Source organism: Streptomyces sp. NPDC001914, from assembly GCF_042891215.1.
In the GTDB taxonomy this organism is placed as follows: Bacteria; Actinomycetota; Actinomycetes; order Streptomycetales; family Streptomycetaceae; genus Streptomyces.
Genome location: NZ_JBIASW010000007.1, coordinates 1,385 through 115,795 on the forward strand (window position 1 = coordinate 1,385; position 114,411 = coordinate 115,795).

Below are 114,411 nucleotides of genomic sequence, written 5' to 3' on the forward strand. Positions count from 1 at the left end.
CGTGACGAGCGGCCCAGTGGCCCGCGCCGTGACGACGACCGCGGCGGCTTCCGCCGCGACGACAGCCGCGGTGGCGGCGACTTCCGCCGCGACGACAGCCGTGGTGGCGGCGACTTCCGCCGCGACGAGCGCAGGGACAGCGACCGTCCGCCGTTCCGCCGCGACGACCGTGGCGACTTCCGTCGTGACGAGCGTCCCGGCGGCCCGCGCCGTGACGACGACCGCGGCGGCTTCCGCCGCGACGACAGCCGGGGCGGCGGCGCCGGCGGCGGCTACCGTGGCCGTGACGACCGGGGACGCGACGACCGTCGAGGCGGACCGCGCCGCGACGACCGCGGCGGGCGCCCCGGTGGCTTCCGCGGCCGTGACGACCGCGGTGGCGACGACCGGCGCGGTGGCGGCCGTTTCCGCGACGAGCGGGACCGCGACCGCGAGCCGATCAAGCGTCTGCCCATCCCGGACGACGTCACGGGCGAGGAGATCGACCAGGACGTACGTCAGGAACTCCTCAGCCTGCCCAAGGGCCTGGCCGAGGACGTCTCCCGCAACCTGGTGATGGTCGCCCGGCTCATCGACGAGGACCCCGAGACCGCCTACGCGTACTCGCGGATCGCCCTGCGACTGGCCTCCCGTGTCGCCGCCGTGCGCGAGGCCGCCGGTTTCGCCGCGTACGCGAACCAGAAGTTCAGCGAGGCGCTCGCCGAGTTCCGTGCCGCGCGCCGGATGACCGGCAGCGTGGAGCTGTGGCCCGTGATGGCCGACTGCGAGCGCGGCCTCGGCCGGCCCGAGAAGGCGCTGGAGATGGCCGGGGCGCCCGAGGTGCAGAAGCTGGACAAGGCGAGCCAGGTCGAGATGCGGCTCGTGGCGGCCGGTGCCCGGCGTGACATGGACCAGCTCGACGCCGCCATCGTCACCCTGCAGAGCCCCGAGCTCGCCTCGAACTCCGTCCAGCCCTGGACCGCCCGGCTGCGGTACGCCTACGCCGACGCGCTCCTCGCCGCCGGCCGCGAGGGCGAGGCGCGCGAGTGGTTCGCCAAGACCGTCGAGTCCGACAAGGACGGCAGCACGGACGCCTCCGACCGGCTGGCCGAGATGGACGGCGTGGAGTTCGTCGACGCCCTCGTAGAGGACGACGAGGCCGGGAGCGCGGTCACGACCGAGGTCGTGACCGAGACCCGTGCCGCGGACGAGCACCAGGACGCGGACGAGGACGACGTCGACGACCTCGACGAGGACGACGAAGACGAAGACGACGAAGACGAAGACGAAGACGACGAGATCGAGTCCGTGACCAAGGACGTGACCGCCGCCGACGACGTCGACGACCTCGACGGTGAGGACGAGGACGACGACGCTCCTCGGCGTCCGCAGAGCTGACGCCGGACACCACGGCGCATACACGTGGGCGGCGGGACACCGGAAGGTGTCCCGCCGCCCACGTGGCGTTTCCGGGGTTGTTTCCCGGGCCGGCGGCTCCTCAGGGAGTGAGTGCCCGGAGGACCAGCCCGGACGCCGGCTTCGGCCCGAAGGAGGTCGACTTGCGCGGCATCGTGACCCCCTGGCGCGCGAGCTCGCGTACGACTTCCTCGTGGACCGGGTGCATCAGGACGGCCGTGCCCCCGTCGCGCTCCGCCTTCTCGACCGTGGCGGTCGTGTCGTGGATGTACGCGATGTGGGCGGGAGAGTCCTCCGGGATGCCCCACACATGGTCCAGGAGTGTGGCGTGCAGGACCGTGGCGTCCAGCGCACGCCAGGCCTCCGGGTGACCGGCCGGGATCGTACGGGCGAGGAGGTCCGGCGACGGGCGGTCGACGAGGTGGAAGGAGCCGTCGCCGGCGAGGACGAAGGCGTTCCCCTCGGCGGCCGCGGCGGCGAGGGCCTCCAGCGCCTCGGCGAGGGACACGTCGAGACGTCGTACGCGGAAGGAGTCCCCGAGGGCGGCCAGCGCGTCGGCGACGGGCAGGCGGTGCAGCAGGCGGTGAATGGCCCGGACGCGCAGCGGGTAGCGGGCGGTGTCCACCAGGAGGACCAGACCGTAGTCCCAGGGGCTCGGAGAGGGATGCTCCGCGCGTAGACGAAGGTATGTCGCCCAGCGGTGGTGTCCGTCGGCGATCAGGGCCTGGTGCCGGCCGAGGTCCGTGCGGATCTCCGTGACCTCCGCCGGGTCCGTGACCGCCCACAGACGATGGCTGATGCCGTCCTCCGTGGTGGTGGCCAGCAGCGGCGGCAGGGCGGCGGTGCGCTCGATGACGGCGGCGGCGCCGTACGCGGAACCGTTGCCGCGATAGGTCAGCAGCAGGGGTTCGAGGTTGGCGGAGGTGGCGCGCATCAGGGCCGCGCGGTCGGCGATCACGTGCGGCATCACGTCCTCGTGCGGGAGCACGACTCCGTCGGCCGGATCGGACAGCCGCAGGTTGCCGATCACGCCCCGTTGCAGCAGGTCGCCGTCGCGCTGCTCGTACACGTACAGGCCCGGCTCGGGATCGGCGGCCAGGACGCCCTCCGCCAGCCAGCGGTTCAGCGTGTCGGCCGCCTGGCGGTTGCGGGCGGCGGGGGTGCCGTCCTGCGGGAGGATGAGCCGGACGATGTTGTACGGGTCGGCCGACTCGAGTTCGAGCAGTCCGTCGGGCCGGACGATCACGTCGTACGGCGGGGACGTCACGGCGGCCAGGCTGCCGACCCGGTCGGGGTCGTAGCGCAGGCCTCGGAACGGGGTGAGTTCGAGGCCGCTCCCCGCCGGTGTTCCCTCCTCGGGACCTGCATAGTTCATTGGGGCATCGTAAGTGTGCCGGTGGCATGCGGGATGATCGGGGCAACGGGATCGAACGAGGAGCGATGCGCAATGAGCCAGACCGTCAGGACGCGGCCCGAGGGCAGTGGGCAGGCCCTGAGCGAGGCGTACGACACCGCGCTGCTGGACCTGGACGGCGTGGTGTACGCGGGCGGTGACGCCATCGCCCACGCGGTGGATTCGCTGGCGACGGCGCGCGCGGGCGGAATGCACCTCGCGTACGTCACCAACAACGCGCTGCGCCCCCCGGACGCGGTCGCCGGGCACCTCACGGAGCTGGGCATACCGACGGTGGCGTCGGACGTCATCACCTCGGCGCAGGCCGTGGCCCGGCTCATCAGCGAGCAGGTTCCGGCGGGGTCGCGTGTGCTGGTCATCGGCGGCGAGGGCCTGCGGGTCGCGCTCCGTGAGCGCGGTCTCGAGCCGGTGGACTCGGCGGAGGACGAGCCCGTCGCGGTCGTGCAGGGCTACGGCGGTCCCGATCTGACCTGGTCCCGCTTCGCGGAGGCGTGCTACGCCATCGCGCGCGGGGTTCCGTGGTTCGCCTCCAACACGGATCTGACGATCCCGGGCGCGCGCGGGATCGCGCCCGGGAACGGCGCGGCGGTGGAGGTCGTCCGCATCGCCACCGGCGCGGAGCCGCAGGTGGCGGGCAAGCCGTTGCCCCCGATGCACCGGGAGACGATTCTGCGGACCGGGGCCGAGCGGCCGCTGGTGGTCGGGGACCGGCTGGACACCGACATCGAGGGCGCGTTCAACGGCGAGGTCGACTCGCTGCTCGTCCTCACCGGCGTGACGGACGGGGCGCAGCTCCTCGCCGCGCCGCCCCGGCACCGGCCGACGTACGTCGACGCCGATCTGCGGGGCATGCTCACCGGGCAGCCCGAGGTCGGCGAGGCGGGCGACGGGTTCCGCTGCGGCGGCTGGACGGCGACGGCGGGCGCCGACGCACTGGAGCTGACGGGCGAGGGCGAGGCCCTGGACGGGCTGCGGGCCCTGTGCGCGGCGGCGTGGACGGCCGCGGGCGAGGGCGCGTGCGAACTGGACGGCGGGAAGGCTCTGGCCCGGCTGGGACTCTAGGACCCGGCTGGGCCTGTAGGACCCGGCTGGGCCTGTAGGACCCGCGTGACCGGGTGCTGTCCGAGCGGCCAGGATCTGTCCGACGCGGCAGATCCTGGCCGGTCCGGGGCCCGGGGATGGAGCGCGCCGGAGGAAGGCCCCTGGCCGGGAGCGGTGCTCGCTCGTGGCGTTCTGGGTCGCCGCGCGGGCCGGGAGTGCTTCTCGCGCGGGGCGCCTCGGGGTGTCACGTGTGCGGGGAGTGGTGCTCGCTCGCGGCGTCCTGGGTGTCGCCGCGCGGGCCGATCTGGGCTCCGCTCGGCGCTGACCTGGGCTCCGTCGCGGGACCAGGTGTGCGGGCGCATCCGAGCGTAACGCGAGGGTAGGCTAACCTAACCTCGTGTTGGTCGACAGTCCTCCTGAACAGCGCGCGGAAACCGCTCCCGCGCCCCCAAGCCGCCGGGTGATACGGACTCTTGGACTCCTCGTGTCCGTGGGCGTCCTGCTGACGGTCGCGCTGGCGAGCATCGCGATCGGCGCGAAGGCGCTCCCGCCGGACCAGGTGTGGCACGGCCTGTTCCACGACTCGGGGACGTACGCGGACGTCGTCGTCGGTGACCGGATCTCGCGCACCGTCCTCGGACTCATGGTCGGCGCCGCGCTCGGGCTGTCCGGTGCCGTCCTGCAGGCGCTGACCCGCAATCCGCTGGCCGACCCCGGTCTGCTCGGGATCAACGCGGGCGCGTCCGCCGCCGTGGTCACCGCGATCACCTACTTCGGCGTCACCTCGCTGAGCGGCTACGTCTGGTTCGCCTTCCTCGGCGCGGCGGCCGTCGGGGCGCTGGTCTGGTTCCTGGGCGGCAGCCGGGGCGCGACCCCGGTGCGGCTCGCGCTCGCCGGAACCGCGATCAGTGCCGCGCTGTACGGCTATCTGCAAGCCGTGATGATCATGGACGACGCCGCGCTCGGCAAGATGCGCTTCTGGACCGTCGGCTCGCTCGCCTCGGCGACGGACTCGACGATCGAGCAGGTGGCCCCCTTCCTCGCCGTCGGCGCGCTCGTCGCGCTGGCCCTCGCCCGGCCGCTGAACGCGATGGCCATGGGTGACGACACCGCCCGGGCGCTCGGCGCCAACCTGAACCGCACCCGCGCGCTGTCCATGGCCGCCGCGACCGTGCTCTGCGGCGCCGCGACCGCCGCCTGCGGACCGATCGTGTTCGTCGGGCTCATGGTCCCGCACGCCGTCCGCTCCTTCACCGGCCCCGACCTGCGCTGGATCCTGCCGTACGCGACGGTCCTGTCGCCGGTGCTGCTGCTCGGCGCCGATGTCATCGGGCGGATGGTCGCCCGGCCGGCGGAGCTCCAGGTCGGCATCGTCACCGCGGTGCTGGGCGGCCCGGTCTTCATCTTTCTCGTACGGCGACGGAGGACGGCGCAGCTGTGACGACCCCACCTGTCCGAAGCATCCCGACCGCCCGCGACCGGGGTGTCCCGGCACTCCCCGCGCGCCGCGTCCGGGCCGTCCGCACCGTCGGGGGGCTGTCCGTCCGCCTCGACGTCCGCATGGTCACCGTGGTCGTGCTGCTGCTGGTGGCCGCGGCAGCGGCGAGCGTGGTGCTCATCGGCACCGGCGACTTCCCGATCCCGGCCGGCGACGTGCTCAAGACCCTGGCCGGCGACGGCAGCCCCAGCCAGGAGTTCATCGTCAACGACCTGCGGCTGCCGCGCGTTCTCGTCGGGCTGCTGGTGGGGGCCTCGCTCGGGCTGGCCGGAGCGCTCTTCCAGTCGATCTCCCGCAACCCGCTGGGCAGCCCCGACGTGCTCGGGCTCGGACAGGGGGCCACGGCCGGCGCGCTCGTCATGATCGTGCTGTTCTCGGGCAGCGCGCAGGAGGTCGCCCTCGGAGCGCTCGTCGGGGGACTGCTGACCGGGCTCGCGATCTACCTGCTCGCGTGGAAGCGGGGCGTGCACGGCTACCGGCTCGTGCTGGTCGGCATCGGTGTCTCCGCGATCGTCACGGCGGTCAACGGCTATCTCCTCACCAAGGCCGACCTCGTCGACGCGGCCCGTGCCGTCGTCTGGATGACCGGCTCCCTCAACGGCCGCGACTGGGCCCAGGTCTGGCCGCTGCTCATCATGTGCGCCGTCCTCGTCCCCCTCGTCCTCGGCAACGCGCGCGGGCTGCGGATGATGGAGATGGGCGACGACGTGTCGTACGCCCTCGGAGTGAGCGTCGAGCGGACGCGGCTGCTGCTGATGGTGGCCGCCGTGCTGCTCACCGCGGGTGCCACCGCCGCCGCGGGCCCGGTCGGTTTCGTGGCGCTCACCGCGCCGCAGCTCGCCCGGCGGCTCACCCGGTCGCCCGGACCGAACCTGACGGCGTCGATGTGCATGGGCGCGACCCTGCTCATCGTCGCGGACCTGGCCTCGCAGCGTGCCTTCGGCGCCGACCAGCTGCCCGTCGGCGTCGTGACCGGCGTCCTCGGCGGCCTCTACCTGCTGTGGCTGCTGGTCACCGAACGCAAGGCGGGCCGGATATGAGCCGCCCGAAGAGCACGCCACGCGAGAACACCCCGAGGAGCACCGTGAACCGCCTGTCCGCCGCCGACGTCACCCTCGCCTACGACCAGCGCGTCATCGCGGAGAAGCTGTCGGTGGAGATACCCGACCGGTCCTTCACGGTGATCGTCGGCCCGAACGCCTGCGGCAAGTCCACCCTGCTGCGGGCCCTCTCGCGCATGCTGAAGCCCTCGGCCGGGCGGGTCCTGCTCGACGGACAGACGATCCATTCGATGCCCGCGAAGAAGGTGGCGCGCACCCTCGGGCTTCTGCCGCAGTCGTCGATCGCGCCGGACGGAATCACGGTCGGCGACCTCGTGGGACGGGGGCGCTACCCCCACCAGGGTCTGCTGCGCCAGTGGTCCGCGGAGGACGAGCGGGTGGTGCGGGAGTCGATGGCCTCGACCGGCGTCGCGGAGCTCGCCGATCGCTATGTCGACGAATTGTCCGGAGGCCAGCGGCAGCGCGTGTGGATCGCGATGGCGCTCGCCCAGCAGACCCCGCTGCTCCTGCTGGACGAGCCGACGACCTACCTGGACATCCAGCACCAGATCGACGTCCTCGACCTGTGCGCCGAGCTCCACGAGACGCAGGGCCGCACCCTGGTCGCCGTGCTGCACGACCTCAATCACGCGGCCCGCTACGCGACCCACCTGATCGCCCTGCGCGACGGCGAGGTCATCGCCGAGGGCGCCCCGAACGACATCGTCACGGCCGAGCTGGTCGAGGAGGTCTTCGGACTGCGCTGTCAGGTCATCGACGACCCGGAGACCGGGACACCGCTCGTGGTGCCCGCGGCCCGCAGGGCCAGGGTCCGGGCCGCCGCGGCCGCTACAGAAGCGTCCTGAGCCGGAGCAGGTCGCGCAGGCCCGCCTCCAGCTTCACCCGGCCCGAGCCCCAGGCCTTGGCGAAGTTCAGCTCGCCGTTCACCATCGACACCAGGTCGTCGCCCTTCATCGTCAGGCGGATCTGGGCCCGCTCGGGAGGCGGTCCCTGGAGTGTGTCCAGCACCTCGATCCGGCCACCTTCGAGGCGGCCGACGAAGGTGATGTCCAGGTCGGTGATACGGCAGCTCAGCGAGCGGTCCAGGGCCGCCGCGGCGCGTACGTCCCCGTCGGCGCCCGCCATGTTGTCCGAAAGCTTGTCGAGTGCGGCGCGGCACTCCTCAGTCGTCGCCATCGTGATCGACGGTACCCCAGCCCTTCGCGGTAGCGTCGGGGCATGAACGACTCAGTCCCCGAGGGCGAGCTCCCCGAGGCCGTGACCGTGCGGGAGCCCGGCCCGGCCGCGGAGGCCGAACCGGAACCCGCGTACGACCCCGCCGCGCCGGCCCCGCTGAACGTCCCGCGTGTCCCGACGGGCCACGCCGACGTCGACGCCCGGCTCGACCGGCTGGCCGACGCAGACCACCTCGCCACGGACGGACACCTCGAGGTGTACGAGGATGTGCACCGGGGGCTGCGCGACGAGCTCACCGCACTCGACGTCCGCCCGGGAGCCCCGGCCCCCGCCGGGCGCCCGGCCGCCGCCCCGCAATGAGATCCTTCGGGACACCGGAACCCGGAAGACCTCCCGGGCACCCGGAGAGGTTTCCCGGGAGCCCCTTTCCCTTTCCATCGCCGTACGACCGCAGGAGCTGAACCGAACGTGGCAGGAGTGGCACGCCGCCGCCTGGACGCCGAGCTGGTCCGCAGGAAGCTCGCCCGCTCGCGCGAGCACGCCGGACAGCTCATCGCCGCGGGCCGGGTCAGCGTGGGCAAGACCCTCGCGACCAAGCCCGCCACGCAGGTCGAGACCGCCGCGGCGATCGTGGTCACCAAGGACGACAGCGACCCCGACTACGTCTCGCGCGGCGGACACAAGCTCGCCGGCGCGCTCGCCGTCTTCGGGCCGCAGGGCCTGAAGGTCGAGGGCCGGCGGGCGCTGGACGCCGGCGCGTCCACCGGAGGCTTCACCGACGTACTGCTGCGCGCGGGCGCGGCCCATGTCGTCGCCGTGGACGTCGGTTACGGACAACTTGCGTGGTCTCTCCAGAGCGATGAACGCGTCACCGTCAAGGACCGTACGAACGTACGCGAGTTGACGTTGGAGGCGATCGATGGGGAGCCCGTGGACCTTGTTGTCGGGGATCTGTCCTTCATCCCGCTCGGACTGGTGCTGCCCGCCCTCGCGCGGTGCACGGCGCCGGATGCCGACCTGGTGATGATGGTCAAGCCGCAGTTCGAGGTGGGGAAGGACCGGCTGGGCAGCGGTGGTGTCGTGCGCAGTCCGGAGCTGCGTGCCGAGAGCGTGCGCGGCGTGGCGGGGCGGGCCCAGGAGCTGGGGCTCGGAGTGAAGGGCGTGACAGCGAGCCCGTTGCCCGGACCGTCGGGCAACGTCGAGTACTTTCTGTGGCTGCGTGCCGGGGCACCCGCACTCGACCCGGCCGACGTTGACCGTGCAGTGGCGGAGGGGCCGCGTTGACACAGACCCGAGCTCGTACTGTTTTCCTGCTGGCCCACACCGGGCGGCCGGCAGCCATCCGAAGCGCCGAGCTGGTCGTCCAGGGGCTGCTGCGGTCCGGGATCGGCGTACGGGTCCTCGCGGCCGAGGCGGCCGATCTGCCGCTGCCGCACGAGGTGGAACTGGTCCAGGAGGCGACACCGCAGTGCCTCGACGGCTGCGAGCTGCTCATCGTCCTCGGCGGTGACGGAACGCTGCTGCGCGGCGCCGAGTTCGCCCGCGCCTCCGGTGTGCCGATGCTCGGCGTCAACCTCGGGCGGGTCGGCTTCCTCGCCGAGGCCGAGCGCGACGACCTGGACAAGGTCGTCGACCGGGTCGTCACCAGGGCGTACGAGGTCGAGGAGCGCATGACCGTCGACGTGGTCGTGCACCGCAACGGCGACATCGTGCACACCGACTGGGCGCTGAACGAGGCCGCCGTGCAGAAGGTGTCCGCCGAGAAGCTTCTCGAAGTGGTGCTGGAGATCGACGGGCGGCCCGTCACCGGGTTCGGCTGCGACGGGATCGTCTGCGCGACCCCGACCGGGTCGACGGCGTACGCCTTCTCGGCGGGCGGACCCGTGGTCTGGCCCGAGGTCGAGGCGCTGCTGATGGTGCCGATCAGCGCCCACGCCCTGTTCGCCAAGCCGCTGGTGACCTCGCCGGACTCCGTGCTCGCCGTGGAGGTGCTGCCGCACGTCCCGCCGGGCGTCCTGTGGTGCGACGGCCGGCGGACCGTGGAGCTGCCGCCGGGCGCCCGGGTCGAGGTGCGCCGCGGGGCCGTGCCCGTGCGGCTCGCCCGGCTGCACCACGCCTCCTTCACCGACCGGCTCGTCGCCAAGTTCGCGCTGCCCGTCTCCGGGTGGCGCGGGGCACCGCACTAGAGGCACAGGGCACAGGGCACACGGCACCCGGGTTCCGCCCGGGTGCCGGCCGCCTCCGCACGGCCGTCGGCGAACGAGACCACCCCCGGAAAGTAACGCTCGGTTCTCTTTGCGGGGGGCGGCGTCGCACGGCGCCGGGAAAACCTCGTATGGTCGGGGGCGTGTTGGAGGAGATGCGGATACGGTCGCTCGGAGTCATCGACGACGCGGTCGTCGAACTGTCACCCGGCTTCACCGCCGTGACCGGTGAGACCGGCGCGGGCAAGACGATGGTGGTCACCAGCCTCGGGCTGTTGCTGGGCGGGCGGGCGGACCCGGCCCTCGTGCGGATCGGCGCCAAGAGCGCGGTCGTGGAGGGGCGGATCAGCGTGCCCGCGGGCGGGACGGCCGTCGTACGGGCCGAGGAGGCCGGTGCGGAGCTCGACGAGGGCGTGCTGCTGATCAGCCGTACCGTTTCGGCGGAGGGGCGTTCACGCGCGCATCTGGGCGGGCGCTCGGTGCCGGTGGGCGTGCTCGCCGAGCTCGCCGACGAACTCGTCGCGGTGCACGGCCAGACCGACCAGCAGGGGCTGCTCAAGCAGTCCCGGCAGCGGCAGGCCCTGGACCGGTACGCGGGTGACGCGGTCGCCGTACCGCTCGCCAAGTACGCGGGCGCCTACCGCCGGCTGCGGGCCGTCTCGGCCGAGCTGGACGAGATCACGACGCGCGCGCGGGAACGGGCCCAGGAAGCCGACATGCTGCGCTTCGGCCTCGACGAGATCGCGGCCGTCGAGCCGCGCGCGGGCGAGGACGCGGAGCTGGCGGCGGAGGCGGAACGGCTCGGTCACGCGGAGGCGCTGGCATCCGCCGCGACCGCCGCGCACGCCGCGCTGGCGGGCAACCCCGAGGACCCGGAGGGCATCGACGCGGCCACGCTCGTCGCGGGCGCCCACCGGGCTCTGGAGGCCGTACGGTCGCACGACTCGGCCCTCGCCACGCTGTCCGGGCGCATCGGGGAGATCGCCATCCTGCTCGGCGACGTCGCGGGAGAACTCGCGGGCTACGCCGACGACCTCGACGCCGACCCGCTGCGGCTGGCGGCCGTCGAGGAGCGCCGGGCCGCGCTCACCCAGCTCACCCGCAAGTACGGCGAGAACATCGACGCCGTGATCGCCTGGGCCGAGCGGAGCGCCGAACGGCTCACCGAACTCGACGGCGACGACGACCGGATCGGCGAGCTGACCGCCGAAAGGGATGCGCTGCGCGGCGAACTGGGCGGTCTCGCCCAGGCGCTGACGGATGCCCGCGTGGAGGCCGCCGAGCGGTTCGCCGCGGCCGTCACCGCCGAGCTGGCCTCGCTCGCGATGCCGCACGCGCGGGTGTCCTTCGAGATCCGGCAGACCGACGACCCGGAGGGGGTGGAGGTCGGCGGACGTCCGGTGGCCTACGGCCCGGCCGGTGCCGACGAGGTGGAGCTGCTGCTCGCCCCGCACCCCGGGGCGCCGCCGCGGCCCATCGCCAAGGGCGCGTCCGGCGGTGAGCTCTCGCGTGTGATGCTCGCGGTCGAGGTCGTGTTCGCGGGGACCGACCCCGTGCCGACGTACCTCTTCGACGAGGTCGACGCGGGTGTCGGCGGCAAGGCCGCGGTCGAGATCGGGCGCCGGCTGGCGAAGCTCGCCAAGAGCGCGCAGGTCGTCGTCGTGACGCACCTGCCGCAGGTGGCCGCCTTCGCCGACCGGCAGCTCCTGGTCGAGAAGACCAATGACGGGTCGGTGACCCGGTCCGGTGTGAAGGTGCTGGAGGGGGAGGAGCGCATTCGCGAGCTGTCCCGGATGCTTGCCGGGCAGGAGGACTCCGAGACGGCCCGGGCGCATGCGGAGGAGTTGCTGGCGGCGGCGCGGGCGGACGCCTAGCGGTTTTCCCTTCCCCGGCGGGGTGAGACTGTCTCCCTCGCCGGGTCTGGGCCGCCTCCTCCAGCTTTTTCTCGCCCCCTCCGCCCCTGCCCGTCCCGTACCCGGGGCTCCGCCCCGGACCCCGCTCCTCAAACGCCGGAGGGGCTGAATTTGCCCCTGTCCCGCGCGGAGGGGCGGGATCTGTCCCGCTCGGAAGGGCTGAATTTGCCCCTGGTGGAGGGGCTGAATCTGGAGGGGCTGACACTTTGGCGTGCCCGGGGAGTGCGGGATCTTTGGTGCGCCTCTCGGTACGTGGGTGCACCTGTGCTGCCCAGGTGGTGTGTGATGCGCGCGGCTCTTTCGGGGGCCGAGGTGAAGCGCGGGGCCAAGGGGGCCTATTCGCTCTTGTGGTTCGGTCCTCCCCGGAATGGACTATTCATCACTCGTGAGGGTGACCGTCGTCGCCGGGTTGCCTTGTCTGACGTGCCCTCGTCGTGATGGCGGTGCCGGAACGCCCGGGCGGCCTGGCATCCTTGGCGTAGTACGCGGTGCACGACGTGCGGTACCCCCTTCCTCCGCACGATCCTTCTGTACGTTTCCTCGTGACCGTCCGACGCCGAACCAGGAGCCCCGGCCACGTGAGCCACGTGAGCAGCCACTCAGCGCCCGGCCAGTCGCCGCTGCGCACCGTGCAGGTGCTCGGCGGCGGAAGCGCGGGCAGCAGCGCGCACGTACGGTCGCTGGCCGCGGGTCTGGTCGCCAGAGGGGTCCGGGTCACCGTCTGCGCCCCCGCCGAGGCGGACCGCGCGTACGGATTCAGCACGGTCGGCGCGCACCACGTCCCCGTGCCCCGCAGCAGCGACCCCGCCTCGGTGTCCGCGTTGCGGGCGGCCTGCGCGGACGCCGATCTCGTGCACGCGCACGGGATCCACGCGGCGCTGCGGGCGGTGCTGGCGCTCAGCGGGCGCCGCGTTCCCCTCGTCGTCACCTGGCACACCCGCTCGGAGGCGGACGGCGCCCGGGCCCATGTCCTGCGGCTCCTCGAACGCCGGGTCGCCAGGGCCGCGGCCGTGGTGCTCGGGACCTCGTCCGACCTGGTGGACCGGGCCCGCAGGAGAGGCGCGCGTGACGCGCGGCTCGCGGCCGTCGCGTTCCCGGCGCCGCGCCTGCCCGTCGAGCCGGTGGAACCCGACCGGTTCCGGCACAAGGCGCGGGCCGAACTCGGCGCGACGGACCGCCCGTTGCTCATCGCGGTCGGCTCGCTCGACCGGCACCGCGGCTATCACACCCTCCTGGACGCCTCGCGCGCCTGGTGCCGCCTCGACCCCATGCCGCTGCTGGTGATCGCGGGGGAGGGGCCGCTGCGCACGGTTCTCCAGCGCCGTATCGAGGACGAGGAGCTGCCGGTCCGGCTCGTCGGGCGGCGCGAGGACGTCGCGGAACTGCTGGCGGCCGCCGACGTCGTCCTGCTGCCCAGCAGATGGGAGTCGCGCTCGGTGCTGGCGCAGGAGGCCCTGCACGCGCGCGTCCCGCTCGTCGCCACGGCGGTCGGGGGCATCCCGGAGATGGTCGGCGACGCGGCCGAACTCGTCCCGTACGGCAACGCGAAGGCGCTCGCGGACGCCGTCGTGCGCGTGCTCGCCGATCCGGAGCGCCAGGAGGCGCTGCGGGACAAGGGCGCCCGGCAGGCCGCCACGTGGCCGACCGAGGACGAGACCGTCGCCCAAGTACTGAGCGTCTACGACGAGTTCACCCGGTTCCGGCCGCTCGCCTGACCGGCGCCGGGCGGCTCTGGGCGCGCGGCCCTCAGGGAACGTGTCTGCGGGCCCGCAGCGCCAGGCTCAACGCCAGTACGGTCTGCGGGTCGTCCAGGTCCATGCCCAGCAACTCGCCGATCCTGGCGAGGCGGTTGTACAGGGTCTGACGGTTGAGATGGAGTTCGCGTGCGGTCTCCGCCTTGCGCCCCGCGTGCGCCAAGTAGGTCTGCAGGGTGGGCAGAAGAGGCGGTTTCGAGCGGACGTCGTGGTCGCGGAGCGGGCCGATCGCGCGCTCCACGAAGGCGGCCAGGTCGGGGTGCTCGCGCAGGCGCCACAGCAGCAGGTCGATGTCCAGCCGGCGTGCGTCGTACCAGGGCCGGTCCGACAGGCCCTGCGCGGCCGTCGCCGTCTCCGCCGCGTGCCTGAGGCCCGCCGACGCGGCCGCCCAGCCCCCGGCGACCCCGACCACCACCACCGGCGGCTGGGCCCCGGGCCGCTGCATGCCCGCGCGTTCCACCCCGGCCCGCAGCGCGGCCGCGACACGGTCCGCGACGGCCGCCCGCTCCGACTCCGAACGCAGACCGAGCAGCAGCGGCACCCGGCCCTCGACGGGACGGACGCCCAGCAGGACGGGGACGCCCACCGAGGCCAGCTCCTCGGCGACGGCGCGGGCCAGGACCGCCCAGCCGCCGCCGGGCGCGAGGCCGTCGGCGAGCCGCATCACGACCGGCAGGAGCGGGCCGGAACCAGGCTTGAACCCGAGGACGCGGGCCTGCGCCGGGGCGTCCTCGGCCTCGATACGGCCCTCGGCGAGGTCGGTCAGGAAGTCCCCGCGTCCCCGCGCGGCCAGCTCCTCCTCCTGGCGGGCCTGCATCAGCACGACGGCGAGGATGCCGGCGGCCCGTTCGGCGGCGATCCGGTGCACCGGGGCGACCGGCGCGCCGACCGGCAGCAGCACCAGGCGGGCCCGCACGGAGCCGGTGCCGGGGCCGCCGCCGGGCACGTCCACCAGGGTGGTCCCGGCGGGAGGCTCCTCCTTGTGCTGGCCGCGCAGCCCTTCCCAGACCTGGAGCGGATCGGCGCCCGTGGAGCCGGCCCCGGCGGCGTACAGGAGCTGCCCGTCGGCCGTCTCCAGGAAGACCGGATTGCCGCTGAAGTCGGCCAGGATGCTCAGGACTTGAGGTACCCCGCCGCCGCCGAGCAGGGCCTCGGTGCAGCGCCGGTGCACTTCCTCGGCCTGCTGGAGCAGTGCGTAGTGGCCGTTGACGATCTCGGTGTGGATCTCCTCCGTGACCGTCACGAAGGGCACCTCGCGGTGCAGCTGGACCAGCGGCAGACCGGTGGAGCGCGCGGTCTCCACGAGCGCGGCGGGCAGCCGGGTGAAGCGCGGGCCGAGCTCCACGACGAGCGCCGCGATCCCGCGCTCGGCGAGCGTGCGGACGAACGCGCGCTGGTCGGCGGGGCGGGTGCCGAGACCGTACCCCGTGGTCAGGAGCAGTTCGCCGCCCTTGAGCAGGGAGGCGATGTTCGGCACCTCGCCCGCGTGCACCCAGCGCACGGTCCGGTGCAGCCGGTCGGCCCCCGCGATGATCTCCGGCAGGCCGCCGCGCAGTCCGGGCAGCTCGAGGGCCCGCTGCACGGTGATTCCGGCGCCCTGGGTGTCGTAACGGCTGTCCATGGAGCGGACGCTACCCGCGGACGGCTTCCGGAGGCATCTCCGGGCAGTGAGGGGAGCCGGCCGGAGCGGCCGCGGGCGGCGTCCGGGCGGGCACCGAGGTCAGACCGCGGCCGGTACCGGGGTGATGTTGTGGTTGAAGCGGAACACGTTGTCCGGGTCGTACTCGGCCTTCACCGCGGCCAGCCGCCTGAGGTTGTCCTCGCCGAGGCCGGCCGTGACACGGTCCGTGCCCTCGTCCCCGATGAAGTTCAGGTAGACCGCGCCGGTGCTCCACGGCCGGACGTCCTCGCGGACCTTCCTGACCCATGCGACGCAGCGCTCGTCGTCGGCCGGGTCCTCCCAGATCCCGAAGGGGTGCACGGCCCACGGCGCGTCGCGGTAGGGGACCGGGAACCGGGACGGTCCGGCGGCGATGGCGCCGCCCTGCGGGAACAGCACGTGCTGGGTGCCGGTGGGGACGGGCATGGCGTTGCCGAGGGCGCAGAAGACGTCCACGAAGTCGTCGGGCGCGCCGGTGAGGTATTCCGCCGACCAGTAGTTCCGCAGTCCGGGCGGATCGTCGAGCATGGAGTTGAAGTCGGGGTAGGGCAGCGCGGTGACGATCTCGACCTCGTGCGGCATGGCGAGCAGCGGCTGGGCGACCTTGCGCATGTCCTCCTCGCCGCCCGCGTACGCCACGAGGGCGCCGCACAGCAGGGTGCCGACCAGTTCCTCGGGCACGAACTCCTCGGGCGGGCCGGTCAGGTAGATGACGCCGCCGCTCGCCTCCGGCGGCCCGTTCGCGATGATCTCGCGGTAGACGCGGACCACGTCGGGGCCGTTCTCCGGCCGGTACATCAGCAGGGCGATCGAGAACTCGGGCAGCGGGTGCAGCTTGAGGGTCAGCGCGGTGGCGACGCCGAAGTTCCCGCCGCCGCCGTGCAGGGCCCAGAACAGCTCGGGGTTCTCCTGGTCGGTGGCGCGCACCGGCGAGCCGTCGGCGGTCACCAGCTCGACCCCGAGGAGGTTGTCGACGGCGAGGCCGAAGGAGCGGTCCAGCCAGCCGCTGCCGCCGCCGAGGACGAAGCCGCCGACGCCGGTCGTCGAGACACGGCCGCCGGTGGTGGCGAGGCCGTAGGGCTGGGTCGCCCGGTCGAGATGGCTCATCAGGGCTCCGCCCTCGACCCGGACCGTCTCGGATCCGGGGTGGACGGTGACCGCGTGCATACGGCTGAGATCGATGACGAGACCGCCGTCGTTGAGCGACATGCCGGAGACGCTGTGACCGCCTCCGCGTACGGCGATCGGCAGATCCAGCTCACGCGCGAAGCGCACGGCGCGCGTCACGTCGGCCTCGCCCTCGCAGCGCACGATCACGGCGGGCCGCCGGTCGATCATCGCGTTGAAGATCGTCCGGGCCTCGTCGTACCCGGGATCGTCGGGGGTGACCACATCGCCGGAGAGACCCGCGCGCAGTGCGGTCAGTGCCGCGCCGGCCTTCGAAAGGGGAGCCATGGAAGCCGCCCCCTTCCATGAGGGGACAGGACTCCTTCCAGGCTAGGCGGGCACGGCGCATCGGGCGCGTCGGGGAGGGACCCCCACGCGCCCGGCGCGGTGCGGTTCAGCCGCCGTACGCCCCGCTCGCCGTCAGGCGCAGGGCCGTGTCGATGAGGGGAACGTGGCTGAAGGCCTGCGGGAAGTTGCCGACCTGGCGCTGGAGACGCGGGTCCCACTCCTCGGCCAGCAGACCGAGGTCGTTGCGCAGGGCCAGCAGGCGCTCGAAGAGCTTGCGGGCCTCGTCGACCCGGCCGATCATCGCGAGGTCGTCGGCCATCCAGAACGAGCAGGCGAGGAAGGCGCCCTCGTCGCCCTCCAGGCCGTCCACGCCCGCGTGTTCGCCGGAGGTCGGGTAGCGCAGGATGAAGCCGTCGGAGGTGGACAGCTCGCGCTGGATCGCCTCGATGGTGCCGATCACCCGCTTGTCGTCCGGCGGCAGGAAGCCCATCTGCGGGATGAGCAGCAGCGAGGCGTCGAGCTCCTTGGAGCCGTAGGACTGCGTGAAGGTGTTCCGCTCCTGGTCGTAGCCCTTCTCGCACACGTCCCGGTGGATGTCGTCGCGCAGTTCGCGCCACCTCTCCAGCGGGCCGTGCGCGTCCCCGGACTCGATGAGCTTGATGGTGCGGTCGACGGCGACCCAGGCCATCACCTTGGAGTGCACGAAGTGCCGCCGCGGGCCCCGGACTTCCCAGATGCCCTCGTCCGGCTGGTCCCAGTGGGTCTCCAGGTAGCGGATCAGCTTCAACTGGAGGAGCGAGGCGTAGTCGTTGCGGGACAGGCCCGTCATGTGGGCCAGGTGCAGGGCCTCGGTGACCTCGCCGTAGACGTCGAGCTGGAGCTGATGCGCGGCGCCGTTGCCGACCCGGACCGGTGCCGAATTCTCGTACCCGGGAAGCCAGTCGAGCTCGGCCTCGCCCAACTCCCGTTCTCCCGCGATGCCGTACATGATCTGCAGGTTCTCCGGGTCGCCGGCGACCGCGCGCAGCAGCCACTCGCGCCAGGCGCGGGCCTCCTCGCGATAGCCGGTGCGCAGCAGCGAGGAGAGGGTGATGGCCGCGTCACGCAGCCAGGTGTAGCGGTAGTCCCAGTTGCGTACGCCGCCGATCTCCTCCGGGAGGGAGGTGGTGGGCGCGGCGACGATGCCGCCCGTGGGCGCGTACGTCAGGGCCTTCAGCGTGATCAGGGAGCGGACGACGGCCTCGCGGTAGGGGCCGTGGTACGTGCACTGGTCGACCCAGTCGCGCCAGAACTCCTCGGTCGCCTCCAGCGACTGCTCCGGCTCGGGCAGCGGCGGGGGCTGCTTGTGCGAGGGCTCCCACGACACGGTGAAGGCGATCCGCTCGCCCGGCGCCACGGTGAAGTCGGCGTAGGTGGTCAGGTCCTTGCCGTACGTCTGACAGTCCGTGTCGAACCAGACCGAGTCCGGTCCGGCGACGGCGACCGTGCGGCCCTCGTGCCGGCGCACCCAGGGCACGACGCGGCCGTAGGAGAAGCGCATGCGCAGCGTGGAGCGCATCGGAACCCGGCCGGAGACGCCCTCGACGATCCGGATGAGCTGGGGCGCGCCGTCACGCGGCGGCATGAAATCGGTCACCCGGACCGTGCCCCGCGGTGTGTCCCACTCGGACTCGAGGATCAGCGAGTCGCCGCGGTACCGGCGGCGCGAGGCCGCCGGCGGCTGCGCGTCGGCCGCGTGCGCGGGACCGAGCCGCCAGAAGCCGTGATCCTCCGTGCCCAGCAGCCCCGCGAAGATGGCATGGGAGTCGAAGCGGGGCAGGCACAGCCAGTCGACTGTGCCGTCCCGGCAGACCAGCGCGGCTGTCTGCATGTCTCCGATGAGTGCGTAGTCCTCGATGCGCCCGGCCACGTGCATCTCCAGTCGAACGGCCACGGCGCCCCTGCGCGGGGCGGTCGCTCTTGTCGGTCAAAGGGAACGTAGGTACTGCAAAACAGTAGGCAATGGAAGTAGGTAACTGCGAAACGTCGATGATGGGGGACGTCCGCCGTGCGTCGCTGCGAAACGCCGGTTGTCGGTGCGATGGGCGATGCGATTGTCGTTTCGAAACGAACTGACAGGCCCTCTTTGTTCCGGTTACGTGCGGGATGGTGCCGTGTGCCGGAGGGGCTCGGCAGCGAGTGTCCGAGCAGGATACGACGCACGTGGATGATCCGCGTGCCGCTCCGGACAACCCGGCTGCGCCGATCGAGTGAGCGGTGTGTGAGGTGTGTGGCCGGCAGGGTGTCCGGGTGTGCCGAGCGGGTGGCCGGGCGTGCGCGGAGCGTGGCCGGAAGCGGCCTCCTCCGGTCGCTGATACCCTGGTAGCCCGTGGACCGGTGGGCAAGAAACCCCCGAACCGCAGCGACGGCAACCCCCGGAAATCTCCGGGCCCCACGCCGGCACGCACCCCAGACCGACCACGGGAGCCCCCTCTTGGCCATGCCGCCCAGTGCTTTTCGAAACAGCACAGCCACGACGACCAAGCACATCTTCGTCACCGGGGGTGTCGCTTCGTCCCTCGGCAAGGGACTGACCGCCTCCAGCCTGGGCGCGCTGCTCAAGGCGCGGGGTCTGCGCGTCACCATGCAGAAGCTCGACCCGTACCTGAACGTCGACCCGGGCACCATGAACCCGTTCCAGCACGGCGAGGTGTTCGTCACCAACGACGGCGCCGAGACGGACCTGGACATCGGGCACTACGAGCGCTTCCTCGACGTGGACCTGGACGGCTCGGCCAACGTGACCACCGGTCAGGTGTACTCCACCGTCATCGCCAAGGAGCGGCGCGGCGAGTACCTGGGTGACACCGTGCAGGTCATCCCGCACATCACCAACGAGATCAAGCACCGCATCCGCCGCATGGCGACCGACGACGTCGACGTCGTCATCACCGAGGTCGGCGGCACGGTCGGCGACATCGAGTCGCTGCCCTTCCTGGAGACGGTCCGCCAGGTCCGTCACGAGGTCGGCCGCGACAACGTGTTCGTCGTGCACATCTCGCTGCTGCCCTACATCGGCCCGTCCGGCGAGCTGAAGACCAAGCCGACGCAGCACTCCGTCGCCGCGCTGCGCAACATCGGTATCCAGCCGGACGCGATCGTGCTGCGGGCCGACCGCGAGGTCCCCACCGCCATCAAGCGCAAGATCTCGCTGATGTGCGACGTCGACGAGGCCGCCGTGGTCGCCGCGATCGACGCCAAGTCGATCTACGACATCCCGAAGGTCCTGCACACCGAGGGCCTGGACGCCTACGTCGTCCGCAAGCTGGACCTGCCGTTCCGTGACGTGGACTGGGCGACCTGGGACGACCTGCTCGACCGTGTCCACAACCCGGTGCACGAGATCACCATGGCGCTCGTCGGCAAGTACATCGACCTGCCCGACGCCTACCTCTCGGTCACCGAGGCGCTGCGTGCCGGCGGCTTCGCCAACAAGGCCCGCGTCAAGATCAAGTGGGTCACGTCGGACGACTGCAAGACCCCGGCGGGCGCGGCCAAGCAGCTCGGCGACGTCGACGCGATCTGCATCCCCGGCGGCTTCGGCGACCGCGGTGTGTCCGGCAAGGTCGGCGCGATCCAGTACGCCCGTGAGAACCGCATCCCGCTGCTGGGCCTCTGCCTCGGCCTGCAGTGCATCGTGATCGAGGCCGCGCGCAACCTCGCCGACATCCCCGACGCCAACTCCACCGAGTTCGACTCGGGCACCGGTCACCCGGTCATCTCCACGATGGCCGAGCAGCTGGACATCGTGGCGGGCGAGGGCGACATGGGCGGCACCATGCGCCTGGGCATGTATCCGGCCAAGCTCGCCGAGGGCTCGATCGTGCGCGAGGTGTACGACGGCAAGGAGTACATCGAGGAGCGCCACCGTCACCGCTACGAGGTGAACAACGCCTACCGCGCCGAGCTGGAGAAGAAGGCCGGTCTGCAGTTCTCCGGCACCTCCCCGGACGGCAAGCTCGTCGAGTACGTCGAGTACCCGCGCGACGTCCACCCGTACCTGGTCGCGACCCAGGCGCACCCCGAGCTGCGCTCCCGCCCGACCCGGCCGCACCCGCTCTTCGCGGGCCTGGTCAAGGCCGCGGTGGAGCGCAAGACGGGCAAGTAGCAGCAGGGTTGTACGGTGGCCGGGGTGCGGGTCCGCGGGTGTTCCCGCCGGGCGCGCGCCCCGGTTCCGTCACCGGACCGGCTTCTGTTTGCGCGTGTGGGAGGACAGGCCATGACGATCAAGGACACCCCCGAGGAGTGGGAGGTCCGGGCGACCGAGACTCCCTTCAAGGGCAACAAGACCTCGGTGCGCACCGACGACGTGGTCATGCCCGACGGATCCGTCGTCCGCCGTGACTACCAGGTCCACCCGGGCTCCGTGGCCGTGCTCGCCCTGGACGAGCAGGACCGTGTCCTGGTCCTGCGCCAGTACCGCCACCCCGTGCGCCACAAGCTGTGGGAGATCCCGGCGGGCCTGCTCGACATCCCCGGCGAGAACCCGCTGCACGCCGCCCAGCGCGAGCTCTACGAGGAGGCGCACGTCAAGGCGGAGACCTGGCGGGTGCTGACCGACGTGTACACCACCCCCGGCGGCTGCGACGAGGCCATCCGCATCTTCCTGGCCCGCGACCTCTCCCAGGCGCAGGGCGAGCGGTTCGAGGTCGAGGACGAGGAGGCGGACATGGAACTGGCCCGCGTCCCCCTCGACGACCTCGTCGGCGGTGTGCTCGCCGGCGACCTGCACAACAACTGCCTGGTCGTGGGCGTCCTCTCGCTCCTGGCCGCCCGCCAGGGAGCCGGTCTCGACGCCCTGCGCCCGGCCGGGGCGCCCTGGCCCGCCCGCCCCTTCGAGGCCTGACGTCCCCCTTCCGGGGCGGCCGGGCCGCCCCGGACGCAGTCCTGGACGGGCCGGGTACGCCCGGCCGAGGACGGTGGCCACGCCCGACCGGGGAGCCGGGTACGCCCGTCCGGGGACGCCCGGTACGCCCGTCCGGGGATACCGGTCCTACGATCGCCTGATCCGATCGGGGGACGCCGCCGCCGCGCTCCGCACGGATCGTCGCAGAGCGTGAACTAGGCTCTGGAAAACGCCCGTACCGGAGTCCCGGCGGGCTTGCGCGTGCAGTGGAACGGGAGCGTGGCCCGTGGCGGATCAGGTGGTGGACGACGGCGGCACCGAAGTGTCGTCCCAGGGGCAGCCCCTGGCTGCCGGGTCCCCTCCTACGGAGAGTCAGTTCCTGGGCCGCACAAGAGAGTTGAAGGAACTCCGGGCGGACATCGAGCGCGCCGGCCTCGACACGATCGCCGGCCGCAAGGCCCCGCGGGCACGGGTGCTGCTCATCGCCGGAAGGCCCGGCTCCGGCCGTACCGCGCTCGCCGCCACTCTTGCCGCACAGGTCGCCGAGAGTTACCCCGACGGCATCCTGCGCGCCCGGCTCACCGAACCCGACGGCACACCCGTGCCCACCGAGGCCACCGCGCGGGAACTGCTCACCGCCCTCGGACTGACCGCACCCCCCGGAGCCGGCGCCGACGACCTCGGCGAGCGGCTGCGCGAGGCCCTCGCGGTCCGCCGGGCGGTGCTCCTGCTCGACGACGCGGCCGACGCCGAGCAGGTCGACGCGCTGCTGCCTGACTCCCCGGACTGCCTGGTCGTCGCCGTCTCCGACGGACCGCTGACCGGCATCGCGGACGTCCGTCCCTGCACGCTCGGCGGCCTCGACACCAAGTCCGCCCTCGAACTCCTCGGCCACTTCACCGGCTCGGTGCGCATCACCGTCGACCCGCTCGCCGCCGAGGGTCTGGTCGAACTGTGCGCGGGCCAGCCCACCGCCCTGGTCCTGGCCGGCGGCTGGCTGACCGCGCGTCCCGCCTCCGCCGTCGCCGACCTGGCCAAGCACCTGCGCACCGAGGGCGAGGACGGCACACCGCTGGAACGCGTCTTCCGGCTCGCGTACGCCTCCCTGCCGAGCGCCGCCGCCCGGACACTGCGCCTGCTCTCGCTGGCCCCCGCGGGACTCGTCGACCCGCACACCGCCTCCGCGCTGGCGGGCTGCTCGGTCCAGGCGGCGCACACCGCGCTGGAGGAGTTCACCGGACTCGGCCTGATGCGGGCGACCCCCTCGCCGCTGCCGCAGTACGAGGTCCCCGGCTGCCTCCACCCCCTGCTCCGCGCGCTGGTCGACACCCACGACCGGCCCGCCGAGGTGCAGCTGGCCCGCGCCCGGATGCTGGAGCGGACCGTACGGCTCCTGGTGTCCTGCCGCGCCATCACCGAGACCGACAGCTCGCCCGCCCGGGAGAAGCTGGCCGGGATGCCGCGCGCCCTGCGCTTCGCCGGCCCCAGGGCGGCCGAGGACTGGCTGCGCGTGCGCCGGCCCGCGCTGCTCGCCTCGGCCCGGCTCGCGGTCGCCGACGGAGAGCTGGACACCCTCGCCCGGCGGCTGATGGCCGCCCTGGTGCGGGCGATGGCGGCCCATTTCGGCACCCGGGCCGCGGCACCCGACCTGTACGTCATCCACCGGCTCGTCCTGGACGTCGCCGAACGCCGGAACCTGCCCCGCGAGAAGGCGGCGGCCCTGCTCAACCTCGCCGACCTGGACGCGCAGACCGGCCGCAGGACCGACGCCCTCGCCCGCTACCGGGCCGCGCTCGACGCCGGACGCGAGGCGAACGACCCGTACGCGACCGGCCGCGCGATGGAATCCGTAGGCGGCGCCCACCAGGAACTCGGGGACCACGACCGGGCCGCCGACTGGTACGGCAGGGCCCTCGCCCAGCGGCTCGCGCGCGACGAGCGCGCGGACGCCGCCCGGCTGTACGGGCGCATCGCCACCGTCCACACCTACGCGGGCCGGTACGGCGAGGCCCAGGTCAACTGGCGCGCCGCGGTCGCCTGGCACCGCAAGAACGGCGATGTCGCCTCCCAGGCAAGGGCGTTGAGCGAGATGGCCCGGGTCCAGGAGTACGCCGGACGGCCCGAGGAGTCGCTGCGCACGTGCCAGGAGGCCGTGGAGTGGGCGCGCCGCGCGGACGACGTGCGCCTGCAGGCCGCGCTCCAGGTCAGGCTGGCCGACACCCTGGACCGGCTCGGCGACCCGGCGGCCGCCCGGCTGCACCGGGCGGCCGCCGAGCGCATGCTGGGAGATGAGCTCCCGGAGAGCACATCCAGCCCGGAACGCGACGGTAACGCCTACGAAATCCGTAGTGCATCCGCAGAAGATTGATGCATTGAAAGGCTAGACAGAGAGAATCCCTTCATTAGACTGGCTCCGCCGCGTTCTTCCGTGGTGTCTCCCGGTGTGCTCCCGTACGTCGGGTATGACATGCATTGCCTGGCTCGCATCGCCTCGGCATGCATCCCCCAGAGCCCTCTGAGTCAAGGACCGTGATCGACGTGAAGGTCGGCATCCCCCGCGAGGTCAAGAACAACGAGTTCCGGGTGGCCATCACCCCCGCCGGTGTGCACGAGCTCGTGCGCCACGGCCACCAGGTCTTCGTCGAGCAGAACGCCGGCGTCGGCTCCTCGATCACGGACGAGGAGTACGTCTCCGCCGGTGCGCAGATCCTGCCCACCGCCGACGAGGTCTGGGCCACCGCCGACCTGCTGCTGAAGGTCAAGGAGCCCATCGCCGAGGAGTACCACCGCCTCCGCAAGGACCAGACGCTCTTCACCTACCTGCACCTGGCCGCTTCCAAGGAGTGCACGGACGCCCTCCTGGAGTCCGGCACCACGGCGATCGCCTACGAGACCGTCGAGCTGCCGAGCCGCGCCCTGCCGCTGCTCGCCCCGATGTCCGAGGTCGCGGGCCGCCTCGCCCCGCAGGTCGGCGCCTACCACCTGATGCGCGCCAACGGCGGCCGCGGTGTCCTGCCCGGCGGTGTCCCGGGCGTGCTGCCGGCCAAGGCCGTCGTCATCGGCGGCGGTGTCTCCGGCTGGAACGCCGCGCAGATCGCCATCGGCATGGGCTTCGAGGTGACGCTGCTCGACCGCGACATCAACAAGCTGCGCGAGGCCGACAAGATCTTCGGCACGAAGGTCAAGGCCGTCATGTCCAACTCCTTCGAGCTGGAGAAGGCCTGCCTCGAGGCCGACCTCGTGATCGGTGCCGTGCTGATCCCCGGCGCCAAGGCGCCGAAGCTGGTCACCAACGAGCTCGTCTCCCGGATGAAGCCGGGGAGTGTCCTTGTCGACATCGCGATCGACCAGGGCGGCTGCTTCGAGGACTCGCGTCCCACCACGCACGCCGAGCCGACCTTCCCGGTCCACAACTCGGTCTTCTACTGCGTCGCCAACATGCCCGGCGCGGTTCCCAACACCTCGACGTACGCGCTCACCAACGCCACGCTGCCGTACATCGTCGAGCTGGCCAACCGCGGCTGGACCGAGGCGCTGCGCCGTGACAACGCGCTGGCCAAGGGTCTCAACACCCATGACGGCAAGGTTGTTTACCGCGAGGTCGCCGAGGCCCACGGCCTGGAGCACGTCGCCCTGGAGAGCCTGCTCGGCTGAGTCTCCCGACAGCTCCGCAAGTCGACATTCTCGGCCGACTCGGCGCTGACAAAAGGCGATACGTCAACACGGTCGTCAACACCGCTCACCCGGCCGGACCTTGCCCGACAAGGTCCGGCCGCGTGTGTGTCGGCTCACTTTGCGACACTCGTTCAACTTGCCGCGAACATAACTCTTCAACCGATTCGCACACCGGTGAAACCTGCCGTGCGACGGCCTTACGCCCTTGACAGAGGGGTGTTCGGTTGCCGACACATCGGGTCGGGTCCGGCGGATTGTGTTGCTGCGGAGCGGTGACACGCCATAGAGTCGCCAACCGTCGGCATGGTGCCACGCTGACCTATCGAGAAGTTCCCTGGTCACCAAGGAGGTAAGACGACTTGTGAATGAGTCGACATTTACTCCCGGGGGTGGTCAACCAGGAATGCCGGCGCGGGGCCAGAGCCCCACGGGGCTCGAGGCTGTCGGCTCCGTCGCTGTCCGCACCTTCGCAGCCCACCAGAGTCCCCGGACGACTCAGACAGCACACCCGAGCATGGATGGCCATCACGTGAACGCCATGGCCGGCAACGGAAGTGGCGAGAACCACACCCACTTCGCCGACTACGACGAACTGCCCGAGGGGCACTTCTACGACCCCGACGCCGAGTACGAGCCCGATCCGGAGTACGCGGCCACGCTCGCGCCCGACGCGGCCCGTCAGCGCCGCGAGCGCATCGGCCCGACAGGGCGCCCGCTGCCCTACTTCCCGATCCCGGGTCCGCTGACCAGTCACGGCCCCGCGACGATCATCGCGATGTGCAACCAGAAGGGCGGCGTGGGCAAGACCACGTCGACCATCAACCTGGGTGCCGCCCTCGCGGAGTACGGACGCCGGGTGCTGCTCGTCGACTTCGACCCGCAGGGCGCGCTGTCCGTGGGACTCGGCGTCAACCCGATGGAGCTCGACCTCACCGTCTACAACCTGCTCATGGAGCGGGGCATGGCGGCCGACGAGGTGCTCCTGAAGACGGCGGTCCCGAACATGGACCTGCTGCCCAGCAACATCGACCTGTCCGCCGCCGAGGTGCAGCTCGTCAGCGAGGTCGCGCGCGAGTCCACGCTGCAGCGCGCCCTGAAGCCGCTGATGGCCGACTACGACTACATCGTGATCGACTGCCAGCCCTCGCTCGGCCTGCTCACCGTGAACGCCCTGACGGCGGCCCACAAGGTGATCGTGCCGCTGGAGTGCGAGTTCTTCGCGCTGCGCGGTGTCGCGCTGCTCACCGAGACGATCGAGAAGGTCCAGGAACGGCTCAACCCGGAGCTGGAGCTCGACGGCATCCTCGCCACGATGTACGACTCCCGCACGGTGCACAGCCGTGAGGTGCTCGCGCGCGTCGTCGAGGCCTTCGACGATCACGTCTACCACACCGTGATCGGCCGGACCGTCCGCTTCCCGGAGACCACGGTCGCCGGTGAGCCGATCACCACGTACGCCTCCAACTCCGTCGGTGCCGCCGCCTATCGCCAGCTCGCCAGGGAGGTGCTCGCCCGGTGTCACGCCGAGTGAGTCTGCCGGGGGCCGACGAACTGTTCCGTACCACCGGGGGCATGGCACTGCAGTCGTCCACCCCCAACCGCCGGACCAACGGCGAGGCCCGGGTGCCCGCTCCGGCCGGCGAGAGCGATGCGTCGGCCGGGGAGGACGCGCCCCAGTCGGTGCCCGTCCAGGGCGGTGACGGTGAGGGCGACGAACATGTCGCCGCCGACGCCGAGCCGTCCGACGCGGAGTCGCGCAGCCGGGGCGGCGCGCCGGACCGTTCGGGACGTGGCCGGCCGGCGCAGGAAGGTTCTGGCGCCTCCTCCACGTCCGTGCAGTCGTCCCGCAAGCGGGGGCGCGCCGCGAACCGCCGGCCCAGCGGGCGGGAACGGCACGACGAGAAGATCACCGTGTACGTGTCCGCGGAGGAGCTGATGGACCTCGAACACGCGCGTCTGGTGCTCCGCGGTGAACACGGTCTCGCCGTCGACCGCGGACGGATCGTCCGTGAGGCGGTCGCCGTGGTCCTGGCGGACCTGGAGTCCCGCGGGGACGCGAGCATTCTCGTACGGCGACTGCGCGGGCGGTAGAGGTAGCCTTCGACGGCTATGACCTCGAACGTCCCGCCTCCGTCAGCCGCCCCCGGCGGCCGTCGGCGTGCACTGGGACGCGGTCCCGGCACCGCGCCGGGACCGGTCGAGGCACCGCCCGAGCCGTCCGGCCCGTCCGAGGGACCCTCCGCCGCCCCGCCGGCCGAGCCCACGCCCGCCCCGCCGGCCGGGCCCACCGTCGCCCCGTCGGCCGAACCGCCGTCCGCCCCGGCCGCCGAACCCCCGAAGACCCCCCGTGAGCCCTCCCAGGCGCCCCGTGAGGGCGCCGGGGGGCCGGGCGGGCCAGGGGCACCGGCCGAGCCCTCCGCGCCGCCTGAAGGCCCCACCGAGCCCTCCGCGGCGCCCGCGGAGACGACCGGGGCGACGGCCTGGGCGACCGAGGCACCCCCGGCACCCCCCGAGCCGGGAGACGAGCCCTCCGGGCCGCCCGTGGCGCCCCCGGAGCCGGTCAAGCGGCCGGTGGCGACCACGGCGACGACCGAGGCGCCCCCGGCACCCGTGCGGCATCCCGAGCCACGAGACGAGCCGTTCGAGCCCTCCGAGCCGTCCGGCCCCTCCGAGCCGTCCGGCCCCTCCGCGACGCCTGAGCCGTCCGGGACGGCCGAGCCGTCCGGGACGGCCGATGAGGGATCCGGTGGCGCTTCCGGCGAATCCGGTGACTCCCGGGACGGGGTCTTCAAGGTGCGGCTCTCGAACTTCGAGGGGCCCTTCGACCTCCTGCTCCAGCTCATCTCCAAGCACAAGCTCGACGTCACCGAAGTGGCGCTGTCCAAGGTCACCGACGAGTTCATGGCGCACATCCGCGCGATGGGCCCGGACTGGGACCTCGACCAGACGACCGAGTTCCTGGTCGTCGCCGCGACCCTGCTCGACCTGAAGGCGGCCAGGCTGCTCCCGGCCGCCGAGGTCGAGGACGAGGCCGACCTGGCCCTGCTGGAGGCCCGCGACCTGCTGTTCGCGCGGCTGCTCCAGTACCGCGCCTACAAACGGATCGCGGACATCTTCAACACGCGCCTGGAGGAGGAGGCCCGCCGCTACCCCCGCACCGTCGGCCTGGAGGCGCAGTACGCCGAGCTGCTGCCCGAGGTCGTCATCAGCATCGGCCCCGAGGGCTTCGCGCGGCTCGCCGTGAAGGCGATGCAGCCCAAGCCCAAGCCGCAGGTCTACGTCGACCACATCCACGCGCCGCTCGTCAGCGTGCAGGAACAGGCCGGGATCGTGGTGGCGCGGCTCCGGGAACTCGGCGAGGCCAGCTTCCGCTCGCTCGTCGAGGACACCGACGACACCCTCACCGTGGTCGCCCGTTTCCTGGCCCTGCTGGAGCTGTACCGGGAGAAGGCCGTCGCCCTCGACCAGGAGGAGGCCCTCGGGGACCTCATGGTGCGCTGGACGGGCGGGGAGGGCGGAGAGGGCGACGAGGGGCCGCGGGTGACCGACGAGTTCGACCGGCCGGCGGAGACGGCGGACGACGCGGCAGGGCGCGGGACCAAGAAGGAGAAGGCGTGAGCGAGGAGACCACCGGCACCCCCGCGGTGCCGCCCACCGTCGCCGACCTCGATCTCGGGGCAGCCCTGGAGGCCGTCCTGATGGTCGTGGACGAGCCGGCCACCGAGGAACACCTCGCCAGGATCCTGGAGCGGCCCCGGCGGCAGGTCGCGGACGCGCTGCGCGCGCTGGCCGACGAGTACACCGTCCAGGGCCGCGGATTCGAGCTCAGGCTGATCGCGGGCGGCTGGCGCTTCTACTCGCGTCCCGCGTACGCGAGCGCCGTCGAACGCTTCGTCCTGGACGGCCAGCAGGCCCGGCTCACCCAGGCGGCCCTGGAGACGCTGGCCGTCGTCGCGTACCGCCAGCCGGTCAGCCGGTCCCGGGTCTCCGCGGTCCGCGGAGTCAACTGCGACGGCGTGATGCGGACCCTCCTCCAGCGCGGTCTGGTCGAGGAGGCGGGCACGGAACCCGAAACAGGTGCGATCCTGTACACGACGACGAACTACTTCCTGGAGCGAATGGGCCTGCGCGGTCTGGACGAGCTCCCGGAGCTCGCGCCCTTCCTCCCCGAGGCGGACGCGATCGAGGCAGAGACGCTGGAAGGGGTCCCGTCGTTCGATCCGGACGCACCGGACACAGACGCAGACGACACGACGACGACGGAACTTTGATGCGAAGCAGTGGCAGCGGCAGTGGCAGGAACAGCGGGCGCGGCAACCCGCGCGGAACCGGCGGAAGCGGCGGTTCGCGCGGCAGCGGCAGCGGCGGCGGCGCCCGCGGGACCGGCGGGGGCGGTGGCTCGCGCGGCGGAAGCGGGGGCGGCCCGCGCGGCGGAAGCGGCGGCTCGCGCGGTACGGGCGGCGGCGGCTTCCAGCCGAGGAGCTCGGCGGCGGGTTCCGGCGCGGGCCGTGACGACCGGCCGAAGCGTCCCAGCAAGCCCCGTCCCGAGGAGCGCCGCTACGACGTAGGCCCCGGCGCCTCGCCGGACGGCCCCAAGTCCGGGCGCGGAGCGTCGGCGCGCGGTGGCGCCAAGGGCGGCCCCCGGCAGAGCCAGCAGCGCGGCGGACGTACGGAGCCCTCGCGCTCCCGCGAGTACGAGACGCGGGCCGAGGAGCGCAACCGCGACCGGTACGCGGGCAAGCCCGACATCAAGCTGCCCAAGACCTTCCCGGGCGCCGAGGAGGAGGGCGAGCGCCTGCAGAAGGTGCTCGCGCGCGCGGGCTACGGCTCCCGGCGTGCCTGCGAGGAGCTGGTGGACCAGGCCAGGGTCGAGGTCAACGGCCAGATCGTCCTGGAGCAGGGGCTGCGCGTCGACCCGGAGAAGGACGAGATCAAGGTCGACGGCCTGACGGTCGCGACGCAGTCGTACCAGTTCTTCTCGCTGAACAAGCCCGCCGGTGTCGTCTCCACGATGGAGGACAACGAGGGCCGCCAGTGCCTCGGCGACTACGTGACGAACCGCGAGACGCGGCTCTTCCATGTGGGACGGCTCGACACCGAGACCGAAGGTGTCATCCTGCTCACCAACCACGGCGAGCTGGCGCACCGGCTGACCCACCCCAAGTACGGCGTGAAGAAGGTCTACCTCGCGCACATCGTGGGCCCGATCCCGCGCGACCTGGGCAAGCGGCTCAAGGACGGCATCCAGCTCGAGGACGGGTACGCGAAGGCGGACCACTTCCGTGTCGTCGAGCAGACCGGCAAGAACTACCTCGTCGAGGTGACCCTGCACGAGGGCCGCAAGCACATCGTGCGCCGCATGCTCGCCGAGGCCGGTTTCCCGGTCGACAAGCTGGTGCGCGTCGCCTTCGGTCCGATCACCCTGGGCGACCAGAAGTCGGGCTGGCTGCGCCGTCTGTCGAACACCGAGGTCGGCATGCTCATGGCCGAGGTCGGTCTCTGATCCCGCCGGCCCCCTGAGGCCGCGGAGCCCCGCGGCTCCGGCGGCCCGCGGACATCACCCGCGCCCGCGACGGCCGGTCCCGGAACTTCTCCGGGGCCGGCCGATTCGTTTTCGCCTCCCCGGCGGTCTGTACCGGTGAACGGACCACGGGTGCGCCCCGGCGCGCCCCGCGCGAAGGAAGGGAGCGGCGATGACCGCGACGACGGACCACGACGAGTTCGTCCGGCTGACCGGCCCCTACCGGCGGGAGCTGATCGCCCACTGCTACCGCATGCTCGGCTCGGCCGACGACGCCGAGGACCTCGTACAGGAGACGTATCTGCGGGCCTGGCGGTCCTACGAGGGGTACGAGGGCCGGGCCTCCCTGCGCACCTGGCTCTACCGGATCGCCACCAACACGTGTCTGACGGCCCTGGAGGGGCGCGGGCGCCGTCCCCTGCCCACCGGTCTCGGCGGGCCGGGGGACGCGCCCGAGGAGCCGCTGCGCGGGCCCGCGACGGACATCCCCTGGCTTCAGCCGCTGCCCGACAGGCTCGTCGACCCGGCGACGGTCGTGGCGGCGCGCGGCACCCTGCGGCTCGCCCTGGTGGCCGCGCTGCAGAACCTGCCTCCGCAGCAGCGGGCGGTGCTCATCCTGCGGGACGTGCTGGCCTGGCGGGCCGCCGAGGTGGCCGCCCTGCTCGACACGTCGACCGCGGCGGTCAAGAGCACCCTCCAGCGCGCGCGTGCCCGGCTCGACGAGGTCGCGCCGGAGGAGGACCTGGTGGTCGAGCCCGGCGGCGCCGACGACCGCGAACTCCTCGACCGGTACATGGCGGCCTTCGAGAACGCCGACATGGAGTCGCTGCTCGGCCTGCTGCGCGAGGGGGTCGAGCTGGAGATGCCGCCCCACCTGGAGTGGTTCAGCGGCGTGAAGGACGTCATGCGGTTCCTGCGGGTGCGGGTGCTCTCCGGGCGCGAGCCGGGATGGATCCGCATGCTGCCCGTCCGCGCCAACGGGCAGCCCGCCGTGGCGGCCTACGAGCGCGGCGCCGACGGGGCGCTGCGGGCGCACTCCGTGCAGGTGCTCACGGCCGAGGCCGGCGGTCTCGCGCGCCTCACCGTCTTCCTGGACCCGGGACTGTTCGACGCCTTCGGGCTGCCCGGGACACTCCCGTGAATCCCGGAGAGCTCCTGGAGCGCTCGCTCGCCTACGCGGCGGTCGGTGTCGCCGCCGTGCCGCGCGCGGACCTGCGGTGGCCGACCCCGTGCGCCGGCTGGGACCTGGGGGAGCTGCTCCACCACCTCGACGACTCGGTCGAAGCCCTCTACGAGGGCGTCGCGGACGGGCGGGTCGGGCTGTGTCCGGCCCGCCCCGCCGCCGATCCGGTGTGCGCCTTCCGTGAGCGGGCGGGCGCCCTCCTCGGCGTCTGCGCCGCGGTGTCCGCGCCGCCGCCGGACCCGGCCGTGGGGGACCGGTCGCTCGGCGCGGGGCTGCTGGTGGCCGTCGGCGCCCTGGAGATCGCGGTGCACGGCTGGGACGTGGCACGGGCCTGCGGACGCACCCGGCCGATCCCGTCCGCGCTGGCCGCGGAACTGCTGCCGCTGGCGCACCTCGTGGTCGCGGACGCCGACCGCGGAGTGCGCTTCGCCGCCCCGCTCGACGCCCCGCCGGGCACCCCGCCCGGCGGCCGGCTCCTCGCCTTCCTCGGCCGGTGCCCCGGCGGCGATTCCTTTTCGGTCCGGGGCGGGTCCGTCCTTCGTGAGTGATCCTCACGGAAGGAACCGTCATGACCGACACCACCGCGCGCGCCCCCGTCCAGCAGCCGTCGGCCCCGCCCGCACGCCGTGCGTGGACCGTCGTCCTGGCCGGACTCGGGGCGCTGCTCTGCTCCCTCGACGTGGTCGTCGTGGCCACCGCGCTGCCGGCCCTGCGGGCCGACTTCGGGGCGAGCCTGTCCGACCTGGAGTGGACGATCAACGCGTACAACCTCGTCTTCGCCTGCCTCACCCTGACCGGTGCCGCGCTCGGCGACCGGTTCGGACGGCGGCGCATGTACGTCGTCGGGCTCGCCGTCTTCACCCTGGCCTCGGCCCTCGCCGCGCTGGCCCCGGGGCCGGGTCAGCTCATCGCCGCGCGGGCGCTGCAGGGTGCCGGCGCCGCCGTCCTGCTGCCGCTCACCCTGACCCTGATCAGCGAGGCGTTCCCGGCCGAGAAGCGGGGCGTGGCCATCGGGGTCTGGGGCGGGGTGACCGGCCTCGGCGTCGCGGCCGGGCCCGTGCTGGGCGGTGCCGTCACCGAGGGCCTGTCCTGGCAGTGGATCTTCTGGCTGAACGTGCCGACCGGGCTCGCGATGCTGCCGCTCGCCTCTCTGAGACTGCGGGAGAGCCATGGTCCGCGTCCGCAACTCGACGTCGTGGGGCTGCTGTTGGCCGCCGTCGGGCTGACCGGCCTCGCCTGGGCGCCGGTACGGGCCCCGCAGGCGGGCTGGGGGAGTGCCGAGGTGCTGGGCGCGCTGGCCGTCGGCGTCGTCTTCGTGGCCGCCTTCCTCGGCTGGGAGCGGTCCGGGGCCCGTTATCCGATGCTGCCGCTCGGCTACTTCCGCAGGCGCGCCTTCTCGACCGCCAACGGAGCCGTCTTCCTGACGTTCATGTCGCTGCTCGGCTCCCTGTTCATGATCTCGCAGCTGTTCCAGCTCGGCCTCGGGAACTCGCCGCTCCAGGCCGGTGTCCGCATCCTGGTGTGGACCGGCATGCCGCTGCTCGTGGCGCCGCTCGCGGGCGCGCTCGCCGACCGGTTCGGGAACCGCCCCTTCATGTTCGGCGGGCTCGTCCTCCAGGCGGCCGGACTCGGGCTGCTGGCCTGGCAGGTGCAGCCCGGTGTCGCGTACGGACGGCTGGTGCTGCCCCTGGTCGTCGCGGGCGTCGGCATCTCCATGGTCTTCCCCACCGTCGCGAACGCCGTGACGTCCGCGGTGCCGCCCGCCGACGCGGGTGTCGCGGCCGGCGTCAACAACGCGCTGCGCGAGCTGGGCGGCGTCTTCGGGATCGCCGTCGCGGCGGCCGTGTTCACGCGGTTCGGGGGCTATGGCTCGGCACGTGACTTCGTCGACGGCTGCGGTCCGGCGCTGTGGGTCTCGGCGGGAGTGGCGGCCGCCGGAGCACTGGTGGCCGCGCTCGCACCGGCTCACGCTCCGGCGCGCGAACCGGACGCGCTCCGGGCCGGCGTCCGGCGGGCGGAGGAGTCGCGCGCCCGGGTCCCGTGACGTTCCCCGCCGCGGCCCGCTCCATGGCCCGGGCCGCGGCCGGCTCCTCGCCGACGGCTCCGCGCCCGGGACAGCGCAACCTCCGTGGTCGAAAGCCTTGTTGACATCCCGCGCTCCCTTTATAGTCGTGATGACCATGGTCAAGGTGACCATAAAGAGCCACGGCACCAGAGGGGGCGCGGGAGTGGAGACGGGCAAGGGCCGCACGCCGGGGGACGCGGCACCCGAGGGCTATGACAAATACGCCTTCGAGCCCTTCGCCGTCACCGTCGACCTGGCCGTCCTGACGGTGCGCGCGGGCGCACTCCAGGTCCTGCTGGTCGAACGGGGCCAGGAACCGTACGCAGGCCGCTGGGCTCTGCCCGGCGGCTTCGTGCTGCCCCGCGAGTCCGCCGAGGCCGCGGCCCGGCGTGAACTCGCCGAGGAGACCGGCCTGTCGGACCTCTCGGGACTCCACCTGGAACAACTGCGCACCTACAGCGAACCCGACCGCGACCCCCGTATGAGGGTCGTCTCCGTCGCGTTCGCCGCCCTGCTGCCCGACCCGCCCGAACCCCGCGGCGGCGGCGACGCGGCACGCGCCGAGTGGCGGCCCTTCGACGCGCTCGGCCCGCTCGCCTTCGACCACGACCGGATCCTCGCCGACGCCCATGAACGCGTCGGCGCCAAGCTGGAGTACTCCTGCCTCGCCACGTCCTTCTGCCCGCCCGAGTTCACCCTCGGAGAGCTGCAGCACGTGTACGAGACGGTGTGGGGCACCGCGCTCGACCGGCCGAACTTCCGGCGCAAGGTCCTCGCCACACCCGGATTCGTCGAACAGGTCCCCGGTGCCGCCCGCCTCACCGGCGGCCGCGGCAAACCCGCCGCCCTCTACCGCGCGGGCGGCGCCAAGGTTCTGCACCCACCCCTGCTGCGTCCCACCTCGTAAGGACGGCCCCGATGACCAGCACGACCCTGACCAAACGCGCCGCGACCGGCTCCCTCATCGGCCTGGCCCTCGGAGACGCGCTCGGGTTCCCCACGGAGTTCAGCACCGTGCCCGGCATCCTGGAGAAGTGCGGCCCCTGGCGGCAGATGGCGCTGCCCCGGCCCGCGATCGTCACCGACGACACCCAGATGACCCTCGCGCTGGCCCACGGACTGCGCACGGCCATGGACCGCGGACTGCTCGGCCCGCTGCGGATGGAAAGGCCCGTGCGCGAGGAGTTCGTGAACTGGTACCAGTCGCCTGAGAACAACCGGGCCCCCGGCCGGACCTGCCTGGTCGCCTGCCAGCTCCTCAAGGACGACAAGCGCCGCTGGCAGGAGGCCAGTCAGACCGGCTCCAAGGGCTGCGGCGCCAACATGCGCGTGGCGCCCGTCGGGCTCGCCCGCGGACTCAGCGACGAACAGCGCGCGGGCGCCGCCCAGTTCCAGGCCGCCCTCACCCACGGCCACCCCACCGCGCTCGCCGCCTCGGACCTCACCGCGCACACCGTCCGGCTGCTCTCCCAGGGAGCCGAGCCCGCGGAACTGATCGGCCTGCTGCTCTCGTACGCGCACGAGAACCGGTACCGCTACCACTCCCGCTGGCTCGGCGACCTGTGGACGTTCTGCCACGACGCCTCTCCCGAGGCGTACATCTCCCGCGGCTGGGACGAGTGCATCGCCGTCCTGGACAACCTCCGCCAGGCCGTGCGCACCGCGTCGCCCGAGGACGACCCCTGCCTCGCGACCGGCGAGGGCTGGATCGCCGAGGAGGCGTTCGCCACCGGCCTGCTGTGCTTCCTGATGTTCGTCGACGAACCCGTCACCGCGCTGCGCCGGGCCGCCTGCACCTCGGGCGACTCCGACTCCATCGCCTGCCTGGCCGGGGCGTTCGCGGGTGCCCACCACGGCTCCGAGGTCTGGCCGACCGACTGGGCCGACCGCATCGAGTACCACAGCGACCTCATGTCCCTGGGGGCGCTCTGGGATGCTTGAGCCATGACAGACGTCCTCGGTCCCGGCGCCGACCTCGCGAGCGTGGTCGGCGAACAGCCCGACCCCGTGCTCTTCGCCACCGTCTCCGGGGCGCACCTGTACGGCTTCCCCTCCCGCGACTCCGACGTCGACCTGCGCGGTGTCCACCTGCTGCCGACCGCCGACCTCGTCGGGCTGAGCGAGCCGGAGGAGACCCGGTCGCGCATGTGGTTCCAGGACGGGACCGAGATGGACCTGGTCACCCACGACCTGCGCAAGTTCGTACGGCTCATGCTGCGGCGCAACGGCTATGTACTGGAGCAGTTGCTGTCGCCGCTGGTCGTGCGTACGAGCGAGGAGCACCGTGAGCTGATCTCGCTCGTCCCCGGGGTCCTCACCCGCCACCACGCCCACCACTACCGGGGGTTCGCGGCCACGCAGTGGCGGCTCTTCGAGAAGAGCGGCGAACTCAAGCCGCTGCTCTACACGTTCCGTGTGCTGCTCACCGGCATCCACCTCATGCGCAGCGGCGAGGTGGACGCCGATCTGCCCACGCTGGCCGCACGGATCGCGTCCCCCGCGTACCTCCCGGACCTCATCGCCGCGAAGGCGGAGCGCGAGCACGGGCCCGCGGACATCCCGCGCGAGCGGGTGGAGGAGGACGTGGAGCGGCTGCACGTCCTCCTCGACGAGGCACAGGAGGCCTCCGGACTGCCGGAGGCAGCCTCCGCGTACGACGCACTGCACGCCCTCGTCGTCAGGGTCCGCCTGGACGGCTTCGGCGGAGGCCAGGACGTCACCCCGGCCGCGCTGACGGCCTCCGGCGGCGCCCCGGAACGCTGACACCGGACGGATCCGGTCCCGCCCGGCGGCTCCCGGCGTCCGAACCGGACCCGCCCGGCGGCTCCCGGCGTCCGAACCGGACGCGCCCGCCATTGCGTCCGCGTCATCCGGGTCGGACCGGAGGCCACCGCGTCCGGGTCGGTACCGGTGTCCATCGAGCCCGGGTCCTCCGGGTCGGTCCCGGCGGCCACCGCATTCGGGCCGGATCAGGCCTGGCGGCCGCCGGGTCCGGGTCAGGGCCCGAGGGGCCCGGCGGTTTCCCGGAGTGCCGAGGCCCTGCGGACCCGGATCAGGAAGGCCTCCACGCGCGCGTGATCCGGCTCGGGCGGGAGGGGGCTGCGGACGGCCGCCTCGTCGGTCTCCGTGGCCAGCCGGAGCATCCAGCGTTCGACCTCGCCCCAGGACACCTCGCCCCGCTTCACCGCGAGCAGCGGCTCGCGCTGCTCCCCGACGTCGATCGTCAGCGAACCGGTGCGCAGCAGGTCGCGCGAACTCGTCAGCAGGCGCAGCAGATGCATGGCGTGCTTCCACCGCGGCGCGCCGTGCGTGCGGACGTCGGCCTCCAGCTTCTTGCGCTGGCCCACGGCGTAGCGGGCGAACGTCTCGTGCACCTGGCGGGAGAGGAAGGCCCCCCGCAGGGAGAGGAGTTCGCGGCCGGTGTCGTCCGCGTACTCCACGAGCGGGGAGTGCAGGCACTCCAGGATGTTCGGGTTGGCGCGCAGCGCGAGCTCGCAGAACCGCTCCAGTTCCCAGCCGAACTGCTCCGGCGCCGGCCCCTCGACATGTGTCGGCGGCTTCTCGAAGCGCCAGAACAGCGCGGTCGGTGCGACGAAGACGCCCCGGAGGTCCGTGTCGCTGTCCTCCGTGGCCAGCCCGAAGGCGCGTGACCCCATCACACAGGAGTAGACGGTGTGGTCCCGCACCAGCGAGAGACCGGCCGCCGGGACCGCCGGCGCGGGCGGGGCGGACGGCGCCGCCGGTGCCGGGGACACCGGGTGTGTCGGGGCTGCCTGGGGCACGGGAGGCTCGGAGCGCATGTCAGGAGCGTACGGGCCCGCTCACGCCAGACGGATCGAGTTTCCCTGCACCGTGATCTTCTCCGCGGGCAGCGGGCGCGGGGCGGGACCGGCCTTCACCGCCCCGTCCTCGACACTGAACTTGCTGCCGTGGCACGGGCAGTCGATCGTGCCGTCCGCCACCTTGTCCACCAGGCACCCCTGGTGGGTGCAGACCGCCGAGAAGGCCTTGAAGTCGCCCTTCGCCGGCTGGGTGACCACGATCTTCTGGTCCTTGAAGACCGTGCCCCCGCCGACCGGGATGTCGCCGGTCGTGGCGAGCTGCTGCCCGCTGGACCCCTTCGGCGAGGCCGAGGCGTCCGAGGAGCCGTCGCCGTCGCCGTACTGGCTGCACCCCGCGAGCAGCGCGGACGCGCCCGTGGCGAGGATCACCGTGCGCCGCGTCGAGCGGTTGGTCATGTCGTCACTCCGAACGTACGGAAGAACCAGAAGGCGGACGTCAGCCAGAGCGCGGTGAGCACGGCGAAGACGAGGCCGCCGACGACGGGCAGCAGCCAGCCGGGCAGACGCTCCGAGCGGAGCAGCAGCATCTTGGCACTGAAGGCACCGAAGAAGAAGCACCCCAGGAGCGAGTGCCACATGACGCGCGTGCTGTACGTCTGATAGCCCAGCGCGTACAGGCAGTGCACCGCGACCGGCACCGCCACCAGGAACGCGACGCGCCCCGACCACCGGTGCAGCGTCGCCGACCAGGACGGGCCCGGCAGCTTCCCGTACATCATGAGCGCCGAGGCGAGCTGGACGAGCGCGAAGAAGAACGCCGTCGTCGCCAGCCAGGACTTCACCGCGCCCGTGCTGCTGAAACCGGCGAGGTTGAACGCCGTACCCGCCGGGTCGTGGACCTTGCCGTAGACGCCGAGGGCGACCGCGACGGCCGCGGCGACCAGCGCCGGGACGAGGTAGCGGGCCGCGCCCGGACGGCCGTGGCCGGGTGGCGGGGAGGGGAAGCCCTGGGTGGCGGCGTTCGGGTCCACGGTCATGAACGGCTCCCTGTGGAGGAGGAGGTCAGGGGGTGACGGGGCGGGCGATGATCTTCTGGCCGTCGATCGTCACGGCGCCGGTCTCCGGGTCGATCTCGGGGGCCGCCGAAGGTGTGCCGTCGCGCTCGACGACACCGACCTGACGCCCGCCGGGCAGCACGATCCAGCCGCCGTCGATCTTCGCGCCGCGCACGGTGGCCGTCGCCCGGTACAGGCCGGACGGCTTGACGGCCTTGTCGGCCGTGAACGCGTACCGCTGGCCTCCGACGTCGGCCGTGCCGCGGATCAGCTTCCCGTCCTCGAGGGTGCCGTTCAGCTCGTCGCCGTTCTTGCCCGTGAGCTTCATGGTGCCGTCGTCCTCGACGTCGCCCTTCAGCCAGGACTCCTTGTCGTGTCCGTCACAGAAGTAGGCGATGGCCCTGCCGCCCCGCAGGGAGACCGCGACGGCCGAGGAGTCGTCGTCGGTGCGGCCCGCGTAGTCGGCGTTGGGCACGGCACTGCGCGACGGCGACGGGCTCGGTGACCGCGAGGGCGGCGGCGAGGCGGACTCCGGGGGCGCGGTCGCCGACACCGAGACACCCGGCGACGCCTCCCGGTACGGGTTCGACGTGTTCTTCGTCCCCGTCGTCGCGTTGAGCGTCAGCAGGAACACGCCCAGCACGAGCCCCGCGAGGAGGGTGAGAAGGGGTCCTGGTCGGTTCATCCGGTCCTCCCCCGGCGCGGGCCGCCTGCCATGAGCCATGAGAGCGGACGAGCGCGCCCACGTCCAGAGGCGCACGGGCGCGTTCTCACCAGAGGTGACGGAATGGGGCGATTCGGGTGACATCGACAGGGTGGGGCGGCCGGCGCGGGCCGGATCCGCGGCGTCCCCCGCGTCTCGTCAGGCGGGCGCCGCGCACCCGCCCGCGAGGGGCTGACTACGCTGGTGTGACACGACGTGCACACAGATCAGCGAGGAGCATCACCGTGGCGGTACGAGCGGTCCGGGGCGCCGTCCAACTGGAACGGGACGAGGCCGGACACATGGACGAGCAGGTCAGCGAGCTGCTCACCGCCATATTGGAGCGCAACGCGCTCACCACGGACGACCTGATCAGCATCTGGTTCACGGCGACACCCGATCTGCACAGCGACTTCCCGGCCGCGGCGGCGCGCAAGCTCGGCATCGTCGACGTCCCGCTGATCTGCGCGCAGGAACTGGACATCGAGGGCGCGATGCCCCGGGTGGTCCGTGTTCTCGCCCACATCGAGTCCGACCGGCCGCGCGCCGAGGTCGTGCACGTCTACCTGGGCGCCGCGGGCGCACTGCGCAAGGACATCGCCCAGTGAGGACCGCACTCGTCATCGGAACCGGGCTGATCGGCACGTCCGCGGCCCTCGCGCTCGCCGCCCGCGGCGTCGTCGTCCACCTCGCCGACCACGACCCGGAGCAGGCCCGTACCGCGGCCGCGCTCGGCGCCGGCACGGACGAGGCCCCCGAGGGTCCCGTCGACCTCGCGATCGTCGCCGCACCGCCGGCGCACGTCGCCGCGACCCTCGCGGACGCCATGCGCCGCGGCCTCGCCCGCGGCTATCTCGACGTCGCCAGCGTCAAGGGCGGCCCCCGCCGCGAGCTGGAGGCGCTGGGCCTCGACCTCACCCCGTACATCGGCACACACCCCATGTCGGGCCGCGAGAAGTCCGGCCCGCTGGCCGCCAGCGGCGACCTCTTCGAGGGCAGGCCCTGGGTGCTCACCCCGACCCGGGACACGGACACCGAGGTCCTGAACCTCGCCCTGGAACTCGTCTCGCACTGCCGTGCCGTGCCCGTCGTCATGGACGCGGACGCCCACGACCGCGCCGTGGCGCTCGTCTCGCACATGCCGCACCTCGTGTCCAGCATGGTCGCCGCGCGCCTGGAGCACGCGGAGGAGACGGCGGTACGGCTCTGCGGACAGGGCATCCGCGACGTGACCCGGATCGCGGCCTCCGACCCCCGGATGTGGATCGACATCCTCTCCGCGAACCCGGGGCCGGTCGCCGACCTCCTCGCGGACGTCTCCGCCGACCTGGACGAGACGGTCCAGGCCCTGCGCGCCCTGCAGTCCTCCGACGAGGACAAGCGCCGCGAGGGCGCGTTCGGCATCGCGGACGTCCTGCGCCGCGGCAACGCGGGCCAGGTCCGCGTCCCCGGCAAGCACGGCTCCGCGCCGCGCGTCTACGAGGTCGTGGCCGTCCTCATCGACGACCAGCCCGGTCAGCTCGCCCGCATCTTCGCCGACGCGGGGATGGCCGGGGTCAACATCGAGGACGTACGCATCGAGCACGCCACCGGTCAGCAGGCCGGTCTGGTGCAGCTCATGGTGGAGCCGAAGGCGGTTCCGGTGCTCGCCGCGGCCCTGCGGGAGCGGGGCTGGGCGCTGCGCCAGTGAGACCGGCGTGAGACCGGCGCCGGGGCGGGGCGTCCGGTCTCCCGCGGCCGGGTGGGTCACCGCCGCCGTTCCCGGCCGCCGGGAACGGCCGCCGTCACCGCGGCCGGGACGGGCCGCCGCAGCGCCGCCGGGACGGGCCAGTAATACGGGGTCCGCGGGGCCGGTAACCTTGTGCGGGGCGCGCTCGCGTCCCGCAGAGACCTCCACCCCGCACCAGGAAGGTGTTCCCACCGTGGACAACGGCGCCGCCCGTACCGCTCCGGCTGTGATTGTCGCCATCGACGGGCCCTCCGGCACGGGCAAGTCGAGCACCTCGAAGGCCGTGGCCGCGAAGCTCGGTCTGAGCTACCTGGACACGGGCGCGCAGTACCGCGCCATCACGTGGTGGATGGTCAGCAACGACATCGACATCACGGACCCCTCCGCGATCGCCGCCGCCGCGGGCAAGCCCGAGATCGTCTCCGGCACCGACCCGGCCGAGCCGACCATCACGGTCGACGGGACCGACGTCGCCGGACCGATCCGTACGCAGGAGGTCACCTCCCAGGTCAGCGCGGTCAGCGCGGTGCCCGAGGTGCGTGCCCGCATCACCGAGCTGCAGCGCTCGCTCGCCGCGTCCGCGCCGGCCGGCATCGTCGTCGAGGGCCGGGACATCGGCACCACCGTCCTGCCCGACGCCCACCTGAAGATCTTCCTCACCGCCTCCCCGGAGGCGCGGGCCGCCCGGCGCAGCGGTGAGCTGAAGGGCGCGGACATCAACGCGACCCGTGAGGCGCTGGTCAAGCGGGACGCGGCCGACTCCAGCCGCAAGACCTCCCCCCTCGCCAAGGCGGACGACGCGGTCGAGGTGGACACCTCCGACCTCACGCTCCAGCAGGTCATCGAGTGCGTCGTCACCCTCGTCGAGGAGAAGCGGGCCGCCGCGTGAGCGCACCCTCCCTCAGAGGCGCCGAGGTCGGCCGCCGCATCGGCGTCGGCCTCATGTACGGGCTGTGGAAGCCGCGCGTGCTCGGCGCCTGGAAGGTCCCGGCGACGGGCCCCGTGATCCTGGCCGTGAACCACTCGCACAACATCGACGGCCCGATGGTCATGGGCGTCGCGCCCAGGCCGACGCACTTCCTGATCAAGAAGGAGGCGTTCGTCGGCCCGCTCGACCCGTTCCTGCTGGGCATCGGCCAGCTCAAGGTCGACCGGGAGATAGCGGATCGCGCCGCCATCACCGACGCCCTCGGCGTCCTGGCGTCCGGCGGAGTCCTCGGGATCTTCCCCGAGGGCACCCGGGGCGAGGGCGACTTCGCCTCGCTGCGGGCCGGGCTCGCGTACTTCGCGGTGCGCAGCGGAGCCCCGATCGTCCCGGTCGCGGTGCTGGGAAGTTCCGAGCGGACCAGCCGGCTGACCAAGGCGCTGCCCCCACTGCGCAGCAGGGTCGACGTCGTGTTCGGCGACCCCTTCGAGGCGGGCGACGGCAGCGGCCGGCGCACGCGAGCGGCGCTGGACGAGGCCACCGGCCGCATCCAGAAGCAGCTCAGCGCCCACCTGGACAACGCCAGACATCTGACGGGACGCCGCGAAAACGCCGGGCGCCCCGCCGGGCGTTAGGCGACACTTAGTAGTGGATCACCCGGTTTGCGGGCGATCCACCGATCACCACGATGAACGACGAGGTACGGACTTCATGAACGACCACATCCAGCCCGACGGCTCGGCAGAGCACGACCACGGGGCGCTTGGCGATGCCGAGTACGCGGAGTTCATGGAGCTCGCCGCGGAAGAGGGCTTCGACATCGAGGACGTCGAAGGCGCGATCGAGGAGGCGGGCCACGGCCCGCTGCCCGTCCTCGCCGTCGTCGGACGCCCGAACGTCGGCAAGTCGACCCTGGTGAACCGCATCATCGGCCGCCGCGAGGCCGTCGTCGAGGACAAGCCCGGCGTCACCCGCGACCGCGTCACCTACGAGGCCGAGTGGGCGGGCCGCCGCTTCAAGCTCGTCGACACCGGCGGCTGGGAGCAGGACGTCCTCGGCATCGACGCGTCCGTCGCCGCCCAGGCGGAGTACGCGATCGAGGCCGCCGACGCGGTCGTCTTCGTCGTCGACGCCAAGGTCGGCGCCACCGACACCGACGAGGCGGTCGTCCGCCTGCTCCGCAAGGCCGGCAAGCCCGTCGTCCTGTGCGCCAACAAGGTCGACGGCCCGAGCGGCGAGGCCGACGCCTCGTACCTGTGGTCCCTCGGTCTCGGCGAGCCGCACCCGGTCTCCGCGCTGCACGGCCGCGGCACCGGCGACATGCTCGACGCCGTCCTGGAGGCGCTGCCCGAGGCCCCGGCGCAGACGTTCGGCACCGCGGTGGGCGGCCCCCGCCGCATCGCTCTCATCGGCCGCCCGAACGTCGGCAAGTCCTCGCTGCTCAACAAGGTGGCGAACGAGGAGCGCGTGGTCGTCAACGAGCTCGCGGGCACCACCCGTGACCCGGTCGACGAGCTCATCGAACTCGGTGGCGTCACCTGGAAGTTCGTCGACACGGCGGGCATCCGCAAGCGCGTCCACCTCCAGCAGGGCGCCGACTACTACGCCTCGCTGCGCACCGCCGCCGCCGTCGAGAAGGCCGAGGTCGCGGTCATCCTGATCGACGCGTCCGAGACCATCTCGGTGCAGGACCAGCGCATCGTCACCATGGCCGTCGAGGCCGGCCGCGCCGTCGTCCTGGCCTTCAACAAGTGGGACACCCTCGACGAGGAGCGCCGCTACTACCTGGAGCGGGAGATCGAGACCGAACTCCTCCAGGTGGCCTGGGCGCCCCGGGTGAACGTCTCGGCCCGCACGGGCCGGCACATGGAGAAGCTCGTCCCGGCGATCGAGACGGCCCTGGACGGCTGGGAGACCCGCGTCCCGACCGGCCGGCTGAACGCCTTCCTCGGCGAGCTGGTCGCCGCCCACCCGCACCCGGTCCGCGGCGGCAAGCAGCCCCGCATCCTGTTCGGCACGCAGGCGGGCACCAAGCCCCCGCGGTTCGTGCTCTTCGCCTCCGGCTTCATCGAGCACGGCTACCGCCGCTTCATCGAGCGCCGGCTGCGCGAGGAGTTCGGCTTCTCGGGCACGCCGATCCACATCTCGGTGCGGGTGCGCGAGAAGCGCGGCACGAACAAGAAGAAGTAGCGCCCACGGGCGAAACGTGAGGGGCGGCTCCCTGGGGAGCCGCCCCTCACGCGTCACCGTTCACGGTCCCGCCGTTCAGGCGCCCCTGCGCGGGGCGGGCGGCAGTGCGGCCGGGACGTGGTGCATCCCGGTGCCGTGCTGGCGGGCGCCCGGCTGCCAGACGGACGTCGTGGCCGAGGTGTGCCCGTGCTGCGCGGCGATCTGCCGGGCCGTCTGCGCTCCGGCGCTGTACGAGCTGTACGTGCCCGACGAGCTGAACGAGTTCGGTCCGCGCCCGAGGATCCCGAAGGCCGTGAAGCCCAGGTTCTCCTCGCCGTGACGGTCACCGGGCAGGGTCCTGAACGCTCTGATCCACTCGGCGGAGAGGGCGTCGTAGATCGGCGTGGCCGATGAGCCGCCGTGATGGGGGTCCTGCACCGGTCGCGACGCCGGCACCTCTCTGCTCGGGCGGAGCGGGGAGCTGGAGGGAAGGACCGGCTGGAAGGGCCGGTGGCCGGGGACGTCGTAGGTGTGCACGTACGTGCCAACGACCCCGCCGCCCAACGGATGCGGCCGGCACGGTCATTTCGCGGGCCGTCCGGAGTGCGCGGCGCGCGCGGGGGCGCGGGGAACCGCGCGGGCACCCCTGAGCGGCCGGTGCAGGCCGCCTGCCCGCGGTTCCCCGCGCCGTCCCGTCGGCCGGCCTCAGATGCCGGCGAGCGGCATCGCCGCCGCGACCAGCTTGCCGTTGGCCGCCGCCTTGTCGAGCGCGTCGCGCAGCAGGTCCTCCCTCGGCTGACGGCCGATCGAGCCGACCGGCGCCGCGAACAGGAGCACCTGCTGGAGCTTGTTGGCTGCGGCGCGCCAGCCGTCGGTGACCTGGAGCGCCTGGTGGGCCTGCCACCAGGCGACGGGCGAGCCGCCGCCGGTGCCCGGCTGGAGCACGGCGTGCAACTGGCCCGCCGCGAGCAGGACGGACCAGCCGTGCAGGACCGGCGGCACCGAGCTGAGCTCCGTCGCGGGCATGAAGCCCTGCTCGATCAGCAGGGGCAGGAAGTCGTCGCCGATGTCCGTCGAGCCGGGGCGCACGATCGGCCCGGTCGGCTCGACCACGAGCGCCGGGTACAGCTCTCCGTTGATCAGGACGAGTCCGCTGGTGACGCCGAGCACGGCCTGCTCGGGGACGGGGACGGGGTCGGCGGGCGCGCCGTCGGGGTGGATCGAGCGGACGGCGCCCTGGAGTTGTTCCTCGGTGACCTGCACGACCTGCGAGGGCAGGCAGGTCGCGTGGGCGAAGGCGAGGACGGCGGTCTCGTCGCCGATGAACAGGACGGTGCTGGTGCGCTCCTGTTCCGAGTCGCCCGGGGTGCGGCACGACGTGCAGTCGTAACTGCCGGGGGCGTTCTCTCCGGCGAGCAGCCGGTCGGCTTCTTCGTCGCCGATCTCGGCGCGTACGTCGTCGCTGACGTCGAGCATGCGCGGCACGGTGGCTCCTCGGGATGATGCGGTGCGTGGCGGTGCCGGGTGGCTCCCGGCCCATGAACCGGGGGTTCCCGGCTCATGAAGATGTCAACGGGTGATCTGTGGCCGGAGTCACGCCCGAGGGCGAACGGAATCGAACCATCCGACGCCCAGGGTGAAGCCGCCCCCGGAATCGGTCACTCCCAGTCAACTTCCGGAAGGCTCAGGGAAGTTGAGTGGGTGAAGTAAGTCACAGATCACACCGGGCGGGGGTCGACAAATCCGGAAATCACCCAATGAAATGGGTGGCCGAAAATCGATGATACCTGCGGTAACCGCCAACTGGCCTCGAATGACAAGGAGTTGGTTGATACCGGGGCGCCGAGGTCCCTAGATTCCTCCGCCGTGTGCAACGAGCACCGCTCGGGCAAGTCCGCCGGCCGATCCGTTCCGGGTCGCAGCACGTCGCCGGTGGACGGGTCGGAGCGCGAGGGCCGCGTCCTACGCGCAGGTCACCGTGTTCCGTCCTGGGGGACCCCGGGTGTTTCGAGAGGGAAATACATGTCCGCATGTGCCGACAGCACTCACGAGAACGGCCACAAGGTCCGTACGGCGAACAAGACACGTACGACGGCGGTCCTCGCCGGGGCGGCACTGCTCGCCCCGCTCGGGCTGCTCGCCGCGACCGGCGACGCCACAGCGGCCGACAGTGGAGTGTGGGACCGCATCGCCCAGTGCGAGAGCGGCGGCAACTGGCACATCAACACCGGCAACGGCTACTACGGGGGACTCCAGTTCTCCGCAGGCACCTGGCGCGCCTACGGCGGCACGGCGTACGCGCCGACCGCCGACAGGGCCTCCAGGAGCGCGCAGATAGCCGTCGCGACCAAGGTCCAGAGCGCACAGGGCTGGGGCGCATGGCCCACCTGCTCGGCCCGCGCCGGGGCCTACGGCGGCGCGCCCGCCTCCTCCGGTGCCGGGCGGACCACGGGGTCCGCGAGCACCAAGGCGGCCTCGAAGCCGGCACAGAAGTCCGTCCCGGCGAAGCGGGAAGCGGCGAAGACGCCGTCCCGGGCGCCGGGCCACGTGAACCGCGGCTCGTCCCGCGGTGACTACACCGTCCGCCAAGGCGACACCCTGAGTGCCATCGCCGCGCGGCACGGGACCACCTGGCGGAAGATCTACGCGGCCAACCAGTCCGTGATCGGCGGTGATCCCGACCTGATCGTGCCCGGCCAGCGGCTCGACATCTGAGCCACGCTCCCCCTCGCGCCGGGCACGGGCCCGGTCCGGTCCGCGGGGCCGGGCCGGGCATCGCCGGGCACGCGGGACGTCGCGGCCCCGCTCCGGGCCCCGCCCGGTCCTCCGACCGGGTGGGGCCCCGGGCGCGCCGGGCGCGGGCTCGGCGGGGGAGGGGGACGCGCTGCTTAGCGTGGCCCGATGTCCTTCATGCCGAGCAGGCGGATTCCGCCGACCGCACGTACCGCGTCCCGGCTGCCGACCGTTCGTCTGCGGTACGCGGCCGTGGTCGCCGCCCTCCTGACCGCCCTCGTCCCCGGCGCCGCGGACGCGGCGGCACCGCCCCCGCTCCCGGGTCCCGGGTCGGCCCGGGGGGCCTTCGACTGCGCGAACGACGAATGGCCCTGGACCTGCCTCGCCGAGTGCGAGAGCGGTGGCCGCTGGCACGCGAACACCGGGAACGGCTTCTACGGCGGGCTCCAGTTCTGGCAGCCCACCTGGGTCGGGTTCGGCGGGCTCGCCTACGCTCCGCGCGCCGACCTCGCCACCCGCGCCCAGCAGATCAAGATCGCCAAGAAGGTGCTGGCCGTCCAGGGCTGGGGCGCCTGGCCCGAGTGCTCCAAGTCGTACGGACTGCAGGGGCCCTTCCACGTGGTGAAGGCCGGCGAGACGCTCGTGTCGATCGCCCGCAAGTACAAGGTCCCGGGCGGCTGGCGCACGCTCTACAACGTCAACAAGAAGAAGATCGGCTCCAGCCCCGACCGGCTGGCCAAGGGACTCCAGCTCGTCATCCCGAAGCCTACGGGCGCCGCCCGCGCCGGGGGTCCCCGCCTGTTCGGCCCGCCCCTGAACCCCGCGGCCCACCGCTCCGCACCACCGTCTCGGCAGCTTCTCCGCTGAACACGACCGCCCCGCGGCGCAGTTCGTGCACGTACGTCGTCCGGCCGGCCCGCTCGCGCAGCGCCGGCGGCAGCCGCTGCTCGGCGAGCACCACACACGCGTCGAGAGCGCCCAGCAGCGCGTACGTCCGGGCCGCGACCGCCGGAGACATCCCCTGCGCGGGTTCGTCGACGAGCACCACGCGCGCGCGGGCCGACAGGGCGCGGGTCAGCGCCAGCATGCGCTGTTCGCCCCCGGAGAGGGTGCCCGCGCGGCGGGACAGCAGCGGCGCCAGCTCCGGGTAGGCCTCCAGGGCCACCGGGAGGCCGGCCGACCCGAGTTCCAGGTTCTCGCGGACGGTCAGCGAACCGAACACCGCCCGGCGTTCCGGGATCAGGCACAGCCCGCGCCGGGCCCGCTCGAACGCGGGCAGGCGCGTCACGTCGGTGCCGTCCCAGACGACGGCACCGGCCGCGAGCGGCACGGTCCCGGCGAGGGCGCGCAGCGCGGTCGTACGGCCGGAGCCGTTGCGGCCCAGCAGCACGGTGAGACCGGGGCCCGGGGCGGCCAGGCTCACTCCGTGCAGGGCCTCCAGGGGGCCGTAGCGTACGCGCGCGGCGCGCAGGGCGATGGTCATCCGCCGATCCTCGTGTCCAGGACGCGGTCGGCGGGGCCCGAGGTGACGATCCGTCCGGCCGCCATGACGTGGACGGTGTGCGCCAGGTCGGCGACCAGGTCGAGGTCGTGCTCGACGACCAGGAGGGCCATGCCGTCGGCGGCCAGCGCCCGCAGCACCCGGGCCAGCGCCGCCACCTCCGCGGTGTCGAGACCGGCCGCGGGCTCGTCGAGGAGCAGCACCCGGGGGTTCCCGGCGAGCGCCCGGGCCAGCTCCACGCGCCGGAGCGTGCCGGTCGGAAGGCCCGCCGCGGGCAGTGACCGCACCGGCCCGTCGAGCCCGAACAGCCGCAACGCCCGCTCCACCGACCCCCGATCGGTGGTGCGGCCCTGCTCGGCGCCCACGCGCACGTTCTCGGCCACCGTCAGCGAGGGGAAGACGGCCAGTTGCTGGAAGGTCCGCGCGATCCCCAGCCGGGTCCGCGCGTGCGCCGCCAGCCGGGTGATGTCCCGCTCCCCGAGCAGCACCTGTCCGCCCGAGGGGCGCAGGGTCCCCGCGAGACAGTGGAACAGGGTGCTCTTCCCGGCCCCGTTGGGTCCCACGACCGCGGTGACCCGTCCGGGCGGGACGTCGAGGACGACCTCGTCGAGAACGGTGAACCCGCCGTAGACGACACGAAGCCGGCGGGCGGTCAGCACCTGCCCGCCCGTACCCCCGGACCGGACTCCTCCGGCGCCGGCCCACGTCCCCACGCCGCCGCCTCCGGCGGACGGCGCGGTCGCGCCCACCCGGGGTCGGGCTTGCCGACCGGCGCCGGCGGGCGCTGTGGGACCCGGGCGGGGTTCGGATTCCCGGCCCGTGACGGCCGGCGCGGTGGGTTCCGGTCGGGGTTCGGGGTCCCGGCCGGTGTCGGTGGGTTCCGGGGGCCTCGGGCTCCGCGCGGCTTCCCGGTCCCGGCCGGCTCCGGCGGCGGGCCCTGGGCGTCGTCCGGCTCTCCGGCTGGCGGCGGCCGGTGCCGCGGGGGGCCGGCGGGGTCCGGGTTCCCGGTCCGTGGTCGTCGGCGCGGTCGGGGTCGGGCTTTTCTCGGCTTCTCGGTCCCGGTCGGCCCGGGTGGTGGGTTCCGGGCGGGGTCCGGCCTCGCGGCTGGTGCCGGCCGGTGCCGCGGGGGGCCGGCGGGGGCCGGGTTCCCCGCCGGTGTCGGTCAGGGTGGCGCGGGCGGTCGGGGTGGCGCGGGCGGTCGCGGCGGAGTCCTTCGTCTGCCCGGTCACCGGGCCCGCCGAAGGGGCGTGTGCTGCGAGGCTGAGCCCGTCGGCGGTCCGCAGGCGGCGGCGGACCCGGGTGCCCACCATGGTCAGGGCCGGCCGAGGGGGGCGCAGCCGGGACGTGGCCGTGCGCAGGGATGCGTACGGGCCCTCGGGGAAGCGGCCGACGAGGACGGCGAGGAGGCCGATCAGGGCGGCCGCCACCCCGCCGCGGGCCCCCGCGTCGAGCCCGACCAGCAGGGCGGCGGCGACGAGCGCCCCGAAGACGCTGTCGGCGCCGAGCACGACGACCGCGGCGAACCAGAGCAGGCTGCGGACCGGGTCGTACTGGGCGGCGTCGAAGGCCCGCAGACCCATGCCGAGCATGCCCCCGCCCAGCGCCGCCAGCGCGGCCCCCGCGACGAACGCGGTCAGCTTCAGCTCCGGGACGCGGACGCCCGCCGCCGACGCGCCCGCCTCGTGGTCCCGCATGGCGGCGAGCGCCCGGCCCGTCCTGCCCCGGCGCAGCGTGTGCGCGGCGAGCAGGGCGGCGGCGAGCAGGACGAGTTCGAGTACGTAGTACGCGCGGTCGCCGCCGAACCCGGCCGGCCGGCCCAGGGACAGGCCCGCCACCGCGTACGGCTGCGCGAACACGAACCGGCTGACGCCCACGCCCACCGCGAAGGTGGCCACCGCGAGCGCCAGGCCGTGCCGCTTGATGGCCGGCCAGCCGGTCAGCACACCGAGCGGGGCCACCAGGAGCACGGCCACCGCCAGCGCGGTCAGTTCGGGCAACCGGGGCAGCCCCGGGAACCGGCCCGCGGCCAGCAGCGCCGTGAACAGGGCGCCCAGACCGGCGTACGCGGCCTGCCCCAGCGAGATCTGGCCGCCCCGGCCGGTGACCACGACCAGCGACAGCAGGACGACACCGAGCGCGGGCACCTGCACCGCCGTGTGCAGGTCCGAGCCGGCGAACCCCAGCGGCAGCAGGAACAGCACGACGGCCACGGCCCAGGCCCCGGGCGGCGTCGGCACGCGGACCGTCGCGGGGCGCGGGAGCGCGTCACGGGTGCCGATGCCGGGCAGCACGAGCGCGGCGACGAGCAGCGCGACCACGAACAGGTTGGCGCCGACCGCCTGGAGCAGCGGCTCCGCCCAGCCCGAGGGATGCAGCCGGGTGAGCTGGCTCTGGGCGACACCGATGCCGAGCGCGACCGCGATCGCCACCGGGAGACTGCGCATCCGGGCCGCCACGGCGACCGCCATCACCTCGATGACGAGCAGCGGCAGGCCGTACGGGTCGAGCCGCACGTACGGCGCGAGGAGCACGCCCGTCAGGCCCGCCGTGAACGAGCCGAACGCCCAGCCCGCGGCGGCCACCCGGTCCGCGTCGATCCCGCCGAGCACCGCGAGGGGCCGGTCGTCCACGACCGCCCGCAGCTCCGTGCCGAAGCGGGTCCAGCGCGTCACCGCGCCCACCCCCGCCGCCAGCAGGACCGCCACGCCGAGCTGCCCCCACGGATCCGCCGACACCAGCGTCGGCGCGTCCGCCCGCGCACCGGTGCCCCACACGAGCGCCGCCCCGCCGACCAGCAGGACGAAGACCCCGATGCTCGCGACGAGGGTCCGCGCCGGGTCGCCGCCGAGGAGCGCCAGCGGCCGGAAGACGAAGCGTTCCAGGGCCATCCCGATCGCCGGGGCCACCACCAGCAGGGTCACCGAGGCGCCGAGCGCGAGCGGCCAGCCCCACTCGACCGTGAACTGGCGCAGCAGATACGCGCACACCATCGCGATCGCCCCGTGCGCGAAGTTCAGCACTCCGGTGGCCCGGTAGGTGACGATCAGCCCGATCCCGGTGAGCGCGGCGGCGCCGCCGATCGAGAGCCCGGCCAGCGTGAGGTCGTACGTCAGCGAGGACATCAGTCGCCCGGACCTGTGGAGGGGCCGTCCCCCACGCCCTCGGAAGGGCCGCCCTCCACGCCCTCGGATGGGCCGTCCTCGGCGTCGGGTTCGCAGATCGGGCACGGTCCCAGATCCCCGCTCGCGAGGACGCGCGAGTCGGCCGGCACGGCCTCCGGCTTCCCGGCCACCAGCGGGCAGTCCGCCCGGTGGTAGAGGGTGCCGCCCGGCACCATCAGGAGGTCCCCGCCGACGGCCACCGGTACGGCCGCGGCCGGCCCCGGCTCCCCGGCGTCGCCGGACCCGGCCGCCACCAGCAGCCCGTACAGCTCCTCGACACGCGCCGTCGCCGAGGCGTTCCGGCCGTGGGTGAGCAGCACCGCGCCGGCGATGATCAGCGCGGCACCGGGAACCGTGCAGGAGGCGAGATAGGGAAGCTGGCGTTCCGCGTACCGCTCGCCCGAGATGCCGTACCAGCCGATGACGCACAGCACCGCCCCGGCGGCCAGCGCGGCCCAGCCGGCCCACAGGACGGGGTGCACGCTCCGCAGTCGAGCTGTCCGCATCCGGACTCCCACACGTCGGGTATCTGTCCATGTCAGCCGATGGCTTGCACTATGCCTTCTGGAAGCTGACCCTGAAAGCACCGGGCGCTTTTGGCCCGGACCGACACCCGGTGGTGAGCCAGATGGTTCTCGGGAGCGACCTCAAGCGGAGGAACGTCGGAGCGGTGGCGGCGGCAGCGGTTCTCGTCCTCGCCGCGGGCCTCACGGCGTGCAGCGACGACAACGGCGGCGGGAGCTCCGCCTCGCCCACACCCACGGCGGAACAGTCCACCGCCACGGCTCCGGCCGACCCGGCCGCGGCCCGGCAGGAGATCAAGCAGAACTGGGAGAAGTTCTTCGACCCGGCCGTCTCCGCGCAGGACAAGCAGGCCGTCCTGGAGAACGGTGAGCAGATGGCGCCGGTGCTGCAGGGCTTCAACGGCGACCAGCGCGGTCAGCAGGTCAAGGCGGACGTGGAGAAGATCGAGTTCACCTCGCCCACCGAGGCGAACGTGACCTACACGCTTCTCCTGCAGGGCGCCACCGCCCTGCCGAACGCCTCGGGTACGGCCGTCGAGCAGAACGGCACCTGGAAGGTCTCCGCCAAGACGCTCTGCGCGCTCGTTCAGCTCAGCGGCAACGGGTCGGGCAGCCCCGTCCCGGGCTGCTGACCGGCGGTGCGGCGCACAGCGGCCGGCGCCGCCGTCGCGGGCCTGCTGCTCCTGCTCGGCACGGCCTGCGGCAGCCGGCTCCCCGAGAGCGACTTCGAGAACCGCGCCACGCCCACGCCCCGGGCATCCGCCGAGCCGGTCCGCGTCGGCGTGATCAGCAGCGCCACCAGCCCCGTCGGCGCCTCGGTGTTCACCGGACCGCGAGACGGGGCGAAAGCCTGGTTCGACCGGCTCGACGCCCGGGGCGGCATCGACGGACGGCGGGTCGAGGTACGGACGTGCGACGACGGCGGCAGCGGCGTCGGCAACAGCGCCTGTGTGCGCCGGCTGATCGACCAGGACAAGGTCGTCGCCCTCGTCGCCACGACCGCGCTCGACTACGCGGGCGCCTCCCAGGTGTCCCGCGCGGGCGTTCCCGACATCGGCGGCCAGCCCATCGGCGCCGCGTACGACACCTATCCGCATCTGTACGGGATCTACGGCAGCCTCGCGCCCCGCCACGGCACGCCCGGCTGGGACGGCGAGCTCTACGGCGGCACCGAGGTCTACCGCTACTTCAAGCGCGTCCACGGCGCCCGTACGGCCGCCGTCGTCTCCTACAACCAGTCCGCCTCCGCCGCCTACGCCCGGCTGGTCACCGAGGGGCTCAGGGCCGAGGGCTACCGGGTCGTCACCGAGCAGGTCGACTTCGCGCTGCCCGACTTCCGCGCCGTCGCGGCCGACCTGAAGGCGCAAGGCGCGGACCTCGTCTTCGACGCCCTCGACACACACGGCAACGCCCTGCTGTGCAAGGCCATGGACGACGTCGGCGCCCGGGTGACCGCCAAGGTGACCAACGTGCAGAACTGGACGTCCACCGTGCCCGAGGACTACAAGGACGCGCCGCACTGCCGCAACGCGCTGTGGGCCACGGGGGCGAGCCGCAACTACGAGGACACCGGCGACACCGCCGTGCGGGAGTTCCGCGACGCGACGAAGGGGCTGCCGACCCACTCCCAGTGGCAGCTGGAGGGATGGGCTGCGGCACGGTGGTTCACGGACGCGGCCGAGTCCTGCGCGCCCACGGGCATCACCCGGGGATGCGTCGACGCGTACATGAACCGGGGCGAGCCCTACACCGCGGGCGGGCTGCTGCTCCCCGTCACCTACGAGCGGCTGGCCGAGCCGCCGAAGACGCGCCGGACGTGCCTGGCGGTGGCCCGCTGGCGCGACGGCAGCGGCTGGGTCACCCAGGGCGACATGAACACGAACTGCTTCGACGTACCGCAGATCGCCTACCGCCCGTGAACCCGGGGAATCGCCCGCCGCCTGTGAACCCGGCGAGTCGCCTGCCGCCTGTGAACCGGGGAATCGTGCACCGCGTGTGAACCCGGGCGATCGTGCACCGCCTGTGAACCCGGGCGATCGTGCACCGCCTGTGAACCCGGCGAGTCGCCTGCCGCCTGTGAACCGGGGAATCGTCCATCGCCCGTGAACTCGGCGGGGAATCGTCCACTGCCCGTGAAGCCTGTGAACCGCCCGCTGCCCGTGAGGGCCTGGGGGAGTGCCGCCTTGCGGACAGTGGCTGTCCGCAAGCGCTGGCAGACTCGGCGGCATGTTGGAGACCTCCGCACGACTGCTGCGCCTGCTCTCACTGCTGCAGGCCCACCGTGAATGGTCGGGCGCGGACCTCGCCGAGCGGCTGGGCGTCACCGCACGCACCGTCCGCCGTGACGTGGACCGGCTGCGCGAGCTGGGCTATCCCGTCAACGCCAGCCCGGGCACGGGCGGCGGCTACCAGCTCGGCGCGGGGGCCGAACTGCCGCCGCTGCTCCTGGACGACGACGAGGCCGTCGCGGTGGCCGTGGGGCTGCGCACGGCGGCCGGGCAGGGCGTCGAGGGGATCGGCGAGTCCTCCGTACGCGCGCTCGCCAAGCTGGAACAGGTCCTGCCGGGCCGGCTGCGGCGCAGGGTCGGCGCGCTGAACGCCTTCACCGTGCCGATGCTGCGCGGCCCGGAGGCCTCGGCCGTCGACCCCGCCGTCCTGACCGAACTGGCCAACGCCTGCCGTGACAGCGAGCGGCTGCGCTTCGAGTACCGCGATCACGGGGGTTCCTCGACGCGCCGGACCGTCGAGCCGTACCGGCTGGTGTGCACCGAGCGCCGCTGGTACCTGGTCGCCTGGGACGTCGACCGCGACGACTGGCGTACGTTCCGGGCCGACCGCATCACGCCCCGGCCGCCGCACGGACCGCGCTTCGCGCCCCGTACGCCACCGGCCGGCAATCTGGCCGAGTACGTCGCCAGGGGTGTCTCCACCGGCGCCTACGCCACCCACGCCGTCGTCCGGCTGCTGGTGCCGCTGGCGGAGGCCGCCGCGCGGATCTCGCCCTCGGCCGGGACCCTGGAGGCCTCGGACGAGGACACCTGCATCCTGCGCACCGGGGCGCCGAGCCTCGACGTCATGGTCATCCACGTGATGATGACGGGGCTGGAGTTCGAGATCCTGGAGCCGGCCGAACTCGTCGACGTGATGAGGACGGCCAGGGACCGGTTGTCGCGGGCGCTGGAGAGACGGGGCCCCGGGGAACCGGGGCCGTGGACGCCGGGTCCCGGGACGGCGGGGTCCGGGAGGCCGGGTCCCGAGGAGGCGCCGGGTCCCGAGGAGGCGCCGGACGGGGTCCGGGTGCCGTAGCGGAAGTCCCGGGTGCCGGCGGTCCCCGTGCGGGGGTTGTGTGTTCGTGGCGTGTATTTCCTACGCGCCGTCAGCTTCCGGGCCCCGGCGGAATCGGAGCCGGCCGGAATGGAAAAGCGCGGCGGTGCCCGCGCGGGCCGCCGCCCCGCACATTTCGCGGGCCTATTCGGGACGTCCGCACGACGACTCCGAATTACGTTCGAAGGTGTGCGGAACACGGAAGCGGCCCCTCATACGAGTGATGGAGTTCGGCGAAACGCGTGTCGTGATCCTGTGACAGAAGTGTGACCGGCGGGGGACAGGTGACGCTTCGTCGCCGATCGGGCTTCCACCGCCCGGGTGTGCCGCCTAACGTGGCGGTCATGGCACTCAATCCCCCCTCTCACACAGAGCCGCAGGACGATCCGGAGAGCTACGTGGGGCTGGAGGTGGGCGGGGCGCGCGAGCGCGCGCGGGAGCGCGGCTGGCCGACGGTCCGCTCGTTGCCGCCCGGCGCGATCATCACCATGGAGTACCTGGTGGGGCGGCTGAACTTCGAGGTCACGGACGGTACGGTGACGCGCTGCTGGAAGGGCTGAGCGCCCGGCCCCGGCGCCCGGCCCGCCGCCGCGCCTCACCGGGGCGGGGCGGGCGCGACCAACGGATGTGCGAAGGCCCCCGGCTCGTCGAGCCGGGGGCCTTCGCGGTGCGGGGAGAGGCTGTGCGTACCGGCCCCGCGTCTCTCAGCCGCCCGTCAGCGGCCGGGCCGAGGCGGCGGCCGCGCGGGCCGGACGGTCCGGATGCGGCGGGCGGTCCGGGTGCGCCGGACGGCGGCTGCCCGCCGGAGTCACCGGCGTGCGCTCCGAGCGCGCGGTGTGCGGGCCCGGGGCCAGGTGGACGGGGGATCTGGGCGGACGGGGGGCGACGGCCCCGCGGGCCGGCATCTCGCTGTCCACCGCGGCGGCCCGCTGGGCCATGACCGGTGCCGGGACCGGGGAGGGGACCGGCACGGGCTTGGGCGCGGTGCTGCCGCGACGGCCGCGCCACAGGTCGCGCAGCGAGAAGATCCCGGCCTCGGAGCGGGCGATCAGCGGCTCGCACCAGGGCAGTGCCAGCAGGATCAGCAGGCCCGCGGCCCAGCCGAGCAGGACGTCGCTCAGCCAGTGCGTACCCAGGTAGACGGTGGTGAGGCCGACGCCCAGCGAGGTCACGGCGGACAGCGCCGAGAGCCAGCGTCTGGCTCTCGGGGTCGACGCCAGATAGGCCAGGATTCCCCAGGTCACGACGGCGTTGGCGGTGTGGCCCGAAGGAAATATATCGCCGCCCAGGCCCATCTCGTTCGAGCCGATGGTGATGGCGTAGTGCGGGCCGAGCCGGCCCATGCCGAGCTTCGCGGCACCGACCGTGATGTTGAGCAGCAGCAGGGAGGCGCCCAGGGTGAGCAGCGGGCGCAGCGTGTGCTGACGCCAGGAGCGCCAGCCCAGCCACGCGGCGACCATCACGGCGGTGGGGCCGCGCTGGCCGAGCACCACGTAGTAGTCCAGGAACGCGTGGATCTCCGGCCACTGCTGGTAGGGCCGGAAGAACATGACCTGCCAGTCGAACCGGACCAGCCACGACGTGATCGCCACGGCCCACACGATCGCCAGGTAGAAGGCCAGGGTCGCCGCGAAGAGGACGACCCTGTGCCGACTCATCCTCGGCACATCGATGTGGGCCGGTCGTTCCGGCTCACGGTCCAGCCGGGCGAAGACCCGGTCCAGACGGGTGAGGTTTCGTTCGGTACGCACCCAATCGACGTTACAGCGAGTGAGCTGCGTTCCAGGCCGAATCACTCGGTTTGTGATGACGATGTGATGTGGGATTCCTCTCAGGATCATGCTTATTTCTAATGAATCGCTAATCCCGGGACTGCGGAGCCTTCAATTCCATTGATCGCTGAGAGGCTTCGAGTTTATGGCACTTTTATATTCGTTCACCGAATGATGGTGTGGAATTCGCTGCCCGCTCACCGGTCCCGCGCGGGGCGCGGCGGGGCGGGTCAGGGGGGCCCGGAGCCGTTCAGCCAGAAGGCCCCGTACACCGCCGAGGCCACCGCGACGCCCCCGACAACCAGCGCTGACCTGGACGTACGCAGCCGGGCCAGAGCCCTGGCCGGCGGGAACAGGAGGGGGAAGGCGGGCAGCAGCAGGCGCGGCTTGGAGCCGAAGTAGCTCGACGCGCACAGGGCGAGCGCGACGACGACCCCCGTGTAGACGAGGAGCGCCGGCGGCTGCCCCTGTCGCACACAGGTCACGTAGAGCGACAGGACCAGCACCACCCCGGCGACCAGAGCGGCACCCGCGAGGGCGGAGGGGAACGAGGTGAACTTCTCGGCGACGAAGCGCCCGAAGGCGTAACCGCCGTCGAAGCCGTTGCGCCACCCCGCCTGGACGTCGAGGTAGCCGAGCGGGCCCCCGCCCGTGCGACGCCCCACCCACAGCACGTAACCGGCGGCGCCGAGCGGCGCGATGATCATGGCGAGGGCGCGCCGCCACGGGCGCGCGCCGTCCGTCCCGGGTGAGCTTCCGCCGCGCCGGCGTTCTCCCACGAACGAGGTAATCGCCGCCACCCACAGGGCCGCCACCACCGCGGCTCCCACCGGCCGCGTCAGCCCGGCGAACGCCGCGAGCAGGCCCGCGGTCACCCAGCGGCCGGTCAGCACCGCGTACAGCGACCACGCGGCGAGCGCGGTGAACAGCGACTCGCTGTACGCCATCGACTGCACGACACCGACGGGCAGGACCGCCCACACCAGCGCCGCGCAGATTCCCGCCCGGCGGCCGTGGACGCGGTCGGCGACCGCGAAGATCCCCCAGGCCGCGGCGAGCGAGGCCACCGCGGACACCAGCAGGCCGGCGTCCGCGTACGACAGCGGTGTCACCGCGTGGCCGATCCGCTCCAGCCAGGGCAGCAGCGGGAAGAACGCGAGATTCGAATGCACGTCACCGTTCGGGAGGCGGACCTCGTAGCCGTAGCCGAGCTCGGCGACCCGGGTGTACCAGAGCGAGTCCCAGCGCCCCGACAGCAGCCGGTGGGCGCTCTTGCCGTTCGCCGCGCTCCACACGGCGAGCGCGAGGAGGCCGAGGGCACGCACCGCCGCGTACCCGAGGAGGGCGGGCGCGGCTCGGCGCAGGGCGCCCGCCAGGGGCGTCGCGGCGGGACGGTCGGGTTCGGTCACGGGCTCGATTATCGGCGGAGGGCGGAACCGGCGGGCCGGGCGGGGCGTGACGACGGGCGGGCGGCGTGGCGTACGCCACACACCCGGCCGGCGAACGTGAGAGGTCCGCCACGTGACCTGGGCGAGAACTCGCGTACGCTGGCGGCTCACTCGCCTTTGTTGCGTGGGCCCGGGACTCCGCTCTCCGGGCCGCAGCCCCAGGGAGTCCCCACCCTGCGGATCCGCAGAACGCGAGGGAACCTCTGGAGGTACGTACATGTCCGGGACGACCACGGCCGCTGCGCGATGCCGTCGGGAGACCGGAGCCGGTGCCAACCGCTGGGTCGTTCTTTTCGTCCTGTGCGTCAGCCTGCTGCTGGTCGCCCTCGACGCCACCGTGCTCCATGTCGCGGTGCCCGCCGTCACCGAGGACCTGAAGCCCGGCGCGATAGAACTGCTCTGGATCGTCGACGTCTATCCGCTCGTCTGCGCCTCGCTCCTCATCCTCTTCGGCACACTCGGCGACCGGATCGGCCGCAGACGGGTGCTCCTCCTCGGGTACGCCCTCTTCGGAGTCGCCTCGGGCATCGCGGCCTTCTCCGGGAACGCGCAGCTCCTGATAGGCGCCCGTGCCCTGCTCGGCGTCGGCGGCGCGATGATCATGCCGGCCACCCTGTCGATCCTGCGCGAGGTCTTCCCCGACCGGCGCGAGCGGGCGCTCGCGATCGGCATCTGGAGCGCGGTCGCCGCCGTCGGCGCCGCGGTCGGACCCCTTCTCGGCGGCTTCCTCCTCGAACACTTCTGGTGGGGATCGGTCTTCCTCGTCAACATCCCGCTGATGATCGTCAGCCTTCCGGTCGGACGGCTGCTGCTGCCCGAGTCCCACGGCGACCGTGACGGTCCCTGGGACGTCGTCGGCGCGCTCATGGCCGCCGCCGGCCTGTTCGGAGTTGTCCTCGGCGTGAAGCGTCTCGGTGGCGGTGAGGCGCCCTTCGGCCCCCTCACCCTCGGGTCGCTGCTCGTCGGCGCCGTGCTGATGGCCGCCTTCGTACGGCGCCAGCGGAGGCGCGCGCATCCCCTGGTCGACCTGCGCATGTTCGCGCGTCCGGCCTTCAGCACGTCGGTGGGATGCATCGTCCTCGCCATGCTCGCCCTGGTCGGCCTCGAACTGATCGCCGCGCAGTACCTCCAGCTCGTGCTCGGCCTGTCGCCGCTCCAGACCGGGCTGCGGCTGCTGCCGCTCACGATCGCGGCGATGGCCGCCGGCCTCGCGGGGGCGAAGCTGCTGCGCAGGTTCGGGCCGCGCGCGATGGTCTCCTTCGGGTTCTGTCTCACCGCGGCCGCCGTGGTCACGCTCATCGCGATGGGCGGGAACGACAACGCCGGGCTGCTGCTCTTCGGCTTCGTCCTGCTGGGCTTCGGCCTGGAGACCACGCTCTTCGGGGCCTACGAGTCCATGCTGAGCGAGGCGCCGCAGGCCCAGTCGGGCGGCGCCGCGGCGATCGGCGAGACCTCGTACCAACTGGGTGCGGGGATCGGGATCGCGCTGCTGGGAAGCGTGATGAACGCGGCGTACGCTCCCGGGCTGTCGTCGGTCCCCGGCGTCCCGGACGCCGACGCGAAGGCGGCGGGACACTCGCTGGGCGAGGCGTACCAGGTCGCCGACCGGCTCGGAGGCGTGTCCGGCCGCGCCCTGCGGCACGCCGCCCGGGACTCCTTCGTACACGGACTGCATGTGACGCTGCTGGTCAGCGCGGGCCTGCTGCTGCTCGGCGCCGTGATGGCGCTGCGGCTGCCGCGCGTCATGGACTGCGGCACCGCCGAGGCGGGCACCACCGGCACCCCGGTCCAGGCGGCGAACGCGGCCCCGGTCCCGCCTCCCGCCGGTGTCCGGACGCACGGGGGCGCCACCGGTGCGATTCCTGCTCCCGGTGCCGTCCCACTCTCCGCCGCGGCGGATCCCGCCGGGATCCCCGCTCCCCGGGACGTCCCCGGGACCGCCGAGACCCGCGTCTCCGCCTAGCCGTGTCCGTGGAGCCGTGCCTGCCCGGCGCGAGCCGCCCCCGGTGAGCCCCCGGTGAGCCCGCCGAGGGCGTGATCCACGGGGCTGTGCGGAAGTGCCCTGGACTTGCGGGACACTGCGTCGTAACGTCGGGCCGAGATCTTTGACTAGCGGTGCTAGTTATCACCCCTGCCGGAGGCTGTCGTATGTCCGCGTCCTCGAAGCTGCCGTCCTTCGACCCCGCCGACCCGCTGGGGATCGACGACCTCCTGGACGCGGAGGACCTGGCCGTCCGCGACACCGTGCGGGCCTGGGCCGCGGACCGGGTCCTGCCCTACGTCGCCGACTGGTACGAGAAGGGCGAACTGCCCGGCATCCGGGAACTGGCGCGCGAACTCGGCGGGATCGGCGCGCTGGGCATGTCGCTCCAGGGGTACGGGTGCGCGGGGGCCAGTGCCGTGCAGTACGGCCTCGCCTGCCTGGAGCTGGAAGCGGCCGACTCCGGCATCCGCTCGCTCGTCTCGGTCCAGGGCTCGCTGGCCATGTACGCCATCCACCGGTTCGGCAGCGAGGAGCAGAAGCAGACCTGGCTGCCGCGCATGGCCTCCGGTGAGATCATCGGATGCTTCGGACTCACCGAGCCCGACCACGGCTCCGACCCCGCCTCCATGCGCACGCACGCCAAGCGCGACGGCGGCGACTGGGTCCTGAACGGCCGCAAGATGTGGATCACCAACGGTTCCGTCGCCGGTGTCGCCGTCGTCTGGGCGCAGACCGACGACGGCATCCGCGGATTCGTCGTGCCCACCGACGTGCCCGGGTTCTCCGCCCCCGAGATCAAGCACAAGTGGTCCCTGCGGGCGAGCGTGACCAGCGAGCTCGTCCTCGACGACGTGCGGCTGCCGGCCGACGCCGTCCTGCCCGACGTCGTCGGCCTCAAGGGCCCGCTCGGCTGCCTCTCCCACGCGCGGTACGGGATCGTGTGGGGCGCCATGGGCGCGGCGCGGTCCAGCTTCGAGTCCGCCCTCGCCTACGCGCGGACGCGTGAGCAGTTCGGGCGCCCCATCGGCGGCTTCCAGCTCACCCAGGCCAAACTCGCCGACATGGCCGTCGAACTGCACAAGGGGATCCTGCTCGCCCATCACCTGGGCCGCCGCATGGACGCGGGACGGCTCCGTCCCGAGCAGATCAGCTTCGGCAAGCTCAACAACGTACGCGAGGCCATCGAGATCTGCCGTACCTCGCGCACGATCCTCGGTGCCAACGGGATCTCGCTCGAATACCCCGTGATGCGGCACGCCACGAACCTGGAGTCGGTGCTCACCTACGAGGGCACCGTCGAGATGCACCAACTCGTGCTGGGCAAGGCGCTCACCGGGCTCGACGCCTTCCGGTGAAGACCCGGGGGTGAAGCCCCGGCGAGGCAGGGCCGGTGAGCGGCCCTGCCTCAGCTCTGGTTGAAGAAGCCGTCCGTCTGACGGCCCGCGGCCTCGCCGCTGACGATCTCCGTGTGCGCCGGGGTCAGCAGGAAGACCCGGGTCGCCACCCGCTCGATGGTGCCGCGCAGGCCGAAGGTCAGGCCGGCCGCGAAGTCCACCACGCGCTTGGCGTCGGCGGCCTCCATGGACGTGAGGTTGATGATGACCGGGACGCCGTCCCGGAAGAGTTCGCCGATACCGCGTGCGTCCCGGAAGCTGTCCGGGGTGACCGTACCGATCCGGCGGCCCTTCTCCTCCGCCGTCTCGGAAGCAACCTTCACGCGAGGGTCGGTGACCCAGGCGTCGCCGGAGTCCTGACCCTCGGCGTAGTCGTCGTCGTAGTAACGCTCGTCATCGTTGTCGTCGACGAGGCCAAGCCAGGCACTCGCCTTGCGCACCGATCCCATGGACGCCTCCTCTCACAGCGGTCTTTCGTGCTTCCGCATCCCCATGGTCGTCCATGATGCGGATGTCGCGCCAAGTGGATAGACGCCGCGTGGGGGTTTCGTGACGGTACTGGTGCACAGCGAATCCGTCGAGAGCCCGCGCCCCCCAAGGGTCGTACGGGGTAAGGCTGCTGACTGAGAGTGAAATATGATTTCTCGCGGCGACCGGGTGACGAGCGGGGCGTACGGGTGAACGGGAGGGTCGATACGATGCCCGATCTCAATGTCGTACGGGTCACGGGGGAGTGTCGTGTTCGGAATCGTGAGGCCCTGCAGTCACCGGCTCGGTGAGGGGCTCAAGACGCAGTGGATGGCGCATCTGTGCGGTCTTTGTCTCGCGCTGCGCGGGGACCACGGCCAGTTCGCGCGGGTGGTCACCAACTACGACGGCCTGCTGATATCGGTTCTGACGGAGGCTCAGGCGGAGCGGGCGACGGGATGGCGGCGCACCGCGGGGCCCTGTCCGCTGCGGGGCATGCGGACCGCGTCCGTCGCGCAGGGCGAGGGCGCGCGGCTCGCCGCCGCCGTCTCGCTGGTCCTCGCCTCGGCGAAGGTCCGCGACCATGTCGCCGACGGGGACGGGCTCCTGGCGCGCAAGCCGGTCGCGCTGGCCGCGCGCCGGGTGGCCACGAGCTGGGGCAGGGCCGGGGCGCGAACGGGAAGCGCCGTCGGCTTCGACACGGCCGTGCTCGTCGACGCGGTGGACCGGCAGATCGGGATCGAGGCGCTCGCCGGGCCGGGAACGCCGTTGCTGACCGTCACGGAACCGACCGAGACCGCGACCGCCGCCGCCTTCGCGCACACCGCCGTCCTCGCCGGCCGCCCCGGCAACGCCGCTCCGCTGGCGGAGGCCGGACGGCTCTTCGGACGGCTCGCCCATCTCCTGGACGCCGTGGAGGACAGGGAAACTGACGCCGCGTCGGGAGCCTGGAACCCTCTCACCGCCACCGGGACCCCGCTCACCGAGGCCCGCCGGCTCGCCGACGACGCCCTGCACGGGATACGGCTCGCCCTGCGCGAGGCCGAGTTCACCGAGGGCCGGCTGGCGCACGTGCTGCTCGTCCACGAACTGGGGCGCTCGGTGGACCGCGCGTTCGGGACCTCGGGATGCGGGCACACGGCGGAGGGAGCGCACGGCTCCCACGGCTCTCCCGGGTCCGGCCGTCTCCTCGACGTGCCGGGCTCCGCGGTCCTGCTCGCACCCGAGGGCTCCTTCGGACCGCCGCCCCAGCAGGGCAATCCGTACACCGGTGGCGGCAACCCCTTCGGTGGCGGGCCTTCCTTCCCGCCCCCCGCCCCCGGCAAGCGCGGATTCTGGGCGGGCTGCGCCGCCGCAGTCGGCCTGTGCTGCACCTGCAAGATGTGCTGCGCCGACGAGTACGAGGGTCCGTGGTCGCGCAAGAAGCGCGAAGGGTGCCTGAGCGACTGCGACTGCGACTGCGGTTGCTGCGAGGCCTGCAAGTGCTGCGAATGCTGTGAGTGCTGCGAGTGCTGCGACTGCGGGTTGTGAGAAGCCGGGCCCGGCCCGTGTGAAAAAGTTGATCACATGACGACCGACGCATCCGAGGACTGGAAGCACTGGCAGGAGCACCGCCTGGCGACGGTGTCCGCGCCGTACGGCCCGCTCGCGCTCACAGGAACCCACTGGATCGAGGACTATCCGGAAGGGCGACTTCCGGACACTCCCGGGCAATGGGCGCTCAAGGGCGACCAAGTGGTCCTGACGGCGGTCGCCGAGGAAGGGCTCACGGTCGACGGCGAGCCCTTCACCGGCGACGTCGTGCTGGACGCCGACTACTCGGGGGCCGGCGGAGCCCGGGTCGGGCGCGGGGAACGGCGGTTCGTCGTCCTGGTGCGCGAGGGGATCTGGGGCGTGCGCGTCTACGACCCCGACGCGCCCGCCCGGAAGGCCTTCGCCGGCATCGAGGCGACCCCGTACGACGAACGCTGGGCGGTGCCGGGACACTTCACCCCCTACGGCGAGGGCCGGACCGTGCGCGTCGAGAACGCCGACGGGGTGACCCGCGGGCTCGCCCTCGGCGGAGTCCTCGCCTTCACCCTGGACGGGCAGGACCTCACCCTCCAGGTGTCGGTGGAGAGCGACGGCACCCTGTGGGCCGTCTTCGCCGACACCACCAGCAGGGACGGCAGTTACCGCTTCCGGTTCCTGCGCCCGGCGGCACCCGACGCCGAGGGGCGTACGACGGTGGACTTCAACCGGACCGTGCTTCCGCCGTGCGCGTTCGCGGACCATTTCGTCTGTCCGTTCCCTCCGCCCGGAAACAGCCTGCGCGTGGCCGTCGCCGCGGGGGAGCGCCGGTTGAGCTGAGGCTCCCGGGACTCCCGAGGAGCCGGGGGGAATCCGGCGCCTCCAGTGGTCCGATGATCAACCTCCTCCGTATGGGGGCAAGTTGAAGGCTGCACGGCCGAAAGGCGCCCTTGCGCCTGTCGGCCGTGCAGCCGAATACTCCCCCTCAGCGCTTGTCAGGGGCATGCCTTGTCCGGAATCCGGACGGACGGCCCCCGGCTGCGCCTCACGGGTCCCGACCCCACTACAGGGGCCCCTTACTTCCCTTCGGAGGAATGAAACGTGAGGATCAAGCGCACAACCCCCCGTGGCGGCCTCGCGAGACGGAGCCGGCTGATCGCCGTGTCCACCGGACTCGTCGCCGTCGCAGCGTTCGCGGTCCCCAGCGCGAACGCGTCCGACGCCCGGACGTTCAGCGCCACCCAGCTGAGCAGCGTCAGGCAGTCGGTGCTCGGTTCCGACGTCGCGGGCACCGCCTGGGCGGTCGACGCCAAGACGAACCGCGTGGTCGTCACCGTCGACAGCACCGTCTCCAAGGCGGAGATCGCGAAGATCAAGCGGGACGCCGGCGGCAACGCCGCGGCGCTCACCATCAAGCACACCCCGGGCACCTTCAAGAAGCTGATCAGCGGCGGCGACGCCATCTATGCGAGTAGCTGGCGCTGCTCGCTCGGCTTCAACGTCCAGGACAACAGCGGGAACTACTACTTCCTGACCGCCGGTCACTGCACCGACGGCGCGGGCACCTGGTGGTCGAACTCCTCGCACACGACCACGCTCGGCACCACCGCGGGCTCCAGCTTCCCGACCAACGACTACGGCATCGTGCGCTACACGAACTCGTCCGTCGCCAAGTCGGGCGCGGTCGGCAGCCAGGACATCACCAGCGCGGCCACGCCGTCCGTGGGCACCACCGTCTATCGTCGCGGCTCCACGACCGGCATCCACAGCGGCCGGGTCACCGCGCTCAACGCGACGGTCAACTACGGTTCCGGCGACATCGTCTACGGCATGATCCAGACCACGGTCTGCGCCGAGCCCGGCGACTCCGGCGGCTCGCTCTACGGCGGCACCGTCGCCTACGGCCTGACGTCCGGCGGCAGCGGCAACTGCAGCTCCGGCGGTACGACGTTCTTCCAGCCCGTCACCGAGGCCCTCAGCGCCTACGGGGTCCACGTCTACTGACCGTCGCGCAGGACAACCCCCCACAGTCGGCACCGCGACCGGCAGCAGAGGAGCCCCCGCACGCAACAGGCGTGCGGGGGCTCGCCCTTGCTCCGGTGGCGGGGCTACCTTCGAAGCACACGCTGTACACGCCCGGTGCGCCACGTCGGACCCTGGGGGGCCGTGATGGTCGAGGAACTGGTGGCGGCGGGAGTCTCCGCCGTGTCCGTGGGGCTGGTCTACACGATGGCCGCCGCCCGCGTCGTCAAACAGTACGAACGGGGCGTGGTGCTGCGGCTCGGCAAGCTGCGTCCCGATGTGCGCGGCCCCGGCTTCACCATGGTCGTGCCGTTCGTGGACCGGCTGTGCAAGGTCAACATGCAGATCGTCACGATGCCGGTCCCCGCGCAGGAGGGCATCACCCGGGACAACGTGACGGTCCGCGTCGACGCGGTCGTCTACTTCAAGGTGGTGGACGCGGCCGACGCGCTCATCCAGGTCGAGGACTACCGCTTCGCGGTCTCCCAGATGGCACAGACCTCGCTCCGGTCGATCATCGGCAAGAGCGATCTGGACGACCTGCTCTCCAGCCGCGAAAAGCTCAACCAGGGGCTGGAGTTGATGATCGACAGCCCGGCGATGGGCTGGGGCGTGCAGATCGACCGGGTCGAGATCAAGGACGTGTCGCTGCCCGAGACGATGAAGCGGTCCATGGCCCGGCAGGCCGAGGCGGACCGTGAACGCAGGGCCCGGGTCATCAACGCGGACGCGGAACTCCAGGCGTCCAAGAAGCTCGCGGAGGCCGCGAGCGTGATGTCGGAACAGCCGGCCGCCCTCCAACTGCGCCTCCTCCAGACGGTGGTGGCCGTCGCCGCGGAGAAGAACTCCACGCTCGTCCTGCCCTTCCCCGTCGAACTGCTGCGCTTCCTGGAGCGGGCCCAGAGCGGACAGCGGCCGCCCGCGTCCGAGTAGTCCGCCGGGCGGAGCAACCGGTGCGGAAGCAACCGCCGTGCGGGCGAGCCCTCTTGGAGTCACTCCTCATGGGGGCGATATCAAGACAGGCCCGGGTCCCGTAGATCGTGACGGTGTTATGTGCGCACCGTGTTTGCGATGCGAACCCGCGGGCGTGACCACGACCAGTCAGGACGTAGGACACGTACGGCTGTTGTCGTACAGGAGTCCTGAAGTCGACCTTGTGTGTTCCCTGTGCGTCTCGGAATAGTGGGTCGCGGAACAACTGGCATGGACGCGACGGTACGGACTTTTCCACCGTGCTCAGAGCCCATGTCGTACGCCTTCAGGTCCCGGAGGTCCCCACAACCTCCCGGACCGACCCCCCACAGGAGGACGTGAGTTGAAGCACCGACGCGTATCGAAGAGGCATGCCCTCATGACAGGTGCGGGTGTCACCGCGCTGATCGTCGCCGGAGTCACCTTCCAGACTGCGAACGCCAGCGAGGTTCCGAAGAGCCCCGCGCCGCACACGCTGTCCGTCACGGCGGCCGGAAAGCTCGCATCGGTCCTCGGCGAGGACCTGGGCGCCGACGCCGCGGGAACGTACTACGACGCGAAGTCCCGGCACCTCGTCGTCAACGTGCTCGACGAGGCCGCGGCCGAGACCGTCACGGCCGCGGGCGCCAGGGCCAGGATCGTCGAGAACTCCCTCACCGAACTGGCCGGCGCCCGCACCACGCTCAAGAAGGACGCGACCATCCCCGGTACGTCCTGGGCGACCGACCCGGAGACCAACCAGGTCGTCGTGACCGCCGACCGCACGGTCTCCGAGGCCGAGTGGGCCAGACTCACCAAGGTCGTCGACGGTCTCGGCGCGAAGGCCGAACTCAAGCGCACGCAGGGTGAGTTCAAACCCTTCATCGCCGGTGGTGACGCCATCAGCGGCTCCGGCGGGCGCTGTTCGCTCGGCTTCAACGTGGTCAAGGGCGGGCAGCCGTACTTCATCACCGCCGGGCACTGCACCGCGGAGATCTCCACCTGGTCGGACTCCGACGGCAAGGAGATCGGCACGAACGAACAGTCCAGCTTCCCCGACAACGACTTCGGCCTGGTCAAGTACACGGCGACCACGGACCACCCGAGCGAGGTCGACCTCTACAACGGCTCCACCCAGCCCATCACCAAGGCGGGCGACGCCACCGTCGGCATGAAGGTGACCCGCAGCGGCTCCACGACCCAGGTGCACGACGGCACGGTCAAGGGTCTGGACGCCACCGTGAACTACGGCAACGGTGACGTCGTCAACGGTCTCATCCAGACCGACGTCTGCGCCGAGCCCGGCGACAGCGGCGGCTCGCTCTTCTCCGGCGACACCGCCATCGGCCTCACCTCCGGCGGCAGCGGTGACTGCACCGCGGGCGGCGAGACGTTCTTCCAGCCGGTGCCCGAGGCGCTCTCGGCCTTCGGAGCCCAGATCGGCTGACGGCCTTCCCGTCCCGGCCTCCCCGGGAAGACGGAGCCCCGCCCCCGCGCGTGTCGCGGAGGCGGGGCTTCCGGGTTTTCCGGCCGGTGTTTGCGCAGGTGGGAGCGGGTCCGAACAGATGTCGCACAAGCGTTCGAAAATTGGTCTATGGTGGGGGTGAGGTAGTTGGGAACAGGTGTTCGAGAGCTGGTGAAGGCTCACAGGTCGGGAGGTGTGTGTGCCGGGATTCACGCATCTGCACACCGCCTCCGGGTTCTCCCTGCGGTACGGGGCCTCGCACCCGGGGCGCCTCGCCGAGCGCGCCTCCGAGCGGGGCATGGACGCCCTCGCGCTCACCGACCGGGACACCCTCGCGGGCTCGGTCCGGTTCGCCAAGGCCTGCGCGAAGGCGGGCATCCGTCCGCTGTTCGGCGTGGACCTGGCGGTCGGGGAGCAGGTACGGGGGGAGCGGCGCCGCACCCCGGTGCGCGGCGGTGCCTTCGTCGACGAGTCGACACCTCGGGCGACCTTCCTCGCCCGGGACGGCGCCACCGGCTGGGCCGACCTCTGCAGAATCGTCACGGCGACCCATGCGGGCGGCAAGGCGGACGGTCTGCCGCTGCTGCCCTGGTCCGACAACCACGCCGAAGGCCTGACCGTCCTGCTCGGCCCCGGCTCCGACGTCGGCCGCGCGCTCGCCGCGGGCCGCCCCGACCGCGCGGCCGCGCTGCTCGCGCCCTGGCGGGAGATCTACGGCGACGCCCTGCGCCTCGAAGCCGTCTGGCACGGCCGTCAGGGCACCGGCCCCGGTTCCCTGCGTCTGGCCGCCCGCATGGTCGGCTTCGCCGCCGAGCAGCGGGTGCGTCCCGTGCTCAGCAACGCCGTCCGGTACGCCGACGCGGGCCTCGGCCCGGTCGCCGACGTCCTGGACGCCGCCCGCCGGCTCGTCCCCGTCGACCCCCGGCGCGAGCTGGACTCCGGCGAGGCCTGGCTCAAGGACGAGGCCGCCATGCTGGCCGCCGCCGAACGGATCGTCGAGGCGGCGGGCTACCGGCGTGACACCGCGCACCGGCTGCTCGAACAGACACGGGCCACCGCCGCCGCCTGCCGCGTCGACCCCGAAGGCGACCTCGGCATCGGGGGCGTGCACTTTCCCGAACCGCGGCTCGTCGGCGCGGACCGGCGCACCGCCCAGCGCGTCCTCGCCTCCCGCGCGGCGGCGGGCATGGTGCTGCGCGGCTACGCCGGCCGGCGCGCGTACTGGGAACGGATGCACCACGAGCTGGACATCATCGCCCACCACAACTTCGCCTCCTACTTCCTGACGGTCGCTCAAGTCGTCGACGACGTACGTGGGATGGGCATCCGGGTCGCGGCGCGCGGCTCCGGGGCCGGCTCCCTGGTCAACCATCTCCTGGGCATCGCGCACGCCGACCCCGTCGAGCACCGGCTGCTGATGGAGCGCTTCCTGTCCAAGCGCCGCCCGGTGCTGCCCGACATCGACATCGACGTGGAGTCCGCGCGCCGTCTGGAGGTCTACCGCGCGATCATCGGCCGGTTCGGCACCGAGCGGGTCGCGACCGTCTCCATGCCCGAGACCTACCGGGTCCGGCACGCCGTCCGCGACGTGGGTGCCGCCCTCTCCCTGGACCCGGCCGAGATCGACCGGATCGCCAAGGCCTTCCCGCACATCCGGGCCCGTGACGCCCGCGCGGCCATGGACGAACTTCCCGAACTGCGCGAGCTGGCGGGGGAGAAGGACAGATACGGCAAGCTGTGGGACCTCGTCGAAGCCCTCGACGCCCTCCCGCGCGGCATCGCCATGCACCCGTGCGGCGTGCTCCTCTCCGACGCCTCCCTGCTCGCCCGTACACCGGTCGTGCCGACCAGCGGCGAGGGCCTGCCCATGTCGCAGTTCGACAAGGAGGACGTCGAGGACCTCGGTCTGCTCAAGCTCGACGTGCTGGGCGTGCGGATGCAGTCCGCGATGGCGCACGCGGTGGGCGAGGTGGAGCGGGCCACGGGGGACCGGCCGGACATCGACGCGGTGGCGCCGGGCGACCCGGCGACGTACCGGCTGATCCGGTCCACCGAGACGCTGGGCTGCTTCCAGATCGAGTCGCCGGGCCAGCGCGACCTGGTCGGACGGCTCCAGCCCGCGACCTTCCACGACCTCGTCGTCGACATCTCGCTCTTCCGGCCGGGGCCGGTCGCCGCCGACATGGTGCGGCCGTTCATCGAGGCGCGGCACGGCCGGGCGCCGGTGCGCTACCCGCACCCCGATCTGGAGGGGCCGCTGAAGGAGACGTACGGAGTCGTGGTCTTCCACGAGCAGATCATCGACATCGTCGCCATCATGACCGGCTGCGGACGCGACGAGGCGGACCGGGTGCGGCGCGGGCTCTCCGACCCCGAGTCGCAGGGGCGCATCCGGTTCTGGTTCGCCCAGCACGCGGCGGCGAAGGGGTACGACGCCGAGACCGTCGCGCGCACCTGGGAGATCGTCGAGGCCTTCGGGTCGTACGGCTTCTGCAAGGCGCACGCCGTCGCCTTCGCCGTCCCGACGTACCAGTCGGCGTGGCTGAAGGCCCATCACCCGGCCGCCTTCTACGCGGGGCTGCTCACGCACGACCCCGGGATGTACCCGAAGCGGCTGCTGCTGGCGGACGCGCGGCGGCGGGGGGTGCCGATCCTGCCGCTGGACGTGAACCGGTCGGCGGTCACCCATCGGATCGAACTGGTGTCCGAGTCGGGGGTGGAGGTAGGGGCAGGGTCGGGGGCCGAGGCGGGGTCGGGACCCGAGGCGGGGTCGGGACCCGGGTTGGGGTCGGGGGCCGTGTCGGGGAACGACCGCGCAGGCTCCGCCGATTCCGGCGGTCCGGCCGGGTCTGCCAGGCTTGCCGGGTCTGCCGGTCCTGCCGGCTCTGTCAGTTCCGCCGGGTCTGCTGGTTCCGCCGGGTCTGCTGGTTCCGCCGGGTCTGCTGGTTCCGCCGGGTCTGCTGGTTTCGCCGGGTCTGCCGGTTCCGCCGGTTCCGCCGATGATGCGGGTCGGGCCGGTTCCGTCGGTGATGCAGATCAAGGCGCGTCTGTCGATCCCGCCGGGTCTGCTGGTCCCGCCAGGTCTGCCGGTTCCGCCGGTGGTGCGGGTCGAGCCGGGTCTGCTGGTTCCGCCAGGCCTGCCGGTTCCGCCGGATCTGCCAGGCCTGCCGGTTCTGCCGATCCCGCCGGCTCTGCCGGTCGTTGGGGTGTTCGGCTGGCGCTTTCCGATGTGCACGGGATCAGTGAGGCCGAGGCGGCGCGGATCGCGGACGGGCAGCCGTACGCCTCGCTGCTCGACTTCTGGGAACGGGCCCGGCCGAGCCGGCCGCTGGCCCAACGGCTCGCACAGGTCGGAGCGCTGGACGCGTTCGGCGCCAACCGCCGTGATCTGCAACTGCACCTGACCGAACTGCACCGCGGCTCCCGAGGCGCGGGCGGCGGCCAACTCCCGCTGTCCGGCGGGCGGAACACCGCCTCCGCCGGGCTGCCCGACCTGTCCCCGGCGGAGCGGCTGAGCGCCGAGCTCGGCGTGCTCTCGATGGACGCCTCGCGCAATCTGATGGACGACCACCGTGTGTTCCTGGGGGAGTTGGGCGTGGTCACGGCACGTCGGCTGCGAGAGACGCGGCACGGGGAGACGGTCCTGGTCGCGGGTGCCAAGGCGGCCACCCAGACCCCGCCGATCCGCTCCGGCAAGCGGGTCATCTTCAGCACGCTGGACGACGGGACGGGCCTGGTCGACCTCGCCTTCTTCGACGACTCCCACGACGCCTGCGCCCACACCGTCTTCCACTCCTGGCTGCTGCTCGTACGCGGAGTGGTGCAGCGTCGCGGTCCGCGCAGCCTCAGCGTGGTGGGCGCGGCTGCCTGGAACCTCGCCGAACTGGCCGAACTGCGCGCCGAGGGCGGCCTCGACGTGGTGGCGGCGCGACTGGCCGAACCCGCGCCGCGCAAGCCGGGCGGACCGGGAGAGCCGGGCGGAGCGCGAAAGCCGGGCGGACCAGGGGAGCCGGGCGGTTCGCGGCGGCCGGGTGGCGGCCGTCCGTCCGATGACGGTGGTCCGTCCGGCGACGGTGGTCCGTCCGGCGACGGCGGTCCGTCCGGAGGCCGGACGATCCGGATGCCCACGGGGTACGAGATGCACCCCTGGGCCGATCTGCGTCCCGCGGGCGAAGGGCCCGCGGGTGGAAAGAAGTTGTGGCACCAGAGCCCGGGGAGTGCGGGATGACCATCCTCTGCGTACGTTTCCAGTCGCCCGAGATGCACGAGGCGGCCCTGCCGCGGCTCCTCGGCGTCCTGGAGGAGTTCACCCCCGTCGTCGAGGCGCTGCCACCCGACGGCGCCCTGCTCGATCTGCGGGGCGCGGAGCGGTACTTCGGGCGCGGTGCCGTCGAGTTCGCCTCGCTGATCCGGGTGCGGACACTCGCCCTGCACGGCGTCGACTGCGTGATCGGTGCCGGTCCCGGACCGATGCTCGCGCGGATGGCGCTGCGGGACGCCGTGCCCGGGGTGCCCCGGGTGGTGCCCGAAGAACCGGACGCCGTCACGGAGTTCCTCGCCGGGCGGCCCGTCGCCGCGCTGCCCGGTGTCGGCGGCGCCACCGCCCGCACCCTGTGCGAGTACGGCCTCGACACCATCGGCAAGGTCGCGGCCGCGCCCCTGTCCACGCTGCAGCGCCTCACCGGCGTCCGGCCCGGCCGCGAACTGCGCGAGAAGGCGTCCGGCGTCGACCGCGGCCGGGTCGTGCCGAACGCCACCTCACGCTCCCTGGCCGCCGAACGGTCCTTCCAGAGCGACGAGTTGGACCCTGACCGGCATCGTCGGGCACTACTCTCCGCGACCGAGGAGCTCGGCAGCCGGCTGCGCTCCCTGGAGAAGGTCTGCCGCACGCTGACCCTCACCGTGCGGTACGCCGACCGCTCCGCGACCACCCGCAGCCGCACCCTCAAGGAGGCGACCGCCCACTCCTCGACGCTGACCGGCACCGCGTACCGCATGTACGAGGCGCTCGGCCTCCAGCGCGCCCGGGTCCGTGTGATCGCCCTGCGCGCCGAGGGCCTGACCCCCGCGGAGCGGGCCTCCCACCAGCTCACCTTCGACCCGGTCGACGAGAAGGTCCGCCGCATCGAGGAGGTCGCCGACCGGGCGCGGGCGAGGTTCGGCCCGCATGTGATCGGCCCCGGGACACTGGCCGCCTGACACCCTCCAGGCCCTAGTTGGCCCAGGGCGGGGTGAGGGTCGAGCCGTCGGCCAGCTCCGCCCGGAGGCCGATGGACGTGGTGACCCAGGAGAGCGCGGCCTCCTGGGCCGGGTTCTCGATGCCGAGCGTCGCGCCCGGGGTGATGATCACGGTGTCGCCCGCGGTGATCCGTTCGGTGCGGCCGTCCAGGGTGACCAGCAGTTCCCCGGAGAGGAGGTGGAAGATCTCCTCGCGGTTGACGGTGTGCACGGGAGCCTGATGCCCCCCGGGAATCTCCGCGCGCCAGGCGCACAGTTCCTTGCTGCCGCTGCGGGGAGCGGCGTACGAGGTGAAACGGGCGCCGTGGACCTCGTGGACGACGGCTTCGGACGAACGGACGACGGGCACGGGTGCCTCCAGAATCGGCGGGTCCGGCCAAGCGCTCGAATATGGTCAAGCAACTTGACTACTTATTTCGAGATTATGGTCAAGCAGCTTGACCGAATAGTCAAGGGTGTTTGAATGCGTTCGTGCAGAACTCCGAGGCCATGGCCCTGTCCGCCGCCCTGCTCGCCGCCGCCGGCGAGCTGACGCAACGTATCCACGACGGCGTGGTCGCCCGGGGATTCGAGGGGGTGCGGCCCGCGCACGGCTTCGCCTTCGCGCGGCTCGCACCGAACGGGGCGACGGTCACCGAGGTCGCCGCCCATCTGGGCGTCACAAAGCAGGCCGCCAGTCAGCTCGTCGAGGAGCTCGTCCGCAAGGGGTACGTGGAGCGGCGTCCGCACCCCGACGACGCGCGGGCCCGGCTCCTCGTGCTCACCGAACTCGGGTGGGCCTGCACCCGGGCGGCGGAGGAGGCGGCCGCGGACGCCGTGCGGGCGTGGGCCGAAGTGCTGGGGGAGGGTGAAACGCGCGCGTTGTGCACGCGTTTGGCGCGCATCGCGCCCTACGGTCCCATCAGGCCCGCCTGGTGACACTCGGTCACCGGGGGCGGCCGCCCTGGTTATCACTGAAAGTTTTTACTGACGCGTAACTTCACACGTCTGCTACTCGCCCGTAACTTGACGAGTGAACAGCATCCTCGTGATCCGGATCACTGGGCGTACACCCCCACAACTCCCTTGAGCCGCAAGGAGATCACCCGATGCTGCCCTGGAAGCGAGTGCTCAGACCCCTGGCCGCGCTGCTCCTGACCGCCACGGTCGCCGTCGTCCCCGCTGCCACAGCACAAGCTGATTCCGCCCCCAGCAGTGGCTGGAACAACTACTCCTGCAAGCCGTCCAGCGCACACCCCCGCCCCGTCGTCCTCGTCCACGGAACCTTCGGGAACTCCGTCGACAACTGGCTGGCCCTCGCCCCCTACCTGACCAGCCGCGGGTACTGCGTCTTCTCGCTCGACTACGGGCAGTTGCCCGGCGTCCCCTTCTTCAACGGCCTCGGCCCCATCGACAAGTCGGCCGCGCAGCTCCAGGTCTACGTCGACAAGGTCCTCACCGCGACCGGCGCCGCGAAGGTCGACCTGGTGGGTCACTCGCAGGGCGGCATGATGCCCCGCTACTACCTCAAGTTCCTCGGCGGAGCCGCCAAGGTGAACGCCCTCGTCGGTCTCGCCCCCGACAACCACGGCACGACCCTCAACGGACTCACCAAACTGCTCCCGTACTTCCCCGGCGCGGAGGACCTGCTGACCGCGGCGACTCCGGGACTCGCGGACCAGATCGCCGGCTCCGCGTTCATGACCAAGCTCAACGCGGGCGGCGACACCGTCCCCGGCGTCCACTACACGGTCATCGCCACCAAGTACGACGAGGTGGTCACGCCGCACGGGTCGGAGTACCTGAGCGGATCCGACGTCCACAACGTCCTGTTGCAGGACCTGTGCGGACTCGACCTCTCCGAGCACGTGGCCATCGGGGTCTTCGACCGCATCGCGTACCACGAGGTGGCGAACGCGCTCGACCCGGCGCACGCGTCCACCACCAACTGCGCGTCGGTCTTCAGCTGACCGGCCCGACGGACCACTCGTCCATGGTGGTCCGCCCGGGCATGCCGGCGTGACCGTCCGTCCGTCCGCGTTCCGCGCCCGCGGAACGCGGACGGCGGGCCACGCCGCCGGGGGCTGTCCGGCCTGAGCCGCCGGTCAGCCCCCGGAGCCGTTCGCCGTCAGCGCCCCCGACGGCTGTCCGGGGCCGCGCGCCGCCGCACCGAGGCGAACAGCGCCGCGGCACCGAGCGCGAGCGCGGCGGCACCGCCGATCGCGATGTACGAGGTGGAGGCGTCGCCACCGGTCTCGGCGAGGCTCCGGGACGAACCGGCGGCATCCGGAAGGTTCTCCGAGGAGTCCGTCGCGCCGGCCGTGGCCCGGGTGTCCTCGGCCGTACCTGCCGACTTGGTGTCCTCGGCGGTGCCCGCGCTCGCGGTCGGCTCCGCCGACGTGGAGGCGTCGTCGTCACCGTGGCCGTGGTGCTCCACGGTCGACTTGTCGCCGCCGTCCTCGATCTGCTTCTCGGAGGGCGCGGAGGCGCTCGGCGCGGGAGCGCCGCCGCCCGTGCCCTTGCCGCCGCCCGCGCCGCCGAACGCCACGTCGGAGCAGGAGTAGAAGGCCTCCGGACTGTCCGAGCGCTGCCAGACCGCGTACAGGAGCTGCTTGCCGGAGCGCTCCGGCAGAGTGCCGGAGAACGTGTAGAAGCCCCCCGAGGCCACCGGGTCGGTGGCCGTCGCGACCGGGTGCGCAAGGTCGAGATCACCCCAGCCCAGCGGCTGCGACGGGTCGTAACCCGCCTTCGTGATGTACACCTTGAACGTGCCCTTGTGGGGCGCGGTCACCCGGTACTTGAAGGTGTACGAGCCGCTGCTCACGCTCGTCGCGGGCCAGTCGGAGCGCGCCAGGTCGAGCCCCTTGAACTCGGTGTTGCCGGCGCTGCACAGCTTGCCGTCCGGGATCAGCTCCTGGTGCCGCCCGTTCGCGTCGCCGATGCGGATGCCGTTCCAGTCGTAGAGGGCCTGGGTGCCGCCCGCCGCGACAGCGGCCTTGCAGGCGTCCGACCGGGGGCTCTCCGGACCTTCCGCGTAGCACTGGGACACCCGGCTCACCGGGTCCCCCATCGAGCCGTGCGCCGAGGCGGGCACCGCGGCGAGCGCTGCCAGGGCGAGCGGAGTGACGCCGAGGACGGCGACACCGGCGGCCTTGCGGCGTACGGACATGGGGAACTCCTCGAACGGTCCTGGTGAGTGGGGGAGTCCCGCACGGCGTTCCGTGCGGGGATCCCGTGGGGGGTGATCAGAAGCTAGCCCCAAGAAACCGTGGAATCGCCTGCTGAGGGCGGGTGGGGGAGATCCTTATGGTGCCGTTAAGGCGGGGCTAACGGGGGGCTCAGGAACAGGGGTTGAAGGGTCCGTTCCGGGTGGGCGGGCCGTCTGCTGGGCGGGCGGCGTACCGGGTGGGCGGGTCGTCTGGTGGGTGGGAAGCGGCAGGTCACGGATCGGTGCCGTTTCCTGCGTGAGGGTGGTCACTCCAAGCGACCGATTCCGTCCGGCGGGTGACGGTGTGTCATGTCGCCTGGGTGGTTTGTGAAGATCTTTACGGGGATGTGGTCATGTCGCCGAACAAGATTCGCCGAGGCGTGGTTCATCGTTTTCGCCGGTCAGGGGCATCTCGACAGCGCATGCATATTGCAAGAGTCTGTGGCTGCTGCTATCAATTGCACACGCAGCAGCCACAAGATCTTCACAACGTGGAGAACCCTCTGTCGGTTCGGCGCTCGAGGCGTGGCCGCATCGGCGGACCGCATGCCGCATGCCGGTTCCCCAGCCGGCATCCGGCCCCCTGACGCGTCCGGGTGGTCGGGGGGTTCGCGCGGTTCCACCCACAGGCCCTCGGGCCGCCCAGTCCCTCGGGGAAGCACATGAGCACCTGTCCGTCCCGCGCCGAACCCGGCCGACCACGACGACGGACGGTGATCGGCTCCGGTCGTGACCGGCTCCTCCCGCTGTGAGGGCCGGGGGACCCGCCGCGCCCCGATCCCGCCCCACCGCGCCCGCCGCCGCGGAACCCGTACCGCGAGCGGCATGTGCAGGCACGCCTTTCCCAACACCCCTGAATGTCCCGACCCTTTGAGGAGCAGTGCCATGGACCTGAACAAGACGTCCGAAGCCCCGGCCCAGACCCCGGCCGCGCCGGCCGCGCCGGCCGCGCCGGCCCCGACGCAGGCGCCGGGCTTCGGGCCCGCTCCGGTCGTGCCCGCCGGTCACGCCGCGCCCGTCGTCCCCGTCCCGATGGCGGGCTACGCGGTGTACGTGCAGACCGTGCCGAAGGAACTGCGCGTGGGCGCCGGCGCGCGTTTCGTCGCCTACCTGCTGAACCTTCTGCTGATGGTCGTCACCCTGGGCATCGGCTGGCTGATCTGGGCCATGATCACCTGGTCCTCGGACTCGGCGAACCCGGGCCAGAAGCTCATGGGCCTGAGCGTGGTGAAGAAGGACACCGGCGTCCGGCTGACCTGGGGCGAGCTGTTCGTCCGCAACTTCCTGCTGGCCGGCGTGGTGCTGGGCTTCCTCAGCGCGATCACGCTGACCATCGCCGCCTGGGTCAACCTGTTCAAGATCTTCGGCAGCGAGAAGCAGAACCTGGTGGACTCCATGGCCGGTTCGGTCGTCGTCAGGCGGACCGTCTGAGCCTCGGCGGCCCAGCCTCCGCCCGAGTACCGGCACCTCATGACCTGCGACTGAGCAAGCATCCGCACCCCATGGCCTCCTCCTGAGCTGGGAAAATGCCCTCCCAGGAGGTCATGGGGTGCTTACGGTGTCCCGGAGGACTTCCGGGATCGCGATCAAGTGGGCAGGTGGGTGCGGGCATGGCGGAGACGTCCGGGGAATCAGGGGTGACGCCCGAGGGGTTCGGGGTACGGGCGGCCGTCGCCGCCGACGTGCCCGTCGTGAAAGCCGTGATCGACGCGGCCTTCCAGCCCTACGTGGAGCGCATCGGGCTCGTACCGGTGCCCATGGAGGCGGACCACGCGGCGAACGTGGCCGCGGGCCGGGTGTTCGTCACGGGGGACCCGGTCCTCGGGCTCGTGGTCGTCGAGGAGCGCCCGGACCATCTGTATCTCGACATCATCGCGGTCCGGCCCGATGTCCACGGTCAGGGCATCGGGGGCCGGCTGCTGCGCTTCGTGGACGCGCACGCGCGGGCACTCGGACTCGACGAGATCAGGCTCTACACCAACGCGATGATGTGGGAGAACCAGAAGATCTACCCGCGCTACGGGTACGAGGTCGCCGAGCGGCGCACCGACGGGCCCTACGACCGGATCCACTACCGCAAGCGGCTGAACCGTTGATCCGGCTGACCGCGCGCCGGGCACGGCACGCCGGCTCAGCCGTCCGGCCACCAGGTGCGCGCGATGTCCTTCCGGACCTCCGGGCGCTCGGCGGGGCGCTCGTCGGACTCGTCCCGTACACGGCGGGAGTCCGACTTCCTCAGGGGCTTCTGCACGGTCACACGGCGCATGGCTGCCTCCTCGGGCGTCTACCGGATTCCGCGGTTGTACGGAGGTAGACCCTTTCGGGGAGAGTTCCTCATCGGCCGCGATCTGTCTGTGGCGGCCGTCACCCACCCACCGACGGTCACTCACCCCCACCGACCGTCACCCACCCCACCCCGCCGAGAGTCACCCACCGGCCGTCCGCGCCGGCGACGACCGATTGTCAGTGGTGGGTGACATCGTGGAACGCATGGTGAGCGACAGCGGTACGCATGCAGGGGCGGGCTTCGACTGGGACGCGGAGGCGGGCACGTTCGACGAGGAGCCCGACCACGGACTGCGCGATCCCGAGATCCGAGGTGCCTGGGCGGGGCGGCTGCGGGACTGGCTGCCCGAGAAGCCCGGTGATCTGCTCGACGTCGGCTGCGGCACCGGCAGTCTCTCGCTCATAGCGTCCGAGCAGGGCCACCGGGTCACCGGAGTCGACCTCGCGCCCGGCATGATCGACCGGGCCCGCGCCAAGCTGGCCGGGCGGGACGCGGCCTTCCTCGTCGGTGACGCGGTGGCGCCGCCCGTCGGAGAGCAGCGCTTCGACGTCCTGCTCAGCCGTCATGTGCTGTGGACGCTGCCCGATCCCGCGCGCGTGCTGCGCCACTGGCGCGGGCTGCTGCGCCCGGGAGGGCGGCTGGTGCTCGTCGAAGGGGTGTGGGGGACCCTGAGTCCCGTCGGCATATCCGCCGAGCGGATGGCCGACCTGCTCCGGCCCCTGCTGTCCGACCCCGCCGACCTGCGGCTGGAGCCGTTGTCGGCCGACGCGCGACTCTGGGGCCGGGACGTCGAGGACGAGCGGTACGCGGTGGTGGCCCGCTTCTGAGCGGCACCGTTCACGGAACGGCACCGTTCACGGAGGGGCACCGGGCGGAGCCGGTCGCCGGGCGGTGCCGCTCCGCTTCGTGAGGTTGCCGGGGGAGGGTCCTGGGAGAGGTTGCCGAGCCGACTCGCCGAAGGGCGCGTTCGGCAGTCTCACCGGACGGGGCCGCGGAGAGGCCAGTCTCTGGACGGGGCCGCGGAGAGGCCAGTCCACGGACGGGCCCGCGGAGAGGCCAGTCCACGGAAAGGTCCGCGGGGAGGCCAGTCCTCGAGCGGGTCCCGGGGCGGACCCGCCCTAGGCGAGCAGGTCCTCGAAGCCGCCCTCGCGGGCCAGGTGTTCGAGGTCGTCCAGGGCCTTCTCGGCGGCGGCCGCGGCAGCCGGGTCGGTGGTCGTCAGGCCGCTCTCCGCGAACTCGTCCTCGTCCAGGCGTCGTACGTCCCCGCCGTCGGCCGAGCGCCACAGGTCGAGGTCGAGATCCTCGACGACCAGCCGGCCCGCGGAGACGGTGGCCGGACGGGTGATGTCGCAGTACCAGCCCTTGCGTTCACCTCCGGCGTCCCGGACCTCCTTCACCGAGTACCAGCGGTCCCGCCAGTAGTACTCGGTGAAGATGTCGCCCTTCTCGAACCGCACGAAGCCGAAGTCGCGGACGCCGTCCCCGGCCCAGGGGGCGCGCACGATCACCCGGGTGCCGTCGTCGGCGAGCAGTTCGGCCGGGTAACTGATCTTCGTACGGCCCGCCTTGACGAGTACGATCTCCAGCGTGCCGGGCGTGTCAGCCGAGGTCACGGACATACTTCACCTCCGTTGCGCAGATTTCATAACCGAACCAGGTGTTGATCGCCAGCATCGGCCCGTTGCCGGCGTCGTTGCCCGTGAACGCGTCCGTGAAGCCGGCCGCGCGGGCCCGGTGCAGGGAGTGGTTCTTGGCGAGCTTGGCCAGACCCCGGCCCCGGAAGGCGCGGCTTGTGCCCGTCATCACGGTTCCGTAGCGGGTGCCGCCGTCGGTGCGGGCCGCGCTGAACGCCGCGGGGCGTCCGTCGACGAGCGCGACGGACGTGAGCTCACGGTTCAGGAGAGGGTGGTTCCACGTCTCCGTCAGCCAGGCGTCGTAGTCGGTGAACTCGCGCTCCGTGTCGCTCGGTTCGTCGATCACCGTCTCCGCGTCGAGCAGGAACAGGGGGCGCGGGTCGTCGGCGAAGTCCGCCCCGGTGCGCAACTCCACACCGTCCGGCGGGGACTGGAGCGGGGGCAGGGTGCCGTTCGCCAGGTCCAGGCGGAGGAAGTGCGCCGGGCGGGCGGCGCGATAGCCCCGCTTCTCGGCGAAGGCGCGGTTCCGCTGTGTGTCCAGGACCCAGGAGTGCAGCCTGGTCGCGCCCAGCGCGGCCAGCCGCTCCTCGGCGACGCGGGCGAGCAGCGAGCCCGCGCCGCGTCCCGTCCGCCGCGGGTGCACGTAGATGTTGAGGCTTGCCTGGCCGGGCTCCGGGCTGTCGTACACGAGGCCCACCTGCGCGGTGCCGATCAGTTCCCCGTCCTCCTCGGCCAGCAACGGCTGGTAGTGGGAGTCCGGATGGGCCCGTTCCAGGTCGTAGGCGACGGACTCGGGGGTGAAGAGCATGAACGGGAGGGCTTGGTGACGGATGCGCGCGAAGTCCGCGGCGTCCACCGGGTCCCCGTGCCGCAGCTCGCGAACGATCACGGTCATGTGATCGCACGTTACGCGGGCGCCGCGGGCGGGTGCCTCTCATTTTCGCGCGCGTACGGGACAATCGCCGGGTGACCCTGAAGATCCGCATCGCAGAGGGGGCCGCGCCGTACGAGCAGGTGCGCGCCCAGATTTCCGAGCAGGCCCGGTCCGGAGTGCTGCCGGTCGGCTACAAGCTGCCCACGGTACGGGGGCTGGCGGAGTCGCTCGGCCTCGCGGCCAACACCGTCGCCAAGGCCTACCGGGCGCTGGAGTCGGACGGGGTGATCGAGACGCGGGGCCGCAACGGCACGTTCGTGGCGGCCGCCGAGGACGCCGCTTCCCGCGAGGCGGCGTCGGCCGCGCAGGCCTACGCCGAGCGCGCGCGCCGGCTCGGCCTGACCGAGGACGCCGCACTGGACGCCGTACGGGACGCCCTGCGGGCGGCCTTCGAGGCCGCCGACTAGCCACCGGGCCACGCCGTGAGCAGGCAGCCCGACCCGGCAGCCCGGGCTCGGGCCGGGGGCGGCTACAGATACAGCCCCGCGTCCGCGCCCTCGCGTTGGTCCGGGACCGAGGTCGGGGTCGTCCCGCGGCGCAGGGCGTACAGCTCCGCGAGGGTCGCGCCCTCGCGCGAGATGCCTTCCTCGGTGCCCAGCCAGCCCACCGCCTCGCGACGGGTGAGCGCTCCGACCTCGATCCGGGCGAGGCAGCGGCCGGGGCGGACGACGGCGGGATGCAGGCGCTCCAGGTCCTCGTTGGTGGTGACACCCACGAGGACGTTGCGGCCCTGGCCGAGCAGTCCGTCGGTGAGGTTGAGCAGCCGGGACAGCGCCTGGCCCGCCGTGTGCTTCGCCTCGCCGCGGATCAGTTCGTCGCAGTCCTCCAGGAGGAGGAGCCGCCAGCGGCCCTTGCCGGAGCCGTCCTCCTCGCCGATCGCGATGTCCATCAGATAGCCGACGTCGGAGAACAGACGCTCGGGGTCCAGGACGCAGTCGACCTGGCACCAGTCGCGCCAGGAGCGGGCCAGCGTGCGCAGGGCGGAGGTCTTGCCCGTGCCGGGCGGGCCGTGGAGCAGGAGCAGCCTGCCCGCGATGTCCTCCGGCGTCGTCTTCATCAGACGGTCCATGGCGTCCGCCACCGGCGCCGTGTAGTTGGGGCGGACCTCCTCCCAGGTGCCCGCCGAGATCTGCCGGGTCGTGCGGTGCGGTCCCCGGCGCGGTGACACGTACCAGAACCCCATCGTGACGTTCTCCGGCTGCGGTTCGGGTTCGTCCGCCGCGCCGTCCGTGGCCTGCTTCAGGACCTTCTCGGCGAGCTCGACGCTGGTTGCCGTCACCGTCACGTCGGCGCCGCGGTTCCAGCGGGACACCAGCAGGGTCCAGCCGTCGCCCTCGGCGAGGGTGGCGCTGCGGTCGTCGTCGCGCGCGGAGCGCAGCACCCTGGCCCCCGGCGGGAGCAGCGTGGCCCCGGACCGTACGCGGTCGATGTTCGCCGCGTGCGAGTGCGGCTGCTCGCCCGTCGCGAAGCGACCGAGGAACAGCGCGTCGACGACGTCCGACGGCGAGTCGCTGTCGTCGACGTTGAGCCTGATCGGCAGAGCGTCGTGTGGGTTCGCAGACATGTCGCCATGATCTGTCACACGGGCGCCCCGTGCACCCGGTTTCCGCGGTGCGTCGCGTGTGTCGCGCCCGGTTCCGTTCTTCGGGTGTATCCCCTCCCTCTTGTTCCCCAAGGGTGTTACGGCGGTCCCGGGCCGGACGGCCGTCGTTCTCTGCTAGGCCTCCGGGAGTTGACGGGTCGTGCTCCCGTGTCATCCGGCCGTCATTCAACTGTCATGGATATGTAGCGAAATATGTGATGAACGGGGCGGATTCAGTACTTCTTGCCTAAGAGTCTTGGCATGGACACTTCCTGTCAACACGCGTAGCTGCTACCAAAGTTGTGGCAGAGATCCTGCTAAAGGGAGGTTCCATGAGACGTCCCAGAATTTCGGCATACATGACCTCACTCCTCCTGGCCGCCGGCCTCGCCCTCACCGGGGCGGCGGCGGCCGAGGCGCAAACCGCGGCGGCCACCGGCTACGTGGCGCTCGGTGACTCCTACTCCTCCGGCGTCGGAGCGGGCAGCTACATCAGCTCCAGCGGTGACTGCGACCGCAGCACGAAGGCGTACCCCTACCTGTGGAAGGCCGCCCATTCACCCTCGTCGTTCGACTTCACCGCCTGCTCGGGCGCTCGTACGGGTGATGTCACGGCGAATCAGCTCGGCCCGCTCAGCTCCTCCACGGGCCTCGTCTCGATCACGATCGGCGGCAACGACGCCGGTTTCTCGGACGTCATGACGACCTGTGTCCTGCAGTCCGAGAGCTCCTGCCTGTCACGCATCGCCACGGCGAAGGCGTACGTCGACTCCACACTCCCCGGCAAGCTCGACTCGGTCTACTCGGCGATCAGCGCGAAGGCCCCGGCCGCCCACGTGGTCGTCCTCGGCTACCCCCGCTTCTACAAGCTCAACGGAAGCTGCCTGACCGGTCTTTCGGAGACCGAACGGTCCGCCATCAACGGCGCGGCCGACTACCTGGACAGCGCCATCGCCGCCCGTGCCGCCGCCCACGGCTTCACCTTCGCGGACGTCAGGGGCACCTTCGCCGGACACGAGATCTGCTCGGGCAGCGCATGGCTGCACAGCCTGAACTGGCTGGACATCGGTGTGTCGTACCACCCGACGGCGGCCGGTCACTCCGGCGGCTATCTGCCGGCCTTCTCCGGAGCCGTCTGACCTCCGGGCCCCCACCCCGGACTCCGGGTCCCCACCCCGGAACCCTTCGAGAGAACACCCGTCCCGGCAGGGAGGACGCCCGCCCTGCCAGGGACACCGCCCGCCCCTCAGGGCGTGGCGGACACGGATGCGGAGGCCCCGTCCGTCGGGGTCTCCGTCTCACACGTGATGGTGAACGGAACGGAGTCGGAGGTCACGCGCACCGGGCTGCGCACCTCCACGCTGATCGAGTTGGCGAACTCCCCGCTCGTGTCGTACGTCGTCGCCACGACCGTCTTCTGCTGCGTCCGGCCGCCGTTCGCGGGGAACGACAGCGTCTTCCAGCCCGGATCGGTCACCTCGCCGGTCTTCGTCACCCAGCGGTACTCGACATCCACCGGAACCCGGCCCACGGTGAACGTCGCCGTGAACGAGGGAGCCTCGGCACTAGGCGGCGGACACGTACCGCGGTAGTCGGTGTGATGCCCCGAGACCGTGACGTGGACGGACTGCGCGGGCGGGGCGCTGGTCGGACTCCCGCTCTCCGGAGCGCTGCTGGAAGGGCTCTGACCGCCGGTCGCACCGGCGGTGGCACTCTCGCTCTTCGTGCCGCCCGAGGTCCCGCCGGCCGCGGTGGTGCCGGTGCCGCCACTGCTGTTCCCCTGCCCGGTGTTCCCGCCGCCGTCGTCCTTGTTCAGCAGGGCGTACGTCAGTCCGCCGAGGGCGAGTGCCAGCGCGACCAGGCCCGCGATGATGGCGACGGTCGCCCGGCGGTTGCGGTCGGGCTCCGCCGCGGGGGTGGCCGAGGCCAGGGTCGCCGGAGGCGGGCCGAACCCCTGGGGCGGTGTCGCGGAGGACGGCGCCGGAACTCCGAACGCCCCGACCGTCGGAGCCTCGGACGAGCGGGGCGTGACGCCCTGGGGGCGCGTGGGCGCCGTACCGCCCGCCGCGACCACGCGCATCTCGTGCTCGGCGGATTCGGCGCTCGTCCGCTCGGCCGGGTCCTTGGCGAGCAGCCCCTCGATGACGGGGGCGAGCGGGCCCGCGTGAAGGGGCGGCGGCAGCGGTTCGTCGACGATGGCCCGCAGGGTGCTCAGCGGAGTGGGCTGCCGGAAGGGCGAGTTGCCCTCGACCGCCGCGTACAGCAGCACGCCGAGCGACCACAGGTCCGACTCGGGACCGGGGGTGCGCCCCAACGCCCGCTCCGGGGCGAGGAATTCCGGCGATCCGATGACCTCGCCCGTCATGGTCAGGGCGGAGCTGCCCTCGACCGTCGCGATGCCGAAGTCCGTCAGGACGACCCGTCCGTCGTTCGCCATCAGGACGTTGCCCGGTTTGACGTCCCGGTGCAGGACCCCCGCCTCGTGGGCGGCGCGGAGCGCGGCGAGGACCTCGGCGCCGATGTGGGCGGCGCGCTGCGGATCCAGCGGCCCCTCGGCGTCCAGCAGATCGGAGAGGGCGATCCCGCGGATCAGCTCCATCACGATCCAGGGCCGGCCGTCCTCCATGGCCACGTCGTACACCGTCACGACATTGCGGTGGGAGACACGGGCCGCCGCCCACGCCTCCCGCTCCAGACGCGCGTACATCCGCTCGATCTCGGAGTCGGGAAGTCCGGCAGGGGCGCGGACCTCCTTCACGGCGACCTCGCGTTGCAGCACTTCGTCGCGAGCGCGCCACACCGTGCCCATCCCGCCTTCGCCCAAGGGCGAGAGCAGCCGGTAGCGCCCCGCGATCACACGTTCACTGCCCGGATCTTCGGACACGTGCGTCCCCCATTCGCATCCGCGCGATTTCTCCCCAAAAGTACCTCAGCCGAGTACGGATGCCGCCCCCTTGAGCACCAATCCGGCCCCGAGAGCCACGACGATCAGCGCCGAGCCGAGGGGCGCGGTCCTGCGGACGAGGAGCACGAGGCGTCCCTCGGCCCACCGCCGGCGTCCGGCGAGGGCGCGGTTCACGCCGCTGCCGAGCTTGACGACGGCGAACCCGGCGGCCGTCAGCGTCAGGGCCAGTCCGACGCCGTACGCGAGCACGAGAAGAAGGCCGAACCAGGCCTGGCCGAGCGCCGCGGCGCCCACCAGGACGACGACCGCCGACGGACTGGGCACCAGCCCACCGGCGAAGCCGAGCAGGATCGTTCCACGGAGGGTGGGCGCGATCTCGTGGGTGTGGGTGAAGCCGCCGTGGGTGTGTTCGAGGGTGGAGGAGTGGGGGGTCCCGGCCGCGTGGTGCTGGTGGTCGTGACCGTGGTCGTGGTCGTGGTCATGGCTGTGGTCGAGCGGGTGCGGGTGTGCTTGGTCCTGGGGCCGGGTTGCCGTCGCTGTCGCCGTCGCGGTGGAGGTGCCGGTCGTGGCGGACGCGGTGGCATGGGCCAGTACCAGCGGGCGCGAGACGTCCACGTGGTCGTGACTGTGGTCGTGTTCGTGTTCGTGGTCGTGCGTGTGCGCGGGGACGGGCGGGTGTTCGTGGTCGTGAGTGTGGCCCGGTCCGTGGTCGTGGTCGTGGTCGTGGGGATGGGGATGGGCCGGGACCCGGTCCTGGCCGTGATCGTGCGGGTGCTCATGCCCGGGAGCGGAGGTGTGGTCGTGGTGGTGGTCGCGCGCATGACTGTGGCCATGCCCATGCCCATGCCCATGCCCATGGTCGTGGCCGTGCCCATGAGCATGACCGTGCTCGTGCTCGTGCGCGTGTGCGGCAGGTCGGTGGCGCCAGGCCCGGCGCAGGAGTGTGGCGCCCGCCCCCATGACGAGGACACCGCTGGACACGCCCAGCCAGGCGATCACGGAGGGGGCGGCCGCGGAGCCCGCGGTGACCAGCAGACCGAGCGCGACGACCCCGAGCGTGTGGGTGACCGTCACCGAGGCGGCGAGCGGCAGCACGTCCTTGAACCGGGCCCGGCCCCCGCGCGCGGCCGCCGTCGCGGCCATCAGGGTCTTGCCGTGGCCCGGCGCGAGCGCGTGCATCGCGCCCAGGCCCACGGCGATGAGCAGGGCGAGGGCGGCGAAGCCGAAGGTGAGATCGTGCCGGGCCACGAGGTTGTTCAGGGCCTGGGTCCAGCGGTCGGCGCCGCGCGGGAGCACGGAGGCGGCCGGGGCGTCGCGCCGCTCCTCGACGAGGGCGGGGCCGCCGGGGCGGATCCGCAGCGAGGCGGTGGCGGTGTCGGAGGGCGAGGAGAGCAGTGCCTTCGGGTACTCGGTCAGCTCCGCCGAGACGGATTTCCGCGGTACGTCGGAGGAGACGAGCGTCATCCGGTCGCCCTGGGCGGTGATCTCGCGCCAGCCGGGGCCGTGGTCGGCGCCCGCGCCGTGGAAGCCGACGGTGAGCGTGCCGGCGCCGGACGTCGGAGCCGTCAGCCGGCACTCCACACGCAGGGTGTCGAGTCCCGCCTGACCCGGCCGCAGGCGTGCCGTGCTCGTGCCCACGGACAGCGTCACCGCGCGCCCGTTCACCGTGACCTCGCTGTCGCGCGCGGCGGTGTCGCACCGCTGCCGGGCCCAGTCGGCCATGCCGAGCCGTTCGATGTCCGGCTTGGCCTGGGTGGCGGGGATCTCGGCCAGGTCCTCGACGTGATCGACGCGCAACTGCCCCGGGGCGGCGACGAGTCCGTCGTAGCGGTTGACCGTGAAGTTGCCGAGCGGATGCGCGCTCGCGGACCCGGAGGGGACCACGACGAGCGCACAGGCCGCGGTCAGGACCGTGCCGCACAGGGCGAGGAACCGGGGCGCCCTCACTTCACGGCCTCCAGTGCCTCACGGGCCTCGTGGGCGCCCAGCGGAGAGAAGCCCGGGTTGAGGTCGAGGGCCGCCTTCAGCGCCGTGCGGGCCTCGCCGGTGTGGCCGGTGGCCTTCTCGATGACGCCGAGGTGGTAGAGGAAGGAGGCGTTGCGGTAGCCCGTCGCCGTGGCCCGGCGCGCGTACGGCAGGGCCTCCGCGTCCCGGCCCGACACGTGCAGGGCCCAGGCGAGCGCGTCCGCGGTGTGCACGGTGTGCCGGCGCGCCCATTCGGCGCGGGCCGCGGCGAGCGCCGCCTTGTGGTCGCCGTGGTCGGCGGCGGCCAGCGCGGTGTCGAGGTCGGCGTTGACGCCGTAGGCGTGGGCGAGGGAGATCCAGGCGTTCACGAGCGTGTACTGGTCGCGGGCCTTCCGCGCGTCTCCGGCGGCGCCCCGTGCCTCGTACAGCTCGCCGAGTTCGACGAGAGGCTGGGGGAGGGGGAAGCGCTGCACGACCAGTTCCATCCCCTTGATCGCCGCCGCGCGGTCGCCCATCGCGGCCTGGGTGCGGGCCCGGCCCTCGAGGGCGGGGAGGTAGGCGTCGTCGGCGGCGAGGGCGCGGGCGTAGTAGGTGAGGGCGGACCGGTAGTCGCCCTGGTTCCAGGCGAGTTGGCCGAGCGCGGACGCGACGTACGAGATGTCGCCGCGGCTGGTCGCCGTCGCGAGCGCCTGCTCCAGGACCCGGCGGGCGGTCTTCACGTCGCCGCGCAGCTCGTGGACGTAGGCGTACCGCGTGAAGACCGGGACGCCCGGGCGCCGTGAGTCCGCCAGGTCCGCGGCCTTCGACGCCTCGTCGTACCGGCCGAGTTCGACGAGGGCGTCGATGCGGGAGGACAGCGCGCGTTCGCTGTAGGGGTTCTGCTGCAGCGCGAGGTCCGCGTACTTCAGCGCGCCGGTGAAGTCGTGCCGGGCGGCGGCGAGGGCGGCCCGTCCGGCGAGCGCGGGATCGTAGTCGGGCCGCAGCTTCAGGGACTTGTCGAGCGCCTTCTGCGCCTGGGGATAGCGGGAGGGGTCGCCCTTGGTGCGGGCCTGTTCGACGTAGGCGAGACCGAGCGTGGACCAGCCGCCGAAGTCCTTTGGCTGGGCGCGGAGATGGGTCTGGAGAGAGAGGACGCTCGCGTCGAGGTCGCCGCTCGCGAGCAGTTGTGGGGACACGCCGTTGGAGACGGCCGCGACGGCGGGAGTCGTGGAGCCGTCCCTCAGCGCGCCGAGCACCACCGCGCCCGCCGTCATGGCGACGGCCAACGCCGCCGCGCAGAAACCGAGTTGAGCGGCCCGCCAGCGGCGCTGGGACTGCGACAGCCGACGCACGGCGGCCACCCGCTCGTCGGCGCCGGACTCGGTGCCGTCCTGGGCGGTGTCCTGGGTGGTGTCTGCGGCGCCGTCCGTGCCGGTGCCTTCGGAGGTGTCCTCGGCGCGGGTGTCCGCACCGGGCACTGTCTTCGGGGCTTCCGGGGCTTCCGGGGCTTCCGGGGTGACCGGGGCCTCCGGGCCGGCCGGGGTCTCCCCGGCCGCGGTCGCCTCCGCGGTCTTCTCGGCGGGCACGGCCCCCACGGTGTTCTCGTCGGGCGTGGCCCTTTCGGCGTCCGGCGTCGCGTTGTCGTTCGTACGCGAGGACATGCCCTCTCCTCAAAGTCCTTGGTGAAACGGTCGTCGTGGGGGGTGGGGCGGCGCGGCCCGCACCGTGGGGGGTTCGAACTGCGTGCGGGCCGCGCCAGTCGGTGAGCCGGGTCGGCGGACCCGGCGCCGGGTCAGTAGGCCCGGTTGTACATCCGTCGGCGCCACCACAGCAGACCGGAGCCGATGAGCAGGATGCCCGCGGCGCCCGCCGCGGCCGAGCCCGCGATCAGCACGGTGTCGGTGCCGCCGCCGGAGCCGGCGCCGGCCGGCTGCAGCGCGTCGCCGAGCTGGCTGCGCACGTCGGTCCCGCTGGTCGTGCCCTTGGCGAGCGCGCCGCGCGAACCGGAGGTCGGCTGGGCCACGTACGGGAACGACTTCTCGAACTTCTTGTCGTTCTTGTCGACCGCGTCACCCAAGTCGTTCTTGGAACCGACCAGTTCACCCTCGACGACCTGGAGCGAGGCGTCGATCACGTCGTCCGTGAGACGGCGGCCGTTCGGGAAGCCCGCGTTGTCACCGTCGAGGACACCGAGCCGCTTGGGGTGCATGGTCGGCTTGATCGAGGTGTTGAGGCGCAGTTCCTCGGCCGGACGCACGTGCGGCGGCTGGTTGAGGCCCTTGACGCCCTTCAGGAACACGTCCACCAGGTCGTTGCGGGGCTCGGCCGGGGCCTTGATCTTGTAGATCGCCTCGATGAGCTTCGGCAGCTCCGGGTTGGTCACGTTCTTCAGGAACTGGGCGTCCTCCCAGGGCGCGGACGCGTTGAACTTGTCCTTGTCCTTCTGCGGGTTGACGACCTCGTTGACCAGCGGCATGCCGAGACGCGAGACCTGGGTGTAGTGGCCGCGGGCGTCCCTGCGCTGGGTGGTGGACCAGATGCCGACGACCGGCTGGCCCTCCGACTCGCGGATCATGTCGTTCGGGACCTGCAGGGCTATGGAGTTGACGTTGTAGCCCTTGAGGGTGTCCCGCCCGACCTCGGTCAGGTTCCCGCCGTACAGCAGGTCGAAGACGCGCAGGTCCAGGAAGAAGGGGTCGTCCGCCTGGCCGGCGAACGTGGTCGAGCCGCCGGCGAGCTTGGACACCGCCTGGTAGCGCAGCTTCGCGTAGTCCGGCATCGACGCCTTGCCGACGTTGGACGGAGCGACCGGGACGTCGTCCGCGACCTTCGTCTTCGAGACCAGCCGCTGGTTGTGCAGCCGCAGCAGATCGATGTCGTACGTCTGGGTGATGTTGAGGTCCGGGTCGTCGAGGCTGGTGACCGGACCCGTGTTGTAGAGGAACGTGTTGCCGTTCTTGCGGTGCGTCTTGAAGGTGTAGCGGTAGATCAACTCACCTTGCGCGTCACCGTTGTTGTCGATGTGGATGTCGTACTGGGCGTCGTCGGCGAACGTGTAGAAGTTCGGGCCGCCCGCGGGTTCCTCGAAGGGGATCCAGTTCGCCACGATCGTCGTCGTGTCCGGCTTGTCCGGGCTGACGAAGGCGTACACGTCCGTGTTGTCGTACTGGGGAGTGCCCGAGATCAGCGGGGCTTCCCGGTGGCTGGAGGCGGAGGCCGCCCCCGGCGTCAGCGCCGTCGCACCGGCGGCCGCGAGCCCCCCGGCAGCCAGCGCACCGCATACGAGGGTCGCGAGAGTCCTGCTACCCGCGCCGCTCCTGGAGATAGGTGTCATGCCGTCCGTCCTCTGTCCAACTTGCCTGACGCACGCCATTCGGAGCGGTCGCCGGGGTGGATTGGTCGAATCCCAAACGTCTTTACGGCGGTTCCCCCGGCTTGTTTCATCGACGGGGCGGCTTCTTTCGCAGGACGGGGGGAGCGGACCGGTCACGGGCACCGGAACTGGTCGGCGGCGGACACGCGTTTTCGGCTCGCTGATCCGTAACCCATCCGTAGACGGGTTCGCCGCGAAGACGTAAGGGAAAGGACGGTCCGTGCACGGCCGGAGAGGGGGACGGGTGGAGGCTGACGAGCTACTGGTACTGGTGGCCGGAGGCGACCAGAAGGCGTTCGAGGAGCTGTACGGACTGGTGTCCGGGCCGGTGTTCGGACTGGTGCGCCGTGTGGTGCGGGACCCCGCGCAGTCGGAGGAGGTGTCGCAGGAGGTCCTGCTCGAACTCTGGCGCTCCGCACCGCGGTTCGACCCCAGGCGCGGCAGCGCGCTCTCCTGGATCCTCACGCTCGCGCACCGACGTGCCGTCGACCGGGTGCGCAGCGCCCGCGCGGCCACCGAACGCGAGCAGCGCGAGGGGCAGCGCAACCACCACCCCGCGTTCGACCAGGTCGCCGAGGAGGTCGAGGCCGGTCTGGAACGCGAGTGGGTCCGCCGCTGCCTCGACCGGCTCACCGCCCTGCAGCGGCAGTCCGTCACGCTCGCCTACTACGACGGCTACACCTACCGCGAGGTCGCCGAGCGGCTCTCCCTGCCGCTCGGCACCGTCAAGACCCGTATGCGCGACGGGCTCACCCGTCTGCGCGATTGCCTGGGAGGGGTCGCGTGAACGTCACCGACCGCCTGCCGGGCCGTGATCCGAACGGAAGAGAGGGGGGTGCCGCATGAGCGTCCTCGACCGACTGCTGGGCCGCGATCTGCACTCGCTCGCCGCCCCCTACGCCCTCGACGCGCTGGAGGGCGACGAGAAGCGCCGCTTCGAACGCCATCTGAGGGGCTGTGACCGCTGTGCGGAGGAGGTGCGGGCGCTGACCGAGGACGCGGTACGGCTCGCCTGGTCCACGGTGGCGGCCCCGCCGGCCGCGCTGCGCGAGCGGGTGCTGACCGCCGTACGGGCGACACCGCAGGAGCCGGCCGCGCGGGAGCTGCCCCGGGTGCGGCCGTCCCGTCAGCCCGCGCGTGCGCGCGCCCCCCGGTTCCGTCCGCTGTTCGCCCCGCTCGCCACCGCCACGGCCGCCGCGGCCCTCGTCGTCGCCGCGCTCTTCGCGGTGCAGGCGACCCAGGCGCGCGACGATCTGAACCAGGAGCGCGCCCAGGCACGTGAGATCGCCCACGTTCTCGCGGCGCCGGACGCGCGGGCGACCGGTGAACGGGACGCGCGGGGCCGCGGAATCGGAGTAGTGGCCTCCGCGTCGGAGCGGCGCGCCGTCGTGACACTGAGCGGACTCGGCACGCCCTCGGGCGGGCGCGTTCATCAGCTCTGGCTCATGCGCCCCAACGAGAAACCGCGTTCTCTCGGCCTCTTCGACGGCGACACGCCCCTCGTCGCCGACGGACTGAACCCGAACGCGACGTCACTCGCAGTGACGGTCGAGCCTCACGGGGGCTCAGAACAGCCCACTACCTCGCCTGTTGTCCAACTCGCCCTGGAAACGCTTGGATTCGGAGAGTAACCGTCAACCTCCTTGTGGGGAAGGTGAATCCTTTGTCCGAGATACACGCGCGCCACGAGGGGGCGATAGGGTTACTCTGCCCGGGCCGGGTGGACTTGTACGGGTGGGGAGTGACATGGAACAGATAACAGTGCGCAGCAGGGCACGCGTCCCTGCGATCACGTGCGGGAGCAGCGCGACCAGTTCGCGCCTCGACCGACATCTCGCGGTGCTCGGCGGCCCCGCCATACCGCAGCGAGAGGCTGCCGAGGCGACGTCGCTGATGCGTGAGCTCACGACCCGCGACCACGCGCACGACAGCGGCTCCAGGGGTGCGCGCGTGCGGCGGGTATCGCTCTTCGCTCCGCTCAGGCGGCTGCGGCGTTCGCTGTTCGGCGACCGCTGACCGCTGTCGGCACCGGCCTTCCCGACCCGCGCTCCGGCGACTCCACCGCACCGGCGCACAGCCGCCCTTCCGCGTCCGTCATCCCCACGGCGGGCGGCGGTGCCCGGTGATCACCACCTCCGGAGCGCGGGTCACCACCTTCACCGAGCCGTGAGGCTCAGCGCACCACTCCGTCCCGCCGCAGCTCGGCGACGTCCGCGTCCGCCATGCCCAGCGCCCGCAGCACCACCCCCGTGTGCTCGCCGAGCCGCGGGACGGACCCCATGCGCGCCTCCTCCCCGCCGGGCAGCGTGATCGGGGGCAGCAGCGCCCGCAGCGGCCCGACCGGCGATCCCACCTCCCGCCAGCGGTTCCTGGCCGCGAGCTGCGGATGCTCCGCCACCTCCGTCACGTCCCGCAGGCGTGCGCAGGCGATGCCCGCGGCCTCCAGGCGGGCCACCGCCTCGTCGGCTCCGAGCTTCCCCAGTGCCTCGCCGACCAGGGCGTCCACCGTCTCTCGATGGGCCACCCGCGCCGCATTCGTCGCGAAGCGCGGATCGTCCGCCGCCTCGGGCCGCCCCGCCACCTGCTGGGCGAGCCGCCGCCACTCGCGGTCGTTCTGCACCGACAACAGCACGTGCCCGCCGTCCGCCGTCGAATAGACGTCGTAGGGAACGATGACGGCGTGGGCGAGGCCCGTACGGGCCGGTGGCGTCCCGTCGTGCATCGCGTGGTGCAGCGGATGCCCCATCCACTCCGCGAGCGCGTCCAGCATCGACACCTCGACCGGACCGCCGCGCCCGGTCGTGCCGCGCCGCACCAGCGCCGCGAGGACCCCCGAGAACGCGTACATGGCCGCCGCGATGTCCGCGGCCGGGATGCCCGCCTTCACCGGCTGCTCGGGCGTCCCGGTCACCGACACGAGCCCGGCCTCGCACTGCACGAGCATGTCGTACGCCCGCTTGCCCGCGTACGGCCCCGAGGGACCGTAGCCGGAGATGTCCACGGCGATCAGCCGGGGATGCTCGGCACACAGGGTCGCCGCGTCCAGGCCCAGCCGCGCCGCGGCCCCCTGGGCGAGGTTCTGCACGAACACGTCCGCGTCCGCGACGAGCCGTCGTACGACGTCGAGCCCGCGCGGGTCCTTCAGATCGAGGGCGACGGACTCCTTGCCCCTGTTGCACCACACGAAGTGCGAGGCCAGGCCCCGGGCCGCGGTGTCGTAGCCGCGCGCGAAGTCCCCGCCGTCGATCCGCTCGATCTTGACGACCCGGGCGCCGAGATCGGCGAGCTGCCGGGTCGCGAACGGCGCGGCGACGGCTTGTTCGACGGCGACGACGGTGATGCCTTCGAGGGGAAGGGGATCGGGCTGCATGCGATGGATCATGACCCCTGGACATACTTTTGTCATGCACTGATTTCGCGGAGGCACTCCGGCGGCCGTCCGCCGACGGCTCCTAGAGGAGCGCGAACTGGCCCTCCGGACCCTCTTCGTGGTGGTCGAGCACCGAGGCCGGCCGGCGTGCCGCGTGCGGGACGGGGAGCACCCCCGCCGCGCGCAGTTCCGACCGGGTGATCGGTGAGCGCGGCTCCAACGCGGCCTGCTGGGGCCGCAGTTCCGCGAGGAGGGCCAGCACCGTGATGAGTTCGAGCAGCTCGGACGTCCACGCCTGCGGCCAGCCGGCCGGGCCGATCGCCTCCAGTGTCCCGGGCTCGCTCGCCCCGGTCCGCGCCGCGAACCACTGTTCCAGCACGCGCACGCCGCCGACCTCGAAGTCCCAGGCGTCCGGAGGCACGGGCGAGATCCTGCCGTCGCCGAGGTGCAGGGACTCCTCCGCGCGGTCGTAGTACGGGTCGGTCAGGAGGGGGCCGGTGGCCGGCCGGGTTCCCGGCGGGAGGGCGGACAGCGGCGCGCGCACGTAGGGGCGCCGGCCGCCGGGGAGTTTGGGGCGCTCGCCCTCGCGCCGCATCAGCCGCAGCATGCGCCGCCCCAACTCCACTCCGTACGCCCATGTTTCGGGGTCGGCGGTGAGCGGGACCACGCAGCCGTCCCGGCCGTGCCGCGCGACCGCCGTCGTCCAGGCGAGGACGTCGGCGGCCGTCGGCGCGAGGCCCAGCCGGGAGCCCAGATGCTCCAGCAGGCCCGGTGCCAGGTTCGGTTCACGGCCGCCGGGCCGCCGGTAGAGGGGGCGCACCCGCCCGCCGCGGCCCGCGCTGAGCGGCAGCACGGACGCGGCCAGCAGGGCGGGACCGGAGGACTCGGGCACCGGGGTCTGCTCGACTGCGAACACCTGCTCCTCGTCCGCGACCCGCCACAGCTCGGGGCGGGCCGAGTCGATCAGCCGGTGATCGGGAATCAGCCACTGCTCGTCGAAGGGGGCGCTCAGCACGCGGACCGGCGCCGGGCAGGGGTCCGAGGCCCGCGCGAGGCGGCCCGTCCCGCTGGACTGGCCCGGGAGCTGGGCGACCGCGGAGTGCGTCGTACGCGCCCGGGTCGGCCCGAACAGCGCCTCGCGGTCCTCGCCCTCGGCCCGGACGAGGGCGTCCCAGCGTGCTTTCAGGGATGCCGCGTCGGGGGCCGTCGGCCACCTCCGGCCCAGCCTCGGCGGTGCGACGGACCACGGCATGAGGTCCGCGAGCAGCGGAGCGGCGTCGGGCGTCACGCTCGGCATCGTACGACGCGGGCGCCGCTCGCCGTCCCCGTACGCCATCGTCAGTGTGCGTCGAGGGTGACCGTGAACGAGAAGCGGTCGCCCCGGTAGTGGATGACCGCCACGTCCAGCGCCTGCCCGTCCGCGCCGTGGATGACGCCCGTGTAGCGCAGGATCGGGCTGAGCAGCGGCACTTGGAGCAGCCGCGCCGTCTCCGGGTCGGCGAGCGTGGCCTCCACCGTGTCGGTGATCCGGCTGATGCCGACGCCGAGCACGTCCCGCAGCACCTTGGTCATCGGCCAGCGGATCAGGTCCTCCCGGTCGATGCGGTCGGCCAGCTCCGGCCGGAGGTAGTTGCGCGCGTGGTTCGTCGGTTCGCCCGTCGCCTCGTCGCTGCGCAGCCGGTGGTACGTCGCCACCTCGTCCACATCCGGGAAGAATTCGGCCAGTTCGCCGGAAACGGCCGTCTTCCCCTGGTCCAGCAGCTCGGTCGTCATGCCCGACTGCTGGGCCACGATCGCGTCCACCGAGCCGAGCAGCCGCACGGGCGTGCCCCGCCGGGCGCTCGGCTCGATGAACGTGCCCCGCCGGCGGTGCCGGGTGATGAGCCCCTCGACCTCCAGCTCCTTGAGCGCCTGCCGCATGGTCAGCACGCTCACCCCGTAGTGCCCGGCGAGCTGCTCCTCGGTGGGCAGGCGCAGGGGATCCTGAGGAGTGCGGCCGAGTATGGAGGCGCGCAGGGACTGCGACACCTGGTACCACAGCGGCAGCTTGCGGTTCAGGACGATCGAATCGGGAGCGAAGGAGGTCACGAGGGTATCCGTACCGGTCGCGGGCGTGGAAGGCAACGGCCGGTGAGGTTCAGCCGGCCGGACGGAAGTGCCGTCCGAGTCCCTTCCACACGTCGTCGTAGGCGCGCTGGAGGTGTTCCGCCCCGGCCGCCTGGGCCGTCGCGGTCACCGGCCAGCGGGTCTCGAACATGAACGCCAGGCCGTCGTCGATCTTCTGCGGCCTGAGCTCGGCGGCGCTGGCGCGCAGGAAGGTCTCCTCGTCCGGGCCGTGCGCCGACATCATGTTGTGCAGCGAGCCGCCGCCCGGCACGAAGCCCTCCGCCTTCGCGTCGTACGCCCCCTCGATGAGCCCCATGTACTCGCTCATCACGTTCCGGTGGAAGTACGGCGGCCGGAACGTGTCCTCGCCCACCAGCCAGCGCGGCGCGAAGACGACGAAGTCGACACCGGCCAGACCCGGGGTGTCGGACGGCGAGGTGAGCACCGTGAAGATCGAGGGGTCCGGGTGGTCGTAGCTGATGGAGCCGATCACATTGAAGCGGTGCAGGTCGTACACGTACGGCACGTGGTTGCCGTGCCAGGCGACGACGTCCAGCGGCGAGTGGTCGTACGTCGCCGTCCAGAGGTTGCCGCAGAACTTGTTCACCACCTCGACCGGGCCCTCGACGTCCTCGTAGGCGGCGACCGGGGCGAGGAAGTCACGGGTGTTGGCGAGGCCGTTGGCGCCGATCGGGCCGAGGTCGGGAAGCTGGAAGGGCGCCCCGTAGTTCTCGCACACGTACCCGCGGGAGCCGTGACCGCCCTCCGCCGTGTCCAGCAGCTCCACCCGGAAGCGCACCCCGCGGGGGATCAGCGCCACCTGGCCCGGCTCCACGTGCAGCAGGCCGAACTCGGTGCGCAGCAGCAGTCCGCCGCGCTCCGGGACGATCAGCAGCTCGCCGTCGGCGTCGCTGAACACCCGCTCCATCGACGCGTCGGCGTGGTAGAGGTGCACCGCCATCCCGGTGCGCTGGCTCGCGTCGCCGTTGCCGCCGAGCGTCCACAGGCCCGCGAGGAAGTCCGTCCCGGCGGGGGGTTCGGGGAGCGGGTTCCAGCGCAGCCGGTTCGGGTCGGGCACGGTCTCCGTGAACGGGGCCGTCCGCAGCGTGCCGTTGTCGGCGCGGGTGAACGCGGGGTGCGCGGCCGACGGCCGGATGCGGTACAGCCACGAACGCCGGTTGGACGCCCTCGGCTCGGTGAACGCCGACCCGCTGAGCTGCTCCGCGTACAGCCCGAGCGGTGCGCGCTGCGGCGCGTTGCGGCCGTGCGGCAGGGCCCCCGGGACCGCCTCCGAGCTGTGTTCGTTGCCGAATCCGGAGAGGTAGGCCAGCCCCTCGGCCGTCTTCCTCGCGTCCCCGCTCATGATCGCTCCCTCGCGCCTGATTCCTATGCATCACCGTAGGATTCACTCCCGTCCCGCGCAAGAGGCCGGCGGGAGCGGCTCACGGGTTGGCCGGATTTGCCAGGGGACTAGTCCTCAGGGGTGTCCGCGCGGCCGAAGAACCCGACTTCAGGGGGATCCGGCCGCCATGGGCCTTGCTCTACGCTCCCGCACATGCGGTGGACACGTGGACTGCTCACCGCGCTCACGGTCTGCGCCCTGTCCGGCGGAGCCGCGGGCTGCGGCGCCGGTGACGCGCACGAGCGGGAGACCACGGTCTCGGCCTCGCCCGTGGGCACATTGCTCGACGAGATGGACGAGGAGGGACGGCTCTACCGTGAGGTGGCCAGGAAGGGAGCACCCGAGGTCGCGATCGAGATCCAGCCGGACTCCGCCACCGGCTGGGACGTGCGGCTGACCGTCCGCAACTTCGGCTTCTCGCCCGCGGGCACGCGCGCCGTGCCGGTCGCCGGGCACGGTGTCGCCCACCTGTACGTCGACGGCCGGACCGTCGCCCTGCTGCGCGCCGCCGAGTACCACCTGGCCGAGGACCTGGTGCCGCGCGGCACCCACCAGGTCACCGTGCGGCTGTACGCGGACGACGGCACCGTGTGGGCCGTCCGCGGCAGGCCCGTCGAGAGCACGGCCGACATCACGGCCTCGGGTCCCGCCGCGCAGGGCTGACGCCGGCGCCCTCGCGGGCCGGTGCGGACCGGGGGCGCGACGGGTGGCCGGGGCGCGCGGATGCCCACGGGACATGAGTGGTCGGAGCGCGCGGGTGCGTCCGGACATGAGTGGTCAGGGCACGCAGGTGCGTACTGATGGGTGAGGTTCACCTGACCCCGGCGGAAAGGCATCATGAAGAGCGTGCCCCATGCGACATCGCTCCGTAGAGCGCCCGTACAGCGGCGTAGCGCAGAACGACTGACCAGAATCCTCGACGCCTGTGCCGACCTCCTCGACGAGGTGGGCTACGACGGGCTGAGCACACGGGCCGTGGCCCAACGGGCCGGTGTGCCCATCGGCTCCGTCTACCGCTTCTTCGGCAACAAGCGGGCGATGGCCGACGCCCTCGCCCAGCGCAACCTGGAGCTCTACACCGAACGCGTCACCGAGAGCCTGCGCGGGGCGGACGGGGCGGACTGGCGGGCCGCGATGGACGCGGTGCTCGACGAGTACCTGGCCATGAAGCGCACCGCGCCGGGCTTCTCCCTGGTCGACTTCGGCAACCAGATCCCCGTCGGCGCCCGGTACGCCGAGCCCAACACCCGGGTCGCCGACCGCCTCACCGACCTGCTCTCGGGCTTTCTCGACCGCACCCCGGACGACGATCTGCGCCGCTGCTTCCTGGTCGCCGTGGAGAGCGCCGACACCCTGGTCCACCTGGCCTTCCGCGTCGATCCCGCGGGGGACGAACGGATCATCGAGGAGACGCGCGAACTGCTGCGGGCGTACCTGGCCAGGGTCCTCGACCAGCCCGCCCCCTAGCCCGTCCCCGCATTCCGGCGTTCCCAGGTGACCCCCGCCGTACCCTCCCCGTCATGCGTACCGGTCGGTATGCTCGCTCCCGTCCGTGTGCCAACCGAGCCACCGCCCACCGGGAGGACCCGTGTCCCGTACGTCCGGCACCACCCCCGACTCCCGAACCGCGCTGCGCGTCTGCCCCCTGTGCGAAGCCACCTGCGGGCTGACGCTGACCATCGAGGGCACCCGGGTGACCGGCGCCCGGGGCGACCGCGACGACGTGTTCAGCAAGGGCTTCATCTGCCCGAAGGGCGCCTCGTTCGGCGCCGCCGACGGCGACCCCGACCGGCTGCGCACCCCCCTCGTCCGCGAGGACGGCGAACTGCGCGAGGCCACCTGGGAGGAGGCCTTCGACGCCGTGGCCGCCGGACTGCGCCCGGTCGTCGAGCGGTACGGGCCGCACGCCCTCGGCGTCGTCCTCGGCAACCCGAACGTCCACACCATGGCCGGCGCCCTCTACCCGGCCGTCCTGCTCGGCGCCCTGCGCACGCACAGCGTCTTCTCCGCCTCCACGCTCGACCAGATGCCCAAGCACGTGTCGAGCGGCCTGCTGTTCGGCGACGCCAACGCGATCCCCGTCCCGGACCTGGACCGCACCGACCACCTGCTCCTCATCGGCGCCAACCCGCTGGAGTCCAACGGGAGTCTGTGCACCGCCCCCGACTTCCCCGGCCGGCTCCGCGCGCTGCGGGCCCGCGGCGGCACGCTCACCGTCATCGACCCGCGCCGCACGCGCACGGCGAAGCTCGCCGACCGCCACGTGGCCATCCGCCCCGGCACCGACGCGATGCTCCTCGCGGCGATGGCGTACGTCCTGTTCGAGGAGAAGCTCGTCGACCTCGGCGCGCTCGCCCCGCACGTCCAGGGTGTCGATGAACTCCCGGACGCGCTGCGGGACTTCACTCCCGAGGCGGCGAGCGCGGCCTGCGAGGTGGACGCCGCCACGATCCGGGAACTGGCGCGTGAGCTGGCCGCCGCGCCGACCGCCGCCGTCTACGGCCGCATCGGCAGCTGCACGGTCCCGCACGGCACCCTGGCGAGCTGGCTGGTGGACGTCCTCAACATCCTCACCGGCAACCTCGACCGGCCCGGCGGCGCCCTCTTCCCGACGGCCGCCACCGACAAGGCACCCCGCCCGGCGGGCCCCGGCCGCGGCTTCTCCCTCGGCCGCTGGCACAGCCGGGTGAGCCGGCACCCGGAGGCCAAGGGCGAACTGCCGCTGGCCGCCCTGGCGGAGGAGATCGACACCCCGACCGAGGACGGCAGCCCGGTCCGCGCGGTCATCGCCGTCGCCGCCAACCCGGTCCTGTCCGCGCCCGACGGCCTCCGGCTCGACAAGGCCCTCGAATCGCTGGACTTCATGGTCAGCGTCGACCCGTACCTGAACGAGACCTCGCGCCACGCGCACGTCGTGCTGCCGCCGCCCCCGCCCTCCCGGAGCGCGCACCACGACTTCGCGTTCAACACCCTCGCCGTCCGCAACCAGGTCCGCTACAACCGCCCCGCCGTCCCCCTGGAGGAGGGCAGGATGGCGGAGACCGAGATCCTCGCCCGGCTCGTCCTCGCCGCGACCGGCATGCACGGAGCCGACCCCTCCGCCGTGGACACCATGGTCATCGAGGGCGCCCTCGCCAAGGCGGCCGGGGACGCCGCGTCGCCGGTCCACGGACGCGACCCGCGGGAACTCGCCGCCGCCCTCACCGGCGAGAACGGCCCCGAGCGCCGGCTCGACATGATGCTGCGGCTCGGCCCGTACGGCGACGGCTTCGGCGCACGTCCCGACGGTCTGACCCTGGACAGGCTGCTGGAGCACCCGCACGGCATCGACCTCGGGCCGCTCACCTCCTGCCTGCCGCGCCGGCTCAAGACCCGCAGCGGGAAGATCGAGCTGCTGCCCGGACCGATCGCGGGCGACCTGCCGCGGCTGCGCGAGGCGCTGCGCGAACGCCCGGCGGCGATCGTCCTCGTCGGCCGCCGGCATCTGCGCTCCAACAACAGCTGGATGCACAACGTCCCCGCGCTCACCGGCGGTTCCAACCGCTGCACCCTGCACGTCCACCCCGACGACGCGGCCCGGCTGGGGCTCGCCGACGGGTCGGCCGTGCGGGTCAAGGGCGCCGGGGGAGAGGTGATCGCGCCGGTGGAGGTCACCGACACCGTGCGGCGCGGGGTGGTGAGTCTTCCGCACGGCTGGGGGCACGACCGCCCCGGCACCCGGATGAGCCACGCGGCCCTGGACCCCGGAGTCAACGTCAACCAGCTTCTCGACGGCTCGCTGCTGGACCCGCTGTCCGGAACGGCCGTCCTCAACGGGGTGCCGGTGGAACTGGCGGCCTGCCCCTGACCTGTCGTCGTGTTCCGGGCCGCGCCGGGCCTCCGCCGAACCGTCGCGGCCCGGCGCGGCCTTGCGCCGGAAGAGCGATACCTGACGGGGGTCCGGGCGCAGTTGCGTCCCTTTACGGGTCTTATGTGAGAACTAGTCAGATGAACTGAAATTGGTATGAAATCATCTGACTCGGAGGAGCTCGCATGCCCACCCCGTCCCTCTCCGCGCCACAGCGCGGCGCCGGCGTCCCGTCCGTGACCCGGCGCGGCGCCGGCGCCCTCGCCGCCCTCGCGGTCGCGGGCACCGCTCTCCTCGGTGCCCCGGCCGCCGTCGCCGCCCCCGGTGACAACGGCGACGTCAAGGTCCACGACGCGAACACGCCGTTCGAGAACCAGCGGGACGATCCGAAGGTCTGCCGGTTCTACCTCGACGGCTTCAACTTCGACGCGGGACAGCAGGTCTCCTGGTCGATCGCGCACCAGCCCGGCGCCGCGGGCGACCCCGTCCTGGCGGGCACGCTGACCGCGTCCCCCACCGGGCGCGCCGGGACCCGCATCTTCACCCTGCCCGACGGCCAGTACAAGCTGACCTGGAACTTCCAGGGCGAGAACGGCGCCGGCAAGAGCAAGGTCTTCAAGGTCGACTGCCCCGACGGCTCTCCGAGCCCGAGCCCGACGTCGACCAGGACCGGCGGACCTACCGCGATGCCCGGCCAGACGGGCGGCCCCGGCGGACAGCAGGGCGGCCCCGGTGGACAGCAGGGCGGCCCCGGTGGACAGCAGGGCGGTCCCGGCGGGCAGCAGGGCGGCCCGGGCCCCAACGGCGGACCGCCGGCCGGCGGCGGTGGACTCGCCCACGCGCAGAACTTCTCACCGGTGGCCGGTGCGGCGGCCGCCGGCCTCGTCGTGGCCGGGGGAGTCGTGTTCCTGCGGCTGCGCCGACGCAACAATGGCGCCGCGTAGACGACGGAGGCCCTGGTACCGGACGCGCGCCTACCGCCTGACGAGGACCCTGGTGGTCGCCGTCACGCTGGTGGTGGGCGGCGTCTGGTGGGCGGGGGACGACGAGCCCGCCGGGACGGTGGCGTCCGGCGCCGTACGCGACGCCGGCGCCGCCTCCCCGGCTCCGGCCGGGAAGGCGGGCGCCGGGCACGCACCGGACGCCCGCCCCGGCGGTGCCGCGCACGGTACCCGGCGGCATCCGTCCCCGGCCGCCCGCCGGGCGCCCCGGCCCGCGCCCCCGCCCGCACCGCTGCCGCGCTCCCGGGCCGTCTCGCTGCGGATTCCCTCCCTCGGTGTCGACGCGCCGGTCATCGGCCTCCTGCTGGACCGCGAACGGCGGCTCACCGCCCCGCCCGTGGACGACCCGAAGCCCGTCGGCTGGTACACGAACGGCCCCTCGCCCGGCGAGCGCGGCACGGCCCTCGTCGTCGGCCATCGCGACACCCGGACGGGCCCCGCCGTCTTCGCCCCGCTCGAACGCATCCGCCGCGGCGCGCGCGTCGAGGCTCGGCGCGTGGACGGGCGGACCGCCGTCTATACGGTGGACGTCGTACGCACGTACGCGAAGGCGCACTTCCCCGACCAGGAGGTGTACGGCGACCGGGGGCGCCCCGAACTGCGTCTGATCACCTGCGGCGGCGCCTACGACCGGAAGAACGGATACGCCGCCAACGTCATCGCCTTCGCCCACCTCACGCAGATCCGGGGGAAGGCCGGCGGCCGTTGAGACCGACGCCGTCACCGCGTACCGGGGCCGTGGCGGGAGCTCCCGGTGCCCGGTCCCGGCCCGACCGGTAGCCGATCGTCCGTTTCCGCCCGTACCGAACCCGCCCGTCCGATACCGCCACGTGTCTTCCCCCGGACGTGTGCGGTCCGTTAGCTTCCGTGACCCAAGGTCCCGTACGACCGTGCGGGACGACCGGCCGCGGAGCACCAGCGCCTTGCACGCCCCCGGGGGCACCCGTCATGACACGCGCCATCTCCCTGCACCACGTCAGCAAGTCGTACGCCCGCGGGCCCCGTGCGGTGGAACGGTTCTCGCTGGACATCCGGCCCGGCGAATTCCTCGTGCTGCTCGGCCCCTCGGGCTGCGGCAAGTCGACCGTGCTGAGGATGATCGCGGGACTCGAAGAGGTCACCGAGGGCGAGGTGCGCCTGGACGGGGAGTACTCCAACGACCTGCCGCCCTCCGAGCGGAACATGGCCATGGTGTTCCAGAACTTCGCCCTCTATCCGAGCATGACCAGCCGCGACAACATCGGCTTCCCGCTGCGGATCGAGACGCCCGGCGAGGACCCCCGGGCCCGGGTGGACGCCACCGCCCGGATGCTCGGCATCCAGGACCTCCTCGACCGCTTCCCCAACCAGCTCTCCGGCGGCGAGCGGCAGCGCGTCGCGATGGGCCGGGCGATAGCGCGCCACCCCTCCGCGTTCCTGATGGACGAGCCGCTGTCCAACCTCGACGCCAAGCTCCGCAACCACCTGCGGGCCGAGATCTCCAAGCTCACCAGGAACCTGGGCGCCACCACGGTCTACGTCACCCACGACCAGGCCGAGGCCATGTCGCTCGGCGACCGGGTGGCCGTGATGCGCGGCGGGCTCCTCCAGCAACTGGGCACGCCCCGCACGGTCTACGCGCTTCCCGCGAACGTCTTCGTCGCCGCCTTCATCGGCACCCCCCGGATCAACCTGCTGCGCGGACTCGTCCGGGCCCCGCTCGACGGCGCCATGACGATCAGCCTCGGCAAGCAGTACCTGCGGCTGCCCGAACCCCTGTGCCTGGACCACCAGTTGCTCCGGGTGCAGCAGGGCCGCGAGGTCATCGTCGGGCTGCGCTCCGAGGCCATCCGGCTCGCCAGGCCCTCGCAGGCCAGGCCGGGCGAGGTGGCGATCACCGGTCTGGTCGAGCACGTGGAGTTCCAGGGGCACGAGGTCCTCGTCCACTTCAACACGGGTTCGCGGCCCGCCTTCGTGCCCGAGCTGGAGTCGCCGCGCCCGTCCCGCCCGACGCGCCGGCGCCGCCGTGACGGCACCGTCCTGGACCGGCTGCGGGAGCGCGCAGGGGCGCTGCGGGCCGGACCCGTCGTCGTCCTCGACCACCCCTCGGACGACGAGGCCGATCACTCCGGGCACACACCGCCCGAGGGGCTGCTGCCCGGCGATCTCGTCGTGCGCACCACGCCCGACATCGACCTCCGCCACGGCATGCAGGTCCCGCTGCTCGTGGACCTCGCGCACCTGTTCGTCTTCGACCGGAGCGGCGAGCGGATCTGCCCGGCGCCGGAGCGGCTGCCCGACCTGGAGGAGTGACCTCCCGGGGCGTGCGGCTCGGACTCCTCAGGTGAGGGTGACGGGTGCCGGTGACCTGCCGTGCGGCAGGTCACCCTGGCGCCGCAAAACTATCATCGCTAGTTTAGGGTCCGGACGACGCTGCCCCCGCCCGGGAGGAACACGATGAAGGCACATGACGGCATGTACATCGACGGGGCGTGGCGCCCCGCCGCCGGACGGGACACGATCGAGGTCGTGAACCCGGTCGACGAGCAGGTGATCGGCCACGTCCCGGCGGGCACGGCCGAGGACGTCGACACCGCCGTACGCGCCGCGCGTGCCGCGTTCCCCGGCTGGGCCGCCACCCCGCCCGCCGAACGGGCCGCCCGGCTCACCGCCCTCAGGGACGTCCTGGCCGCCCGCAAGGACGAGATCGCCGAGACCGTCACCGCCGAGCTCGGAGCGCCGCTCGCCTTCTCCCAGGCGGTGCACGCGGGCGTCCCGCTGCTGGTCGCCGGTTCCTACGCCGAACTGGCGGCGACGTACGCCTTCGAGGAGAAGGTCGGCAACTCGACCGTCTACCAGGAGCCGGTCGGCGTCGTCGGCGCGATCACGCCCTGGAACTACCCGCTGCACCAGATCGTCGCCAAGGTCGCCTCCGCGCTCGCCGCCGGCTGCACGGTGGTGCTGAAGCCCGCCGAGGACACCCCGCTCACCGCCCAGCTCTTCGCCGAGGCCGTGGCCGAGGCGGGCGTCCCGGCCGGTGTCTTCAACCTCGTCACCGGCCTCGGCCCGGTCGCGGGCCAGGCCCTCGCCGAGCACCCGGACGTCGACCTGGTCTCCTTCACCGGCTCCACCGCCGTCGGCCGGAGGATCGGCGCGGCCGCCGGTGCGGCGGTCAAGCGGGTCGCCCTCGAACTCGGCGGCAAGTCCGCCAACGTCATCCTGGCGAGCGCCGACCTCGCCAAGGCCGTGAACGTCGGCGTGGCCAACGTGATGTCCAACTCCGGCCAGACGTGCAGCGCCTGGACCCGCATGCTGGTCCCCGCCGAGCGCTACGACGAAGCGGTCGAGCTCGCCGCGGCCGCCGCCGTGAAGTACGGCGACCGCATCGGGCCCGTCGTCAACGCGCGGCAGCGGGACCGGGTGCGCGGATACATCGAGAAGGGCGTCGCCGAGGGCGCGCGGCTCGTCGCGGGTGGCGCCGAATCCCCGCGCGAACAGGGCTACTTCGTCAGCCCCACCGTCTTCGCCGACGTCACCGAGGGGATGACGATCGCGCAGGAGGAGATCTTCGGCCCGGTCCTGTCGATCCTGCGCTACGAGGACGAGGAGGACGCCCTGCGGATCGCCAACGGCACCGTGTACGGGCTCGCGGGAGCGGTGTGGGCGGGCGAGGAGTCGGAGGCGGTCGCGTTCGCGCGGCGGCTCGACACCGGCCAGGTCGACATCAACGGGGGACGTTTCAACCCCCTGGCCCCCTTCGGGGGTTACAAGCAGTCGGGCGTGGGACGCGAACTCGGCGCCCACGGCCTGTCCGAATACCTCCAGACCAAGTCCCTCCAGTTCTAGGAGCGTTCACGTGGTTCGCGCCGCCGTCCTTTCCGCCGTGGGTGCCCCCCTGGAGATCGCCGAGATCGAACTCCCCGATCCCGGACCGGGCCAGGTCCGGGTGAGACTCGCCGCCGCCGGGGTCTGCCACTCCGACCTGTCCCTGACCAACGGCACCATGCGGGTCCCGGTGCCCGCCGTGCTCGGCCATGAGGGCGCCGGCACCGTCGTCGCCGTCGGTGAGGGGGTCACCGAGGTCGCGCCCGGCACCCCTGTCGTCCTCAACTGGGCCCCCTCCTGCGGGCGTTGTCACGCCTGCTCGCTCGGCGAGGTGTGGCTGTGCGCCGACGCGCTCACCGGCGCGGGAACGGTCTACGCCCGCCGCGCCTCCGACGGGAGCGATCTGCACCCCGGCCTGAACGTCGCCGCGTTCGCCGAGGAGACGGTGGTGCCGGTGGCCTGCGTCCTGCCCGCCCCGGACGGCATCCCGCTCACCGAGGCCGCCCTGCTCGGCTGTGCCGTCCTCACCGGCTACGGCGCCGTGCACCACTCCGCCAAGGTCCGGCCGGGCGAGACCGTCGCCGTGTTCGGGGCCGGCGGGGTCGGGCTCGCCGCTCTGCAGGCCGCCCGGATCGCGGGCGCGCCGCAGATCGTCGCGGTGGACGTCTCGCCCGAGAAGGAGGCGCTGGCCCGGGAGGCCGGGGCCACCGACTACGTCGTCGCCTCCGGCACCACCGCCCGCGAGATCCGCGCCCTGACCGGCGGTCACGGCGTCGACGTCGCCGTCGAGTGCGTCGGCCGCGCCGTCACCATCCGTACCGCCTGGGAGTCGACCCGGCGCGGTGGCCGCACCACCGTGGTCGGCATCGGCGGCAAGGACCAGCAGGTCACCTTCAACGCCCTGGAGATCTTCCACTGGGGCAGGACCCTCGCCGGCTGCGTGTACGGCGACTCCGACCCGGCACGCGATCTCCCGGTGCTCGCCGAGCACGTCCGCGCCGGCCGGCTGGACCTCGGCGGCCTGGTCACCGACCGCATCGCCCTGGACGGCATCCCGGCGGCCTTCGACAACATGATCGCCGGCAAGGGGGGCCGGTCGCTGGTGGTCTTCTAACGCCTGCCTGGCGGTGTATGTCCGGCGTTCCCGCCCGGCGGCTTCTGCCTGGCGGCACCTGGCCGGCGAGCCCGCCCGGTGGCGCCTGCCGGGTGGCGCCTGCCGGGCGGCGTCTGTCCGGCGACCCGGCCCGGTGGCGCCTGCACGGCGGCCCCCGTCCGGCGTTCCCCGCGGCTGACGCCTCCGGGCCGCCCCGGAAGGACGTGAGCGTCCCCGAGGCGGCCCGGAGGTCAGGCCTGTTCGGTCCGGCTGCCGGCCTCCGCCGCCGTCGTGGGCACCGGAGCTCCCTCCGGAGCCGTGCCCGCGTCCGGGGCCGGCGAGGGCGCCCCACCGGGCACGGCGGCCGGTACCGCGGCGGCATCCGGCACGGGCAGCTCCGCCGACGGCGCCTCCCGGCGCGGCCGGGAGCGTGACACCGCCACACCGGCCAGACACAGCACCCCGCCCGCCAGCGTCAGCAGTCCCGGGACCTCGTCGAGGAAGAGCCAGGACATCAGCACCACCAGGGCGGGCACCGCGTACGTCGTCGCGCCCATGCGGCTGGCACTCGTCCGGGACAGGGCGTACGCCCAGGTCGTGAAGGCCAGCGCGGTCGGGAAGACGCCCAGATAGACCATGTTCAGCGTGGCCGACAGGGGCGCGGCGCCCGCGTCGTGGACGAGTTGCCCCGCGAACGGCAGGCACACCACGGCCCCGACCAGACAGCCGAACGTCGTCACCTGGAGCACGCTCGCCCGCCCGAGCGCCGGCTTCTGCGCGACGACGCCCGCGGCGTACGCGACGGCGGCGAGCAGACACAGGACGACCCCGAGCACCGACGAACCGCCGTCACCGGACATCGACAGCCCCACCGCGACCGCGCCCGCGAACGACACCGCCATGCCGGCCAGCAGCCGCGGCGGCATCGCGTCCCCGAGCAGCCGGGCGCCGAGCAGGGCGATCAGGATCGGGCCGATGTTCACCACCAGCGCCGCCGTACCGGCGTCCACCTGCTGCTCGCCCCAGTTCAGGGCGACCATGTAGAAGCCGAACCACAGCACCCCGGATATCGCGATGCCGCGCCAGGCACCGCGCGGCGGCAGCCCCTCGCCCCGTACGACGCACACGGCACCGAGCACCAGGGCTCCGGCCAGCAGGCGTCCGAGGGCCAGCGCGCCGGGCGAGTACGCGGCCCCCGCGCTGCGGATCGCGACGAACGCGGAGGCCCACAGGACGACGGTGACGGCCGCGGCTCCGGCGGCGAGCAGGTGGGCGCGCCGACCTGGCGCCGCGGCGGGGGAGGTGTTCATCATGCTCCAGAGGCTAGGCGGGACACGGTGGCCGGTCTCGCGGATTTCGGACCTCGAGGACACCCCCGGCCGCCGAGGCCGGCCGGCCCCCGACCAGCGGCCGATCGGGAACGCACTCCCGAGCCCGGCCGCGGACCCCGGCCGCTCAGCCCTCCCGGACGAGCCCCGCGTACTGCACCGCGAGGCCGTCGAGGAGGGCGCCGAGCCCTGTCTCGAAGGCCCGCTCGTCGATCTTCTCCTGCTGTTCGGCGAGCAGGTGCGCCTGTCCCAGGTGGGGGTAGTCCTCCGGGTCGTACGCGCTCTCGTCGTCCACGAAGCCGCCGGCGAAGGAACCCAGAGCGGACCCCATGATGAAGTACCGCATCAGCGCCCCGATCGAGGTCGCCTGGGCCGGCGGCCAGCCCGCGTCGACCATGGCGCCGAAGACGGCGTCCGCGAGCCGGAGTCCGGCGGGCCTGCGGCCCGGCCCGCGGGCGAGGACCGGGACGATGTTCGGGTGGTCGCGCAGGGCCGCGCGGTAGGAGACGGCCCAGTCGCGCAGCGCGGTCCGCCAGTCGCGGCCGTCCTCGAACATCGACAGTTCGACCTGCGCGCTCACCGAGTCCGCGACCGCCTCGAGGATCTGGTCCTTGGTGCGGAAGTGGTTGTAGAGGGAGGGTCCGCTCACGCCCAGTTCCGCCGCGAGCCGGCGCGTCGAGACGGCAGCCAGGCCCTCGGCGTCCACCAGTGCCCGTGCCGTCTCGACGATGCGGTCGGTGCTGAGGAGGGGCTTGCGCGGTCGGGCCATGGCGCACATAGTAGGGCTGCACCATGAAACTAGCAGTGCTAATTTAAATGTACGGCTTTCAAAGTCCGCTATCTGTGGGGTGACCCGGCATGAACCTTGGGCTCAGCGATGAGCAGACCGCCGTCCGGCAGCTCGCCAAGGACTTCGTGCACCGCGAGATCGCCCCGCACGTCGTCGCCTGGGACCGCGCGGAGGACGTCGACCGCTCCATCGTGAAGAAGCTCGGCGAGGTCGGCTTCCTCGGTCTCACCGTCGACGAGGAGTACGGCGGCAGCGGCGGCGACCACCTCGCGTACTGCCTGGTCACCGAGGAACTCGGGCGCGGGGACTCCTCCGTGCGCGGGATCGTCTCCGTCTCGCTCGGGCTCGTCGCCAAGTCGATCGCCGCCTGGGGGAACGAGGAGCAGAAGCGGCGCTGGCTGCCGGGGCTGACCTCCGGCGAGTACGTCGGCTGCTTCGGGCTCACCGAGCCCGGCACCGGCTCCGACGCGGGACAGCTCTCGACCCGCGCCGTGCGCGACGGCGGCGACTACGTGATCAACGGCAGCAAGATGTTCATCACGAACGGCACCTGGGCCGATGTCGTGCTGCTCTTCGCACGCTCCACGGACGCCCCGGGCCACAAGGGCGTCTCCGCCTTCCTGGTGCCCACCGACACCCCCGGCCTGACCCGCCGCACCGTCCACGGCAAGCTCGGGCTGCGCGGCCAGGCCACCGCCGAACTCGCCTTCGAGGACGTGCGCGTGCCGGCGAGCGCGATGATGGCGCCCGAGGGCAAGGGCTTCACGGTGGCCATGTCGGCACTGGCGAAGGGCAGGATGTCGGTGGCCGCGGGCTGTGTCGGCATCGCCCAGGCCGCCCTCGACGCGGCGGTGGCCTACGCGACCGAGCGGGAGCAGTTCGGCAAGACGATCGCCCACCACCAGCTCGTCCAGGAGCTGATCAGCGACATCGCCGTCGACGTGGACGCGGCGCGGCTGCTGACCTGGCGGGTCGCCGACCTCGTGGACCGCGGACTGCCGTTCGCGACCGAGTCCTCGAAGGCCAAGCTCTTCGCCTCCGAGGCGGCCGTGCGCGCGGCGAACAACGCCCTCCAGGTCTTCGGCGGTTACGGATACATCGACGAGTACCCGGTCGGCAAACTGCTGCGCGACGCCCGGGTGATGACCCTCTACGAGGGCACCAGCCAGATACAGAAACTGCTCATCGGACGTGCCCTGACGGGTGTCTCGGCGTTCTGACGCTGAGTACGTGCCTGAGTACGACGGCGGATGTGGCGGCGGCCACGTCCGCCGATCCTTGTCCCATGACCGAGACACCCGTCAAACAGCAGAGCACGACCGCCTTCTACGGCCAGGCCGTCGCCTCCTTCGCCATCGCCATGGCGGCCACGTCCATCGGCATCTATCGGCTGGACACCGATGCCTGGGTCCGGGCCTTCCTGGCCATCGCGGTCCTGTACCTCGTCACCTCCGCCTTCACCCTGGCCAAGGTGATCAGGGACCGGCAGGAGGCCGGTCAGATAGTGAGCCGGGTCGACCAGGCGCGGCTGGAGAAGCTCCTCGCCGAGCACGACCCTTTCGAGAAGATCTGAGCAGGCGCGCTAAGCGACCGCTCACCTTCGGCGGTATGGTGTAGCTCCTGTCACCGAGAAGGGCGAGTGAGCGATGAGCACGGCGCAGGAGACGTCCGGCGGCGAGATGCAGCCGTGGGCCGAGGTGACCCCGGACGCGGCGCGGCGGCTGCTCGTGGCCGCGGTCGAGGCCTTCGCCGAGCGCGGGTACCACGCCACGACCACCCGGGACATCGCGGGCCGCGCGGGCATGAGCCCGGCCGCTCTGTACATCCACTACAAGACCAAGGAAGAGCTGCTCCACCGGATCAGCCGCATCGGCCACGACAAGGCGCTCGACATCGTGCGCACCGCCGCCGGGGCCGAGGGCACGGCGGCCGAACGGCTCTCCGACGCCGTGCGGTCCTTCGTACGGTGGCACGCGGGCCAGCACACCACCGCCCGCGTCGTCCAGTACGAACTGGAGGCGCTCGGGCCCGACGCCCGCGCGGAGATCATCGCGCTGCGCCGGCAGGTCGACGCGGAGGTCCGCGGCATCATCCAGGACGGTGTCGCGACCGGCGAGTTCGACGTCCCGGACGTCCCCGGGACCACCGTCGCCGTGCTGTCCCTGTGCATCGACGTGGCCCGCTGGTTCAACGTCGAGGGCCCCCGCACGCCGGACGAGGTCGGCGCGCTGTACGCCGACCTGGTCCGGCGGATGGTGGGCTTCAAGGGATAGCCCCGCCGGCCGCGGGCCCGGAGGCGGTCGGTCCCGGTGCCTCAGGTCGTCGGGCCCGGTGTCAGAGGTAGTAGCGGGAGACCGACTCCGCGACGCACACGGGCTTGTCGCCGCCCTCGCGCTCCACGGTGAAGGCGAGGGAGACCTGTACGCCGCCGGGCACGTCGTCCACCGCGGTGATCGTCCCGGTGGCGCGCAGCCGTGAGCCGACCGGGACGGGCGCGGGGAAGCGGACCTTGTTCGTCCCGTAGTTGACGCCCATCTTCACGCCCTCGACGGCGATCAGCTGCGGGCCGAAGAGCGGCAGCAGCGACAGGGTGAGATAACCGTGCGCGATCGTGGTGCCGAACGGACCCGTCGCGGCCTTCGCGGGGTCGACGTGGATCCACTGGTGGTCGCCGGTGGCCTCGGCGAAGAGGTCGATGCGCTTCTGCTCGATCTCGACCCAGTCCGTGTGTCCCAGCTGCTCGCCCACGGCGCCCCGCAGCTCCTCGACCGTCGCGAACGTCCTCGGCTCTGCCATGTCCCTGGCCTCCCGCATCTCATAGTCTAAGCGACTGCTTAGCATGGTCGGCCGGGCGGCGCATGTCAACGGACCGGACGGGTGGCGCGGTAGGTAGGTTGGAGGAGTGCCCCAGATTCCCGAGACGGTCCACGAGCTGACCGTCGGACAGTTGTCGGCCCGCAGCGGCGCGGCCGTGTCCGCCCTGCACTTCTACGAGTCCAAGGGCCTGATCTCCAGCCGCCGCACCTCGGGCAACCAGCGCCGCTACCACCGTGACGCGCTGCGCCGGGTCGCCTTCGTGCGGGCCGCCCAGCGTGTCGGCATCCCGCTCGCCACGATCCGCGAGGCGCTGGCCGAACTCCCCGAGGAGCGCACGCCGACGCGGGAGGACTGGGCCCGGCTGTCCCGGGCCTGGCGCTTTGAACTCGACGAGCGCATCAAGCAGCTCGGCCGGCTGCGCGACCACCTCACGGACTGCATCGGCTGCGGCTGTCTGTCCCTGGAGACCTGTGTGCTCTCCAACCCCGACGACGTCCTCGGCGGGCGCCAGGCCGGTTCACGGCTCATGGCGGAGCCGGACGGCGCACAGCCGGCGCCGGTCCCGCGGGAGCGGAGACCGGGACCGGCGTGCGAACCGGGGGCGCGACGGGAGCCGGCGGCGGAGGACTGCCGCTGACGGGTCCCGTGCCTACTCGTACTCCGTGCCGCCCTTGCGGGTCAGATAGGCCGGGCTGACCGCCTTCGCTATGGCCCGGCCGCCCGTCACCGGGCTGTACCGCTCGGCGGCGACGAAGGTCCCCTCCGGTCCGTCGGGAGCGGGAGCCCCGGGGCGGATCACGACCCCCTCGCGCAGATGCAGGGCGCGGCCGGACACGGTCTCCCGGCCGGAGGCGGTCGCAAGGACGCGCTCGACGTCGTACGGACCCTCGTACAGCCGCGGCACCAGCGGGAGTTCACCCGCCAGCAGCTCCTGCGCGTCCAGCCAGCGGACCTCGCCGCCGATCTCCGCGGACACGTCGAAGACGGCGTAGCCGATCGTCTCGCGGCGTCCGTCGGCGCCGTACGACAGGTCCTGCACACCGGCTCCGTACACCTCGCCGAAGATGCCGACGCGGCGCGCGCCGAGGCGTCCGGCGATCCGCGCGGCGGCTTCCGCGACTTTGTGCCCGCGCACCGCGCGCCAGTACAGATTGCGCGGATCCTCCTTCAGCGCCAGGGACTTGGCGCCGAAGCCCTTCGAGGAGACGTGGACGCGGTCCTCGTCGGCGAGGTAGGTCAGCAGGCAGGCC

At 72.6% G+C, this 114,411-nt stretch carries 102 protein-coding genes (1 of these 102 running past the window's edge); 67 read left to right on the forward strand and 35 right to left on the reverse strand.

Features of this window, described 5'->3' with window-relative positions:
* Positions 1-438 precede the first annotated feature (438 nt).
* Complete coding sequence (locus tag ACFYYF_RS20465) at positions 439-1,377, forward strand: hypothetical protein (protein ID WP_388778399.1); 939 nt, start codon at positions 439-441, stop codon at positions 1,375-1,377.
* A 100-nt stretch (positions 1,378-1,477) separates the two neighbouring features.
* Here ACFYYF_RS20465 and ACFYYF_RS20470 read toward each other — a convergent pair whose 3' ends face one another.
* Complete coding sequence (locus tag ACFYYF_RS20470; protein ID WP_388777612.1) at positions 1,478-2,770, reverse strand: DUF1015 domain-containing protein; 1,293 nt, start codon at positions 2,768-2,770, stop codon at positions 1,478-1,480.
* Between the two features lie 72 nt (positions 2,771-2,842).
* Here ACFYYF_RS20470 and ACFYYF_RS20475 point away from each other — a divergent pair, with 72 nt between their 5' ends.
* From ACFYYF_RS20475 to ACFYYF_RS20490, 4 genes are all read left to right on the forward strand, one after another.
* Complete coding sequence (locus tag ACFYYF_RS20475) at positions 2,843-3,871, forward strand: HAD hydrolase-like protein (protein ID WP_388777614.1); 1,029 nt, start codon at positions 2,843-2,845, stop codon at positions 3,869-3,871.
* A 376-nt stretch (positions 3,872-4,247) separates the two neighbouring features.
* Entirely contained in the window at positions 4,248-5,291 is a 1,044-nt protein-coding gene (locus tag ACFYYF_RS20480) for a FecCD family ABC transporter permease (protein ID WP_388777616.1), read from the forward strand.
* Positions 5,292-5,311: 20 nt separating this feature from the next.
* Entirely contained in the window at positions 5,312-6,388 is a 1,077-nt protein-coding gene (locus ACFYYF_RS20485; RefSeq protein ID WP_388778401.1) for a FecCD family ABC transporter permease, read from the forward strand.
* Complete coding sequence (locus tag ACFYYF_RS20490) at positions 6,385-7,254, forward strand: ABC transporter ATP-binding protein (protein WP_388777619.1); 870 nt, start codon at positions 6,385-6,387, stop codon at positions 7,252-7,254. Before ACFYYF_RS20485 ends, ACFYYF_RS20490 begins: the two co-directional genes overlap by 4 nt.
* Here ACFYYF_RS20490 and ACFYYF_RS20495 read toward each other — a convergent pair.
* A complete protein-coding gene (locus tag ACFYYF_RS20495) occupies positions 7,238-7,585 on the reverse strand; it encodes an SCP2 sterol-binding domain-containing protein (RefSeq protein WP_361690760.1) in 348 nt (115 codons plus the stop codon). The two genes, ACFYYF_RS20490 and ACFYYF_RS20495, sit on opposite strands and share 17 nt — an antisense overlap.
* A 42-nt stretch (positions 7,586-7,627) precedes the next feature.
* On the opposite strand from ACFYYF_RS20495, the gene ACFYYF_RS20500 reads away from it, so the two are divergent.
* The 5 genes from ACFYYF_RS20500 (at position 7,628) to ACFYYF_RS20520 (ending at position 13,417) form a co-directional block, all read left to right on the forward strand.
* Positions 7,628-7,945 carry a hypothetical protein gene (locus ACFYYF_RS20500; protein WP_388777622.1) on the forward strand — a complete coding sequence of 106 codons (318 nt, stop codon included), beginning with the start codon at positions 7,628-7,630 and terminating at the stop codon, positions 7,943-7,945.
* A gap of 108 nt (positions 7,946-8,053) precedes the next feature.
* Positions 8,054-8,869: a TlyA family RNA methyltransferase gene (locus ACFYYF_RS20505; protein WP_388777625.1), complete on the forward strand. Its 816-nt coding sequence runs from the start codon at positions 8,054-8,056 to the stop codon at positions 8,867-8,869.
* Positions 8,866-9,771: an NAD kinase gene (locus tag ACFYYF_RS20510; protein WP_339128490.1), complete on the forward strand. Its 906-nt coding sequence runs from the start codon at positions 8,866-8,868 to the stop codon at positions 9,769-9,771. The genes ACFYYF_RS20505 and ACFYYF_RS20510 overlap by 4 nt, the downstream gene beginning before the upstream one ends.
* A 149-nt stretch (positions 9,772-9,920) precedes the next feature.
* Positions 9,921-11,663: a DNA repair protein RecN gene (gene recN, locus ACFYYF_RS20515; protein ID WP_388777629.1), complete on the forward strand. Its 1,743-nt coding sequence runs from the start codon at positions 9,921-9,923 to the stop codon at positions 11,661-11,663.
* A gap of 617 nt (positions 11,664-12,280) precedes the next feature.
* Complete coding sequence (locus ACFYYF_RS20520) at positions 12,281-13,417, forward strand: glycosyltransferase family 4 protein (RefSeq protein WP_388777631.1); 1,137 nt, start codon at positions 12,281-12,283, stop codon at positions 13,415-13,417.
* A gap of 31 nt (positions 13,418-13,448) precedes the next feature.
* Here the strand turns inward: ACFYYF_RS20520 and ACFYYF_RS20525 are convergent, their stop codons facing one another.
* The 3 genes from ACFYYF_RS20525 to ACFYYF_RS20535 all read right to left on the reverse strand — a co-directional run bounded on the left by ACFYYF_RS20525 (position 13,449) and on the right by ACFYYF_RS20535 (position 18,480).
* Entirely contained in the window at positions 13,449-15,077 is a 1,629-nt protein-coding gene (locus tag ACFYYF_RS20525) for a PucR family transcriptional regulator (RefSeq protein WP_388777633.1), read from the reverse strand.
* Between the two features lie 99 nt (positions 15,078-15,176).
* Entirely contained in the window at positions 15,177-16,571 is a 1,395-nt protein-coding gene (locus ACFYYF_RS20530) for an FAD-binding oxidoreductase (RefSeq protein WP_361690779.1), read from the reverse strand.
* A gap of 106 nt (positions 16,572-16,677) precedes the next feature.
* The gene (locus ACFYYF_RS20535; protein WP_361690908.1) at positions 16,678-18,480 is read right to left on the reverse strand and encodes a glycoside hydrolase family 15 protein; all 1,803 of its coding nucleotides are present in this window, start codon (positions 18,478-18,480) and stop codon (positions 16,678-16,680) included.
* Between the two features lie 570 nt (positions 18,481-19,050).
* On the opposite strand from ACFYYF_RS20535, the gene ACFYYF_RS20540 reads away from it, so the two are divergent.
* The 15 genes from ACFYYF_RS20540 (at position 19,051) to ACFYYF_RS20610 (ending at position 36,663) form a co-directional block, all read left to right on the forward strand.
* The gene (locus ACFYYF_RS20540; protein ID WP_361690911.1) at positions 19,051-20,718 is read left to right on the forward strand and encodes a CTP synthase; all 1,668 of its coding nucleotides are present in this window, start codon (positions 19,051-19,053) and stop codon (positions 20,716-20,718) included.
* A 111-nt stretch (positions 20,719-20,829) separates the two neighbouring features.
* A complete protein-coding gene (locus ACFYYF_RS20545) occupies positions 20,830-21,456 on the forward strand; it encodes an NUDIX domain-containing protein (protein ID WP_388777636.1) in 627 nt (208 codons plus the stop codon).
* 286 nt (positions 21,457-21,742) lie between these two features.
* Positions 21,743-23,824 (forward strand): tetratricopeptide repeat protein, encoded by a 2,082-nt coding sequence (locus ACFYYF_RS20550; protein WP_388777639.1) that lies wholly within the window; start codon positions 21,743-21,745, stop codon positions 23,822-23,824.
* A gap of 161 nt (positions 23,825-23,985) precedes the next feature.
* Complete coding sequence (gene ald / locus ACFYYF_RS20555; RefSeq protein ID WP_361690788.1) at positions 23,986-25,110, forward strand: alanine dehydrogenase; 1,125 nt, start codon at positions 23,986-23,988, stop codon at positions 25,108-25,110.
* 424 nt (positions 25,111-25,534) lie between these two features.
* Positions 25,535-26,662 (forward strand): ParA family protein, encoded by a 1,128-nt coding sequence (locus ACFYYF_RS20560; RefSeq protein WP_326788637.1) that lies wholly within the window; start codon positions 25,535-25,537, stop codon positions 26,660-26,662.
* Positions 26,647-27,222, forward strand: a complete 576-nt coding sequence (locus tag ACFYYF_RS20565) for a hypothetical protein (RefSeq protein ID WP_361690791.1) — start codon at positions 26,647-26,649, stop codon at positions 27,220-27,222. The genes ACFYYF_RS20560 and ACFYYF_RS20565 overlap by 16 nt, the downstream gene beginning before the upstream one ends.
* A gap of 18 nt (positions 27,223-27,240) precedes the next feature.
* On the forward strand, positions 27,241-28,749 hold the full coding sequence (locus tag ACFYYF_RS20570) for a segregation/condensation protein A (protein ID WP_388777642.1): 1,509 nt from the start codon (positions 27,241-27,243) through the stop codon (positions 28,747-28,749).
* Positions 28,746-29,402 carry an SMC-Scp complex subunit ScpB gene (gene scpB / locus ACFYYF_RS20575; protein ID WP_361690797.1) on the forward strand — a complete coding sequence of 219 codons (657 nt, stop codon included), beginning with the start codon at positions 28,746-28,748 and terminating at the stop codon, positions 29,400-29,402. Before ACFYYF_RS20570 ends, scpB begins: the two co-directional genes overlap by 4 nt.
* Positions 29,402-30,634 (forward strand): pseudouridine synthase, encoded by a 1,233-nt coding sequence (locus ACFYYF_RS20580; protein WP_361690800.1) that lies wholly within the window; start codon positions 29,402-29,404, stop codon positions 30,632-30,634. Before scpB ends, ACFYYF_RS20580 begins: the two co-directional genes overlap by 1 nt.
* 190 nt (positions 30,635-30,824) lie before the next feature.
* A complete protein-coding gene (locus ACFYYF_RS20585; RefSeq protein ID WP_388777647.1) occupies positions 30,825-31,793 on the forward strand; it encodes a sigma-70 family RNA polymerase sigma factor in 969 nt (322 codons plus the stop codon).
* Positions 31,790-32,383 (forward strand): TIGR03086 family metal-binding protein, encoded by a 594-nt coding sequence (locus tag ACFYYF_RS20590; protein ID WP_388777649.1) that lies wholly within the window; start codon positions 31,790-31,792, stop codon positions 32,381-32,383. The genes ACFYYF_RS20585 and ACFYYF_RS20590 overlap by 4 nt, the downstream gene beginning before the upstream one ends.
* A gap of 20 nt (positions 32,384-32,403) precedes the next feature.
* Entirely contained in the window at positions 32,404-33,879 is a 1,476-nt protein-coding gene (locus ACFYYF_RS20595) for a DHA2 family efflux MFS transporter permease subunit (RefSeq protein WP_388777651.1), read from the forward strand.
* Between the two features lie 184 nt (positions 33,880-34,063).
* A complete protein-coding gene (locus ACFYYF_RS20600) occupies positions 34,064-34,807 on the forward strand; it encodes an NUDIX domain-containing protein (protein WP_388778405.1) in 744 nt (247 codons plus the stop codon).
* An 11-nt stretch (positions 34,808-34,818) separates the two neighbouring features.
* Entirely contained in the window at positions 34,819-35,841 is a 1,023-nt protein-coding gene (locus ACFYYF_RS20605; protein ID WP_388777653.1) for an ADP-ribosylglycohydrolase family protein, read from the forward strand.
* 3 nt (positions 35,842-35,844) lie between these two features.
* Positions 35,845-36,663, forward strand: a complete 819-nt coding sequence (locus ACFYYF_RS20610) for a DNA polymerase beta superfamily protein (RefSeq protein WP_388777656.1) — start codon at positions 35,845-35,847, stop codon at positions 36,661-36,663.
* Positions 36,664-36,896: 233 nt separating this feature from the next.
* On the opposite strand, the gene ACFYYF_RS20615 is transcribed toward ACFYYF_RS20610, so the two are convergent.
* The 4 genes from ACFYYF_RS20615 to ACFYYF_RS20630 all read right to left on the reverse strand — a co-directional run bounded on the left by ACFYYF_RS20615 (position 36,897) and on the right by ACFYYF_RS20630 (position 39,422).
* On the reverse strand, positions 36,897-37,556 hold the full coding sequence (locus ACFYYF_RS20615; RefSeq protein ID WP_388778408.1) for a DNA polymerase beta superfamily protein: 660 nt from the start codon (positions 37,554-37,556) through the stop codon (positions 36,897-36,899).
* Positions 37,557-37,721: 165 nt separating this feature from the next.
* A complete protein-coding gene (locus ACFYYF_RS20620) occupies positions 37,722-38,138 on the reverse strand; it encodes a Rieske (2Fe-2S) protein (protein WP_388777659.1) in 417 nt (138 codons plus the stop codon).
* A complete protein-coding gene (locus ACFYYF_RS20625) occupies positions 38,135-38,719 on the reverse strand; it encodes a DUF6529 family protein (protein WP_361690824.1) in 585 nt (194 codons plus the stop codon). Before ACFYYF_RS20625 ends, ACFYYF_RS20620 begins: the two co-directional genes overlap by 4 nt.
* A 25-nt stretch (positions 38,720-38,744) precedes the next feature.
* Complete coding sequence (locus ACFYYF_RS20630) at positions 38,745-39,422, reverse strand: hypothetical protein (RefSeq protein ID WP_361690827.1); 678 nt, start codon at positions 39,420-39,422, stop codon at positions 38,745-38,747.
* A gap of 263 nt (positions 39,423-39,685) precedes the next feature.
* On the opposite strand from ACFYYF_RS20630, the gene aroH reads away from it, so the two are divergent.
* From aroH to der, 5 genes are all read left to right on the forward strand, one after another.
* A complete protein-coding gene (aroH, locus tag ACFYYF_RS20635) occupies positions 39,686-40,048 on the forward strand; it encodes a chorismate mutase (RefSeq protein WP_328454065.1) in 363 nt (120 codons plus the stop codon).
* A complete protein-coding gene (locus tag ACFYYF_RS20640; protein ID WP_361690831.1) occupies positions 40,045-41,130 on the forward strand; it encodes a prephenate dehydrogenase in 1,086 nt (361 codons plus the stop codon). Before aroH ends, ACFYYF_RS20640 begins: the two co-directional genes overlap by 4 nt.
* 232 nt (positions 41,131-41,362) lie before the next feature.
* A complete protein-coding gene (gene cmk, locus ACFYYF_RS20645) occupies positions 41,363-42,058 on the forward strand; it encodes a (d)CMP kinase (protein WP_361690834.1) in 696 nt (231 codons plus the stop codon).
* A complete protein-coding gene (locus tag ACFYYF_RS20650) occupies positions 42,016-42,729 on the forward strand; it encodes a lysophospholipid acyltransferase family protein (RefSeq protein WP_361690837.1) in 714 nt (237 codons plus the stop codon). Before cmk ends, ACFYYF_RS20650 begins: the two co-directional genes overlap by 43 nt.
* Before the next feature lie 76 nt (positions 42,730-42,805).
* On the forward strand, positions 42,806-44,284 hold the full coding sequence (gene der, locus ACFYYF_RS20655; protein WP_361690839.1) for a ribosome biogenesis GTPase Der: 1,479 nt from the start codon (positions 42,806-42,808) through the stop codon (positions 44,282-44,284).
* Between the two features lie 75 nt (positions 44,285-44,359).
* On the opposite strand, the gene ACFYYF_RS20660 is transcribed toward der, so the two are convergent.
* On the reverse strand, positions 44,360-44,800 hold the full coding sequence (locus ACFYYF_RS20660) for a hypothetical protein (RefSeq protein WP_388777664.1): 441 nt from the start codon (positions 44,798-44,800) through the stop codon (positions 44,360-44,362).
* Between the two features lie 168 nt (positions 44,801-44,968).
* The gene (locus ACFYYF_RS20665; RefSeq protein ID WP_388777666.1) at positions 44,969-45,748 is read right to left on the reverse strand and encodes a hypothetical protein; all 780 of its coding nucleotides are present in this window, start codon (positions 45,746-45,748) and stop codon (positions 44,969-44,971) included.
* Between the two features lie 537 nt (positions 45,749-46,285).
* Here ACFYYF_RS20665 and ACFYYF_RS20670 point away from each other — a divergent pair.
* Positions 46,286-46,978, forward strand: coding sequence for a transglycosylase family protein (locus tag ACFYYF_RS20670; RefSeq protein ID WP_388777668.1), 693 nt, complete (start codon positions 46,286-46,288; stop codon positions 46,976-46,978).
* 186 nt (positions 46,979-47,164) lie between these two features.
* Complete coding sequence (locus ACFYYF_RS20675; RefSeq protein WP_388777670.1) at positions 47,165-47,863, forward strand: transglycosylase family protein; 699 nt, start codon at positions 47,165-47,167, stop codon at positions 47,861-47,863.
* Here ACFYYF_RS20675 and ACFYYF_RS20680 read toward each other — a convergent pair.
* From ACFYYF_RS20680 to ACFYYF_RS20690, 3 genes are read right to left on the reverse strand one after another with little or no spacing between them, the layout of a single operon-like run.
* Positions 47,763-48,479, reverse strand: a complete 717-nt coding sequence (locus tag ACFYYF_RS20680; RefSeq protein ID WP_388777672.1) for an ABC transporter ATP-binding protein — start codon at positions 48,477-48,479, stop codon at positions 47,763-47,765. The genes ACFYYF_RS20675 and ACFYYF_RS20680 overlap by 101 nt on opposite strands.
* Positions 48,476-51,619 carry an ATP-binding cassette domain-containing protein gene (locus ACFYYF_RS20685; protein ID WP_388777674.1) on the reverse strand — a complete coding sequence of 1,048 codons (3,144 nt, stop codon included), beginning with the start codon at positions 51,617-51,619 and terminating at the stop codon, positions 48,476-48,478. Before ACFYYF_RS20685 ends, ACFYYF_RS20680 begins: the two co-directional genes overlap by 4 nt.
* Positions 51,619-52,164: a hypothetical protein gene (locus tag ACFYYF_RS20690; protein ID WP_388777677.1), complete on the reverse strand. Its 546-nt coding sequence runs from the start codon at positions 52,162-52,164 to the stop codon at positions 51,619-51,621. The genes ACFYYF_RS20685 and ACFYYF_RS20690 overlap by 1 nt, the downstream gene beginning before the upstream one ends.
* Positions 52,165-52,286: 122 nt before the next feature.
* Here ACFYYF_RS20690 and ACFYYF_RS20695 point away from each other — a divergent pair, with 122 nt between their 5' ends.
* The 4 genes from ACFYYF_RS20695 (at position 52,287) to ACFYYF_RS20710 (ending at position 56,066) form a co-directional block, all read left to right on the forward strand.
* Positions 52,287-52,814 carry a hypothetical protein gene (locus tag ACFYYF_RS20695; RefSeq protein WP_388777680.1) on the forward strand — a complete coding sequence of 176 codons (528 nt, stop codon included), beginning with the start codon at positions 52,287-52,289 and terminating at the stop codon, positions 52,812-52,814.
* Between the two features lie 6 nt (positions 52,815-52,820).
* The gene (locus ACFYYF_RS20700) at positions 52,821-54,101 is read left to right on the forward strand and encodes an ABC transporter substrate-binding protein (RefSeq protein WP_388777682.1); all 1,281 of its coding nucleotides are present in this window, start codon (positions 52,821-52,823) and stop codon (positions 54,099-54,101) included.
* Between the two features lie 307 nt (positions 54,102-54,408).
* On the forward strand, positions 54,409-55,488 hold the full coding sequence (locus tag ACFYYF_RS20705; RefSeq protein ID WP_388777685.1) for a helix-turn-helix transcriptional regulator: 1,080 nt from the start codon (positions 54,409-54,411) through the stop codon (positions 55,486-55,488).
* A 362-nt stretch (positions 55,489-55,850) separates the two neighbouring features.
* Positions 55,851-56,066 (forward strand): I78 family peptidase inhibitor, encoded by a 216-nt coding sequence (locus ACFYYF_RS20710; RefSeq protein ID WP_388777686.1) that lies wholly within the window; start codon positions 55,851-55,853, stop codon positions 56,064-56,066.
* A gap of 144 nt (positions 56,067-56,210) precedes the next feature.
* Here the strand turns inward: ACFYYF_RS20710 and ACFYYF_RS20715 are convergent, their stop codons facing one another.
* Both ACFYYF_RS20715 and ACFYYF_RS20720 read right to left on the reverse strand, forming a co-directional pair.
* The gene (locus ACFYYF_RS20715) at positions 56,211-57,257 is read right to left on the reverse strand and encodes a phosphatase PAP2 family protein (RefSeq protein ID WP_388777689.1); all 1,047 of its coding nucleotides are present in this window, start codon (positions 57,255-57,257) and stop codon (positions 56,211-56,213) included.
* A 251-nt stretch (positions 57,258-57,508) separates the two neighbouring features.
* Complete coding sequence (locus ACFYYF_RS20720) at positions 57,509-58,687, reverse strand: glycosyltransferase family 39 protein (protein ID WP_388777692.1); 1,179 nt, start codon at positions 58,685-58,687, stop codon at positions 57,509-57,511.
* Between the two features lie 256 nt (positions 58,688-58,943).
* Between ACFYYF_RS20720 and ACFYYF_RS20725 the strand changes: the two genes are divergently transcribed.
* Both ACFYYF_RS20725 and ACFYYF_RS20730 read left to right on the forward strand, forming a co-directional pair.
* Positions 58,944-60,689, forward strand: coding sequence for an MFS transporter (locus tag ACFYYF_RS20725; protein WP_388777695.1), 1,746 nt, complete (start codon positions 58,944-58,946; stop codon positions 60,687-60,689).
* A 185-nt stretch (positions 60,690-60,874) separates the two neighbouring features.
* Positions 60,875-62,065, forward strand: coding sequence for an acyl-CoA dehydrogenase family protein (locus ACFYYF_RS20730; RefSeq protein ID WP_361690881.1), 1,191 nt, complete (start codon positions 60,875-60,877; stop codon positions 62,063-62,065).
* A 50-nt stretch (positions 62,066-62,115) separates the two neighbouring features.
* Here the strand turns inward: ACFYYF_RS20730 and ACFYYF_RS20735 are convergent, their stop codons facing one another.
* Positions 62,116-62,553, reverse strand: a complete 438-nt coding sequence (locus ACFYYF_RS20735) for a cell division protein SepF (RefSeq protein WP_037628578.1) — start codon at positions 62,551-62,553, stop codon at positions 62,116-62,118.
* 289 nt (positions 62,554-62,842) lie between these two features.
* Here ACFYYF_RS20735 and ACFYYF_RS20740 point away from each other — a divergent pair, with 289 nt between their 5' ends.
* From ACFYYF_RS20740 to ACFYYF_RS20770, 7 genes are all read left to right on the forward strand, one after another.
* Positions 62,843-64,102, forward strand: a complete 1,260-nt coding sequence (locus tag ACFYYF_RS20740) for a DUF5685 family protein (RefSeq protein WP_388777699.1) — start codon at positions 62,843-62,845, stop codon at positions 64,100-64,102.
* Positions 64,103-64,138: 36 nt separating this feature from the next.
* Entirely contained in the window at positions 64,139-64,921 is a 783-nt protein-coding gene (locus ACFYYF_RS20745; protein ID WP_388777702.1) for a DUF1684 domain-containing protein, read from the forward strand.
* A 261-nt stretch (positions 64,922-65,182) separates the two neighbouring features.
* Complete coding sequence (locus tag ACFYYF_RS20750; protein ID WP_361690890.1) at positions 65,183-66,085, forward strand: S1 family peptidase; 903 nt, start codon at positions 65,183-65,185, stop codon at positions 66,083-66,085.
* A 165-nt stretch (positions 66,086-66,250) separates the two neighbouring features.
* On the forward strand, positions 66,251-67,036 hold the full coding sequence (locus tag ACFYYF_RS20755; RefSeq protein WP_388778410.1) for a slipin family protein: 786 nt from the start codon (positions 66,251-66,253) through the stop codon (positions 67,034-67,036).
* 382 nt (positions 67,037-67,418) lie between these two features.
* Positions 67,419-68,501: a S1 family peptidase gene (locus ACFYYF_RS20760; protein WP_388777705.1), complete on the forward strand. Its 1,083-nt coding sequence runs from the start codon at positions 67,419-67,421 to the stop codon at positions 68,499-68,501.
* A 217-nt stretch (positions 68,502-68,718) separates the two neighbouring features.
* Positions 68,719-72,747 (forward strand): DNA polymerase III subunit alpha, encoded by a 4,029-nt coding sequence (locus tag ACFYYF_RS20765; protein ID WP_388777706.1) that lies wholly within the window; start codon positions 68,719-68,721, stop codon positions 72,745-72,747.
* On the forward strand, positions 72,744-73,718 hold the full coding sequence (locus tag ACFYYF_RS20770; RefSeq protein ID WP_388777709.1) for a hypothetical protein: 975 nt from the start codon (positions 72,744-72,746) through the stop codon (positions 73,716-73,718). Before ACFYYF_RS20765 ends, ACFYYF_RS20770 begins: the two co-directional genes overlap by 4 nt.
* A gap of 13 nt (positions 73,719-73,731) precedes the next feature.
* Here ACFYYF_RS20770 and ACFYYF_RS20775 read toward each other — a convergent pair whose 3' ends face one another.
* Complete coding sequence (locus tag ACFYYF_RS20775; RefSeq protein WP_388777711.1) at positions 73,732-74,106, reverse strand: cupin domain-containing protein; 375 nt, start codon at positions 74,104-74,106, stop codon at positions 73,732-73,734.
* A 122-nt stretch (positions 74,107-74,228) separates the two neighbouring features.
* On the opposite strand from ACFYYF_RS20775, the gene ACFYYF_RS20780 reads away from it, so the two are divergent.
* Both ACFYYF_RS20780 and ACFYYF_RS20785 read left to right on the forward strand, forming a co-directional pair.
* Positions 74,229-74,675, forward strand: a complete 447-nt coding sequence (locus ACFYYF_RS20780; RefSeq protein WP_388777713.1) for a MarR family winged helix-turn-helix transcriptional regulator — start codon at positions 74,229-74,231, stop codon at positions 74,673-74,675.
* Between the two features lie 170 nt (positions 74,676-74,845).
* Entirely contained in the window at positions 74,846-75,706 is an 861-nt protein-coding gene (locus ACFYYF_RS20785; RefSeq protein WP_388777716.1) for an esterase/lipase family protein, read from the forward strand.
* A 158-nt stretch (positions 75,707-75,864) separates the two neighbouring features.
* On the opposite strand, the gene ACFYYF_RS20790 is transcribed toward ACFYYF_RS20785, so the two are convergent.
* Positions 75,865-76,905, reverse strand: a complete 1,041-nt coding sequence (locus ACFYYF_RS20790; RefSeq protein WP_388777719.1) for a lytic polysaccharide monooxygenase — start codon at positions 76,903-76,905, stop codon at positions 75,865-75,867.
* Positions 76,906-77,829: 924 nt separating this feature from the next.
* Between ACFYYF_RS20790 and ACFYYF_RS20795 the strand changes: the two genes are divergently transcribed.
* Positions 77,830-78,375, forward strand: a complete 546-nt coding sequence (locus tag ACFYYF_RS20795) for an RDD family protein (protein WP_388777721.1) — start codon at positions 77,830-77,832, stop codon at positions 78,373-78,375.
* Positions 78,376-78,554: 179 nt separating this feature from the next.
* Positions 78,555-79,040, forward strand: coding sequence for a GNAT family N-acetyltransferase (locus ACFYYF_RS20800; protein WP_388777723.1), 486 nt, complete (start codon positions 78,555-78,557; stop codon positions 79,038-79,040).
* Positions 79,041-79,075: 35 nt separating this feature from the next.
* Here the strand turns inward: ACFYYF_RS20800 and ACFYYF_RS20805 are convergent, their stop codons facing one another.
* The gene (locus tag ACFYYF_RS20805; protein ID WP_361679791.1) at positions 79,076-79,210 is read right to left on the reverse strand and encodes a hypothetical protein; all 135 of its coding nucleotides are present in this window, start codon (positions 79,208-79,210) and stop codon (positions 79,076-79,078) included.
* A 224-nt stretch (positions 79,211-79,434) separates the two neighbouring features.
* Between ACFYYF_RS20805 and ACFYYF_RS20810 the strand changes: the two genes are divergently transcribed.
* Entirely contained in the window at positions 79,435-80,058 is a 624-nt protein-coding gene (locus ACFYYF_RS20810) for a class I SAM-dependent methyltransferase (RefSeq protein ID WP_388777727.1), read from the forward strand.
* Between the two features lie 291 nt (positions 80,059-80,349).
* Here the strand turns inward: ACFYYF_RS20810 and ACFYYF_RS20815 are convergent, their stop codons facing one another.
* Both ACFYYF_RS20815 and ACFYYF_RS20820 read right to left on the reverse strand, forming a co-directional pair.
* Positions 80,350-80,850, reverse strand: coding sequence for a DUF402 domain-containing protein (locus ACFYYF_RS20815; RefSeq protein WP_388777730.1), 501 nt, complete (start codon positions 80,848-80,850; stop codon positions 80,350-80,352).
* Positions 80,831-81,760 (reverse strand): GNAT family N-acetyltransferase, encoded by a 930-nt coding sequence (locus ACFYYF_RS20820; protein WP_388777733.1) that lies wholly within the window; start codon positions 81,758-81,760, stop codon positions 80,831-80,833. The genes ACFYYF_RS20815 and ACFYYF_RS20820 overlap by 20 nt, the downstream gene beginning before the upstream one ends.
* 71 nt (positions 81,761-81,831) lie before the next feature.
* Between ACFYYF_RS20820 and ACFYYF_RS20825 the strand changes: the two genes are divergently transcribed.
* Positions 81,832-82,206 carry a GntR family transcriptional regulator gene (locus tag ACFYYF_RS20825; protein WP_388777736.1) on the forward strand — a complete coding sequence of 125 codons (375 nt, stop codon included), beginning with the start codon at positions 81,832-81,834 and terminating at the stop codon, positions 82,204-82,206.
* A 62-nt stretch (positions 82,207-82,268) separates the two neighbouring features.
* Here ACFYYF_RS20825 and ACFYYF_RS20830 read toward each other — a convergent pair whose 3' ends face one another.
* On the reverse strand, positions 82,269-83,363 hold the full coding sequence (locus tag ACFYYF_RS20830; protein WP_361679777.1) for a DUF5925 domain-containing protein: 1,095 nt from the start codon (positions 83,361-83,363) through the stop codon (positions 82,269-82,271).
* 350 nt (positions 83,364-83,713) lie between these two features.
* Here ACFYYF_RS20830 and ACFYYF_RS20835 point away from each other — a divergent pair, with 350 nt between their 5' ends.
* Entirely contained in the window at positions 83,714-84,520 is an 807-nt protein-coding gene (locus ACFYYF_RS20835) for an SGNH/GDSL hydrolase family protein (RefSeq protein ID WP_388777738.1), read from the forward strand.
* 107 nt (positions 84,521-84,627) lie between these two features.
* Here the strand turns inward: ACFYYF_RS20835 and ACFYYF_RS20840 are convergent, their stop codons facing one another.
* The 4 genes from ACFYYF_RS20840 to ACFYYF_RS20855 form a co-directional block, all read right to left on the reverse strand.
* Entirely contained in the window at positions 84,628-86,265 is a 1,638-nt protein-coding gene (locus ACFYYF_RS20840; protein ID WP_388777741.1) for a protein kinase, read from the reverse strand.
* Between the two features lie 45 nt (positions 86,266-86,310).
* Positions 86,311-88,233 carry a sulfite exporter TauE/SafE family protein gene (locus ACFYYF_RS20845; RefSeq protein ID WP_388777744.1) on the reverse strand — a complete coding sequence of 641 codons (1,923 nt, stop codon included), beginning with the start codon at positions 88,231-88,233 and terminating at the stop codon, positions 86,311-86,313.
* Entirely contained in the window at positions 88,230-89,891 is a 1,662-nt protein-coding gene (locus ACFYYF_RS20850; protein ID WP_388777747.1) for a tetratricopeptide repeat protein, read from the reverse strand. Before ACFYYF_RS20850 ends, ACFYYF_RS20845 begins: the two co-directional genes overlap by 4 nt.
* Positions 89,892-90,022: 131 nt before the next feature.
* Positions 90,023-91,564: a DUF4331 domain-containing protein gene (locus ACFYYF_RS20855; RefSeq protein WP_388777750.1), complete on the reverse strand. Its 1,542-nt coding sequence runs from the start codon at positions 91,562-91,564 to the stop codon at positions 90,023-90,025.
* A 283-nt stretch (positions 91,565-91,847) separates the two neighbouring features.
* Here ACFYYF_RS20855 and ACFYYF_RS20860 point away from each other — a divergent pair, with 283 nt between their 5' ends.
* From ACFYYF_RS20860 to ACFYYF_RS20870, 3 genes are all read left to right on the forward strand, one after another.
* Positions 91,848-92,390 carry a sigma-70 family RNA polymerase sigma factor gene (locus ACFYYF_RS20860; protein WP_361679759.1) on the forward strand — a complete coding sequence of 181 codons (543 nt, stop codon included), beginning with the start codon at positions 91,848-91,850 and terminating at the stop codon, positions 92,388-92,390.
* 55 nt (positions 92,391-92,445) lie between these two features.
* Positions 92,446-93,234 carry an anti-sigma factor gene (locus ACFYYF_RS20865; RefSeq protein WP_365485384.1) on the forward strand — a complete coding sequence of 263 codons (789 nt, stop codon included), beginning with the start codon at positions 92,446-92,448 and terminating at the stop codon, positions 93,232-93,234.
* Positions 93,235-93,349: 115 nt separating this feature from the next.
* Positions 93,350-93,619 (forward strand): hypothetical protein, encoded by a 270-nt coding sequence (locus ACFYYF_RS20870; protein WP_361679753.1) that lies wholly within the window; start codon positions 93,350-93,352, stop codon positions 93,617-93,619.
* A 157-nt stretch (positions 93,620-93,776) separates the two neighbouring features.
* Here the strand turns inward: ACFYYF_RS20870 and ACFYYF_RS20875 are convergent, their stop codons facing one another.
* The 4 genes from ACFYYF_RS20875 to hmgA all read right to left on the reverse strand — a co-directional run bounded on the left by ACFYYF_RS20875 (position 93,777) and on the right by hmgA (position 98,442).
* Positions 93,777-94,985, reverse strand: coding sequence for a CaiB/BaiF CoA transferase family protein (locus ACFYYF_RS20875; RefSeq protein WP_388777755.1), 1,209 nt, complete (start codon positions 94,983-94,985; stop codon positions 93,777-93,779).
* A gap of 70 nt (positions 94,986-95,055) precedes the next feature.
* Positions 95,056-96,270: a type ISP restriction/modification enzyme gene (locus ACFYYF_RS20880; protein WP_388777757.1), complete on the reverse strand. Its 1,215-nt coding sequence runs from the start codon at positions 96,268-96,270 to the stop codon at positions 95,056-95,058.
* A gap of 41 nt (positions 96,271-96,311) precedes the next feature.
* Complete coding sequence (locus tag ACFYYF_RS20885) at positions 96,312-97,061, reverse strand: GntR family transcriptional regulator (protein ID WP_361679744.1); 750 nt, start codon at positions 97,059-97,061, stop codon at positions 96,312-96,314.
* Positions 97,062-97,110: 49 nt separating this feature from the next.
* Positions 97,111-98,442, reverse strand: coding sequence for a homogentisate 1,2-dioxygenase (gene hmgA / locus ACFYYF_RS20890; RefSeq protein ID WP_388777760.1), 1,332 nt, complete (start codon positions 98,440-98,442; stop codon positions 97,111-97,113).
* Positions 98,443-98,634: 192 nt separating this feature from the next.
* Here hmgA and ACFYYF_RS20895 point away from each other — a divergent pair, with 192 nt between their 5' ends.
* The 8 genes from ACFYYF_RS20895 (at position 98,635) to ACFYYF_RS20930 (ending at position 108,247) form a co-directional block, all read left to right on the forward strand.
* Positions 98,635-99,144 carry a hypothetical protein gene (locus ACFYYF_RS20895; RefSeq protein ID WP_388777763.1) on the forward strand — a complete coding sequence of 170 codons (510 nt, stop codon included), beginning with the start codon at positions 98,635-98,637 and terminating at the stop codon, positions 99,142-99,144.
* 174 nt (positions 99,145-99,318) lie between these two features.
* Positions 99,319-99,948, forward strand: coding sequence for a TetR/AcrR family transcriptional regulator (locus ACFYYF_RS20900; protein WP_361679734.1), 630 nt, complete (start codon positions 99,319-99,321; stop codon positions 99,946-99,948).
* Between the two features lie 121 nt (positions 99,949-100,069).
* Positions 100,070-102,328, forward strand: a complete 2,259-nt coding sequence (locus tag ACFYYF_RS20905; RefSeq protein WP_388777766.1) for a molybdopterin oxidoreductase family protein — start codon at positions 100,070-100,072, stop codon at positions 102,326-102,328.
* Between the two features lie 185 nt (positions 102,329-102,513).
* Complete coding sequence (locus ACFYYF_RS20910) at positions 102,514-103,272, forward strand: hypothetical protein (RefSeq protein WP_388777768.1); 759 nt, start codon at positions 102,514-102,516, stop codon at positions 103,270-103,272.
* Positions 103,259-104,038 (forward strand): class F sortase, encoded by a 780-nt coding sequence (locus ACFYYF_RS20915; protein ID WP_388777771.1) that lies wholly within the window; start codon positions 103,259-103,261, stop codon positions 104,036-104,038. Before ACFYYF_RS20910 ends, ACFYYF_RS20915 begins: the two co-directional genes overlap by 14 nt.
* 239 nt (positions 104,039-104,277) lie before the next feature.
* Complete coding sequence (locus ACFYYF_RS20920; RefSeq protein ID WP_388777774.1) at positions 104,278-105,621, forward strand: ABC transporter ATP-binding protein; 1,344 nt, start codon at positions 104,278-104,280, stop codon at positions 105,619-105,621.
* 144 nt (positions 105,622-105,765) lie between these two features.
* A complete protein-coding gene (locus ACFYYF_RS20925) occupies positions 105,766-107,154 on the forward strand; it encodes an aldehyde dehydrogenase family protein (protein WP_388777777.1) in 1,389 nt (462 codons plus the stop codon).
* A 10-nt stretch (positions 107,155-107,164) separates the two neighbouring features.
* Entirely contained in the window at positions 107,165-108,247 is a 1,083-nt protein-coding gene (locus ACFYYF_RS20930; protein ID WP_388777780.1) for a Zn-dependent alcohol dehydrogenase, read from the forward strand.
* Positions 108,248-108,477: 230 nt separating this feature from the next.
* Here ACFYYF_RS20930 and ACFYYF_RS20935 read toward each other — a convergent pair whose 3' ends face one another.
* Both ACFYYF_RS20935 and ACFYYF_RS20940 read right to left on the reverse strand, forming a co-directional pair.
* Complete coding sequence (locus ACFYYF_RS20935; protein WP_388777783.1) at positions 108,478-109,539, reverse strand: DMT family transporter; 1,062 nt, start codon at positions 109,537-109,539, stop codon at positions 108,478-108,480.
* 142 nt (positions 109,540-109,681) lie between these two features.
* Complete coding sequence (locus tag ACFYYF_RS20940) at positions 109,682-110,323, reverse strand: TetR/AcrR family transcriptional regulator (protein ID WP_361679713.1); 642 nt, start codon at positions 110,321-110,323, stop codon at positions 109,682-109,684.
* A gap of 89 nt (positions 110,324-110,412) precedes the next feature.
* On the opposite strand from ACFYYF_RS20940, the gene ACFYYF_RS20945 reads away from it, so the two are divergent.
* From ACFYYF_RS20945 to ACFYYF_RS20955, 3 genes are all read left to right on the forward strand, one after another.
* Complete coding sequence (locus tag ACFYYF_RS20945; protein ID WP_361679710.1) at positions 110,413-111,564, forward strand: acyl-CoA dehydrogenase family protein; 1,152 nt, start codon at positions 110,413-110,415, stop codon at positions 111,562-111,564.
* Between the two features lie 65 nt (positions 111,565-111,629).
* Entirely contained in the window at positions 111,630-111,917 is a 288-nt protein-coding gene (locus ACFYYF_RS20950) for a YiaA/YiaB family inner membrane protein (RefSeq protein ID WP_151474875.1), read from the forward strand.
* A gap of 73 nt (positions 111,918-111,990) precedes the next feature.
* The gene (locus ACFYYF_RS20955; RefSeq protein ID WP_388777786.1) at positions 111,991-112,617 is read left to right on the forward strand and encodes a TetR/AcrR family transcriptional regulator; all 627 of its coding nucleotides are present in this window, start codon (positions 111,991-111,993) and stop codon (positions 112,615-112,617) included.
* A 61-nt stretch (positions 112,618-112,678) separates the two neighbouring features.
* Here the strand turns inward: ACFYYF_RS20955 and ACFYYF_RS20960 are convergent, their stop codons facing one another.
* Positions 112,679-113,140 (reverse strand): MaoC family dehydratase, encoded by a 462-nt coding sequence (locus ACFYYF_RS20960; RefSeq protein WP_365485417.1) that lies wholly within the window; start codon positions 113,138-113,140, stop codon positions 112,679-112,681.
* Between the two features lie 106 nt (positions 113,141-113,246).
* Here ACFYYF_RS20960 and soxR point away from each other — a divergent pair, with 106 nt between their 5' ends.
* Positions 113,247-113,798, forward strand: coding sequence for a redox-sensitive transcriptional activator SoxR (gene soxR / locus ACFYYF_RS20965; RefSeq protein WP_388777789.1), 552 nt, complete (start codon positions 113,247-113,249; stop codon positions 113,796-113,798).
* 12 nt (positions 113,799-113,810) lie between these two features.
* On the opposite strand, the gene ACFYYF_RS20970 is transcribed toward soxR, so the two are convergent.
* Positions 113,811-114,411, reverse strand: partial view of an RNA ligase (ATP) gene (locus tag ACFYYF_RS20970; protein WP_388777792.1) — the 3' portion only. The gene runs 506 nt beyond the window's last position; only the last 601 of its 1,107 coding nucleotides appear in the window; its start codon lies beyond the right edge, outside the window; its stop codon occupies positions 113,811-113,813.

Bases quoted from the DNA above. Each gene is read 5' to 3' on its own strand.
- ACFYYF_RS20785 (WP_388777716.1), top strand. From the start codon at position 74,846: ATGCTGCCCTGGAAGCGAGTGCTCAGACCCCTGGCCGCGCTGCTCCTG.
- ACFYYF_RS20870 (WP_361679753.1), top strand. From the start codon at position 93,350: ATGGAACAGATAACAGTGCGCAGCAGGGCACGCGTCCCTGCGATCACG.
- ACFYYF_RS20680 (WP_388777672.1), bottom strand. From the start codon at position 48,479: ATGACCATCGCCCTGCGCGCCGCGCGCGTACGCTACGGCCCCCTGGAG.
- ACFYYF_RS20725 (WP_388777695.1), top strand. From the start codon at position 58,944: ATGTCCGGGACGACCACGGCCGCTGCGCGATGCCGTCGGGAGACCGGA.
- ACFYYF_RS20945 (WP_361679710.1), top strand. From the start codon at position 110,413: ATGAACCTTGGGCTCAGCGATGAGCAGACCGCCGTCCGGCAGCTCGCC.
- ACFYYF_RS20895 (WP_388777763.1), top strand. From the start codon at position 98,635: ATGCGGTGGACACGTGGACTGCTCACCGCGCTCACGGTCTGCGCCCTG.
- ACFYYF_RS20670 (WP_388777668.1), top strand. From the start codon at position 46,286: ATGTCCGCATGTGCCGACAGCACTCACGAGAACGGCCACAAGGTCCGT.
- ACFYYF_RS20470 (WP_388777612.1), bottom strand. From the start codon at position 2,770: ATGAACTATGCAGGTCCCGAGGAGGGAACACCGGCGGGGAGCGGCCTC.
- ACFYYF_RS20925 (WP_388777777.1), top strand. From the start codon at position 105,766: ATGAAGGCACATGACGGCATGTACATCGACGGGGCGTGGCGCCCCGCC.
- ACFYYF_RS20580 (WP_361690800.1), top strand. From the start codon at position 29,402: ATGCGAAGCAGTGGCAGCGGCAGTGGCAGGAACAGCGGGCGCGGCAAC.
- ACFYYF_RS20525 (WP_388777633.1), bottom strand. From the start codon at position 15,077: ATGGACAGCCGTTACGACACCCAGGGCGCCGGAATCACCGTGCAGCGG.
- ACFYYF_RS20595 (WP_388777651.1), top strand. From the start codon at position 32,404: ATGACCGACACCACCGCGCGCGCCCCCGTCCAGCAGCCGTCGGCCCCG.
- ACFYYF_RS20830 (WP_361679777.1), bottom strand. From the start codon at position 83,363: ATGTCTGCGAACCCACACGACGCTCTGCCGATCAGGCTCAACGTCGAC.
- ACFYYF_RS20495 (WP_361690760.1), bottom strand. From the start codon at position 7,585: ATGGCGACGACTGAGGAGTGCCGCGCCGCACTCGACAAGCTTTCGGAC.
- der (WP_361690839.1), top strand. From the start codon at position 42,806: ATGAACGACCACATCCAGCCCGACGGCTCGGCAGAGCACGACCACGGG.
- ACFYYF_RS20710 (WP_388777686.1), top strand. From the start codon at position 55,851: ATGGCACTCAATCCCCCCTCTCACACAGAGCCGCAGGACGATCCGGAG.
- ACFYYF_RS20745 (WP_388777702.1), top strand. From the start codon at position 64,139: ATGACGACCGACGCATCCGAGGACTGGAAGCACTGGCAGGAGCACCGC.
- ACFYYF_RS20795 (WP_388777721.1), top strand. From the start codon at position 77,830: ATGGACCTGAACAAGACGTCCGAAGCCCCGGCCCAGACCCCGGCCGCG.
- ACFYYF_RS20675 (WP_388777670.1), top strand. From the start codon at position 47,165: ATGTCCTTCATGCCGAGCAGGCGGATTCCGCCGACCGCACGTACCGCG.
- ACFYYF_RS20545 (WP_388777636.1), top strand. From the start codon at position 20,830: ATGACGATCAAGGACACCCCCGAGGAGTGGGAGGTCCGGGCGACCGAG.
- ACFYYF_RS20475 (WP_388777614.1), top strand. From the start codon at position 2,843: ATGAGCCAGACCGTCAGGACGCGGCCCGAGGGCAGTGGGCAGGCCCTG.
- ACFYYF_RS20585 (WP_388777647.1), top strand. From the start codon at position 30,825: ATGACCGCGACGACGGACCACGACGAGTTCGTCCGGCTGACCGGCCCC.
- ACFYYF_RS20605 (WP_388777653.1), top strand. From the start codon at position 34,819: ATGACCAGCACGACCCTGACCAAACGCGCCGCGACCGGCTCCCTCATC.
- ACFYYF_RS20630 (WP_361690827.1), bottom strand. From the start codon at position 39,422: ATGAACCGACCAGGACCCCTTCTCACCCTCCTCGCGGGGCTCGTGCTG.
- ACFYYF_RS20955 (WP_388777786.1), top strand. From the start codon at position 111,991: ATGAGCACGGCGCAGGAGACGTCCGGCGGCGAGATGCAGCCGTGGGCC.
- ACFYYF_RS20615 (WP_388778408.1), bottom strand. From the start codon at position 37,556: ATGGGGTCACGCGCCTTCGGGCTGGCCACGGAGGACAGCGACACGGAC.
- ACFYYF_RS20685 (WP_388777674.1), bottom strand. From the start codon at position 51,619: ATGTCCTCGCTGACGTACGACCTCACGCTGGCCGGGCTCTCGATCGGC.
- ACFYYF_RS20920 (WP_388777774.1), top strand. From the start codon at position 104,278: ATGACACGCGCCATCTCCCTGCACCACGTCAGCAAGTCGTACGCCCGC.
- ACFYYF_RS20790 (WP_388777719.1), bottom strand. From the start codon at position 76,905: ATGTCCGTACGCCGCAAGGCCGCCGGTGTCGCCGTCCTCGGCGTCACT.
- ACFYYF_RS20730 (WP_361690881.1), top strand. From the start codon at position 60,875: ATGTCCGCGTCCTCGAAGCTGCCGTCCTTCGACCCCGCCGACCCGCTG.
- ACFYYF_RS20915 (WP_388777771.1), top strand. From the start codon at position 103,259: ATGGCGCCGCGTAGACGACGGAGGCCCTGGTACCGGACGCGCGCCTAC.
- ACFYYF_RS20620 (WP_388777659.1), bottom strand. From the start codon at position 38,138: ATGACCAACCGCTCGACGCGGCGCACGGTGATCCTCGCCACGGGCGCG.
- ACFYYF_RS20940 (WP_361679713.1), bottom strand. From the start codon at position 110,323: ATGGCCCGACCGCGCAAGCCCCTCCTCAGCACCGACCGCATCGTCGAG.
- ACFYYF_RS20690 (WP_388777677.1), bottom strand. From the start codon at position 52,164: ATGCGGACAGCTCGACTGCGGAGCGTGCACCCCGTCCTGTGGGCCGGC.
- ACFYYF_RS20695 (WP_388777680.1), top strand. From the start codon at position 52,287: ATGGTTCTCGGGAGCGACCTCAAGCGGAGGAACGTCGGAGCGGTGGCG.
- ACFYYF_RS20500 (WP_388777622.1), top strand. From the start codon at position 7,628: ATGAACGACTCAGTCCCCGAGGGCGAGCTCCCCGAGGCCGTGACCGTG.
- ACFYYF_RS20960 (WP_365485417.1), bottom strand. From the start codon at position 113,140: ATGGCAGAGCCGAGGACGTTCGCGACGGTCGAGGAGCTGCGGGGCGCC.
- ACFYYF_RS20875 (WP_388777755.1), bottom strand. From the start codon at position 94,985: ATGATCCATCGCATGCAGCCCGATCCCCTTCCCCTCGAAGGCATCACC.
- ACFYYF_RS20935 (WP_388777783.1), bottom strand. From the start codon at position 109,539: ATGATGAACACCTCCCCCGCCGCGGCGCCAGGTCGGCGCGCCCACCTG.
- ACFYYF_RS20490 (WP_388777619.1), top strand. From the start codon at position 6,385: ATGAGCCGCCCGAAGAGCACGCCACGCGAGAACACCCCGAGGAGCACC.
- ACFYYF_RS20810 (WP_388777727.1), top strand. From the start codon at position 79,435: ATGGTGAGCGACAGCGGTACGCATGCAGGGGCGGGCTTCGACTGGGAC.
- ACFYYF_RS20610 (WP_388777656.1), top strand. From the start codon at position 35,845: ATGACAGACGTCCTCGGTCCCGGCGCCGACCTCGCGAGCGTGGTCGGC.
- ACFYYF_RS20900 (WP_361679734.1), top strand. From the start codon at position 99,319: ATGAAGAGCGTGCCCCATGCGACATCGCTCCGTAGAGCGCCCGTACAG.
- ACFYYF_RS20805 (WP_361679791.1), bottom strand. From the start codon at position 79,210: ATGCGCCGTGTGACCGTGCAGAAGCCCCTGAGGAAGTCGGACTCCCGC.
- ACFYYF_RS20865 (WP_365485384.1), top strand. From the start codon at position 92,446: ATGAGCGTCCTCGACCGACTGCTGGGCCGCGATCTGCACTCGCTCGCC.
- ACFYYF_RS20735 (WP_037628578.1), bottom strand. From the start codon at position 62,553: ATGGGATCGGTGCGCAAGGCGAGTGCCTGGCTTGGCCTCGTCGACGAC.
- ACFYYF_RS20540 (WP_361690911.1), top strand. From the start codon at position 19,051: ATGCCGCCCAGTGCTTTTCGAAACAGCACAGCCACGACGACCAAGCAC.
- ACFYYF_RS20570 (WP_388777642.1), top strand. From the start codon at position 27,241: ATGACCTCGAACGTCCCGCCTCCGTCAGCCGCCCCCGGCGGCCGTCGG.
- ACFYYF_RS20800 (WP_388777723.1), top strand. From the start codon at position 78,555: ATGGCGGAGACGTCCGGGGAATCAGGGGTGACGCCCGAGGGGTTCGGG.
- ACFYYF_RS20530 (WP_361690779.1), bottom strand. From the start codon at position 16,571: ATGGCTCCCCTTTCGAAGGCCGGCGCGGCACTGACCGCACTGCGCGCG.
- ACFYYF_RS20855 (WP_388777750.1), bottom strand. From the start codon at position 91,564: ATGACACCTATCTCCAGGAGCGGCGCGGGTAGCAGGACTCTCGCGACC.
- ACFYYF_RS20820 (WP_388777733.1), bottom strand. From the start codon at position 81,760: ATGACCGTGATCGTTCGCGAGCTGCGGCACGGGGACCCGGTGGACGCC.
- hmgA (WP_388777760.1), bottom strand. From the start codon at position 98,442: ATGAGCGGGGACGCGAGGAAGACGGCCGAGGGGCTGGCCTACCTCTCC.
- ACFYYF_RS20705 (WP_388777685.1), top strand. From the start codon at position 54,409: ATGTTGGAGACCTCCGCACGACTGCTGCGCCTGCTCTCACTGCTGCAG.
- ACFYYF_RS20850 (WP_388777747.1), bottom strand. From the start codon at position 89,891: ATGTCCTCGCGTACGAACGACAACGCGACGCCGGACGCCGAAAGGGCC.
- ACFYYF_RS20560 (WP_326788637.1), top strand. From the start codon at position 25,535: ATGCCGGCGCGGGGCCAGAGCCCCACGGGGCTCGAGGCTGTCGGCTCC.
- ACFYYF_RS20625 (WP_361690824.1), bottom strand. From the start codon at position 38,719: ATGACCGTGGACCCGAACGCCGCCACCCAGGGCTTCCCCTCCCCGCCA.
- recN (WP_388777629.1), top strand. From the start codon at position 9,921: ATGGTCGGGGGCGTGTTGGAGGAGATGCGGATACGGTCGCTCGGAGTC.
- ACFYYF_RS20950 (WP_151474875.1), top strand. From the start codon at position 111,630: ATGACCGAGACACCCGTCAAACAGCAGAGCACGACCGCCTTCTACGGC.
- ACFYYF_RS20755 (WP_388778410.1), top strand. From the start codon at position 66,251: ATGGTCGAGGAACTGGTGGCGGCGGGAGTCTCCGCCGTGTCCGTGGGG.
- ACFYYF_RS20880 (WP_388777757.1), bottom strand. From the start codon at position 96,270: ATGCCGAGCGTGACGCCCGACGCCGCTCCGCTGCTCGCGGACCTCATG.
- ACFYYF_RS20815 (WP_388777730.1), bottom strand. From the start codon at position 80,850: ATGTCCGTGACCTCGGCTGACACGCCCGGCACGCTGGAGATCGTACTC.
- ACFYYF_RS20835 (WP_388777738.1), top strand. From the start codon at position 83,714: ATGAGACGTCCCAGAATTTCGGCATACATGACCTCACTCCTCCTGGCC.
- ACFYYF_RS20770 (WP_388777709.1), top strand. From the start codon at position 72,744: ATGACCATCCTCTGCGTACGTTTCCAGTCGCCCGAGATGCACGAGGCG.
- ACFYYF_RS20910 (WP_388777768.1), top strand. From the start codon at position 102,514: ATGCCCACCCCGTCCCTCTCCGCGCCACAGCGCGGCGCCGGCGTCCCG.